The sequence below is a fragment of the Nonomuraea sp. NPDC050202 genome, assembly GCF_040656115.1.
Taxonomy (GTDB): Bacteria; Actinomycetota; Actinomycetes; order Streptosporangiales; family Streptosporangiaceae; genus Nonomuraea.
In genome coordinates this window covers 1-112,628 of the sequence record NZ_JBFALF010000007.1, presented here as the reverse complement: position 1 = coordinate 112,628, position 112,628 = coordinate 1, and the positions used below count along the sequence as shown (strand labels likewise).

The following is a 112,628-nucleotide window of genomic DNA, read 5'->3' as shown; positions in this document are numbered from 1 at the left end:
GCTGCGGCTGGCCGAGCTGTTCGCCAAGGCGGGCGCGCCCGGCAACCTCGTGCAGGCGATCACCGGCGACGCCGAGGTGGGCCAGGCGCTGGTCACCGACCCGGGCGTGGACATGGTCAGCGTCACCGGCTCCACCGAGACCGGCCGCGCCGTGATGAGCGGCGCGGCGGCCACGCTCAAGCGGGTCCACCTCGAACTCGGGGGGAAGGCGCCGGCGCTGGTGTTCGAGGACGCGGACCTGGCGGAGATGGCCCGCGGGGTGGCCATGGGGGCGACGTACAACACCGGGCAGGACTGCACGGCGGCCACCCGCGTCTACGTCGCCCGCGGAATCTACGGCGAGGCCGTGGAGGCGCTTCGGGCAACTCTTGCCGAAATCTCCGTCGGCGACCCCTGGGATCCGGCCACGGACATCGGCCCGCTGATCTCCGCCGCGCACCGGGACCGGGTGCACGGGTTCGTCTCCCGGGCCGGTGGGCGGGTCCTGCACGGCGGCTCCCCAATTGGGGGCCCCGGCTTTTTCTACCCGCCCACGCTTGTGACCGATGTCGCACAGACCAGCGAGATCGTGCAGGGAGAGCTGTTCGGACCGGTCCTGGTGGCGCTCCCATTCGACGGCGAGGACGAAGCGGTGCGGATGGCCAACGACACTAGATATGGTCTGGCCTCGTCGTTGTGGTCGCGCGACGTGGGCCGGGCCATGCGCGTCTCGCATCGGCTCGACGTGGGTGTGACCTGGGTCAACGACCATCTGCCCATCGCCAGCGAGGCGCCGCACGGCGGGGTGAAGGGCAGTGGGTTCGGCAAGGACATGAGCCAGGAAGCGGTGCAGGAGTACTCAGTGACGCGGCACCTGATGATCAAGCACGCGGCGCCGGCCGAGCGGGATTCTTTCCGGCCGGCCTGAAAACACGTACGGCGATATGCACCCAAAGTCCCTCTTTGGGTGCGTGTGATGGGATATGTTCGGTTGGCCGATCTGGTACGGGTTGTGTTCCAATTACCCAGCCGGACAGAATCCCATGCGCCCCACGCGTGTCTGATTTTCTTCGAGCACGTACCGGCGAGAGGTTGCGAGACTCAGTGAGGACGAAAGACCCCAGGCACACGAGGTCAGGGGAGTACACAGGCGGACGGTTCCGGCTGGCGAACTGGCGTGTGCGCTCCCGGCTGGTCGCCCTGATCCTCATCCCCACCGTCGTGGGTGTGCTGCTCGCCGGCATCCAGCTGGCCGACGCCATCGGCACCAGCGCCGAATACCGCCGGCTCACCCAGGTGGCGGAGCTGGTCCAGCGCATCGGCGCGCTCAACCACGAGCTCGCCAAGGAGCGCACGCTCACCGCCTGGTATGTCGCCGACCGCCGCCGGGGCGGGCGCTTCGTCCAGCTCAAGACCCAGCGGCAGGCCACCGACAAGACCAAGCAGGACGTGCTCGCCGCGGCCAACGCCATCGACGCCGCGCACTCCACCCGTGTGCGCGACGGCGTCGACAACACCCGCCGCTGGCTGGAGGGCCTCGACAGCCTGCGCGACTCCATGGTCGACAACGTGCCGGCGCGCGCCTCGATCAGCACGTACAGCACGATGATCGAGATCTTCTCGGGCATCCAGGCCGACCTGGGCGACGGCGTCAACGACGACGGCCTCCAGGGTGACGTGGCCGCGCTCGGCTCGCTCCAGCGCATGAAGGAGGAGGTCTCGCGGCAGCAGATCATCCTCATCGTGACGCTCCTGCAGCCCAACCGGAGGGTCGACAGCGCCGACTGGGCCGAGTTCCTCGGCTCCTGGGACAAGCAGCAGGCCGAGCTCGCCTCCTTCGAGGCCGAGGCCGGCACGAAGGACCTGGAGGCCTACCACAAGGGCGTCCGCGGCCTTCAGGTGGACCTCGCCGACGCCATGCGCCAGCGCGCGCTGGCCCAGGTGCGCCAGAGCAACAGGATCGAAGACCTCGACGTCACCGAGCCGACCCTGACCCGCGACCTGAACAACTGGTACGAGAGCACCACGGTGACGGTCAACGCGATGCGCAAGGTCGAGGGCAACCTGGCCGGCAAGATCGTGAACACCACCACCGACCTGAGCAACACCGAGCAGCGCGACGCCATCATCTCCGGCGCGCTGATCCTCGTCCTGCTGCTCCTGGTGCTGATCATCACCACCCGCGTGGCCGGTTCGCTGGTCCGGCCGCTGCGCCGGCTGCGGGCCGAGGCGCTCCAGGTCGCCACGACCCGGCTGCCCGACACCGTCCGCGTGCTGCGCGAGTCCGGCGAGGGCGCCCAGGTGCCCGAGGTGCCGTCGATCGGCATCAACACCCGTGACGAGATCGGTGAAGTGGCGCGGGCCTTCGACGAGGTCCACCGCGAGGCGATCCGGCTGGCCGGCGACGAGGCCAAGCTGCGGGCCAACGTCAACTCGATGTTCGTCAACCTCTCCCGCCGCAGCCAGACGCTGGTCGAGCGGCAGCTCCAGCTCATCGAGGGCCTGGAGCAGGGCGAAGAGGACGAGCAGCGGCTCGCGAACCTCTTCCGCCTCGACCACCTGGCCACCCGCATGCGCCGCAACAGCGAGAACCTCCTGGTGCTCGCCGGCCAGGAGGCCGCGCGCAAGTGGAGCGAGCCGGTGCCGCTGGTCGACATCGCCCGCGCGTCGCTGTCGGAGGTCGAGAACTACGAGCGGGTCCAGATCCAGATCCCGTCCGGCACCCTCATCGTCGGCCCCGCCGTCACCGACGCCGTCCACCTGCTCGCCGAGCTGATCGAGAACGCCATCTCCTTCTCCCCGCGCGAGAGCAAGGTCACCGTGACCAGCACGCCCGCCGAGGGCGGCGTCCTGGTGACGATCAACGACCTGGGCATCGGCATGAGCCAGGAGGAGCTGGCCGAGGCCAACTGGCGGCTGGCCAACCCGCCCGTCGTGGACGTGTCCGTCTCGCGGCGCATGGGCCTGTTCGTGGTCGGCCGCCTGGCCCTGCGCCACGGCATCCGCGTCCAGCTCAGCATGCGGGAGACCGGCGGCCTGAGCGCCCTGGTGTTCATGCCCGACATGCTCATCAGCAACGGGCAGGGCCTGCCGCAGCAGGGCGGGCAGTACGAGGCGTTCACCTCGTTCGACCCGAGCATGTTCCAGCAGCAGCCGCCGTCGCGCAACGGCTCGCACCCCTCCTTCGACGACGTTCCCGGCCAGGTCGTGGACACCCAGTGGCCCGGTTCGCTGCCGGCGCCGGGGACGGGCAACTGGCCCTCGTTCGGCGAGCAGCCCGCCGCCCCCGAGCCGCAGCCGTCGTCCTTCGGCGACCAGCCGTCGGTGTTCGGCGACCAGCCGTCGCCCGGCTTCGGTGACCAGCCGTCGCCCGCCTTCGGCGACCCCTTCGGCGAGCAGCAGCCCCAGGCCGACGAGCCCCGCTGGCCGTCGTTCGCCGAGGAGCCGCCCGCCGCGGCGCCGCAGCAGCCCGCCGCCTTCGGCGAGCAGCGCTGGCCGGCGTTCACGGAGGAGCCGCCCGCCCCGGCCGCTCCCGCCGCCGAGCCGTCGCCGTTCGCCGAGAACAGGTGGCCGTCGTTCGCCGAGCAGCCGCCTGTGCACCAGGACGACGAGCCGCGCTGGCCGTCCTTCGCGACCGAGCCTCCGCCGCCGCAGCCGCAGCAGGAGGAGCCGCGCTGGTCGTCGTTCTCCGACCCGCTGCCCCGCAGGTCCCTGTTCGAGGCCGAGGAGCGGCCGCGGCCGCAGCTCGGCGACTCCTACCGTTCCCCGTTCGCCGAGGAGCCCAAGCCCGCCGACCAGTTCGAGCAGAACGGTCACTCCGGCTACAACCCGTTCGGTCCCGGCGAGTACTCCTCGCAGGACATGACCGGGCCGCTCCCCGTCGTGCGCAGCTCGCCGCTGGAGGAGCAGAGCGAGGAGTTCCTGCCGATCTTCTCGTCGGTCGGGTCGGACTGGTTCCGCCGGCCGGACCCCGAGGTCCTGCAGCCGCACTCCGAGCCCGGGGTCGAGCACGAGATCACCGCTGTGCACCCGGCCGTGCCCGCCGAGCCGCCGCCGTCCGCCCCGCCCTCCGGCACCGCGGGCAAGTCGGCGCTCCCGCAGCGCAAGCCCGGGCAGTCGGGCGTCAGCGCCCCCTCCTGGTCGTCGCCCGCCGACTCCGGCTTCCAGGCCGCGCAGGCGGCCGCCCAGCCGCAGCAGGCCGGCACGACGCCGTCGGGCCTGCCCCGTCGCGTCCCCAAGGCGAACCTGGTGCCCGGCACGGCCAGCCTCGCGGAGCCGCAGCCCACGTCACCGGCGCCGCAGATCTCGCCCGAGCGGTTGCGCAGCCGGCTCTCCAGCTTCCAGCAGGGTGTCCGGCAAGGCCGGGCGTTCACCCGCGGAGAAGAGAATCAGCAGGAGGACAAATGAGAGAAATGAGCCAGGGAGCGCGCGGCATAAGCTGGTTGATCACGGACTTCGTGAACAACGTGCCGGGCGTCGCCCACACGGTCGTGGTGTCGTCCGACGGGTTGCCGCTGGCCTACTCTGAGGGCTTCCCCAAGGACCGGGCCGACCAGCTCGCCGCTGTCGCCTCCGGCGTGATCTCCTTGACCCAGGGCGCTGCGCGGGTCTTCGAGGGCGGTATGGTGACGCAGACCGTTATCGAAATGCAGCGTGGGCTCTTGATGATCATGTCGATCAGTGATGGATCCTGCTTGGCGGTCCTGGCTGCTCCCGACTGTGACATGGGTCTGGTCGCGTACCAGATGACCTTGCTGGTCGAGCGGGCGGGTCAGGTACTGACTCCGGCCGTACGCGCTGAGCTGCAAGCGGCCCGCCCCCGCTAGCGGGGCGGTGACAGGAGAAGAATGGTGTCAGGTCAGCAGGGTTGGGCTGGTGATAGCACTCCGCCGCATCCGGCGGCTCCCCGTCCGCAGAAGCCGAGCTCCCTGGTACGGCCCTATGCCGTGACCGGGGGGCGCACCGCGCCGCGGATGAAGTTCGCCATGGAGGCACTCGTGTCCTCCGTGACGTCGGAATACCAAGACATTTCCCTACTAAGTCCGGAGTATCAGGCGATCATTAACCTGACCCGGAACGTCCGGTCGGTTGCCGAGATCTCCGCCCTTTTACGCCAGCCTCTGGGTGTGGTCCGGGTGCTCATCGCCGACATGGCGTCGGAGGGCCTGATCCGCGTGCACCAGCCTGCGCTGGACGCGGGAAAGCCGGACCTCAACTTGCTCGAAAGGGTTCTCAGTGGACTTCGCAGGCTCTAGCCCCGGCCTAACCTCGACGAAGATCGTCGTGGCCGGGGGCTTCGGCGTGGGCAAGACGACGTTCGTGGGAGCGGTCTCGGAGATCCTGCCGCTCACCACGGAAGCGGTCATGACGGACGCCTCCGCGCACGTCGACGACGTCTCGCTCACGCCGAACAAAACGACCACGACCGTGGCGATGGACTTCGGCCGGGTCTCGCTCGACCGTGACCTGATCCTTTACCTGTTCGGCACGCCCGGACAGCACCGCTTCTGGTTCATGTGGGACGACCTGGTACGCGGCGCCATCGGCGCGGTCGTCCTCGTCGACACCCGCCGCCTGGCCGACAGCTTCCCGGCCATCGACTACTTCGAAGAGGCGAAACTCCCGTTCGTCATCGGCATCAACGGCTGGGACGGCAACTTCGCACACGCGGAGGAGGAGATCAGGGAAGCGCTGTCGATCGGCGACCACATCCCGATCGTCCGCCTGGACGCCAGGCAACGCGAGTCGGTCAAATCCACCCTGATCACCTTGGTGGAACACGCCCTGACCCGCCACATGCACACCCCGGTCTAAACAGGGACGGGTGCCGCCTGTTTGCTCCCCGTCGTTTCCGGGAGCAGGTGGGCCAGGCGGCGCCCACCCGTCGCCAGTGAGGGCGGCGGGCCATCGGAGGCCGGGACCCCCGCCCACCCAGCAGGCCCCGAAGGGCGCGCACTCGATCGGCTTGCAGCTCAGGGAGACGCCCCTTCGCCGCACTTGCCTTCAAGCCGGCTTGAAGGTGTTGACTGCGGGCTCATGAACACGCGATCAGCGAGCCTGCCATGGCCGCAGTGAAACAACGGATCACCAAGACCCTCGTCGGGCAGTTCGGCCGCCCCCGGGGTGTGGTGGGGCGCGTCGTCGGCCGGGTGATGGCGCACCGCTCCTCCAACCGCCGCCGCAACCTCTGGGTCGCCTCGCGGCTCGACGTGCGCCCCACCGACCGGATCCTCGAAGTCGGATTCGGGCCTGGAGTCGCGATCGCCGAGCTGAGCCGCCGGATCGGCGATGGGGGACACGTCTACGGCATCGACCACTCCGAGGTGATGCTCCGGCAGGCGAGCCGCCGCAACGCCGCCGCCATCAAGGCCGGCCGGGTCACGCTGGCCTGCGCTGCCGTCGATGACCTCCCACCCGACCTGAGCGGCCCCTTCGACGTGATCTTCGCCGTCAACTCCCTCGGCCACTGGCCCGCTCCGGCCGAGCGGCTGAGGCAGCTGGGCGGACGGCTCGTACCCGGCGGCCGTCTCGCCATCGTCTCCCAGCCACGCTGTCCCGGAGCCACGGCGAAGACCTCGGTCAAGGCCGCCCGCGAGATCCAGGGCCTCCTCGAAGGCGCGGGTCTCGTCCACGAGAGGACCGAGACCCTCGCCCTCGATCCTCCCGTCGTCTGCGTCCTGGCCAGGCGGCCCGCCGACGAGGTGGAATGACCTGGTCCGAGGCCGTCCGGGCGGGTGCGAGAGCTGACCTGCCGCGCCTGCGCGGCCCCGTCACGGCGTGGTCCGTTCAGCCGGCAGGGAGGACCCGCACGAGATAGTCGGCCAGTTCGCCTGGCCGCGACAACATCACCATGTGGCTGCCCGGCATCTCGTCCGGGGTGACGCCCAGCCGCTCCTTCACGTGGCGGCGCGCGAACTCGGGAGTGAAGAACCGGTCGTCCCGGCAGAGCAGGTATCTCGTCGGGACATCCGGCCAGGCGGCCAGCGGCCATGGCTCGTTGTAGGCGCGGTCCATGTTCATCTTCTCGGCCAGCGCGCCATCGTGGGCCAGCACCCGCTCGCCCAGCTCGCGCGGGACGTCGTGCAGGTAGAGCTCGTACTCGTCCTCGATGCCGGGCGCGGGATGGCCGGTGCGTTCCCACCAGTCAGCGGGCGGCTCGCCCGGGCTCGGGATCATGGCGGTGACCATGACGAGCGCGGCGGCCTTGGCACGCTCGGCGACGAGAGGACCGACGAAGCCGCCCCACGAGTGGGCCACCACCACGAGAGGCCGGCGCGCGCCGGCCGCCCGGACGACGGCGTCGGCGTAGTCCCAGAGCCCTGCCTGGGGGTCGGACGTCGGCAGGTCCACCGCCACCGTGTCGTGCCCGCGGTCGCGCAGGCCCGCTTCGACCAGGTGCCAGTCGAAGGCGCTGCCGCCGCCACCGTGGATGAGAGCGAAGGTTGTCATGACGGTTATGACCGGCGGCGGCGCGAGAACTCATCGGTGCCGCCCGAGCCGCCCGTCCGCGTGTTCGGGCGAGGGGTGTTCACGCAGATGCCCGCACCTTCTCGCAGGCGGCTTCGGCGACGCCGAACAGCTCCACGACCATCGGCTCCACCGAGGTCTGCACCTCGCCGGCCGGCTCGCCGGAGTGCGCCGGGTCTCCTGTGTCACGTCGGCCAGCCTCGGGCTGTCGCCGGCCGCGCCGCTGGGCCAGAGGTTGCTGATCGGCAGGGTGGTGCGGCCGCTGTATCGGCACATGTACGCCGACATGGCGCTGATGGAGCGCATCCTCGCCGCCGCCGGCGACCTCGACTGGACCGTCGTCAGGCCGCCGCGGCTCACCGACGGGCCGCTGACCGGCGCGTACGTGACAGCCGTCGATCGGCACCTGCCGCGAGCCCGCTCGTTGTCGCGCGCCGACCTCGCGCACTACCTGCTCCACCATCTCGACGATCAGGAGAGCCTGCGGGCCACGATCGAGATCTCCCGCCACTGATCATCCACGCCCGCCACTGATCCATGCCCGCCACTGAGGGTGAGCGAGGCACCTGCCCGAGGCGGGGCGTCACAGGCGCGACAGCAGCTCCGCCTTCTTGGCCTGGAACTCCTCCTCCGACAACACCCCGGCGTCCCGCAGCTCGACCAGCTTGGTCATCAGTTCGGCCACCTGGATCCCGCGTGCCACAGGCAGGCACCGCCCGGGAGACGGGATGGCGGCCAGGACGGCGGCGGCGAAGGGCAGCGACGGGGGCGCCCCAGCCGAGGCTGAAGGTGACGGAGGCCGCGTCCTTGCCGTCGAAGGAGGCGGCGCCGGCCGCATAGGGAACGACCTTTCCCGTGCCGTTCGTCACCGGGCCCGCGAGGGAAGGGGCCGCCGGCGACGGGCCCCTTGCCCTCGGACGCTAGACGGTGGCGTGGCCGCGGACGAGCCGTCCCACCTCGGCGCGCAGGTGCACGAAGTCGGGGTGCTCGCGCGTCGAGATCTGGTCGCGCGGCGCGGGCAGGTCCACCTTCAGGTCGCCCACCACGTGCGCGGGCGCCTTGGACAGCACGACCACGCGGTCGCCGACGTAGACGCTCTCGTCGATGTCGTGGGTGATGAGCACGATCGTCATCTGGTGGTGGCCGCGGACCTTGAGCACCAGGTCCTCCAGGTCCTCCCTGGTCTGCGCGTCCACCGAGCCGAACGGCTCGTCCATGAGCATCAGCGTCGGCCGGTACGCCAGCGCCCGCGCGATCGCGACGCGCTGCTGCATGCCGCCGGAGAGCTGGAACGGGTACTTGCGGCCCGCGTTGGCCAGGCCCACCGACTCCAGCGCCTCGGCGGCGGCCTCGCGGCGCTGCTTCTTGTCCATGTTCCTGCGGCGCAGCGGCAGCGCCACGTTGTCGGCCACCGACATCCACGGGAACAGCGAGCGGCTGTAGTCCTGGAAGACCACGGCGAGGTTGTCCGGCGTCTGGCGGACGAGGTTGCCCTCCACCCTGACCTGCCCGCCCGTCGGCTGGATCAGGCCGGCGATGGAGCGGAGCAGCGTCGACTTCCCGCAGCCCGAGGGCCCCACGATGCAGAGCAGCTCGCCGGCGGCGACGCTCAGGTTGAGTCCTTCGATGGCGTGGTGTGCGTTGGGAGTACCGCCGCCGTACACATGGGAAAGGTTGTCTATCTCGAGCATGGAATTCCTAGGGGGCGAGACCGCGGTCAGCACGGCAACTCTTTCGGAGTCGGAATTGACTCTAGCGGAGCGGTAAATGCTGGACATGTCAGTCAGGTAAACCTAATCTGGCGCGATCTTACTCTCGCACAATCCTGACTGCCATGGGAGTCACAGGCTCACACACTCCACGACTCCCTTTCGTTCAGTGCCTGCACGTCGGCGTCGGACAGGCCGCGCTGCGCGGCCTCCATGGCGGCCAGTTCCTCCGCCGTGAGCACCTCGCCGATGTGGCCGAATCCGCCGGGTGCGCGCTCGGTGACCAGAGAGATCGTCTTCTCGATGGGCAGGGACCGGTGCGCGAGCACCAGCGCCGACGTGGGCGGGCGCCGCTCCGCCTCGTACGCCGCCAGCGCCGCGGCCGGGTCGTCGTGCGTGGCCAGGCAGCGGGCCAGGAACCGGGCGTCGAGCACGGCCTGGGAGCCGCCGTTCGAGCCGATGGGGTACATGGGGTGGGCGGCGTCGCCGAGCAGGGTCACCCGGCCCTCGCCCCAGTGGGGGAGGGGGTCGCGGTCCACCATCGGGTATTCGAGTATCCGCTTCGTGGCGGCGAGTAATGCCGGGATGTCGACGAGCGGGTACTTCCATGACGCGAAATGTCCGGACACGTCGGCGTGGCTGCCCTCGCGGGACCAATCGGCGTCCGGGACGATCCCCGGCTCGGCCACCTTTACCTCCGCCACCCAATTGAGCAGCCGCGGATTGCGCGCCGAGATGTGATAAGTCACGAATTTCGCGGCGGAGTTCGAGCCGCCGGCCAGCACCGTGGCGCCGTCGAGCACCGGGCCGCTCTCCGCCACCCCGCGCCACATCCTGATCCCGCCCCACCGCAGCGGGTCGCCGGACGGCCACAGCCGCGCCCGTACGGAGGACTGCACCCCGTCCGCCCCGACCAGCACGTCCACCCGCTCCCGCGTCACCCGCCCGCCCTGCCGGAGCGTGACGAGCACGCCGTCGCCGTCCTGCTCGAAGCCCCGGAAGGCGACCCCGGTGCGCACCGGCCCGATCCGCTCCTCGACCGCGGCCAGCAGCGCCATCTGCAGCTCACCCCGGTGCACGCTGTACTGGGGCCAGCGGTAGCCGGCCGACCGGCCGCGGGGCAAGGCCATGATGATGTTGCCGTGCCGGTCGGCGAACGTCATGAAGCTCGTCTCCACGCCCAGGTCGGCCAGCACGGGGCCGAGCCCGAGCTCGGTCAGCTCGCGTACGGCGTGCGGCTGCATGTTGATGCCCACCCCGAGCGGGCGTAACGCGCGCGCCGCTTCCACGACCACGCAGTCGAGCCCGGCCGCGTGCAGGCTCAGCGCGGTGCTGAGCCCCCCGATGCCCCCGCCAACGATCATCGTCCTCATGGCGCCCCCAGACGCGACGGCGTCCCCGTGGCAAGGACTCTAATCGACGAGTTGCTGGGCGGCGTGGTGCCAGCCGAGCACGCGGCGCTCGACGATCAGGAACAGCTCGTTGAGCAGGTAACCCAGCACGCCGAGTAGCACGATCCCGGCCCACATGGCGGGCAGGTCGAAGGTCGAGTACGCGTCGGTGATCTGGAAGCCGATGCCGTTCGTGGTGCCGGGCAGCAGCTCGGAGAAGACCATGACGATCAGGGAGAGCGACAGGGCCAGCCGCAGCCCGGCGAACATCTTGGGCAGCGCGGAGGGCAGCACCACGCGGAAGAGCCGCTCGCCGCGCGACAGCCGGAACGCCTGGCAGGTGTCCAGGTGCAGCGGCTCCACCGAGCGGGCCCCGTCGGCGGTGTTGAGCAGCACCGGCCACACGATGCTGAACATGATGAACGCGAGCTGCATCCGCAGCCCGAACCCGAACAGCACCAGGAAGACGGTCACCAGCGCGGGCGGCGGGATGGCGCGCAGGAACTGCAGCACCCCGTCGAGATAGTCGTACGCCCGCGCCGACAGCCCCACCGCCAGCCCGAGCACGACCCCGGCCAGCGCGCCCCCGGCGAACCCGAGCGCCATCCGGCCCAGGCTCGGCAGGATGTTGCCGATGGCCAGGTCGGTGAGGAACGCCCGCTCGACAGGGCCGGAGAACCACATCGCGTGCATCCGGCTCACGATCGTGCTCGGCGGAGGGAAGAACGGGCCGGCCGCCAGCCGGGTGGCGGCCTCCCAGAGCAGGACCAGGACCACCAGCACCAGCGTCCGGAACAAGGCGGTCCGCATCCCCCGCCTCCTCATGAGCGCTCTCCCAACCGCGCGTGGTGCCAGCGGAACGCCCGTCGCTCGGCGGCCACCAGCAGCGCGTTCACCATGACGCCGAACAGCCCCACCCAGAACACCCCGGCCAGGATGTCGGTCATGCGCGCGGGCACGGCGATGCCGGCGAAGAAGATGAACACGCCGATGCCCTCGCCGCGCCCGGCCACGATCTCCGTGCTGACGGTGAGGATGAGCGCCACGCCCGCGGCCAGCCGGACGCCGGTGGTGATGAAGGGCGCCGACGACGGCAGCGAGACCCGCAGCAGCACCGACAGGGGGCCGAAGCCGTAGGCGCGCAGCGACTCCTTGGCCAGGGGGTCCACGCCGCGCAGGCCGTACATCGTGTTGTAGAGGATGGGCCACAGCGAGGCGTAGACCACCAGCGCGATCCGGTGCTGCAGCCCCGTGCCGATCACCAGGGCGACCAGCGGGATCAGCGCCACGGAGGGGATCGGCCTGAGGAACTCCACCACCGAGCGCATGGCCGCGTCGATGATCGGCACGCTGCCCAGCAGCAGGCCGAGCGGCACGGCCACCAGGGCCGCCACGCACAGCCCGATCGCCCAGGCGAGCAGGCTGGTCAGGGCGTGCGCGCGGAAGGCCGGATCGAGCAGCAGCGCGCCGGCCCGCCCGACGATCTCGGAGGCGGGCGGCAGGAACTCCGGGTCGGCCAGCCCGGTCCGGCTGGCCAGCTCGATCAGGGCGGCGAAGGCGAGAGCCCCGGCCGCCCGGCGGTACCAGCGGGATGCGGAGGACGCCGGGCGGGCACGGGACAGGGTCTGAGCGCTCACCCGGACGTGGTGGGCGACATGAGCGACTTGACGTCGATCTCCTTCGTCAGCCACTTCGCTTCCCACATCCAGTCGGCCACCCGCTGCAGCCGGACCGGGTTGTCGTTGCTGGAGAAGTAGGGGAAGGTCACGGTGGCCGCGGTGGCGGCGTCGATCTGCGTGAAGTTCGGCAGCACCTTGGCCACCACCTCGCGGTTGTTCTCCATGAGCTTGGCCGCGTTGTGGATGGCCCGCTGGAAGGCCGCCGCCGTCTTCGGGTTCTTGTCGTACCACTCCTGCGTGCTGACGTAGCCGGAGATGGGGAACTCGGCGGCGGGGCCGGAGGCCGGGTCGAGGATCTTGCGGGCTCCCATGGTGGAGGTGGCGGCGGTGACCATGGGCTCGCCCAGGTAGGCGGCGTCGATCTGGCCGCCCTTCCACGAGGGCATGATGTTCTGGAACGTCACCTGGACGTACTTGATGGTGGCCGGATCGACGTTGTTGGCCTTCAGCACCTGGGTGAGCGCCAGCTCCTGGAAGTTGTGCAGGACGTTCACGTTGATCGTCTTGCCTTCCAGGTCCTTCGGCGTCTTGATGGGCGAGGCGGGCAGGGCCATGATGCTCAGCGAGTCGGGGGCCGCGCGAGAGCCCTCGGCCAGGATGCGCAGTTTCAGCGCCTGCTTGTCGTGGGCGGCGAACATCGACACGTAGTTGCCGAACATGGCGTCGATCTCGCCCTTCACCATCATGGGGATGGCCTCGGGCGCGGCCTGGACCACCTCTGGGGTGACGTCCAGACCCTCCTGCTCGAACAGCCCCTGGTCGATGGCGACGTAGATGGCGGCACTGTCGATGGCGGGCAGGGTTGCGATCTTGAGCTTCGTCTTCTCCAGACCTGCGCCGGCACCGGCGCCGCCGGCTGCGGCGGAGGGTGGCGCGCTGGCGGTCGGTTCGGTGCCCGTGCTGCATGCCGCGGCGCCGAGTGTCAAAGCGAACCCGATGATGGCGGCTCTGGCGGAACGGCCAAGCCTCATGTCAGGGACTCCCTTCGGGTGGAGCCGGGGGGGGACCGGGTGGCTTCTGCTCCCGGGGGCTGTGTGCCTGACGCACAACAGGGATTGACCGTAGCACCAAATGGGTGGTCATTATCGCGAAGATAACACTTGTGGTTGCAATGTCCGATTGCCGCTATATCGTGAAAATTTGACGACCTGCAAGAAAGCTGGTGTTTGTCCGGTTTGGGAAAGGGGGTGGCTCGCGGGGCATCGGTTACTGGTGTGGCGTCCACTCGATCCTTTCTGCGAGTCAGGATGGGGCTCGCGGAGCGATCAGTTGTTGCCATATATCCCCTGGTAGAAGGCCACTTACCGATTCTGTCGGATTTTCTGGACATCTAGGTATAAACACCTCATCGGGGCACTAGTGGTGGTTGGCCCTGGTCGGCCCGTGTGCTCAAATGGCGCTTATCTCGATGGACAAAATTGCCCGACGTGAAACTCCGCATGTCACCGAGAATTCCCTCAAGGGCGAGAGGTTGCGAAGGCAAGTGAGAACGCAGAGCGCTGAAGCTTCCGCTGACCGCGAGCCGCACGGCCATCAGAAGCGACGGCCGCCCAATCCGCCTTCGAAGCGATTCGGATTGGGCAACTGGCACGTGCGATCGCGCCTCATCGCGCTGATCGTCGTTCCGACGGCCGTCGCCGTGGGCCTGGGCGGGCTGAACGTCGTCACCTCACTCAGTGACGCCAACACGTACCAGACCCTCAGGGAGGTCGCCGAGCTCAGCGAACAGCTCGGGGCCGTCACGCACGAGCTGTCCTTCGAACGTGACGAGACCGCGCTCTTCATCGCCCAGGGGCGGCCGCAGGACCGCGAGGGTCAGCTCGGCACCACCCACAGCCAGGTGAACAACCTCATCGAGGACGCCAAGCAGCGCGCGCTCGCGCTCACCGAGACCCACGCCGAGGCCGTACGGCCGGTGCTGCGCCGGCTGGAGGAGGTCCCGACGCTGCGCGAGACGGCCGTCAACGGCAAGATCCAGCCGCTGCCGATGATCCAGAAGTACTCGCAGATCATCGCGCGGCTGCTGCAGTTCCACGACCAGGTCGGCCAGGTGGCGGTGGACGACCAGGTGGCCGACAGTGCCAGCGCCATGGCCGCCATCTCGCGGGCCAAGGAGCAGGCCTCCAAGCAGCGCGGCATCCTGGCCAGCGCGCTGGACAAGAGGGGATTCGACAGCGGCGAGCTCGACGCGCTCACCGACGCCAAGTCGCGCGAGGAGAGCGAGGAGACGCTGTTCGGCGTCCTGGCCGACCTCGACCAGCTCGAGCTCTACCGCAACACCGTCGTGGGCCGGGACGTCGACCAGACCGACCTGTTCCGGCTGCGGGCCATGGCGCAGTCGGCCGAGGGCAAGGAGCTGAGCATCGGCGTGCGGCCGGACCGGGACGTGGCCACCTGGTTCGAGGTCAGCACCGGCAAGATCGACGCGCTGCGGACCGTGGAGAAGGAGCTGTCCTCCTCCGTCATCCTGCGCGCCCGTGCCCTGGAGGAGGCCGCCAACCGCTCGGCGCTGATCTCCGGCGTCCTCATCCTGATCCTGCTCGTCGTGGTGATCGCGATCATCTCGCTCATCGCCCGCTCGCTCATCAGGCCGCTGCGCCGGCTGCGCCGCGAGGCCCTCGACATCGCCGGGCAGCGCCTGCCGGAGACCGTGCGGCAGCTGCGCGAGAGCGGTGACGGCACGGTCGGCCCCGTGGTGCCGATAGGCGTGGACACTCACGACGAGATCGGCGAGGTGGCACGGGCGTTCGACGAGGTGCACCGCGAGGCGGTCCGCCTGGCCGGTGAGGAGTCCCGGCTGCGTTCCAACGTCAATGCGATGTTCGTGAACCTGTCGCGGCGCAGTCAGACGCTGGTGGAGCGGCAGATCACCCTGATCGACGGCCTGGAGCAGGGTGAGCAGGACGAGCAGCGGCTGGGGAACCTGTTCAAGCTGGACCACCTGGCCACCCGCATGCGCCGTAACAGCGAGAACCTGCTGGTCCTGGCCGGCCAGGACCCGCCCCGCCGGTGGAGCCAGCCGGTCAAGCTGGTCGACGTGGCCCGCGCCTCGCTGTCGGAGGTCGAGAACTACGAGCGGGTCGTGCTCCAGGTGCCCGACGGGGTGTCGGTGGCCGGCCAGGCCGTCAACGACGTCATCCACCTGCTCGCCGAGCTGGTCGAGAACGCCCTGTCGTTCTCGCCGCGCGAGACCAGGGTGACGGTGTCAGGCAGCCGGATCGACGGCGGCGGAGTGATGTTGTCGATCACCGACTCCGGCATCGGCATGACGCAGGAGGAGCTGGTCCAGGCCAACGAGCGGCTGATGGAGGCGCCCAGCGTGGACGTGTCCGTGTCGCGGCGGATGGGCCTGTTCGTGGTAGCCAGGCTGGCGCACCGGCACGGCATCCGCGTCCAGCTGCGCCCGCACAGCTCCGGCGGGCTGACCGCGATGGTGCTGATCCCGGAGAACATGCTGGGCTCCCAGGCTCCGGCCTTCGCCGGGATGCCGTCCTTCTCGGGCAACCAGCCCCCGTCCTTCTCCGGCAACCAGCCTCCGTCGTTCCCCGGCGAACAGCCGCCGGCCCTGTCGGGCAACCAGCCGCCGTCGTTCGGCGACCAGCCCCCCTTCTCCGGTGACCAGCCGCCGGCCTTCGCGGGCGCGGCGGCGGGCGGGCCGGGCGGCGAGCCGTACTCGGGGCCGCATCCCGCCCCACCGGCCACCGACTGGCCGCAGCCGACGTACCAGATGGGTCCGGGACATCCGTCGTTCCCGTCCAACCCGGAGGCCGGCGGCAACTGGGGCAGCTCGGGACCGCCGTGGCAGCCGGACCCGGGCGCCTGGCCGGCCGAGCCGCGCAGCGGCTTCCAGAGCGGCGACGTCTGGAGCCCGCCCCGGGGCCCGGCCTGGAACGGCGACCGCAGCTTGCCCAAACGGCCCGTCCCCGCACCGCCCCCCGGCGGCTGGAGCCAGGACACCAACCCGCCGCAGCGACCGGGGTTCGACTTCCAGGACTCCGGGTCCGAGCCAGGCGGCAGCCCCATGCCGGCGGCACCGCCCGCGTCCGCCGGTGACGACTACCTGCCGATCTTCGCCGCCGTGGAGTCCGCCTGGTTCGGCCGCGACACGAACGGCGCGAGCTGGGGCTCCTCGAAGTCGGACGCGGGCTGGAGCGCTGCGGAGGCAGTGGTGGAACCGGTACGCGACGGCGCGACGGCGGCGGGCCTGCCCAAACGGGTGCCCAAGGCCAACCTGGTGCCCGGCTCGGCGGACACCTCCGCCTCCCCGCAAGGCATGACGCCGCTGCCGTCGGTCTCCCCCGACCGGATCCGCAGCCGGCTGTCCAGCTTCCAGCAGGGCTTCCGGGCGGCCCGCGACGACATCAGCGAGGGCAGGGCGCTCCCGCCTTCCGGCCAGAAGCAGAACGACAGAGAGGAGGACGCGTGAGCGAGCGCATCGAGCGGCCCCTTGCACACAGCCGACCGTCGGTCATGCGACCGGCGAAGGAGGGAGCATGAACGACCTCAGCCACGCGGCACGCGGCGTCGACTGGCTGATCACGGACTTCGTCAGCACGGTCCCGGGCGTGGCGCACGCGGTGGTCGTCTCGTCCGACGGATTGCCGCTGGCGGCTTCGGCGGGCTTTCCGGCTGATCGGGCCGACCAGCTGGCCGCCATCGCGTCGGGTCTGGTCTCGCTGACGCAGGGCGCGGCCAGGGTCTTCGAGGGTGGTGTGGTCAATCAGACGATCGTGGAGATGCAGCGCGGTCTGATGCTGATCATGTCGATCAGTGATGGTTCGTGTTTGGCGGTGCTGGCGGCGCCGGACTGTGACATGGGTCTGGTGGCGTATCAGATGACGCTGATGGTCGATCGCGCCGGTCAGGTGCTGACTCCGGCTGTGCGCGCCGAGCTGCGCGCCAGCCAGACCAGGTGATGTACGTGACAGACCCGAGATGGAACAGCGGCGGTTGGGCCCCTCCGCCTCAGCCCCAGTCCCAGTCGCAGCTGAATCCCGACCCCGCTTCGCCCGTCCGCCCGTACGCGGTGACAGGTGGACGGACGGCGCCGCGGGTCAAGCTGGCGATGGAGGCCCTGGTGTCCTCGGCGACCGCCGAGCAGCGGGAGTTCTCCCACATCACGCCGGAGTACCAGGCGATCAGCCAACTGTGCCGGCAGGTCCGGTCCGTGGCAGAGGTGTCGGCCCTGCTGCGGATCCCGCTCGGCGTGGTGCGCGTGCTGATCGCTGACATGGCCGCCGAAGGTCTGGTCCGCGTGCATCAGCCACAGCTGGACGCCGGCAGGCCGGACGTCAATCTGCTCGAAAGGGTGCTCAGTGGACTTCGCAGGCTCTAGCCCCGGCCTCACCTCGACGAAGATCGTGGTGGCTGGAGGTTTCGGGGTGGGCAAGACGACGTTCGTGGGAGCGGTGTCGGAGATCATGCCGTTGACGACGGAGGCCGTCATGACCGACGCCTCCGCCGGGATCGACGACCTCGGCATGACGCCGCTGAAGTCGACCACGACCGTCGCCATGGACTTCGGCCGGGTCTCCCTGGACCGTGACCTGATCCTGTACCTGTTCGGCACGCCCGGGCAGCACCGGTTCTGGTTCATGTGGGACGACCTGGTGCGCGGCGCGATCGGCGCGGTCGTGCTGGTCGACACCCGTCGTCTGGCCGACAGCTTCCCGGCCATCGACTACTTCGAGGAGGCGCAGCTGCCGTTCGTGGTGGGCATCAACGGCTGGGACGGGCAGTATCCCCACAGCGACTCCGAGGTGCGCGACGCCCTGACGCTGGCGCCGCACATCCCCATGGTCCGGTTGGACGCTCGCAAGAAGGACTCGGTGAAGAACGCGCTGATCCAGCTCGTCGAGCACGCGCTGACAGTACGGATGGCGGTCCCCGGCTGGGGCGGCTGACCCGAAGCGGGGCCCCGGGTGCGTTGACGCGGGGCCGATCACATGATCACAATGGCTCCCGCCGAGCATCGCAGGAGCCCGCACCGCATGAACGTGAGGAACCCGATCACCGGGCAATCCGACAGACCGCTCGCTCCGATCCCGCCCGATCGGCTGGCCGCCGTCGCGGCCGGGCTGCGCGAGCGGGCCCCCGCCTGGCAGAACGCCGATCGAGGTGCGGTCCTGGCCCGCTTCGGGGCCGCGCTGGCCGACGACGACGCCCTGCTCTCCGCCCTGGTGGCCGACACCGGCAGGGTGGGGGAGTCGCTGCTGGAGCGCCGGCTCGTGGCCGGGCTCGTCGAGCGGTGGGTACGCCAGGCGCCCGCCCTGCTCGCCCCGCCCGCCGAACGCCCCGCCTCCCTGCCCGGGGTGTTCGTGGCGGGCGACGCGGTGCCGTACGAGCTGGCCGGGATGATCACCCCGTGGAACCTCCCGCTCCTGCTCGGCCTCATCGACGCCGTGCCCGCGCTGGCCGCGGGCTGCACGGTGCTGGTCAAGCCGAGCGAGGTGACGCCCCGCTTCATCGAGCCGCTGATGCGGCTCGTCCCCGAAGAGCTGCCGTTGCGGGTGGTCGAGGGCGACGGGGCCACGGGCGCCGCGCTCGTGGGCCTGGTGGACGCCGTCGTCTTCACCGGCAGCGTCGCGACGGGACGGCGGGTGGCGCTGGCGGCGGCCAGCGCGTTCGTGCCGGCGTTCCTGGAACTGGGCGGCAAGGATCCGGCGATCGTGCTGGCCGGGGCCGACCTCGGCCGCGCCGCGTCCGCCGTCCTGTGGGGCGGCACCGCGAACGCCGGGCAGTCCTGCCAGTCCATCGAGCGCGTCTACGTGGCCCGCGAGGTGCACGACGAGTTCCTCGACCGGCTGGTGGCCGAGGCCGCCCAGGTCGGCCTGACCTGCGAGGGCGGCCCGATCGGCCCCATCATCAAGCCGGGCCAGGAGGACGTGATCGCCGCCCACCTCGCCGACGCCGTGGCCAAGGGCGCGAGCGTGCACACCGGCGGCCGCATCGAGCGCCACGGCGGCGGCCACTGGTGCCGCCCGACCGTGCTGTCCGGGGTCGATCACGGCATGCTGGTCATGACGGAGGAGACGTTCGGGCCGGTGCTGCCGGTCATGGCGGTGTCCGGGCCCGACGAGGCGGTCGCGCTGGCCAACGACTCGGTGTACGGGCTGTCGGCCGCCGTCTTCGCGGCCGGCGAGGAGCAGGCCCGCGCCGTCGCGGCCCGCCTTCAGGCCGGCGCGGTGAGCATCAACGACGCCGCGCTGACCGCGCTCGTGCACGAGGGCGAGAAGAACTCCTTCCGCCTGTCGGGCCTGGGCGGCTCCCGCATGGGCCCCGCCTCCATCGGCCGGTTCCTGCGCCGCCGGTCCTTCCTGGTCAACCGATCCGACGCCGCCGACCCCTGGTGGCACAGCACGAAGGAGTAACCGGATGGGACTGCGCGCGCAGATGCCGCTGCTGGCCCGGCACGAGGGCGAATGGGAGGGCGAATACCGCCACGTCGGCCCCGACGGCGACCTGCTCGACCGCCACCGGGTACGGATGACCTGCGAGATCCGCGACGACGCCGTCTACCACCAGACCAACCGCTACACCTGGGACGACGGCCGCACGGAGGTGCACGAGTTCCCCGGCGCCTACCTCGGCGGCGGCCGGTGCGGGTTCGACACCGAGCGGCTCAAGGGCGAGTTCTGGGAGCTGGACACCAGCACGATCTACCTGACCTGGCAGTTCAAGGGGCAGGACCTGCGCCTGTTCGAGCTGATCGTGCTGAGCGAGGACGGGCGCTCCCGCAGCCGGGTGTGGCAGTGGCTGCGCGACGGGGTGTGCGTGCGGCGGACGCTGATCGACGAGAGGCGGGTCGGATGACCGCGTACACCGCGCTGGCCCTGCAGGTGGAGACCCGTGTCGGAGCCGGGATCGGGACCGCGATCGACCGGATCGGCGTCCAGGTGGGCGGCTCGAAGGCGTGGCTGGGGCCGGAGCTGCGCCTGGTCGTGCTGCCCGAGTACGTGCTGACCGGCTTCCCCATGGGGGAGAGCACCGGGCAGTGGCGGGACCGGGCGGCGCTCGACCCCGGCGGCCCCGAGTACCGCGCGCTCGGCACCATCGCCGCAGATCACGACGTGTTCCTGTGCGTCAACGCATACGAGCGGGACGAACACTTCCCCGGCCTGTTCTTCCAGGCCACGGTGATCTTCTCCCCGGCGGGCGAGGTCGTGCTGCGCTACCGCAGGCTGCACTCGCTGTTCTCGCCCACCCCGTACGACGTGTGGGAGCGTTACCTGGAGATCTACGGCATCGACGGCGTGCTCCCGGTGGCCCGCACCGAGCTCGGGAACCTCGCCGTGGTCGCCTCCGAGGAGATCCTCATGCCGGAGCTGGCCCGGGCGCTGGCGTTGCGCGGCGCCGAGGTGCTGTGCAACCCGACCTCGGAGGCGTCGTCACCGGCGCTCACCCCCAAGGCCGTCGCCCGCCGCGCCCGCGCGGTGGAGAACCTGGCCTACGTGGTGTCGGCCAACAGCGGCGGCCTGACCGGCATCGCGATTCCCGGCGACTCCACCAACGGCGGCTCCGAGGTGATCGACCACCAGGGGCGGGTGCTCGCGCAGGCCGGGCCGGGGGAGACGCTGGTCGCCGCGGCCGAGCTGGACCTCGCCGCGCTGCGCAGGGCACGGCTGCGGCCCGGCATGGCCAACCTGCTCAGCCGGGTCAAGACCGGGCTGTGGGCCGAGGAGTACGCCAGGCACGACGTCGAGCGGCCCGCGGAAGGTGTGCCCGATCGGGCGGAGCTCCGGGCGAGGCAGCTTGCCGCCATCGCCCGGTTGTACGGCTGACCCCGCGATCAAGCGTCGCCGGTGCGCGCGCTCGTGTGCCAGCCCAGCACCGCCCGCTCCACGCCCAGGAACGCCGCGTTGAGCCCGATGCCGAGCAGCCCCAGCAGCACGATCCCCGCCCACATGGCCGGGATGTCGAACTGGCTCTGCGCCTCCAGCATGCGGTGTCCGATCCCCTCGCTGCTGCCCACCAGCTCGGAGATGACCATCATGATCAACGCCAGCGACACGCTCAGCCGCAGCCCCGCGAAGATCTTCGGGGCGGCGGCGGGCAGGATGATCCTGGTGAGCCGCTGCCAGGAGCTCAGCCGGTAGACCGCGCCCGTCTCGATGTACTGGCGGTCGACGTGGCGGGCGCCGTCCATGCTGTTGATCAGCACGGGCCAGACGACGCCGTACACGATCGAGGCGAGCTGCATCGGCGTGCCCACCTTGAACAGCACCAGGAACACCGGCAGCAGCGCGGCGGGCGGGACCGAGCGGCCGAAGTGCACCAGCGGCTCCACCAGCCCCGACAGCCACGCCGAGCGTCCGAGCACGACCCCGAACAGCACCCCCGCCGCGCACGCGATCGACCACCCGGTGAACAGCCTGGACAGGCTCGGCAGCAGGTCCGCCACCGCCTCGTCGGTGAGGAACACCCGCGACAGCGGCCCGGAGAACCACAGCTCGTGCAGCCGCGCCACGATCTGCGACGGCGGCGGGAAGTACGTGGCCTGCACGGCCCGCGTCACCAACTCCCAGGCCGCCACCGCCACGGGCAGCAGCCAGTACCACGCCACCCGCCGCACGACGCTCACGTGCCCTCCCCCGTCCGCGTGTGGTGCCACCGGAACAGCCGCCGCTCACCCGCCGTGAACAGCAGGTTGGCCGCCAGCCCGAGCACCCCGGCCCACACCGTGGCCGCCAGCACCCGGTCCAGCCGGTTGGCGCTGCCCGCCAGCGACTGGAACGCCCCGATCCCGCCGCCGCCGGGCGCCAGCAGCTCCACGCTCACGGCCACGATCAGGGTGACCGCCACCGCGATCCGCACCCCCGTCGCGATGAACGGCGCCGCGCTCGGCAGGCTCACCCGCAGCGCCACCGCCAGCGGGCCGAAGCCGAAGCTGCGCAGCGTCTCCTTGGCCAGCGGATCGACGTCGCTCAGGCCGTACATCGTGTTGATGAGCAGTGGCCACGAGCAGGTGTAGACGACCAGTGCGGTCTTGGCGTCGTGCCCCTCGGGGAACAGGAACACCGCCAGCGGGATCAGCGCCACCGACGGGATCGGCCGCAGGAACTCCACCAGCGGCCGCGCCGAGCGCTCCATGAACGGCACCGTCCCGAACAGCAGCCCGACGGGCACGGCGACCGCGATCGCGATCACCAGCCCGAGCAGGCACGGGCCGAGCGTGGCCAGCACGTCGGTCCTGAACTGCGCGTCCAGCGGCAGCGTGGCCGCCGTGGCGAGCACGTGCGACACGTACGGCAGGAAGTCCGGGATCAGCCCGGTCCGCCCGGCCACCTCGGCGGCGGCGAGAAACCCCACCACGCCGGCGAGGCCGAGCACACCGCGCCGGGGCTTGGCGCTGATCGCGCCGCGCCCGGTCCGAGGGGTCATCCGCCCACCGACGCGAAGAGCTGGCCCACGTCCACCTTGGCCTTCAGGTAGCCGTAGCCGTGCATGAGGTCGGCGAGCTTCTGCACGCTGGCCCTGTCGGGCTCCATGGTGAACGTCCCGAGCGTCATCGCCGCCGCGGTGTCCGCGGGGATCTGCGTGTACGTCGGCACGACCTCGTCGATCGCCCTGCGATCGGCGCCGGCGACCTCCTGGGCCTTGGCCAGCGCCCGGTGGAAGGCCGCGGCCGTCTTCGGGTACTTGGTCAGCCACTGCTCGGTGACACCCCAGCCGTCGATCGGCACGCCCTCGGTGACGCCGCTCGTGGTGTCGACGATCTGGGTGGCGCCGCCCTTCTTGGCCGCGCTCAGGAACGGCTCCACCAGCCACGCCGCGTCCACCTTGCCCGTGGACAGCGCGCCGAGCTGGTCGGCGAACGGCACGGGGACGAACTTGACCTCCTCCGGCCTGACCCCGGCCTCCTGGAGGTGGGCGTTGGTCACCGTCTGCCCCAGCGCCTTCAGCACGTTGACCCCGACCGTCTTGCCCTTCAGGTCGGCGACCGTCTTGACCGGCGAGCCCTTGGCCACGACCACGCCGGAGACGTTCGGGGCGCCGCCCATGGTGTGCTGGAACAGCTTCAGCTTGGCCGCGCCCGAGTCGTTGATGGTCATGAGCACCACGTAACTCGTCATGAACGCGTCCATGCTGCCGTTAACGATCTTCGGCATGACCGCCGTCGGAGCCTGGATGATCTCGGTCTTGACCGTCAGGCCCTCTTCCTTGAAGAAGCCCCGTTTCTCGGCGATGAACAGGGACGCCGAGGACGGCACCGGCACCACGCCCACCAGGAGCTGGGTCTTCTCCAGCCCTCCGGATGACGCGGCGCCGGTCGTGCCGGCCTGTCCCTCTCCTCCTCCGCCTCCGCACGCGCTGAGCGCCAGCGCCACTGCCATGCCCGCGACTACGATCCTGGTCAGTTGCATCGCCACTGCCTTTCTGAGTCCGGTGGTCCGGCGGAGGCTGGGAAGGGGTCAGCGGCGGCGCCTGGCCTCGATGAGGTTGGCGCCGGATCCGAGTTCGACGACGTCACCGAGAACCAGCCCCGCCTGGTCGAGCACGGCGGCGTACTCGTCGCGGCTGCGCTCGGTGCCGCCATTGAAGATCGCCAGCATCCGCATGTCAATGTCCTTGCCGAGGTGCGGCTCCTCGCTGTCGGGGAGCACCACCTCGAGGATGAGGACGCGCCCTTCGTGGTTCATTGCCTCGCGGACGTTGCGCAGAATCCTGACCGCATCGTCATCGTCCCAGTTGTGCAGGACGCTGGCCAGCAAATAGACGTCGCCGCCTGCCGGAACCCCGGCGAACATGTCGCCGGCGACCACCTGCGCCCGGTCGGCCAGGCCCTCGGCCGCCAGCGTCTGCCTGGCGTGCTCCGTCACGTACCCCAGATCGAGCAGGACACCGCGCATCTGCGGGTTGGCGTGCAGGATCGTGGCCAGGATGTGGCCCTTGCCGCCGGCCACGTCCACCACGGTCGCGGTGGCGGGGAAGTCGTACCGCTTGGCCAGGCCCTCGGTGAGGGGGATGGCCCTGGCGGTCATGTAGTCGTCGAACATCCGGCTGACGTCCGGATGGGCGGCGAGGTGGTCGTACAGGGGCCCGTAGCGCTTGATGAAGGCCGAGCCGCCGTCGCGGACGGTGGCGGGCAGCATGCCCATGGCGTACCAGAAGCTCTCCTCGCCGAGCATGCGGATCGACGAGCGGACCGAGTCGGGCACGTCGGAGCGCAGCGGCGTGCCCTTCTCGGTCAGGTCGTACAGGTCGGGCCCGGCCACCCTGACCACGCCCATGCTCGCCAGCTCGCGCAGGACCCTGCGCAGCGAGGGAGCGTGCGCCCCGCAGCGCCGGGCCAGCTCGGCGCTGCCCAGCGGCCCCTGCGCGAGGTGGTCGGCCAGGCCCAGCTCCGCCATGGTCAGCAGGGCCGCGAAGCGGGAGATGTCTCCTACGGCTCCCCATAAGAGGTCATCGGAATGCGGCATGTGTCCTTCCAGGGGATCACGGGTTGCGGTTGGCCTGCCGGTGCCAGACGAGCACGCGCCGTTCGGCCAGCACGAACAGGCTGTTCACGACGTAGCCGAGGATGCCGAGCAGCGCGATGGCCGCCCACACCCCCGCGCCGTCGAAGCTGCGCTGGGCCTGCAGGAGCTGGTACCCGATGCCGTCGGAGCCGCCGAGGAGCTCGCTGATCACCATCATGATCAGGGCCAGGGACAGGCTCAGCCGCAGCCCGGCGAAGATCTTCGGCGAGGCGGCGGGGAGCAGCACCACGCGCAGGTACTGCAGCTTGGACAGGTTGAAGACCGTCGCCGTCTCGGTGTAGGTGCGGTCCACGGCCCTGACGCCGTCGATGGAGTTGAGCAGCACCGGCCAGATCACGCCGAACACGATCGTCGAGAGCTGGGTGATCAGGACACCGCTCACGGTCTCGCTCGACAGGCCGGCCATGACCACGAGGAACACCGGGATCAGCAGCGGCGGCGGGAGCGCGCGGCCGAACTCGATCAGCGGGTTGACGAAGTCGGTCGCCGCGCGGGAGCGCCCGAGCAGCACGCCCGCCAGGATCCCGATCAGCGCCGCCAGGATCCAGCCGCCGAACATGCGCCCGAGACTCGGCAGGATGTTGGCGATCGCGTCGTCGGTGAGGAACACGCGGGCGACGGGGCCGGAGAACCACAGCTCGTACATGCGGACGACGATCGTCGTGGGCGGCGGGAAGTCGGGGTCCCCGATCGCCCGGGTGATCAGCTCCCACACCACGAGCACGGCGGGGATCACCAGGAATCTGGGGAGGTTCTTCATGATTGCGTGGCTCCCGTCCGCATCCGGTGCCAGTGGAAGAGGCGCCGTTCGCCGGCCATCAGGAGCACGTTGGCGAGCACCCCGATGACGCCGGCCCAGAACGTGGCCGCCATCATGAGGTCCGTCCTGTTGCCGCTGCCCGCGACCGTCACGAAGACGCCGATCCCGTTGAAGCCGCCGGCCAGCAGCTCGGCGCTGACGGCCAGGACGAGCGCGATGCCGGCGGCGATCCTGATGCCCGTCGCGACGAACGGGGCGGCGCTGGGCAGGCTCACCCTGGCCAGCACGGCCAGCGGGCCGAAGCCGAAGCTGCGCAGCGACTCCTTGGCGAGCGGGTCGACGTCGTGCATGCCGTACAGGGTGTTGATGAGGATCGGCCAGACCGAGGCGTACACGATGACCGAGATCTTCATCAGCCCGTCCACCGGGATCAGCAGGATCGCCAGCGGGATGATCGCCACGGAGGGGATCGGCCGCATGAACTCGAGCAGCGGCCGGATCGCCCGCTCCAGCGGGGTCAGCGCGCCGAGCAGCACGCCCACCGGGACGGCGATGACGGTCGCGATGAGCAGGCCGAGCACCCAGTTCGTGAGGGTCGTGCCGACGCCGGCCATGAACTCGGGGTCGGCCGGCAGGCGCGCGGCTTCCAGCAGGATGGTCGAGGGGGCGGGGAAGTCCAGCTGGCCGCTCACGCCGAAGCGGATGACCAGCTCCCCCACAACGAGGAACCCCGCGGCGCCGATGGCGCCGCGGAGCAGACGTGCACCGGTCATCCGTTCGACGAGGGAGCCGCGATGACCGACTTCACGTCGATCGGGCTCTTCAGGTAGCCGTACTCGAGCATGAGGTCGGCGACCTTCTGCAGGCGGTTGGCGTTCAGCTCACTGGGGAACGAGCCCAGCGTGATCACCGAGGCCGTCTTGGCGTCGATCTTCGTGTACTTCGGCAGCATGGCCTCGATCTCCTTGCGGTCGCTGGAGGCGAGCTGCTGCGCCTTGGCGATCGCCCGCTGGAAGGCGGCCAGCGTCTTCGGGTACTTCGCGGCCCACTCCTCGGTGGCCATCCAGCCGGCGATGGGCAGGTCGGCGGTCTGGCCGGTCATCGTGTCGGCCAGCTTGCGGAAGCCGTGCTGGCTCTGGTTGGCCGTGATGAACGGCTCGGTGATCCAGCCCGCGTCGGCCTGGCCGCTCAGGATCGCGTTGCCCATTTCGGGGAACGGCTTCTCGACGAACTTGACGTCGGTCTCCGCGAGGCCGGCCACCTTGAGCTGCGAGGTCGTCGAGAGCGTGGCGATGTTCCTGAGGTTGTTGACCAGAACGGTCTTCCCCTTGAGGTCCGCCACCGTTTTGATCGGCGAGTCCTTCGGGACCATGATGTTGAAGGTGTTCGGGGCGGCCTGGTACATGTCCGCGACCAGCTTGATCTTCTTGCCCTGGCTGACCGCCAGGAACGTCGAGACGTAGTTGGTCTGCGAGATGTCGAGCGAGCCGTTCTCGATCGCCGGAATGGCCGCGGCGCCACCGGTGATGATCTTCGGCGTGACGGTCAGGCCCTCCTCCTTGAAGAAGCCCTTGGCGTTGGCGATGTAGAGGGATACCGGGTCCGGAATGGGGAGCGCCCCGACCGTGATGGTGGTTTTCTCCAAGCCGTTGCTGTTGGCGGAGGTCTCCGGAGTGTCGGAGCCTCCGCAGCCGGCAAGGGTGAGAGCGACTGTGACGCCGAGAACAATGGCGTGACAGCGCAGTTTGCGTGTCATCGGGGGGTTCTCCTACCAGGGGGAAGTCTTCTGGAGATCGGCACGGCATGCCGGGCGTGAAGCGTACCGGAGGGGAGATCCGAACGGCAGCACTATGCCACATTTATGCCGTTTATCGGCAAAATATGTCTGTGCGCCGCTATAGATGTAAATAGCGCTGTAAGTGGTGCTTAGTGACTGTATGTCCGGATTGAAGCGTTGGTTGCGCTCCGTGTCCAGGGGTTTGCCACGTGAACAATGTGTGAGTTGGAACGGTTGAAAACCGTCGAGACGTTGGCCTAAGTATGAGGTTTGTGCTCAAATTGGGCCTCGAACTTGCCTGCGATCACTCGTCCGTGTGACGAAGCCGCTGAGACCCCCTAAAGCAGGCCATGGCGAGAGGTTGCCACCAGTGAGGACAACAACGACCGGCTCCGGTCGTGGTAGCGCTCCGGACGTTCCGGAAGAGTCTGCGGGCGGTGCGGCGCCGCCGCAGCCGCAGCAACCGCCCCGCTCGGGCAGCTCGTTCGCGCTGCGCAACTGGCGCGTGCGTACCCGCCTCATCGCTCTCATCGCCATCCCCACGATCGTGGCCGTGATCCTGGGCGCGCTGCGCGTCACCAGCTCCATCAGCAGCGCCCAGCAGTACCAGCTCATCAGCGACTCAGGAAGGCTGGTCGCCCAGATCGGCGAGCTCTCCCGCGATCTCGGTATGGAGCGTGACCTGGCCGCCCGCTTCGTCGCCGAGGGCAGGCGGGACGAGGAGAAGCTCAAGAGCCAGCAGGGCATCGTGGACGCCAACGTCACCCGCACGCTGGATCTCGCCAAGACCGTCGAACCGTCGCTGTCGGACCTGGGCCGCAGGACCCTCGACCGGATCGAGGTCCGGCTCAGCCAGCTCGCCTCGCTGCGCCAGACGGTCGTCGGCTCGGAGCTCCCGCCGCTGCCGACCGTGGAGAAGTACTCCGAGACCGTCGCCGACATGCTGCAGATCTACGACGAGCTCGGACAGGGCTCCACGGACGAGCAGCTCATCGCGACGGCCTCCGCGCTGCGCGCCATCGCCCGCGCGCAGGAACAGGCATCCAAGCAGCGCGCGCTGCTGACGATCGCGCTGGTCAGGGGCGAGTTCGAGGAGCCGGAGTTCAACGCCTTCCTCGACGCCCGCTCCCGCCGCGAGAGCGAGCGGACCGCGTTCAACACGGTCGCCACGGCCGCGCAGCGCCAGAACTTCGACAACACGGTCGCCAGCCGGAAGATCGGCCTCGCCGAGCTGTACATCAGCCGCGCCGTGCTGCTGAACAACAACGGCCAGTCCCTGCGCCGGCTCGACAACAAGACCGTGAACGACACCGACAGCTGGTTCGACGCCATCTCCGAGACCGTCGACCGGCACCACCAGGTGCAGAAGTCGCTGTCGGAGCAGGTGGCCACCCGAAGCGCCGACGTCGCCAGCGGCGACAGGCAGCTCGCCGCGATCAACATCGGCATCGTGATCGCGCTGCTGGTCCTGGTCCTCGCGATCACCGCCCTCATGGCCGGCTCGCTGGTACGCCCGCTGCGCCGCCTGCGCGGCGACGCCCTGAAGATCGCCGGGCACACGCTGCCCGACCTGGTCCGCCAGCTCCGCAACACCGACGTCGACCCCGACCAGCTACGGGTCCCGCCCATCGAGATCAACTCCAGGGACGAGATCGGTGAAGTCGCCCGGGCCTTCGACGAGGTGCACCGCGAGGCGGTCCGCCTGGCCGGTGAGGAGTCCCGGCTGCGTTCCAACGTCAACGCGATGTTCGTGAACCTGTCGCGGCGCAGTCAGACGCTGGTGGAGCGGCAGATCACCCTGATCGACGGCCTGGAGCAGGGTGAGCAGGACGAGCAGCGGCTGGGGAACCTGTTCAAGCTGGACCACCTGGCCACCCGTATGCGCCGTAACAGCGAGAACCTGCTGGTCCTGGCCGGCCAGGAGCCACCGCGCCGCTGGAGCCAGCCGGTCAAGCTGGTCGACGTCGCCCGCGCCTCGCTGTCGGAGGTCGAGAACTACGAGCGGGTCGTGCTGGAGGTGCCGGAAGGCGTCTCCATCGCCGGCCAGGCCGTCAACGACGTCATCCACCTGCTCGCCGAGCTGATCGAGAACGCCCTGTCGTTCTCGCCCCGCGAGACCCGCGTCCCCGTCTCCGGCAGCCGGATCGACGGCGGCGGCATCATGCTCTCCATCAGCGACTCCGGCATCGGCATGACCGCGGAGGAGCTGGCCCAGGCCAACGAGCGGCTGACCGACGCGCCCACCGTGGACGTCTCCGTCTCGCGCCGCATGGGCCTGTTCGTGGTCGCCAGGCTGGCGCACCGGCACGGCATCCGCGTCCAGCTCCGCCCGCACGGCTCCGGCGGCCTGACCGCCATGGTGCTCATCCCCGAGTCGCTGCTCGGTGCGCAGGCCGCCCCGGTCAGCACCCCCGCCGCCGCGGGCGGCGCCTCCAGGGAGGCCTTCCACACGCCGCAGCCGGCGGCCGCCAGCCCCTGGCCCGCCTCGTCGTTCCAGCTCGGCCCGGGACACCCGTCGTATCCGTCGTACCCGTCGGAGCCCGTCCCGCAGGGCGGCAGCGGCTCCTGGGCGTCGGGCCCGGCCTTCCCCGCCGAAGCCGGCGGCTGGATGTCGTCCGACTCCTCCAACGACGTCTGGGTCAGCTCGCGCGGCCCCATGACCGGCGACAGCGGGTTGCCGCAGCGGGAGAGCGGCCTGCCCCAGCGCGGCGTGCTGCCCGACGAGACCCGCCCGTGGACGCGCGGCCCCGAGCAGCCGCTGCCCGCCAAGGGCAGCTTCAACAGCTTCCCCGAGACCGAGTCGGCCGCGACCGGCCCCATGCCCGCCGTCAAGCCGGCCTCGGCGGGGGACGAATACCTGCCGATCTTCGCCTCGGTGGAGTCGGCCTGGTTCGACCACAACGCGGCCGAGGCCAACGCCACGTGGGGCTCGGCCAACGCCGACGCGGGCTGGAGCAGGGCGGAGGCCGTACGCGAGCCGGTGCGCGACGGCGCGACGGCGGCGGGCCTGCCCAAACGGGTGCCCAAGGCCAACCTGGTGCCCGGCTCGGCGGACACCGTATCGGCGCCCAAGGGCGTCGCACCCATGCCGGCGGTCTCGCCCGAGCGCGTACGCAGCCGGCTGTCGAGCTTCCAGCAAGGCTTCAGGGCCGCGCGCGACGACATCAGCGAGGGCAGGACGTACGGGTCCGGCCCCAGGAGTGACAGTAGGGATGAGGGCGCATGAGCGAGCGCAGCGAGCGGCCAGTCACACACAGCCGACTGTCGTTCATGCGATCGACGAAGGAGAGCGCATGAACGACCTGAGCCACGCGGCACGTGGGGTGGACTGGTTAATCACCGACTTCGTCAGTACCGTTCCAGGAGTCGCGCACGCGGTGGTCGTCTCGTCCGACGGATTGCCGCTGGCGGCTTCGGCGGGTTTCCCCGCCGATCGGGCCGACCAGCTGGCCGCCATCGCGTCGGGTCTGGTCTCGCTGACGCAGGGCGCGGCCAGGGTCTTCGAGGGCGGCGCGGTCAATCAGACGATCGTGGAGATGCAGCGCGGTCTGATGCTGATCATGTCGATCAGTGATGGTTCGTGTTTGGCGGTGCTGGCGGCGCCGGACTGTGACATGGGTCTGGTGGCGTATCAGATGACGCTGATGGTCGATCGCGCCGGTCAGGTGCTGACTCCGGCTGTGCGCGCCGAGCTGCGCGCCAGCCAGACCAGGTGATGTAGGTGACGAATTCGTGGAACAGCGGCGGTTGGGAGCCCCCGCCCCCGCCCGTCAGCTCTGACCCCGCCTCCCCTGTACGGCCGTACGCCGTGACAGGCGGGCGGACCGCGCCCAAGGTCAAGCTGGCGATGGAGGCCCTGGTGTCCTCGGCGACCGCCGAGCACCGGGAGTTCTCCCACATCACGCCCGAGTACAAGGCGATCAGCCAGCTCTGCCTGCAGGTCAGGTCGGTGGCCGAGGTTTCGGCGCTGCTGCGGATCCCGCTCGGCGTGGTGCGTGTTCTGATCGCGGACATGGCGGCGGAAGGCCTGGTTCGGGTGCATCAGCCGCAGCTCGAGGCAGGCAGACCGGACGTCAACCTGCTGGAAAGGGTGCTCAGTGGACTACGCAGGCTCTAGCCCCGGCCTCACGTCGACGAAGATCGTCGTCGCCGGTGGGTTCGGGGTGGGCAAGACGACGTTCGTGGGAGCGGTGTCGGAGATCATGCCGTTGACGACGGAGGCCGTCATGACGGACGCCTCCGCCGGGATCGACGACCTCGGCATGACGCCGCTGAAGTCGACCACGACCGTCGCCATGGACTTCGGCCGCGTGTCCCTGGACCGTGACCTGATCCTGTACCTGTTCGGCACGCCCGGGCAGCACCGGTTCTGGTTCATGTGGGACGACCTCGTACGGGGCGCGATCGGCGCGGTCGTCCTCGTGGACACCCGTCGTCTGGCCGACAGCTTCCCGGCCATCGACTACTTCGAGGAGGCGCAGCTGCCGTTCGTGGTGGGCATCAACGGCTGGGACGGCTCCTACCCGCACAGCGACACCGAGGTGCGCGACGCCCTCACCTTGTCGCCGCACATCCCCATGGTCCGGTTGGACGCCCGCAAGAAGGACTCGGTGAAGAACGTCCTGATCCAGCTCGTCGAGCACGCGCTGACGGTCAGGATGGCCGTGCCAGGCTGGAGCGGCTAGCGGAGCGGATAGGCTGGAGTCTTAGACGTACATTCGCTTCGAGGACTGGCCAACCACGTGTTCGAGACGCTATCCGACCGGCTGACATCGGTCTTCTCCTCCCTCCGATCCAAGGGGCGGCTGTCCGATGCCGACATCGACGCCACCACCCGCGAGATCCGCATCGCCCTGCTCGAGGCCGATGTCGCGCTGCCGGTGGTCAAGGCGTTCGTCGCCCAGGTCAAGGAGCGCGCCCGCGGTTCCGAGGTCTCCCAGGCGCTGAACCCGGCGCAGCAGGTCGTCAAGATCGTCAATGACGAGCTGATCGGGATCCTCGGCGGCGAGACCCGCAGGCTCCGCTTCGCCAAGACGCCGCCGACCGTCATCATGCTGGCGGGCCTCCAGGGCGCGGGCAAGACGACGCTGGCGGGCAAGCTGGCCAGGTGGCTGCGGGAGCAGGGGCACGCGCCCATGCTCGTCGCCGCCGACCTGCAGCGGCCCAACGCCGTCCAGCAGCTCCAGGTCGTGGGCGAGCGCGCCCAGGTCGCCGTCTTCGCGCCCGAGCCGGGCAGCGGCGTGGGCGACCCGGTCGAGGTCGCCCGCAGGTCGATCGACGAGGCCAGGCGCCTCAACCACGACATCGTCATCATCGACACCGCCGGCCGCCTGGGCATCGACCAGGAGATGATGCAGCAGGCCGCCGACATCCGCGACGCGGTCACGCCCGACGAGACCCTGTTCGTGGTCGACGCCATGATCGGCCAGGACGCCGTCACGACGGCGCAGGCGTTCATGGAGGGCGTCGGCTTCGACGGCGTGGTGCTGACCAAGCTCGACGGTGACGCCCGCGGTGGTGCGGCGCTCTCGGTGCGGCACATCACGGGCCGGCCGATCATGTTCGCGTCCACGGGTGAGAAGCTCGAGGACTTCGACGCCTTCCACCCCGACCGGATGGCCTCGCGCATCCTCGACATGGGTGACATCCTCACCCTGATCGAGCAGGCCCAGAAGACGTTCGACGAGGAGCAGGCCGCCAAGATGGCCGGCAAGCTCACCTCGGGCGAGAACTTCACGCTCGAGGACTTCCTCGAGCAGATGATGATGGTCCAGAAGATGGGCCCCATCAAGAACCTGCTCGGCATGATGCCCGGCATGGGGCAGATGCGCGACCAGATCAACTCCATCGACGACCGCGACCTCGACCGCATCGCGGCCATCATCCGCTCGATGACCCCGGCCGAGCGGCAGGACCCCAAGATCATCAATGGCTCGCGCCGCGCCCGCATCGCCGCCGGTTCCGGCGTGACGGTGAGCGCGGTGAGCAGCCTCGTCACCCGCTTCTTCGACGCCCAGAAGATGATGAAGCGGATGGCAGGCGGCATGGGCATTCCCGGCATGCCCGGCGGGAAGGGCAAGGCCGGCAAGGCGCAGAAGAAGGCCAAGAAGGGGCGGCGCGTCAGCGGCGACCCGCGCAAGGCCGCGCTGGGCAAGCCGTCGGCCGCCGAGCCGGCCGCCGACGCGCCCCAGCAGGGCGGTGTGCTGGGCAACCTCGGCGGGAAGCTGCCGCCGGGGATGGAGCTTCCGCCCGGCTTCGACCCGTCCAAGCTGCGCTTGCCCGGGCAGAAGTAGGACGTCGGCGGCGGGGTGGGGGTATCCACCCCTTGCCGGACCTTTGCGGTGCGCTGTCGTGACAGGTCGTAGGCAGTGCCGTCGATCTGGCACAATGACATGTTGGAACACCGTGGCCATGCGGGTGCCCTCTCACCTCCCGCCGGACACGCCTGTCCCTGGAGCGTCATCCCGTCGTGCCCCACTCGGCGAGGTGCCGTTCACCACGCTCGAATGCAGGAGAGACCACACCCGTGGCAGTCAAGATCAAGCTCAAGCGGCTCGGCATGATCCGCAACGCTCAGTACCGTATCGTCATCGCCGACAGCCGCACCAAGCGTGACGGCCGGGCGATCGAGGAGATCGGCCTGTACCACCCGAAGGAGAACCCTTCGCGCATCGAGGTCAACGCCGAGCGTGCGGCTTACTGGCTGGGTGTCGGCGCGCAGCCGACCGAGCCGGTGCTCAAGCTGCTCAAGCTCACCGGTGACTGGCAGAAGTTCAAGGGCGAGCCCGCTCCGGCGCCGCTGCTGGTGGCCGAGCCCGCGCCCGACCGCCACGCCGTCTACGAGGCCGCGGCCAAGGAGGCGCTGTCCGGTGGCGACACCGGCACGACCGCCACCACGCCGCGGAAGAGCAAGAAGAAGGACGAGGCCGAGGCCGCCGCCGAGACCCCGTCCGAGGGCGAGGCCTGACGTGCTCGAGGAGGCTCTCGAGCACCTCGTTAAGGGCATCGTCGAACATCCCGACGATGTCCGGGTCCGCGCACGCCGCATTCGCAGCGGGCGCGTCCTGGAGGTCCGGGTGCACCCCGAGGACCTGGGCAAGGTCATCGGACGCGGCGGGCGCACCGCCAAGGCGCTGCGCACGGTCGTGAACGCCCTGGCCGACGGGAAGTACGTGCGGGTCGATCTGCTCGATCTGCACGAAGCAGTCCGTTAGCGTCAGGTTTGTGCGCCCTCATCGGTCTCGTTCCGATGGGGGCGCTCCGCGTTGAGAGAGAAAGCAGGTTCACGTGCAGCTGGTCGTCGGCCGGATAGGCCGCCCGCACGGGGTACGCGGTGACGTGACCGTGGAGGTGCGCACCGACGATCCCGAGCTGCGCTTCGTCGCCGGCAAACCGATCGCGACCGATCCCGCCGACCGGGGGCCGCTCGTGGTCACCGGGCGCCGGTGGCACAAGGGTGTGCTGCTGCTGACGTTCGAGGGGGTCGCCGACCGCGACGCCGCCGAGGAACTGCGCGGCACCATGCTGGTCATCGACTCCTCCGAGGTGACGCCCTCCGACGACCCCGACGAGTTCCACGACCATCAGCTCATCGGGCTGAGCGTGCAGACCGTCGCGGGCGAGCCGGTCGGGGAGGTGGAGGACGTGCTCCACCACGGCCAGGACCTGCTCGTGGTGCGGCGGAAGGGCCAGGAGGACGCGCTCATCCCGTTCGTCAGGGAGCTGGTGCCCGAGGTCGACCTGGAGGCGGGCCGGCTGGTCGTCGACCCTCCGGAAGGGCTGCTGTGATGCGGCTCGACATCATCTCGATCTTCCCCGAGTACTTCGCGCCGCTCGACGTCTCGCTGATCGGCAAGGCCCGTGAGCGGGGCACGCTCGACGTACGGCTGCACCAGCTGCGCGACTGGGCCCACGACGTGCACAAGACCGTGGACGACACCCCCTACGGCGGGGGTCCTGGCATGGTCATGAAGCCCGAGGTGTGGGGCGAGGCCATCGACGCCGTCGCCGAGGGGGGCTCGCCGCGGATGATCGTGCCGACCCCGAGCGGGCGGCCGTTCGACCAGGAGCTGGCGCAGGAGCTGGCGCAGGAGCCGTGGCTGCTGTTCGCGTGCGGCCGCTACGAGGGCATCGACTCCAGGGTCATGGCGGAGTACTCCTCGCGGATGCGCGTGGACGAGGTCAGCATCGGCGACTACGTGCTGGCCGGCGGCGAGGTGGCGGTGCTGGTCATGGTGGAGGCCGTCGGCAGGCTGCTGCCCGGCGTGCTGGGCAACGCCCAGTCGGCCGTGGACGACTCGTTCGCGCCCGGGTCGATGCGGAACCTGGTCGAGGGGCCCGTCTACACCAAGCCGCCCGTGTGGCGCGGGCACGAGGTGCCTGCCGTGCTGCTGTCCGGACATCACGGAAATGTCGCCCGCTGGCGGCGTGACGAGGCGATCCGGCGCACCGTACGGAACCGGCCCGAGCTGGCGGCGGCGCTCGACCCGGAAACGCTCGACAAGCACGACAGGAAGCTGCTCGAAGAGCTCTCGTTTCGCCTCCAGCCGGAAGATGTGGCAAACTGAATCGCTGCCAACCGTCTATCGGTTGGTCCGTCATGCCCGGGAAACGGTCCCGGGCACATCAAACCAGCAAGCGTGTCCGCCGCGAGCTCAGGCCGGGTGGACCTCCGCGTGCTCGCGAGGACTTGAGGACAGCTCTCATGCACACGAAGATCCAGGAGCTCGAGAAGGCGACCCTGCGCGGCGACGTGCCGGCGTTCCGCCCCGGTGACACGCTCGAGGTTCACGTCCGAGTCGTCGAAGGAAACCGCTCCCGCATCCAGGTCTTCAAGGGCTTCGTGCTGCGCCGCCAGGGCAGCGGTGCCCGCGAGACCTTCACGGTCCGCAAGGTCAGCTACGGTGTCGGCGTCGAGCGTACCTTCCCGGTGCACAGCCCGGTCATCGAGAAGATCGTGCTCGTGACCCGCGGTGACGTGCGTCGCGCCAAGCTCTACTACATGCGCGACCTGCGCGGCAAGGCCGCCCGCATCCGCGAGAAGCGCGAGACGGCCACCGCCAAGTAACCAGGTGGTCTTTTTCGATGGCCCGCGCCTCGCGCGGGCCATTCGGCTTTACAGGGCCGTTTCCTTTATGTGGAGCGACTCGTGCACGGTGTAACGTCGGTCGAGGCTTGTCGGGCCGGAGCATCATCTAGGCTCGTCAGCGATGACTAGCGAAAGCCAGGAGCACGGCGCGGCGCGCCGCCCTGTCGAGGACGAGGTGGACGTGGTCGCCGAAGAGACTCAGAAGCCTGCCAAGGGCGAAAAACAGGAGAAGAAGGGGTCGTTCTGGAAAGAACTCCCCGTACTCATCGTCGTAGCCCTGGCGCTGGCCCTGATCATCAAGACGTTTGTGGTCCAGGCCTTCTACATTCCGTCGGAATCGATGGAGAACACCCTGCTGACGAACGACAGGGTCCTGGTCAACAAGCTCGTCTACCACACTCGTGACATCGAGCGCGGTGACGTGGTGGTCTTCTCGGGCGTCGACTCCTGGGACGGCGAGTTCCAGCTGGAGGAGCCGTCCAACCCGGTCGAGGGCTTCTTCCGGTGGGTCGGCACGGCGTTCGGCATCATCCCCGGCGAGAAGGACTACATCAAGCGGGTCATCGGCGTGGGCGGCGACCACGTCAAGTGTTGCGACTCCAAGGGGCGCATCACGGTCAACGGCACGCCCATCGACGAGGAGAGCTATCTCTACCCGGGTGACGTGCCCTCCGACGAGTTCTTCGACGTCACGGTGCCGCCGGGGCGGCTGTGGGTGATGGGCGACCACCGCTCGGTCTCGCTCGACTCCCGCTCGCACACCGGTGACCCGGGCGGCGGCTCCATCCCCGAAGGCCAGGTCATCGGGCGGGCCTTCGTGATCGTCTGGCCGTTCAACCGGTTCGACACGATCGACATCCCTGACACGTTCGCCCAGCCCGCTTTGCAGGCGCTGGGCGGATCGGTGCCGCTGGTCGCCGGGTTCGGCATGGCCGTACCCTTGGTGCTGGTCCGTCGCCGCCTGCGGAGGCGCTGATGGCCGACACCGAAAAGGCGGAGGGCGTGGGGAAACAGAAGAAGAAGGGCGGTTTCCGCGAGACCGTGCTGCTGCTCGTCATGGGCGTCGGCATCGCGCTGCTGCTTCAGGCGTTCGTGGTCGGGTCGTTCTACATCCCGTCGGTGTCGATGGAGAACACGCTGCTGGTCAACGACCGGGTCTTCGTCAACAAGCTGGCGGGCAAGCCCGAGCGCGGCGACATCGTGGTCTTCAAGGGCTGGAACGGCGAGGACACGATCAAGCGGGTCATCGGCATCGGCGGCGACAAGGTGGTGTGCTGCGACAAGCAGAAGCGCATCACGGTCAACGGTACGCCGCTGGACGAGAAGTCCTACCTCTACCCGGACGATTTCGCTTCTGGCGATGAGTTCGACGTCACCGTGCCCGCCGGGAAGCTCTGGCTGATGGGCGACCACCGCAGCGCCTCGGCCGACTCCCGGGCCCACATGGAGGAGCCCGGAGGCGGTTTCATCTCGGAAGACGCGGTGGTCGGCAAGGCCGTGCTGCGCTACTGGCCGCTGTCGCGGGGTTATCTCTTCTCCCGTCCCGACATTTTCGACAAGGTCAAGTAGAGCCGCCTTCCAGTCGCGGTATGCGGCGAATGGGGCGTACGCTGCCTGTGTCATGACAGTTGCGTTCCGCCCTCGACCGAGCGTCGTCCGGCGCGATTCCGGACTCTACGCCTATGAGCGGGCGCTGGCCCGCCGCGGCCTCACCCCCATTGCGGGCGTCGACGAGGCCGGTCGCGGCGCCTGCGCCGGCCCCCTCGTGGTCGCGGCCGTCATCCTGCGCAAGCAGATCGACGGCCTGGGCGACTCGAAACTGCTGACCCCGCAGGTGCGCGAGCGCCTCCACGACCAGATCATGCGTCTCTCGCACGTGGGCATAGTGATCATCCCGCCGGGGGAGATCGATGCCAAAGGTCTGCACAAGTGCAACGTCTCGGGAATGCGGCGAGCTGTCGCGCAGTTGCCCTGTGACCCGGAGTACATCCTGACGGATGGCTTCCCGGTCCCGGGGCTCCCGGCGCCGTCGCTGGCCGTGTGGAAGGGGGACCAGGTGGCCGCGTGCGTGGCGGCCGCGTCGATCGTGGCCAAGGTGACCAGGGACCGGTTGATGGTCGCGCTCGACGAGCGCTACCCGCAGTACGGCTTCGCCGAGCACAAGGGGTATGTCACACCAGGACACCGGCTGGCACTGGAAACACACGGCCCGTGTCCTGATCACCGTTACTCCTTCGTCACGGTGGCGAGGGAGATGGGTGAAAATGAAATGGGGGCCGGGGTTGCCTGAGCAGGCGAACCGGGGGACCGGTACGACAGGAGGACCGCGATGAGCGCAGAGGATCTCGAAAAGTACGAAACCGAGATGGAGCTGCAGCTTTACCGCGAATACCGTGATGTCGTCGGTTTGTTCACGTACGTGGTGGAGACTGAGCGGCGGTTCTATCTGACCAACTCGGTCGATCTCGACGTCCGGACCGCCGAGAACGGCGACGTCTTCTTCGATGTGAAGATGCAGGATGCATGGGTTTGGGACATGTATCGGCCGGCGCGGTTCGTGAAGAACGTCCGGGTGGTCACGTTCAAGGATGTGAACGTGGAGGAGCTGGCCAAGGCTGATCTGGAGATGCCCAAGGAAGGGTTCTCCGGGTAGGGGGATCGTGGTGGTGGGCTCGGGGGTGTGCCGGGAGTGAGCGGGGGTGGGTCCTCCCGCCCCGGGTCCGTCGGTTTGTCGCTGTCAGGGGCGGCTTGTGGCGTGCCCAGCGTCTGACTGTGCCCGGGGCGCCGGGTGCTGTGCCATCTCGCGGTCGTGACCACGCCTGCGCGCGCCTCACTCGCGTCGTCGACGCCCGCGCCGGCCTTGCCTGCGCTTGCCCGCGCTTCACCCGTGCCGGCTTGCCCGCGCTTATTCGCGTTTCACTCGTGCCGGCCGTGCTAGCGCTTGCTCGCGCTTCACTCGTGCTGGTCTTGCCTGCGCTTATTCGCGTTTCACTCGCGTCGGCCTTGCCCGCGCTTACCCTTGCTCTACTCGCGCGCTCGGCGCGCGTGCCGGTGCCCACGCGTGTGGGCGGCGGCCGTACCCTTCTCCCGCGATGTCCACCGGTCCCGGTGTCTGCATGGGCCGCGCCCAACCCCCGCCCGCTGCTGCGCTGCACCCCAGCACACCAGCCGCCTGAGCACGCTCCTGAGCACATCCCGCCCATGTAGCTCATGCGGCACAGCTGGACCTCGTAACCATGGTCGGTGGCTGCGGCAGCCCCAGCCGGGTTATCCACAACCCTCCGCCACCCCACACCCCCTAATCCACAGAACCCCGTTCGGTCCTGCACCCGCCATCCCACCTCCGCGAAGGTGATCCCGGAACCCGCACCGGATCGACCCGACGGAGGTGGCACATGGCCAAGGAAAGCAAGCTCGAGCTAGGCAAACGCGGCGAACAGGCAGCCGTGACCTACCTGGAAGCCGCGGGCATGAAGGTCGTCGAACGCAACTGGCGCTGCCGCCACGGCGAGATCGACATCATCGCGGAGGACGGCCCCACCCTCGTCGTGGTCGAGGTCAAAACCCGCTCGGGCAGATCCCACGGCACGGCACTGGAGTCGGTCAGCCCCGCCAAGCTGGCCAGGCTACGCATGCTCGCGGCCAAATGGCTGTCCGCGCAGCCCCGCACGTTCGAGGCCGTCCGCGTGGACGTGATCGCCCTGGAGCGCTTCGCGGGAGACTTCGCCCTCCGCCACGTACGGGGGGCGATCTAGATGGCCGTGGCCCGCACGCGCAGCGTGGCCCTGGTGGGGGTCGCGGGCCGCACGGTCGAGGTCGAGGCCGACGTGGGAAACGGCCTGGCCGGCATCCACCTCATCGGCCTCCCCGACACAGCGCTCAGCGAGGCCCGTGACCGCGTCAGATCGGCGATGGTCAACAGCAACTACCCCTGGCCCGACGCCCGCATCATCGTCAGCCTCTTCCCGGCCAGCCTGCCGAAGCGTGGCTCCCAGTTCGATCTGGCGATAGCCGTGGCCATCCTGGGCGCGGCGGGCGTGGTCCCGGCCGAGCGTATCGCGGAGCCGTTCTTCCTGGGAGAGCTCGGCCTCGACGGCCGCATCAGAGCCGTACGCGGCGTGCTGCCCTCCGTCCTGGGTGCGGCCAAGCACGGTGACGTCACGGTCGTGGTCCCCTCCGCGAACTCCGCAGAGGCCGTCCTCGTGCCCGACGTGAAGGTGATCCCGGTGGCGGACCTGCGCCAGCTCGTGGAGTGGCTTCGCAAGGGTGACGATCCGCCCAAGCCCGAGTTCGAGGAGTACGCCGAGCCGCCCAAGACCACCGGCGCCCCCGACGTCGACCTGGCGGACGTCGTCGGCCAGCCGGTCGCCCGCCGAGCCCTCGCAGTGTGCGCGGCCGGCGGCCACAACCTGTGGATGCTCGGCCCGCCGGGCACAGGCAAGACCATGCTGGCCGAACGCCTCCCCACCCTCCTGCCGGACCTGGAGCTCGACCACGCCCTGGAAGTCACCGCCATCCACTCGGTCGCAGGCGTCCTGCCGTCCAACGCGCCGATGATGAGCCGCCCTCCGTTCGTCAGCCCGCATCACACGGCGACCGCCGCCGCGATCATCGGTGGCGGCAGTACGATCGTCCGCCCCGGAGCCGTCTCACTGGCCCACCGGGGTGTCCTGTTCATGGACGAGGCCCCGGAGTTCCCGCGGCATGTCCTGGACGCGCTGAGGCAGCCCCTGGAGTCCGGCCGCGTGACGGTGTCGAGGTCGGCGGGCTCGGTCACGTTCCCGGCCAGGTTCATGCTCGTCCTGGCGGCCAACCCGTGCCCCTGCGCCCAAGCGGAGGACCAGACGGAGACCTGCAGATGCTCTCCCACGATCAGACGCCGCTACCTGGGCCGCCTGTCCGGCCCGCTCCTCGACCGCATCGACATGAAGGTCACCATCACCCGCTCGTCGCGCCGCGAGCTCCTGGCCGACCGCCAGTTCGTGGAATCGAGCGAGACGGTGGCCGAACGTGTCCTGGCGGCCCGCGAACGAGCCGCCAAGCGCCTGGCGGGCACGCAGTGGCGCTCCAACGCCGAGATCCCCTCCTCCGTCCTCCACGCCGACTACCGCCCTTCCGACGAGGCCATGCGCCCCATGACGGCCTGTCTGGACGCGGGCACCCTCACGGCCCGCGGCCTCGACCGCGTCGTACGAGTTGCCTGGACCCTCGCCGACCTGGCCGACAAGGACACCCCAGGACAAGACGAGACGAACGCGGCCCTCAGCTTCTGGCTCGGCGTGACATGACCCAGCCCAACCACCCCACCGCCCCGGAAAGCTTCCTCGGCCACCCGCCCTGGGAGGCTTCCTCGGCCACCCGCCCTGGGAGGCTTCCTCGGCCACCCGCCCCCGGAAGGCTTCCTCGGCCACCGGGCCCCGGCTGAGCCTCCTTGAACATCCCGCTGCCACGCGTCCCTCACCCTTCTCGGCACGAGCCGCCATCACCCCACACTCCGGGAGGACCTTCATGACCACCCCGCCTTCCGCAGCCGCAGGAGCCGGCAGATCTCCCATCACTGCGATGACCTGCTCCGACGGAGCCTCGCAAACCCACATGCCCCGCGCTTCGCCTCTTGCGACCACGACCGCGACCGCGCACCCGGCGGGTCCCGTGAGCAGAGCGGGACCCAAGGCCCGAGAGGCGCCCATGAGCGGCCAGGCTGATCAGCGTCCCCCGCAAACGGGGATGGCGGGCTCTGGGCGACCGGAGACGAGACCTCGAGCCGAAGCCCGGCGGGAAATGGAGGCGAGAGCCGCTCTCATGCGAGCCGCCGACGTCGGAGACGTCACGATGGGCAGCCTCGTGGCCGAGTACGGTGCCCCGCAGGCGGTGGAGGCCATCCGCGCCCGCACCCTCCCGCCGGAGTTCGTGGCCGGACAAGCCCAGCAAGAGCGCCCGCCCAACCTCACATCCCGCCTGAACGCCTGGTTCACCCGCCTGGCAGCCGCCAACCCCGCAGCCGACATCGAAGCCGGCCAGAGATCCGGCGCCAGACTGATCATCCCGGGCAGCCCGGAATGGCCGACCCAGCTCGACCAGCTGGGCCGCGGCCGCCCCCTCGGCCTCTGGGTGCACGGCAACGCGGACCTCCGCTTCTCCTGCCTCAAATCCGTGGCGGTGGTCGGAGCCCGAGCCGCCACCTCGTACGGCTTGCACATGGCGGCGGAGTTCGGCATCGGTCTCAGCGAGTCAGGATGGACCGTCGTGTCGGGCGGCGCGTTCGGCGTGGACGGGGCAGCCCACAAGGGCGCACTGGCCGCCGGCGCGCCGACGGTCGTCGTCCTGGCCTGCGGAGTCGACGTCTGCTATCCGAGCGCGCACGAGCCCCTGTTCGCCGAGATCAAGGAGAAAGGAGTGCTCATCAGCGAGTGCCCGCCCGGCGTACACCCGACCAGGGCCCGTTTCCTCATCCGCAACCGGTTGATAGCCGCCCTGTCACGAGGAACGGTGGTGGTGGAAGCCGCGGTCCGCAGCGGCGCCCTCAACACGGCCACCCACGCCCTGTCCCTCAACAGACACCTGGGAGCGGTCCCGGGCCCCATCACGTCCGCGATGTCAGCCGGATGCCACAGACTCCTCCGCGAACGCAAGGCCGTCTGCATAACCTCGCCAGAAGACATGATCGACCTCGTGGGCGTGCTGGGCGACGACCTGGCCCCGCAGGTCCGCGCCCCAGCCGTCCCGAGGGACAGGCTCAGCGAGCCGACCAAGAGAGTCCTGGACGCGGTTCCGTCCAGAGGCGGCGCGGGCCCGGCCTCGATCGCGGTGGCAGCAGGCATGAGCCTGGACGCGACGCTGAGCGCACTGGGCGGCCTGGCGGCCGCAGGCTACGTCGAACGCATCCCGAAGGGCTGGCGCCTGCGCAGACAGACGGCCTCCTACCGCAAGGCCCCCGACTCCACAGCCCTGGAACCCCCATCCGCCCCAGAACCGGACCCTGCCGAAATCCCACCACCTCCGGACGATTTCCCCGGCCCGGAGGACCTTCCCTCTACCCCACGGCAGTCCATCCCGGCTCAGGAGCGCTGCCACGCGAACGCGCAGCACGAAGCCGACACCTGGCGAGGGGTTCGTTAATTGGTGTCGGTTTCCGCTTCCATGTCGTTCTTGAGGGGTGGGGATGGTGCCTCGATCGGGAACAGGATCGGGCTGAGCAGGTATTGCGTGCGGTCGGGGGCTGATGGGTTGGCGAGCCGGGGCGCGATGGCGGCGCGTAGCTCGCTGATCAGGTCGTGCAGTTCGTCGTGGCTGAGCCAGATGGCGTGCTGCCGGTAGCCGACTAGGTCTGCCACCGGGTCGGCCTCGTCTCGGTCGAGATAGGCGTTGAACTCGGCGAGCAGGATGGCCATGGCCGTGGCGAAACCGCGCCGATGGTCGTCGGGCGACAGCGATTCGATCATGGCAGGGTCGATCACCGCCAGGTCCTGGCGTAGGCGGTAGCGGCGCTCCACCGCTCCCCGTACTCTCCGCTCCTCGGCCACCTCCAGGACGCCCTCGGTCGCCAGCAGATCGATGTGCCGGTAGAGCGTGGCCTTGGAGACGTCGGGGATCCGCGCGCACAACTGAGAGGTGGTCAGCATGCGGCCGCCGCGCATCGCGTGAACGACGCGCAGCCGTACCGGATGAGCCAGGAGCTCCAATGGGTCCATGGGCTTATGATCTCATATCTGCTACCTTTCTCATCAGTGAGAAAGGTGAGGAGGAGGCATGGGAGTAGCACGTGAGCCCGGTGCGGTCGCTGTCTCGGTCGTGGAGCTGGCGGAGGAGGGGCGCTTCGGGGAGATCGAGGAACTGTTCGCTCCGCCGCTGCGGGCGGCCGTGTCCGCGGACATGATGCAGACTGCTTGGCTCGGCGAGATCGGCAAGCGGGGCGGGGTGTCCGTCATCGGGCAGCCGGTGAGTGAGGCGGCTGGTCCGGGGCTGGTGCGGGTGAGCGTTCCGGTCGGATGCCAGCAGGGTGGAATCACCCTGGTCGCGGTGGTCGATGAGGCCGGCACCCTGCATGGGCTGCAGCTCGCGCCCGCGACGGCGGCCCCGTGGGAACCGCCGCCTTACGCCGACCCTGAACGCTTCTCCGAGCAGGACGTCACCGTTGCCGACGGCGCCCATGCGGTGCCGGGCACACTGAGCCTGCCGCGCGGCGAGGGACCATGGCCCGGTGTCGTGCTGCTCAGTGGAGGGGGACCGTTCGACCGCGACGAGACGAGCGGGCCCAACAAACCGCTCAAGGATCTCGCCTGGGGGCTGGCCAGTCGTGGTGTGGCCGTACTCCGGTTCGACAAGGTGACGTACGCGCATCGAGAAATGATGACCGCGCCCGGCTTCACGATGACCGGCGAGTACGTTCCGTCCGCGGTGGCTGCCGTACGCCTGCTCCGCGGACTGCCCGAAGTGGACCCTGCACGGGTCTTCGTCGTGGGCCACAGCATGGGCGGAAAGGTCGCTCCACGCGTGGCCGGCGCTGAGGAGTCCGTGGCAGGGCTGGTGATCATGGCGGGTGACACGCAGCCGATGCACCGCTCAGCTGTGCGTGTTGTGCGCTACCTCGCCTCGGTGAGTCCCGATGCCGTCCCGGAGGCCGCAGTGGAGGGGATCATCGAGCAGGCCGCGATGGTCGACAGCCCCGCACTCTCGCCCTCGACACCGGCTGCGGCGCTGCCCTTCGGCCTGCCGGCTTCGTACTGGCTGGATCTACGCGACTACGACCCGGTCGCGACCGCGGCGGCCCTGGACAAGCCGATGCTCATCCTCCAGGGAGGCAGGGACTATCAGGTCACCGTCGCGGACGATCTCTCTGGGTGGCAGACAGGCCTCGCGCACCGCCCCGATGTCACGATCCGGGTGTATGACGCCGACAACCACCTCTTCTTTCCTGGTGAGGGTGTCTCCACGCCTGAGGAGTACGAGGTCGCGCAACATGTCGATCCCGCTGTTGTCGAGGACATCGCGAAGTGGTTGGTCGCGGGGCGCGGTGTGACACCGTCGTCGTAGCAGGCCCTTGAGTGGCAACGTTGCGGGCACGGTGAGTGTCTGGGGATGACTGGGAAGTAAGGAGAGTTCGGGTGTGGATGGAGATGCGGAGGGGGTTCGGGCGTGGACCGGGAAGAGGTCGTGGCCGAGTTCGGACGGTATCTGCGGCTTGAGCGTGATCTTTCTCCGCATACGGTCCGGGCGTACCTGACTGACGTCGGCTCCCTGCTCGATCACACGGGTGGGGAAGTTGAGCGTCTGGACATCGGGGTGCTCAGGGAGTGGCTGGCGGAACAGCATGCGGCGGGGAAGGCGCGGGCCACTCTGGCGCGCCGGACCGCCTGTGCCCGCACCTTCACCGCTTACTGCCATCGCCGGGGCTGGCTGCAGGCGGATCCGGGACTGCTGCTCGGCAGTGCCAAGTCGCCTCGGACGTTGCCTTCCGTGCTCGATCAGCGGCAGGCCGAGGCCGTGCTGGCCGTACCCTCGACCGCGGAGCCCAAGGAGTTGCGGGATCAAGCGCTTCTCGAATTGTTGTACGCCACCGGTGTGCGCGTGAGTGAGCTGTGTGCGCTTGATGTCGACGATGTGGACCGCGAGCGGAACGTGATCAGGGTGCTGGGTAAGGGGCGCAAGGAGCGTACGGTGCCTTTCGGGCTGCCTGCGCTACGGGCCTTGGACCGGTGGTGCATTCATGGGCGGCCGCTGTGGATGCGGGCCGGGACGGGGCCGGCGCTGTTTCTGGGAGTACGGGGCGGACGTATCGACGCGGGGACCGTGCGGCGGGTGGTGCATGCGCGATTGGCGCAGGTGGAAGGGGCACCGGATATGGGGCCGCATGGGTTGCGGCATAGTGCGGCCACGCATTTGCTCGAAGGTGGCGCTGATCTTCGCAGCGTTCAGGAGTTGCTTGGGCATGCGTCTTTGAACACCACGCAGATCTATACGCATGTCTCGATCGAGCGGCTGCGGGCGGCTTATCGGCAGGCGCATCCGAGGGCGTGATCGGTGGCGGTTCGGCCGTCCGCCGGGGTGGGCCCGGTGGAGGGGCCGGGTGGTGGGCCCGGGTGGTGAGCCCGGTGGGGGTTGGGTGGGTGATCGTGCTTGCACTGGCCGGTCTTTCGTTCTGGCCGGTCTTTCGTTTTTGTGTTCCGTGGTGAGTGGTTGACGACGTCGGTGGCGTAGGAGGGCGGGCGGCGATCAACGCGGCCTTGGTGGGGCTGGTGGTCGGTGTTTCTGGTTTCTGCTTCTGCGTCGCCGTCGTTTGCGGTGCTGGCCCCTCACCCGACTGCGCGCGTGCGTTGTGGCACGGCGTTTGCGACGACTGCGATACAGGGCCGTGATCAGGAGGACGGTTGTCATCAGAGCGCCGAGACCGATGCCGGCGACGGCGAGTTGGGCTGAAGCGCTTCGTCGTAGCGCCTGGACCGTTCCTGCCCAGTGAGGGAGATGGGCAGGAGGGGCGGCGATGCAGGTGGGGAGTCCCGGGGGAGGCACGTTGCTTGAGCTGGAGCTCGCGATGTGGGCTGAGTTGAAGCTCGGGGTTGTACTGGGGCTTGAGCCGGGGTTGGGAATGAGGCTGGGGCTGGCGCTGGGGCTCGGGATGGGCTTGTGGCTGGAGTCGAGGCTAGGGCCGGAGCTGTGGTTGGAGTCGGGGCTGTGGTTGAAGTCGGGGCTTGGCCCGGAGTTGGGGTTTGGGCTGGGGTAGGGGCTTGGGCCGGAGTCGGGGCTTGGGCTGGGAACGGGGTAGGGGCTGGAGTGCGGGCTGTGAGAAACCCATGAGGTGGTGGGGGAGTCGTTGTCAGGGTCGATGTCGGCACTGGTGGCGGCGATGAGGGGGGTCTTGGTGGCTGCCGGGGCGAATGGGGTGGTGGCGGTCGTGGGGATGGGGGCGCGGGCTGCGGTTCTGGTGGGGGAGAGTGCGGGGGTGCGTAGTGGTGAGCGCCAGAAGGGGAGGAGACGGGTGGGGGCGTGGCCCAGGAGTTGCAGCGGGTTCAGGTAGTCGGTGTCGCGTCGGAGGCCCCAGTGGAGGCATGACTCCTCGCAATGGTGCTTCGAGGGCTCGAGAACGCCGAGTTCGGCTCCTGACGTGATGGGTTGTCCACGGCGTACCGAGGCTGTGACCGGGAGATAGGTCGTGCGTAGGCCGCCTTCGTGATCGATGGTGATCACGCCTTTGCCGGCTACCGGGCCGGCGAAGCGGATCGTGCCTGGGCCTGCTGCCAGGACTGGGGTGTCCGCTGGTGCAGCGAGGTCGATGCCGCGGTGGCCGGCGAGCCATGGCTCGGGAGGTGGGGTGAAGGGGCGAAGGATCCTGGGGGTTCCGTCGAGCGGCCAGCGCCATGTGGGGGGAGAGGCTCTTGCTGGGGGAGTGGGGGTGGTGGCCAGGATCAGAGTCGTCGAGATGAGCAGTGTCGAGACGGTCGAGGCCACTCTCCTCAGGGCTCGGGCTCTTGGGGATTGGTGCTGGGCTGGTGATGCGAGGTGGGCGAACGAGGGGTGGGCGTTCGAGGGGTGGGCGTTCATGGTGGGAGCTTGGCTGGGGCGGGCAGGGCCGCGAGAGGGTGAACGCCGTTCTGTGGATAGTGGGGGCCGGTGGGCTGTGGGTCTTGGGTGCCGGGCGCTGGGTTTAGGTCTTGGAGTGCCGGGCGGTGGGTTTTGGATGAGGCGTGGAGGGCTGTGCGGTTTTTGGATGAGGCGTGGAGGGCGGTGGGGTTTTGGGTGAGGCGTGGAGGGCGGTGGGGTTTTGGGTGAGGCGTGGAGGTTGCGGGTCTTTGGGATGAGCGGTGGTGGGCTGCGGGGGCCCTGAAGACAAGGGATGGTTCGTTGTGGATCTTGAGATGGGGATGGCGGGGTGCGGAAGCGGGAGGGGGACGGTGGGTGGAGAAGGGGTTGAGGGGTGGTGTGGCGGGGGCGTGATCGGGGGCGCGTTCGTGGCTGAGGTGGAGCGGTGAATCAGCGCGGGGAATGGCGCTTGGTTTCGGTCAGGTGGGCGGCGGAGTGGGCGAACGATGGGGCGGGGGCGTCCGGGGTGTGGGGCAGGAGGGGGCGGCGGTGATGCGGGCGGAGCGGGGATGTCCAGATCCAGATGGTGCTGAGGGCTATGCCTGCTGCGCAGATGAGGATTACGGGGCGTAGGCCCAGCAGTTCGGCCAGGAAGCCGCCGGCGAGGCCGCCCAGGGCCAGGACGCCCTGGACGGCGAAGGTGGTCGTGGCGTTCACTCGGCCGCGGAGCTCCGGGGCGGTTTCCCGGAGGGTGATCGCGCCCATGCAGGTGGCGAAGGCGACGACGATGCCACCGGTGATCGTGCTGGTAAGAGCGAGGAGCGAGAGCTTCCACCACAGAGGGCCGGTCAGGAGGCCTACCGCGAGGATCTCGATGGGGAAGAAGATCACTGAGACGAGCAGGACGCGGTTCTCGCCGTAGCGCTTCGCCAAGCGCGCCGTCAGCCAGGCGCCGAGTAGGCCGCCGACGCCGCTCAGGGCGATGAGGACGCCGATCAGGGCCTTGGGGATGCCGAGGGTGTTCAGCATGTAGAGCATGTAGACGGCTGTGTACGCCATGGCGAAGAAGTTGATCGTGACGCCGGCTCCGAGGAGCGCGCGCAGTACCGGATGGGTGACGCTGGTCTTCAGGCCTTCTACGACGTCGCGCCACATGCTCTTGGAGCCCGCGGGGGTGTTGTTCTCCGGGGTTCTGATGGTGCGCAGCAAGAGGGCCGAGGTCAGGAACGCGAACGCCTCGGCAAGTACGGCCAGGGGAGCCGTGAGAAGTTGCACCAGGAGGCCCGCCAGACCGGGGCCGCTGACTGATGCCACCGAGTAGGAGGCGTGGAAGCCGGCCATGGCCTCCGTTCGCTGGGACGGATCGACCACCGCTGCGAGGTGGGGGAAGTTCGCGGCCTTGAAGAGCACTCCGGCTGTGCCGATCACCAGGGCTACGGCGATCAGCCAGACGACGTTCAGCACGCCGAGCAGCCAGGCGATGGGGATCGTGGCCGCCGCCGCGCAGGAGACGAGTTCGCAGGCGATCATCAGCGGGCGGTGGCGGGTGAGCCGGTCGGCGATGGCACCCGACTGGAGGCCGAACAGGAGGACCGGGACCGAAGCGGCGGCGGTCAGGATGCCCATCTGGGATGGGGAGGCGGTCAGCAGCGTGACCGCGGTCAGCGGGATGGCCAGCTTGGAGACCTCTGAGCCGGTGACGGAGATGGTGCGAGCCGTCCAGAGCAGGCGGTAGTCGCGTTGTTTTCGGAGGGGTGGACGGGGAGGAGGGCTGGTCGAGGGCGGGATCGAGGTGGAGTCGGTGGTGTTCGTCGCCTGCGGGGTTGAGGTGGAGACGGGGTCGGCGGAGTTGTGAAAGGAATGCTTCATAACTGTGAAGGTAACGCTTCATAGTTATGAAGGCAATGCTTCACGTCTCAGGATGGGTACGTTTGGCGCATGACGCAGGACAGCGAGGGGCTCAGCGATCCCAAGGCGATGCGGGCGCTGGCTCATCCGGCGAGGTTGATGATCCTCAACAGGCTTCGGGTGGAGGGCAGTGCCACCGCGACCGAAGTGGCGGAGATCGCGGGGATCACGCCCAGCGCCGCCAGTTATCACTTGCGGATGCTGGCCAAGTACGGGTTCGTCGAGGACGCGCCGCCGCGAGGGGACGGCAGGGAGCGGCTGTGGCGGGGGGTGGACCGGCCACTGAGCGTCGGCGTGCGGCCCGATGATCAGCCGGAGGTCCGGGCGGCCAAGGTCCTGCTGATCACGGCGATCCGGCGGGATGCGAACGAGGAGGCGGATCGGGCTCTGGCGAGCTCCGACCTGGAGTCTGAAGAATGGCGTGATGTGACGCTCTTCAACCGGCACCGCCTCCGGGTGGACGCCGGAGAGCTGGCGGAGCTGAACCGTCAGATCGAGAAGTTGCTTGAGCCGTACTTCGCCCGGGATCGGAGTGAGGAGGTTGCGCCTGAGGGGGCCAGGCTGGTGGAAGCGCAGGTCAATCTGTTCCCGGTCGCGGCGAGGGTGGTTCCGGGGTTGCCTACCGAAGACCACGATGCTCGCCTGGCTTCCGAGTGAGTGATGGGCCCGAGTGCGTACGGGCTGGGTGCACGCGAGAGCCGGCGCATGCGGGAGCCGGTGCCCCCGGGAGCCGGCGCATGCGGTGCGGCTCATGCCGGCGTGGTGCCACCCAGGCTGGGTCATCCACGACTGGATCATCCACGACTGGATCATCCAAGAGCGGGTGGGCGGGGTCCTTGCGCGCTGGGTCCGCAGCAGGGCTGGGTCCGCAGGAGGGTGGGGTTGCATCGCTTCGGGATGGATGCGCTGGTGACGGGTGTTGTGGGTGGTGTTCGAGCGGGGTATGTCTGTTCGCGGGGATGGCCGCCGATTTGGTGTGGTCGTCCCGGCAGTACCGCGTGACGGAGAAGACTCGGGGGGCTTCTGTGGTGATCGGGGGTTTCGGGGCATGAGTGGGCGGTGGTGTCCGGGTAAGGGCGGATGTCCGTTTGACCGTAGACGGTCAGCCTGGGGTGGTGTGGGAGGTAGACTTTTCGATGGCCTGTGACCACAGGCCGACTTCGCATGCCCCATTGCGGACCGCGCCATCGGTCCGGGCCATGTGCCCGGCGGGAGCGGGTTCGGGGCATCAGGGCGGCAGACAAAGCGCTGTCGCGGCACAACCGAGAACCGCGCCCATCCGCAGGGCGCCCAGACCTGGAGGACCAGCACATGGCCCCCGTCGTCACCATGCGACAGCTGCTCGAGAGTGGCGTTCACTTCGGTCACCAGACTCGGCGCTGGAACCCGAAGATGAAGCGCTTCATCTTCACCGAGCGCAACGGCATCTACATCATCGACCTGCAGAAGTCTCTGTCGTACATCGACCGCGCCTATGACTTCGTGAAGGAGACCGTCGCGCACGGCGGCACGATCCTGTTCATCGGCACCAAGAAGCAGGCTCAGGAGGCCATCTCCGAGCAGGCCGCGCGGGTCGGTATGCCGTACGTCAACCAGCGCTGGCTGGGTGGCATGCTCACCAACTTCTCCACCGTGCACAAGAGGCTGCAGCGTCTGAAGGAGCTCGAGGAGCTCGACTTCGACAACGTCGCGGGCTCGGGGCTCACCAAGAAGGAGCTCCTCATGCGCCGCCGGGAGAAGGACAAGCTCGAGCGCACGCTCGGCGGTATCCGCGACATGGGCCGCGTGCCCAGCGCCGTGTGGGTCGTCGACACCAAGAAGGAGCACATCGCGATCAGCGAGGCCAAGAAGCTTGGCATCCCGGTCGTCGCGATCCTCGACACCAACTGCGACCCCGACGAGGTCGACTACCCGATCCCCGGCAACGACGACGCCATCCGCGCCGTCGGCCTGCTGACCCGGGTGGTCGCCGACGGTGTCGCCGCCGGTCTGATGGCGCGTTCCGGCGCCGCCCGCGGTGACGAGAAGCCGGCCGCCGCCGAGCCGCTGGCCGAGTGGGAGCGCGAGCTCATCGAGCAGGGCACCGGCGAGCGCGCGGCCGACGAGGCCGCTGCCGCTCCTGAGGCCGCGGCCGAGGAGGGCGCCGCTGCCGAGGCTGCTCCGGCCGAGGCTGCCGCTCCGGCCGAGGACGCCGCTCCGGCGGAGGCCGCTGCTCCGGCCGAGGCCGAGACCGCTGGTGAGGGCGAGACCGAGCAGCAGGCCTGACGTCCGACGCGTACGGGGGTACCACGGGTCTCCCTCTGTCCCGATTGAGGGCGGATCCGCGGTCCCCCGGAGCGACGGCGAAGGTCGCCGCCGCCAGGTCCGGCTGGACTGCCGGTCGGCGAGCGGGCAAGGCTCGGCGGGTGCGCGAGCACGGCTCGGCGAGTGCGCGAGTGAGCAAGGCTCGGGCGAGCGAGTGAGCAAGGCGACGTACAGCTGAATATGGCAAACCACCGGGTGGCTGCGGGTCTCGGGTGGGCGGTCAGGCAAGGTAGGCGTCCCGGCTCGGCAAACGGCTGAGCCAGGACGGCACGCCGCGCGGGCCGCTCCGGGACCTCGGACGGTAGTCCAGGCCAGGGCGAGGTGGCGGCGAGGTCAGGGTCTCCTGGCCCGGCGCCCCGAGACCGGCCTCTTCGTCTCCTGCAGGCTTGTAGGCAGGGGCGTGGCGTCGAAGCGCGGTCTCCTCGCAGTCAGGGTGAAAGCCTCTCGCCACGGCGAAGCGGGCGCTGGGCCGGGCCGGGACGATATCGCGGTGCGGCGCAGCGGGCGCTCACCGGGGTGAGGGTCCGGACGGGCCGAAGGTGGTGTGCCGAGGTGAGATCGCTGGGCGATGCCGAGCCGAGGTGGTACGCCGAGGCGAGGCTGGGCAGTATGCCGAGCGAAGCAGCAGCGAAGCCGGGCCGGCCCGAGCCCCGAGCAAGACAAGGCTCCTGTACGGCGGGGCGCCTGCCGTACAACCCAGGGTGGGTGGCCGGATCCCGGCTCCCGCCCGAACCCACGATGACGACGACGAAATCCCACAAGGAAAAAGAGCAATGGCTTCCGTGAACATGGCCGACGTCAAGCGGCTTCGCGAGATCACCGCTGCCGGCATGATGGACTGCAAGAAGGCGCTGGAGGAGTCCGAGGGCGACTTCGACCGCGCCGTCGAGCTGCTGCGCCTCAAGGGTGCCAAGGACGTGGGCAAGCGCGAGTCCCGCACCGCCTCCAACGGCCTGGTCGCGCTCAAGCAGGACGGCGACTCCTCCGCCGCGCTGGTGGAGATCAACTGCGAGACCGACTTCGTGGCCAAGGGCGAGCGCTTCCAGGAGCTGTCCGCCCAGGTCGTCGAGCACGTGCTGGCGACCAAGCCGGCCGACGTGGCGGCGCTGCTCGAGTCCTCCTTCGGCGGCAAGACCGTCAAGGAGCACCTCGACACCGCCAACGCCGCGCTCGGTGAGAAGATCGAGATCCGGCGCTTCGCGGTGCTGGAGGGCGGCTACATCGGCGCGTACATGCACAAGACCGACCCGGCGCTGCCGCCGGCCGTCGGCGTGCTGGTGCAGCTCGACAAGCCGAACGCCGAGGTCGCCAAGGACATCGCGCAGCACGCCGCCGCGATGGCGCCGCAGTACCTCAAGGCCGAGTCCGTCCCCGCCGAGGTCGTCGAGAAGGAGCGCAAGCTCTTCGAGGAGATGACCCGCGAGGAGGGCAAGCCCGAGGCCGCCATCGGCAAGATCGTCGAGGGCCGCGTGAACGGCTGGTACAAGGACTTCACGCTGCTGCAGCAGGCCTTCGTCAAGGACAACAAGAAGAGCGTGGGCAAGTACGCCGAGGAGAACGGCGTCGAGGTCCTCGGCTTTGTCCGCTTCAAGGTCGGTCAGGCTTAGGCTTAGGCAAGCTGCCAGCTCAACGATCCACCGAATGAAGGAGGCCGCCGCCGTGCAGGACCACCGGGAGTCAGCCCACGAATCCACACGGACGGCGGCTTCCTCATCTCAAGATCCACAGAACCCGCACAACCACCTGAGGTGGAAGCGGGTGATGCTGAAGCTTTCGGGAGAGGCGTTCGCCGGGAGCGAGCCGCTGGGCATCGACCCGGTGGTCGTCGATCACCTGGCCGACTCGATCACCGAGGCGGTCAAGGAGGGCGTGCAGGTCGCGGTCGTGGTCGGCGGCGGCAACATGTTCCGCGGCGCGACCCTGTCGCAGGGGGGCATCGACCGGGCCAGGGCCGACTACATGGGCATGCTCGGCACGGTCATCAACTGCCTGGCGCTGCAGGACTTCCTGGAGCGCCGGGGCGTGGAGACCCGCGTGCAGACCGCCATCACCATGCAGCAGGTGGCCGAGCCGTTCCTGCCGCGCCGCGCGATCAGGCACCTCGAGAAGGGCCGCGTGGTGATCTTCGGCGCGGGGCTCGGCTCGCCGTTCTTCTCCACCGATACCGCGGCGTCCCAGCGGGCTCTGGAGATCGGCGCCGAGGCGCTGCTCAAGGGCACCCAGGTGGACGGGATCTACGACTCCGATCCACGCAAGAACCCGTACGCGGTCCGGTTCGACCACCTCGACTACGGCGAGGTGCTGCTGCGCGACCTCGCGGTCATGGACGCCACCGCGATCAGCCTGTGCAAGGACAACGATCTGCCGATTGTGGTCTTCGACCTGATGGGCGAGGGCAACATCCTGCGAGCGGTACGCGGTGAGAAAATCGGCACGCTGGTGAGTCCCGCAGGCAAATGACGGAGCGAGCCCGACACCGCCAGCTAGAAGACAGGGAGCCGCTGTGATCGACGAAACCCTCCTCGAAGCCGAGGAAAAGATGGACAAGGCCGTATCGGTCGCGAAGGAGGACTTCGCGAGCATCCGTACGGGCCGGGTCACCCCCGCGATGTTCAACAAGATCCACGCCGAGTACTACGGCACGCCGACGCCGATCCAGCAGTTGGCGTCCTTCCACGTGCCCGAGGCGCGCATGATCCTCATCCAGCCCTATGACAAGAGCTCGATGGGCGCGATCGAGAAGGCCATCCGCGACTCCGACCTCGGCGTCAACCCCACCGACGACGGTCAGGTGATCCGCGTGACGTTCCCGGAGCTGTCCGAGGAGCGCCGCAAGGAGTACATCAAGGTCGCCAGGAGCAAGGGCGAGCACGCCAAGGTGTCGATCCGCAACATCCGCCGCTCCGCCAAGGAGACCCTCGACAAGATGATCAAGGACGGCGAGGCGGGCGAGGACGAGGTCAGGCGGGCCGAGAAGGAGCTCGACGACCTCACGCAGAAGCACGTCGCGAAGATCGACGAGCTGCTCAAGCACAAGGAAGCCGAGCTGCTCGAGGTCTGAGCGGCGCGCCGTACGGCGGGTCGCCTGGAGCGCTCCGCCGCAGGTAGCGAGTCACCTACGGCCCTCGCCCCGGCGGCGGGGGCCGTGGCTCTTGGAGAAGTCTGTGGAAGAACGTACGGCTGGCACCAGCTCGAGCGGCGGCAGCCGTACCGGAAGGAACCTGCCCGCCGCCATCGCGGTCGGCCTGGTCCTGGCCGGGCTGGTCCTCGGCACCGTCTACACCATCAAGGAGCTGTTCCTCCTGGTGGTCGCGGGCGCTGTCGGCGTCGGCGTGCTGGAGCTGGTCAAGGCCTTCGCCACCCGTGACATCAAGGTCCCTGCCGCGCCCGTGCTGGCGGGCCTGGTGGCGATGCAGGTGGGGGCGTACTGGGGCGGGCCGCGGTGGTTGCTGGCCACGTTCGCGGTGTTCGCGTTCGTGCTGCTGATCTGGCGGATGTTCAGCGACGGGACGGACGGCTACGTCCGGGACGCGTCGGCGTCGGTGTTCACGCTGTTCTATCCCGCGATGCTGAGCGCGTTCGTGGCCCTGATGCTGTATCCGGACGACGGCAACCACCGGGTGCTGATCTTCATCGCGGTGACCGTGGCGAGCGACATCGGGGGGTATGTCGCGGGCGTGCTGTTCGGCAGGCACCAGCTCACGGTGATCAGCCCGAAGAAGACCTGGGAGGGGCTGGCCGGCTCGGTCGTCGCGTGTACGGCGGTGGGAGCCTGGCTGGTGACGTGGCTGCTGGACGGGCAGCTCTGGCAGGGTGCGCTGATCGGGGCGCTGGCGGCGCTGCTGGCGACCGTGGGCGACCTCATCGAGTCGATGATCAAGCGTGACCTCGGCATCAAGGACATGGGGACGATCCTGCCGGGGCACGGCGGGCTGATGGACCGGCTGGACTCGCTGGTGACCACGCTGGTGCCGGTCTGGCTGCTGATGACGCTGTTCTTCTGACCTAGTGGGCCTGCAGGGCCTGCGTGGTGACGGGGGAGAGCCAGAGCCACCGGACGATCTCGCCCCCGAACGCGAATCCTGACATGTCGGGCATGTGGCCCGGGTTGGCCTGCATCAGGACACCCGAGTACTGCGGGCCCAGCGGGAACGTCGAAGGCTCGTGATACCACTTCGCCGTATGCCCGTGACCCAGCCACGTCACCGAGTGCCACGGATACTGCGACAACCACACCAGCAGCAGCGCCGCGTCCTTCGGGTCGTCGCGGGTGGCCACGGCCAGCTCGATCCTGGCGTACGCGCCGGGCTTGTCGATCCACTGCTCCACCGTCGGCATGCGCTGGCAGCTCATCCCCACCGTGGACAGCACGGTGAAGCCGCGCTCGCCGTGCGGCGGCCGCTCGGTGATGCCGACGGTCGGCAGCCGCTCGCCGCTGGCGTCCCAGTACCGGCCCGCCGGCCCCAGCACCCGGTCCAGATGGCCCATCACGAACTGCTGGAACGACGGCCACGACCCCTCGCTGTGCCGCCAGCGCCAGTAGGACCTGGCGTTCGAGATCCGCGGGCGCAGCCCTTCGAGCGCCTCCGACAGCGCCCAGGCGAACGGCGACTCGCCCACCGCGTCGCGCGCGTAGCCCGGCATGCCCCTGCTCATGTCGGCCCAGCCGGGGATGACCGCGAGCAGCTCGTCGTCCTCGTACAGCGCCACGCCGTCGCCCTCCTCGAACCACAGCGGGCTGAGCTGCCCGAGCGGCCGCCGGCCGTCGGGATGCAGCGTGTTGGCCCTGGGCATGAGCGGCGGCAGGCCGGAGTTGATCCGCGCCAGGTCGACGACGGCCGGGGCGGGGCGATGGTTGGCCAGCCAGACGGCTCCGTGGACCGTGCCGTCGGGCGAGCACAGGTAAGCTACCGAGGAGTCCTCGTCCCGCTCGACCACGAGCGTCCGGCTCCCGTACGGGTTGCCGGCGGCGAGCACGACCTCGGTGCGTCCCTCGCCGGATGCCGACCGAAAAATCGCCATACGAGATGACTGTAGATCGGGCGGCGACCAAGACGCGAGCCGTAGTGAGACCAGGAATGTCACCTCCGATCCGAACGTTGATTACCCTGGTCGCAAACCCCTCAAGCTAGCAAAGGCAGCACAGTGTCCCAGCCTCCAGGTCAGCTCACCTTCGTCGCGCCGCGGCGGGCCAAGCCCGCACGGCACCTGGCCGACCTGTCGATGGCCGACCGGCGGGCCGCCGTGACGGAGCTGGGCGAGAAGGCCTTCCGCGCCGACCAGCTCTCGCGCCACTACTTCGAGCGCCACACCACCGACGTGCAGGCCATGACCGACCTGCCCGCGGCGGCCAGGGAGAAGCTCTCCTCCCTGCTGCCCACTCTGCTCACGCCGGTCAGGGAGCAGACCACCGACCGCGGCACCACCCGCAAGACGCTGTGGAAGCTGTTCGACGGGGCGCTGGTGGAGTCGGTGCTCATGCGCTACCCCGACCGGGTCACCATGTGCGTGTCGTCACAGGCCGGATGCGGCATGAACTGCCCGTTCTGCGCCACCGGACAGGCCGGGCTCACCCGCAACATGTCCACCGCCGAGATCGTCGAGCAGGTCGTGGCCGGAGCCCGCGCGCTGGCGGCCGGCGAGGTGCCCGGTGGGCCCGGGCGGGTCAGCAACGTCGTGTTCATGGGCATGGGCGAGCCGCTGGCCAACTACAAGCAGGTGATCGGGGCGGTGCGCCGCCTGGTGGAGCCGGCGCCCCACGGGCTCGGCATCTCCGCGCGCGGCGTCACGGTCTCCACCGTGGGGCTGGTGCCCGCCATCGGCAAGCTCGCCGACGAGGGGCTGCCGGTCACGCTCGCGCTGTCGCTGCACGCGCCGGACGACGAGCTGCGCGACACGCTGGTGCCGATCAACACGCGCTGGAAGGTCAGCGAGGTGCTCGACGCCGCCTGGGCGTACGCGGCCAGGACCAAGCGGCGGGTGTCGATCGAGTACGCGCTGATCAAGGACGTCAACGACCAGGAGTGGCGGGCCGACCTGCTCGGCAAGCTGGTCAAGAACAAGCTCGTGCACGTGAACCTGATCCCGCTCAACCCGACGCCCGGCTCCAAGTGGACGGCCTCGCGGCCGGAGGACGAGCGGGCGTTCGTGCGGCGGCTGGAGTTCCACGGCGTGCCGGTGACCGTGCGCGACACGCGCGGGCGGGAGATCGACGGCGCCTGCGGGCAGCTCGCCGCCGCCGAGTAGCGGCGACGCGCACGGCCGGGCTCACGCGGCACGGCCGGGCTCACACTGGTACGGCAGGGTAGCCGGTCGCGGGCTCGGCCGTTACGTCCTGGTGGCCGGTCGCGGGCCCGGCCGGGGTCGGGCCCCGTCCGTCATGACCGCCGGCGGAGCCGGCCGTACGCTGCCAGGCCGATCAGGCACCACGCCAGCGAGATGGCGGCCAGCTCGGGGAACGCGCCGAGCAGCTCGCCGGAGTTGGCGGCCTTCATCCACGAGATGAGCGGCACCGTGAGCCAGTACAGCGATGTCGAGCTCAGCAGCAGCATCGCCAGGAAGCCGAGCAGCAGGCTCATGATCGAGATGGCCGGCGACGGCAGGACGGCGCGGCTGGTGAGGGCGCCGAGTACGGTGCCCGCCAGGGCGGAGAGCACGTACAGGACGAGCGCGGCGAGGAGCACGCCGGACGGCGGGGACCCGGAGACGCCGACCATCAGGGCCCAGAGCAGGCCGAGCGCCGCGAACACCGCGCACGCCGTGAACGCCGCCACCAGCCCCGCCATCACCTCCTTGCCCCGGCCGCCGACCTGGATCGCCGACATCTCGCGCTGCCGGTCGGGCTCGGTGTCGAGCAGGCTCCTGGCCGCCCAGGCCAGGACGGGGACGAGGAGCACGGCGCCGTCCACCAGCACGGTGGCCTCGGCTCCTCTCGGCGCCCGGCTGCCGTGGACGATGGCCAGCAGGGCGAGGGTGAGCAGCAGCGCCTGGTACACCCGATGCGAACGCACGTAGGCGGCCAGGCGGAAGACGGCCAGGGCGATCATCGGGCCTCCTCGGGCTCGCGGGCCTGAGCCGCGTCCTCGATCTCGCGGGCCTGGAAGCCTTCCTCGCGCATTCTCGCCAGGAACCGCGGCACCTCGCCGGCCGGCAGCGTGACGGCCACGGTGGCCCGGGCTGGGGCCGCGGGCAGGGGCGTCGCGGTGCCCTCCTTGAGGTGACCGTCCACCATCGACCAGTGGCGCAGCCCCGGCAACCCTCGCATGCCGCCCTGGTGGTCGCTGGCGACGACGATCCCGCCCCGCCCCGCCACCTCCGTCGCGATCGAGGGCAGCGCCTCCCGCGTGTCGGCGTCCAGGCCCGCGAACGGCTCGTCCAGGATCAGCAGCCCCGGCTCGGCCATCAGCGCCTGGGCCAGGCCGACCTTGTGCGCGCTGCCCTTCGACAGGTCGGCGAGCGGGGTGGCGAGCAGGTGCCCCATGTTCAGGCGCTCGATCCACGGCTCCCAGCGGGCGCCGCCGCGTACGCGGGACATGTGCCGCAGGTACGCCGTGACGGTGAACGGCTGTCCCGCCGGAAACCGGTCGGGGGCGAAACCGACCACCGGCGGCCGGTCGGCGATCGTGCCCGTGGTCGGCCTGGCGAGGCCGGCCAGGAGACGGAGCAGGGTGGACTTGCCTGCCCCGTTCACGCCGGTCAGCTCGATCACGTCGCCAGGGGCGAGGTGGGCGTCGGCGTCTTCGATGACGAGAGGATCACGTCTTCGGTAACGGAAAGAGACATTGGACAGACGCATGATCCTGTAACGGTATATGTCGGGTCGCAGGGTCGGCATAAAGGTCCGACAATGGAGGGACCCCCGGCACGAAGAACCCCCAGAGGAGTGAGGCTTGAACCGCTTTCCGCGCGTCATGGGTATGCGTTCAGGCTATGACCCCGTCGAAGTGGACGCCCTGATCGGGCGGATCGAATCGACTCTCGGCAGAGGCTCGCACCTGTTGGAGCCCGTCACCGCGGACGAGGTCCGCACGGCCACGTTCCGCGCGAGACGCGGCGGTTACCAGGAGACCGCGGTGGACTTCGCGCTGGAGGCGTTCGTGGTGGCGCTGGAGGCCCAGGCCAAGCGGCCCATCCGCCTGGCCATGGCCGAGCCCACCGGCGAGATGCTGCGCGAGCAGTGGTTCGAGACGCAGGCGGCGCGGGTCGAGCGGGTGGCGTTCCGGCCCGGCCGGATGGGCACCGGATACAACGAGGACGAGATCGACGCCTTCCTCGACCGCATCGTGGCCACGCTGCGCGGCACGACCGACTACCCGGTGACGGCCAAGGAGGTGCGGGAGGCGAAGTTCTCGACCGTGATGTTCAGGGCCGGCTACCTCATCGCGGACGTGGACTCGTTCCTCGCGGGCATCGCCGACGTGCTGGAGCAGCGGGCTCTCTAGGAGCCCGTGGCCGCCTCGACCGCCGCGAGCAGCCCGCTCAGGTCGGGCCGCACGTGCGGCACGATCGACGGGTCGGACGGCCGCGTGCCGTGGCGGTTGATCCACACGCGGGGCACGCCCAGCCGGTGGGCGGGCTCCATGTCGTGGAAGTAGCTCTGGGCCGCGTGCACCCACACCTCCGGTTCGTAGGAGCCCCTGAACAGCTCGAAGTGCGCGTCCGACGGCTTGTACGCGCCCGCGTCCTCGGCCGTCACCACGGCCTCGAACGGCACCGGCAGCCGCCGCCGCGTCTGCGCGATGAGGTCGCGGTCGCAGTTGGTCAGCAGCGCCAGCCGCCACCCCGCCTCGCGCAGCGCCGACAGCTCGGCTCCCACCTCGGGGAACACCGGCCAGTACGGCAGCGTCGCGGCCAGCACCGAGGCATCGTCGGCGCCGAGCTCCACCTTCTCCTCCGCGCACGCCCTGCGCAGCGCCTCGGCCAGCACGTGGCGGTAGCGCATGGCGGGAGACTCGGCCTGGACGGCATGCTCGTGCCGGTTGTACGCCTCCAGCAGCCGCGCCCCCTGCCCCGGCGCGACCAGTTCGGCGCTGGTGCGGATGCCGTGCCGCCAGTCGATCAGGGTTCCGAAACAGTCGAACGTGATCCATCGCATGGCTCTCATAATGACGGTCATGGACATTTCCGTGCGCGACATCGGTCCCGGCGACCTGCCCGTGGTCACCCGCGTCATCACCGAGAGCTGGGGCGGCACCACGCTGATGGTCCTGGGCAGCGGCAAGGAGGTGGACGTGCTGGGGCTGCCCGGCTTCATCGCCGAAGCGGAGGGGGAGGTGGCGGGCATCCTCACGTACGTGGAGGACGCGGACGGCGTGGAGGTCGCCTCGCTCAACGCCGTCCTGCCCGGCAAGGGGGTCGGCAGGGCGCTGCTCGACGCGGTGCGCGCGGTCGCGGCCGAGCGGGGCATCCGCCGGCTCTGGCTGGTCACCACGAACGACAACACGCATGCCCTGCGCTTCTACCAGCGCTACGGCTTCGATCTGGTCGCCCTGCACAGGAACGCCATGGATCGGGTGCGTGCCATCAAGCCCGACATCCCGGCCGAGTCCGACGGGATCCCGATCAGGCACGAGCTGGAGCTCGAACTGCTCCTGTAGGGCTCAGGCGGAGCGCGGGTGGCGGAGCAGCGCGACGATGACCGAGGTCACCGGGGCGGCCAGGAACGCGCCCGCGATCCCCGCGATCACGCTGCCCACCGTGATCGCGACCAGGATGACGGCGCCCGGCAGGTCGAGGGCCTTGCCGTAGATCTGCGGCGCCAGCACGTGCCCCTCGATCTGCTGCACCGCGAGGGTCACCGCCACCACGATCAGCGCCACCAGCCACCCCTTGGCCACGAGCGCCACCACGGCCGCCAGCAGCCCCGCGAAGAACGCCCCCACCACCGGCAGGAACGCCCCCACGAACGTCAGCACCGCCAGCGGCAGGGCCACCGGCACGCCCAGGATCCACAGCGCGATCCCGATGAAGAACGCGTCCACCAGCCCCACGAGCGCGACCCCGTGGATGTAGCGGCCGATCACCGAGAAGATCAGGCCACCGGTCTCGGTCACGCGCGGCCTGGCGGTGGCCGGCAGGAGCTCCACCAGCCAGCGGAAGAGCCGGTCGCCGCCGTGCACGAAGTACACCGACAGGATGATCGCCAGGACCGCCCCGACCACGATCTCGCCGACCGTCCTGACCCCGGCCAGCGCCCCGGTGGTGATCTGGCGGCTCTGGCCCGACAGGTAGTCCCTGGCCTGGGTGAGGAGCTGCCGGTCGTCGAGCCCGAACCTGGCCGTCAGGTTGTGCAGGTCGTCGAGCACCTTGCCGACGCTGGCCCGCAGCTCCGACACGCTGGCCACGGTGGGCGGGACCACCAGCGCGATCACCGCGCCGGCCACCAGCAGCCCGCCGACGAAGACGATCGTGGTGGCCGCCGCCCTGCCCAGCCCGCGTGACCTGAGCCAGCGGGCCGGGGGCAGCAGCAGCGCGGTCAGGAAGACGCCGATGATGATCGAGATGGCCACCGTACGCACGTGGTAGAGGCAGAAGCAGGCCACCGCGATGACCGCGAACCACCCCAGCAGCCGCCACGGCCTCATCCCGTCCCCCCCGATCATGCCTGGTCAGTGGCGTTCCCCAGGGTGATCGGGGGCAACCCTGATCAGGCGGGCGGGGTCAGGTGGGGGCGCTGGGAGCGCTTGCTCGCCTCGTACGTCTCCCGCGCCGCGTACGTGGCGCTCGTCGTCGCCACCTGCGCCACGGGCACGTCCCACCACGCCTCGGAGGACGGCGCGTCGTCGGCCAGCCGGTCGGTCCGCACGTAGATCACCGTGGTCTCGGCGGACGAGCGGGCCGTGTCGAGCGCCTTGCGCAGGTCGGCGACCGTCTCCGGGCGCAGCACGGTGGCGCCGAGGCTGGCGGCGTTGGCAGCCAGGTCCACCGGCAGCGGACCGCCGTCGCGGCGCTGGTAGGCGGTGCCGAGCCGCTCGGCGCCGACGCTCTCCGACAGCCGCCCGATCGAGGCGAACCCGGAGTTGTCGACCAGCACCACGACCAGCTTGACGCCCTCGGAGACGGCGGTGACCAGCTCCTGGGCCATCATCAGGTACGAGCCGTCGCCCACCAGCACGAACACCTCGCGCTCCGGCGCAGCCAGCTTCACCCCCAGGCCGCCGGCGATCTCGTAGCCCATGCAGGAGTAGCCGTACTCGACGTGGTAGCTGCCCGGGCCGCTGGGCCGCCAGAGCTTGTGCAGGTCGCCGGGCATCGATCCGGCCGCGCAGACCACCACGCCGTCGTCGCCCGCCGCCGCGTTGACCGCCCCGATGACGGCGGCCTGCGGCAGCGGCGAGCCCTCCAGCGCGTACGCCGCGTCGACGGCCGCGTCCCAGGCCCGGGTCAGCTCGGCGGCGCGCTCGCGGTAGGCGGCCGGCGTGCTCCAGCCCGCGCACGCCTCGGCCAGGTCGCTCAGCCCCTCGCGGGCGTCGGCGACCAGTTGCAGGCCGGAGAGCTTGGCGGCGTCGAAGCCGGTGATGTTGAGGTTCAGGAACGCGGCATCGGGGGCGAAGATCGTGCGGGAGGCGGTGGTGAAGTCGCTGTAGCGGGTGCCGACGCCGATGACCAGGTCGGCCTCGCGGGCCAGCGCGTTGGCGGCCGTGGTGCCGGTGGCGCCGATCGCGCCGAGCGCGAGCGGGTGACCGTACGGGAGCGCGCCCTTGCCCGCCTGCGTCTCGGCCACCGGGATGCCGCACGCCTCGGCGAACGCCTGGAGCTGCGCGGTGGCCTCGCTGTAGATCGCGCCGCCGCCGGCCACGATGAGCGGCCGGGCGGCCGACCTGACCAGCTCGGCGGCGCGGGCGAGGGCCGCGCGTTCGGGGCGCGGCCTGGGGATGTGCCAGACGCGGCGGGCGAACAGCTCGTCGGGCCAGTCGAACGCCTCCGCCTGCACGTCCTGCGGCAGCGCCAGCGTCACCGCGCCGGTCTCGGCCGGGTCGGTGAGCACCCGCATGGCGGCCAGCAGCGCGCTCGGGAGCTGCTCGGGCCGGTTGATCCGGTCCCAGTAGCGGGAGACCGGCTTGAAGCAGTCGTTGACCGAGATGTCGTACGAGCGCTGGTCCTCCAGCTCCTGGAGCACCGGGCTCGCGGCGCGGGTGGAGAAGATGTCGCCGGGCAGCAGCAGCACGGGCAGGCGGTTGATGGTCGCGCCGGCCGCGCCGGTGATCATGTTCGTGGCGCCGGGGCCGATCGAGGTGGTGCAGGCGAGCGTGGCCAGCCGGTTGCCGGCGCGGGCGTAGGCGGCGGCGGTGTGCACCATGGCCTGCTCGTTGCGGCTGAGGCGGTAGGGCAGGTCCTCGGTGGAGGTGGCCAGCGCCTGGCCGAGGCCGGCGACGTTGCCGTGGCCGAAGATGCCGACGCAACCGCCGAAGAACCGGCGCTCCACCCCGTCGCGCTCGCTCCACTGGCGGGCCAGGAAGTGCACGACCGCCTGTGCGACGGTCAAACGGATCACGGAGTCCTCCCGAACGGCAGTCTGGGGTCGATGAACTGGGCGTCCCAGGAGGAGCGGATCCAGGCGTGGCGGGGATCGTCGCAGAACGCCATCGAACGTTGCTCCGCTGGGCCTGCCAGGACGTTCAGGTAGTACAGGTCGTAGCCGGGGGCGGCCATGGAGGGGCCGTGGTAGCCGTACGGGACGAGCACCACGTCGCCCGAGGAGACCTCGGCCAGGGTGTCGATGTGGCCGCGCTCGGAGGAGTAGACGCGCTGGTAGCCGATGCCCTGGTCGGCCACCTCGAAGTAGTAGATCTCCTCCAGGACCGCCTCGCCCTCGCCCGGGGTGTCGTGTTTGTGCGGTGGGTAGGACGACCAGTTGCCCGACGGGGTGAGGACCTCGACGGCCATGAGCTTGTCGCAGTCCTGGTAGGAGTCGGGGGAGCAGAAGTTGTTCACCTGGCGGGTGGCCTGGCCCGCGCCTCTGATCTCCACGGCCACCTCGGCGGCGGCCACGTAGCGAGGGGGCATCGCGCGGGTGGCCCGGGCCGAGGGGAACGCGATGCGGCCCGCCCCCTCGACGGTCACATGCGTAGAAATCGGGATATAGGCGAAATCGGAGGGGCCGTCGAAGACCGAGGGCCGGCCCGTCAGCACGAACGTCTCGCCGGGGATCGTGACCGTGCAGGAGCCGGCGAGGGGAAGGACGAGCATCTCCTCCTCGCCCGTGTCGAAGGACAGCGGGGCGTCCGTCAGGTCCGCGATGCGCAGGCCCGAGTACGTCCAGCCGGCCAGTGACGGGGTGATCTCGACCGACCAGGGGCCGCTGGCGGTCTTGCCGTACGGAAGGTGAGTCATGCACGAGCCTCTCGTACCAGTGCGGCGGCGCCGTCCACCGCGGTTGCCACGTCGTCGTCCGGAGGGTAGAGCAGGGCGCGGCCCACGACGAGGCCGCGCACGCCGGGCAGGCTCAGGGCGCGGTGCCAGTCGGCGTAGGCGGCGTCGATGTCGGGCGGATCGCCCCCGAGGAGCAGGGCGGGCAGCGTGGTGGCGGCCATCACGCGCTCCATCTCCGCCACCGCCGGGATCTTCAGCCAGGTGTAGGCCGAGGTGACGCCGAGCGCCTGGGCGACGCTGATCGCGCGGATCACGGCGTCGGGCGACAGGTCGTTGCGCAGGGCGCCCGACTCCGAGCGCAGCGACCAGAACGGCTCCACCATGGCCAGCAGCCGCCTGCGCGCCAGCTCGGTGACCGCGCGGGCGCAGGATTCCAGCGTGGTCACGGTGGCGTGGTCGGACGGGTCGATGCGGCAGAGCATCTTGCCGCCGTCGAGCCGCATGGCGTCGATGGAGGCGGCGTCGAAGCCGGTGAAGCGGTCGTCCACCTCGAAGACCGAGCCCTGCAGGCCGCCGCGGTTCATGGAGCCGAAGGCGAGCTTGCCCTCCAGGGCGCCCAGCAGCAGGAGGTCCTCCAGCACGTCGGGGGAGGCCAGGATGCCGTCGACGCCGGGCCTGGACAGCGCCAGCCGCAGGCGGTCGAGCAGGTCGACGCGGCTGGCCATGGCCAGGGGGCGGTCGCGTACGCCGAGGGCGCCGCGGGCCGGGTGGTCGGCGGCGATGATCAGCAGCCGCTCGCCCTCGGCCGGCAGCCCGCGGCGCTGCCGGCGGGCCGCGGCCGCGGCGATCTCCTCGGGCTGGGTGGCGCGGATGCGGGTGAGCCGCTCGTAGTCCGCCGATCTGGACAGCGTGGTGTCGCTCAAGAGCGCGCCCCGTTCAGCAGGTCTTCCACCTCGGAGGTGGACGGCATCGCGTCGGCGCAGGCCAGGCGGGCGGCCACGAAGGCGCCTGCCGCGTTGGCGAAGCGGAGCGTGCGCTCCAGCGGCCAGCCGCGCAGCAAGCCGAGGCAGAGGGCGCCGCCGAACGCGTCTCCCGCGCCGATCCCGTTGACCACCTTCACCTCCATGGGCTCCACCAGAGCGCTCTCCCCAGAGGTACGCGCGAAAACCCCTTCCGGGCCCATTTTCACGATCGCCAGCCGTACGCCGGCGTCGAGCAGGGCCTGGGCGGCGGCCTCCGGATCGCGTACGCCGACGGCGACCTCCACCTCCTCCAGGTTGCCCACGGCCACGTTCGCCAGCGGCAGGCTGCGGCGCGCCGCCTCGTGGGCCGCCTCGCGCGACTCCCACAGCACGGCCCGGTAGTCGAGGTCGAACACCGTCAGCCCGGACGTGCGCGCCGCGAGCGCGGCGGCGTGGGCGGCGGCGCTCGGCTCCTGGCTCAGCCCGGTCAGCGAGAACCAGAACAGCCCCGCCCCGGCGATGGCCGCGAGGTCGAGCATGGACGGGGTGAGCTGCAGGTCGGGCGGGCGCTCGCCGCGGTAGAAGTAGATCGGGAAGTGGTCGGGGGGAAAGATCTCGCAGAACGTCACGGGCGTGGGGCGGCCCTCGATGGTGCGTACGAAGGCGTCGTCCACGCCGAAGCCGCGGATCGCCCGCCGCACGTAGTCGCCGAACGGGTCGGCCCCCACGCCGGTGATCACGGCGGAGCGCAGCCCGTGGCGGGCCGCGGCGACGGCGACGTTGGTGGGGCTGCCGCCGAGGAACTTGCCGAAGGTCTCGACGTCGGCCAGGCCGACACCGGTCTGCAGCGGGTAGACGTCGACGCCGGAGCGGCCGATCGTGATCAGGTCGTACAACAGCACCTCCAGGGACGGAGCTCACCTCGTGACTATGGCATATTGTCATGACATTCGGATGTCCGCTATGTTGCGAATAGCGGCCCCGTCCGAAACCTGGTCGTTCCCTACCCGGCATCCCGGGTAGTGAAGATCGCCCCGCGCGGGCAAAGGCGCAGCATGTGGGCACGTCCTCGAATATCGGCCAGGTCTTTACGTCATATGAATGTCATGACATATTGGCCCATGGCCTCCTCCCTTAAGGACACGTCGGAGGGTTTGCATGGCATTGCGGAAACGGTCGATGGGTGTCGTCGCGGTCATCACCGCCGCCGGTCTGGGGCTCGCCGCCTGCGGCCAGTCCTCCGGCGGGGGCGGTGAGACCATCGAGCTGACGATCGCCCAGAACGCCATCGCCGGCGGCAAGAACGCGGCCGCGGCGCAGTACATCGCCGACTGGGTGATCCCCAAGTTCGAGGCGGCGCAGAAGGCGAAGGGGAAGGACGTCACGGTCAAGTTCGTTCCCAGCGGCGTCGACGACGAGCAGTACAAGACCAAGCTCTCCCTCGACCTCAAGTCAGGCAAGGGCGCGGACGTGATCGACATCGACGGCATCTGGGCCGGCGAGTTCGCCGAGGCCGGCTACATCAAGCCGCTGTCGGAGCTGGTCGGGGCCGAGGCCGACAGCTGGGACGGCTGGGCCCAGATCCCCGAGGCCGTGCAGGCCATGACCGAGTTCAACGGCAAGAAGTACGCCCTGCCCGTCGGCACCGACGGCCGCGTGCTCTACTTCAACAAGAACCTGTTCGCCAAGGCCGGGTTGCCGGCCGACTGGCAGCCCAAGAGCTGGCAGGAGATCCTCGACACCGGCGCCAAGCTCAAGTCCTCCGGCGTGCCCGTGCCCATCCAGATCAACGCCGGCACCGCGATGGGCGAGGCCACCTCCATGCAGGGCGTGTTGCCGCTGCTCGCGGGCGCGGGCGGCGAGGTGCAGAAGGACGGCAAGTGGACCGGCGCCTCCCAGCCGCTGAAGGACGCGCTCGGCCTCTACCAGAAGATCTACGGCGGCGGCCTCGGCGATCCCAAGCTCCAGCAGGAGGCCAAGGGCCGCGACAAGTCGTTCCAGCAGTTCGCCGAGGGCAAGATCGGCATTCTGATGGAGGGCGACTACTTCTGGCGCGGCGTGGTCAACCCCAAGACGGGCGTGGCCAAGATGGCCGACCGCGATCAGGCCGTCGGCTACGCCATGATCCCCGCCATCGAGCCCGGCAAGGGCATCCGCGGCCAGGACTTCGTCAGCATGTCCGGCGGCGCCCTGCGCACGGTGAACCCCAACAGCAAGCACCCCAAGGAGGCGTTCGAGCTGCTGGCCTTCACGCTCTCCCCGGAGGCGCTGAAGGAGGAGACCAAGGACGGCAACGTCCGCATCACCCCGCGCACGGACGTCAACAAGGAGATCCTGGCGGGCGAGCCGCTGCTGACGTTCATCTCGGAGAAGGTGCTGCCGGTGACGGCCTACCGCCCGCCGGTCGCGCTCTACCCGCAGGTGTCGGTGGCGTTGCAGGAGGCCACCGCCGCGGTCGCCGGCGGCACGGCTCCGGACCAGGCCGCGGCCGACTACCAGAAGAAGCTTGAGGGAATCGTCGGTGGCGCAGGCAATATCGCCTCCTGAGGCAGGCGCCGGCACGAGGGAGCCCTCCCGCTACAGCTCGGACGCGGCGGGCCTGGGAAAGGCGCGGGCCGGGGTCTTCATGGCCCCCGCCCTGCTGCTGATCGCCGCCTTCCTCGTCTTCCCCGCGCTCTGGGTGCTCTACCTCGGCCTGACGAACTACCGCCTGACGGGCATCGCCGCCGCCGAGCCGCAGTTCGTCGGCCTCGACAACCTCCTCGACGCGGTCGCGAACCCGACGTTCTGGAGCTCCACCTGGCTGACCGCGCAGTTCGTGCTGGGCTCGGCCGTCATCGGGCAGGTGGGGCTGGGCTTCACCATCGCGTGGCTGCTGCGCGACCGGCGCGGCCCGCTCAAGCGGGTGGTCGAGGGCCTGGTCATCCTGGCCTGGATCCTGCCCAGCGCCATCGTGTCGTTCCTGTGGGTGGCGCTGCTCGACCGCGACGGTGGCACGCTCAACGCGCTGCTCGGCATCCCCGGCACCGCCTGGCTGCTGGACCATCCGATGTTGTCGATCATCGTGTTCAACACCTGGCGCGGCACCGCGTTCTCGATGATGTTGTACGGCGCCGCGCTCGCCAACGTGCCGCCCTCGCATCTGGAGAGCGCCCGCCTGGCCGGCGCCTCCGGCTGGCAGCAGCTCAGGGACGTCGTGTTCCCGCACATCAGAGGGCACATCCTGACGAACCTGCTGCTGATCAGCCTGTGGACGTTCAACGACTTCACCCCGTTCCTGCTCACCGCCGGCGGCCCCGACGGCAAGTCGGAGGTGCTGGCCGTGCACGTGTACAAGGTGGCCCTGCAGGGCGGAGAGCTGGGCTACGGCGCCGCCGTCTCGACGATCATCCTGCTGATCAACCTGGTCGTGGCGGTGTTCTACCTGCGGCTGTTGCGGAGCAAGAAATGACGCGATTCGTCCTGGGCCGGATCGGGTTCTACACGCTGATCGCCGTGCTGCTGGCGTTCTTCACGATCCCGCTGCTGTGGCTGGTGACCGCGCCCTTCACCTCCGACCCCACGTACGAGGTGTCGGTGCCCGACTTCACCTGGGACAACTTCCGGGCGGTCGTGGAGCATCCGTACGCGCTGCCGTCGTTGTGGAACTCTGTCGTGCTGTCGGTGGGCACCGCCGTGCTGGTCGTCCTGCTCTCCGCGCTGGCCGCCTACGCGCTCAGCAGGGTGCGGCTGCCCGGCCGCGACGCCCTGCTGTACGCGCTGCTGCTGCTGTCGTCGATCATCACCGGCACGGCGGCCATGGTGCCGCTGTTCCAGCTCGCGGTGGAGCTGAACCTCATCGACTCGCAGCTCGGGCTGATCCTCATCCTGAGCGGTGGCCTGCTGCCCGCGGCGATCTTCATGCTGAAGGACTTCATGGACGCCACGCCCAAGTCGTACGAGGAGTCGGCGCGCGTCTTCGGCGCCACGCCGCTGCAGATCGTGCGGCACGTGGTGGTCCCCCTGGTGCGGCCGGGGCTGGCGACCATCGCGGTGTGGGCCGTGGCCAACGTGTGGGGGAACTTCCTGATGCCGTACCTGCTGCTGAGCGACGTGGAGAAGCAACCGGCGGCGGTGATCACGTACACGCTGTACACCGAGGGCGGGCAGGCCAACCTCAGCATGTTGTCCACGTTCGGGCTGCTCTACTCCATCCCGGTGGTGCTCATGTACCTGTTCGTCAGCAAGAAGTACGGCTTCCGCTTCCACGGAGGGATCAAGCGTTAATGGCCGCCATCGAACTACGCGGGCTGACCAAGGTCTACCCCGGCGGGGTGAAAGCGCTCGACGCGCTCGACCTGGCCATCCCGGACGGCGAGTTCTTCGCCCTGCTCGGGCCCTCCGGCTGCGGCAAGACCACGCTGCTGCGCACGATCGCCGGCCTGGAGACCGCCAGCGGCGGTGCCGTGGTCATCGGCGGGCGCGACGTGACGGGCGTGCAGCCGGGCGGCCGGGACGTGGCCATGGTGTTCCAGGACTACGCGCTGTTCCCGCACATGGACGTCACGGACAACATCGCCTACCCGCTGCGCATCAAGAAGGTCGCCAAGGGCGCGCGCCGCGACAAGGCCGCCGAGGTGGGAGCCCGGCTCGGGCTCGACCACCTCATGGACCGGCGGCCCGGGCAGCTCTCCGGCGGGCAGCAGCAGCGGGTCGCGCTGGCCAGGGTGATGGCCACGCAGGCGCAGGCGTACCTGTTCGACGAGCCGCTGTCCAACCTGGACGCCCGGCTGCGGCTGGAGGCCCGCACGTTCCTCAAGAAGCTCCAGCGCGAGCTCGGGGTCACCACCGTCTTCGTCACCCACGACCAGGCCGAGGCGCTGGCGATGGCCGACCGGATGGCGGTCATGGAGGCCGGGCACATCCGGCAGATCGGCACGCCGGCCGAGGTCTTCCAGCGTCCGGCCAACACCTTCGTGGCCGGGTTCATCGGCTCCACGCCCATGAACCTGCTGGACGGCACCGTGCGAGGTGACACGCTGGAGGTGGCAGGGTGCAAGATCGCGGTCCCCTCCTCCGCCGGGGGAGCGCTGTCCGACGGGGAGGAGATCGTGTACGGCGTACGGCCCGAATACCTGACCTACTCGGCCGAGCCCGCGGAGGGCGCGTTCGGCGGGCAGGTGGCCATCGTGGAGAACCTGGGGGCCTCCCACCTGGTGACCCTCGACGTCAACGACGTGAGCGTGCAGGCCGTGGTGCCCGAGGGCAGCGAGCCCGCGGTGGGCGACGACGGCTACGCGGTGCCCCGGCGTGACCGGGCGCTGGTCTACCGGAACGGAGAGCTGGTGTGAGAGGGCACTGGTCGCTGGACGACCGGCTGGAGCGGATCCTGCGGGAGGCGCCGTTCGAGGTGCCTCCGGGGACGGCCGCGGTGCACGTGAAGCTCTCCTACGACAGGTCGCAGGGGGTGATCGACCTCGGCTGCGGCGCTCCCGGCGGCTTCCGCGGCTGGTCGGGCGGCGCGCGCGACGAGTACACGATCACCCGCGACTGGGCCACCCCCGGCTACCTGCCGGGCGAGCCCGAGCCCGGCACCTGGAACGTGTGGCTGCGGCTGCACCGCATCCCGCCGCAGGGCCTCGACTACACGCTGGACATCTCCTGCGAACCGGTCGCGCCGCCCGAGCCGGTGGCCGAGGAGCCGCCGCACGGCGCACGGCCGCCGCGCCGCGACATCCCGGACGTGGACGGCCTGCGCTGGTACGCCGGCGACTTCCACGCCCACACCGTCCACAGCGACGGCGGCCTGACCATCGCGGAGCTGGCCGAGCTCGCCCACGGGCGCGGGCTCGACTTCCTGGCCGTCACCGATCACAACACGGTCAGCCACCACCCCTGGCTGGGCAGGATCGACCGGGGCGTCACGCTCATCCCCGGCCAGGAGGTCACCACCGACCGGGGGCACGCGAACGTGTTCGGCGAGGTCGGCTGGGTGGACTTCCGCGAGCCCGCCGACTCCTGGTCCGAGCACGCCGAGCGCGCGGGCGGGCTGATCTCGATCAACCATCCGCTCGGCGGCGACTGCGCCTGGCTGCTGCCGATCAGCCGCCGGCCGCGCGTGGCCGAGGTGTGGAGCTCCGGCTGGTGGGACCGCCGCTGGGGCGCGCCGCTGGCCTGGGCCGACGCCTGGCGCGACGACGTGATCGCCATCGGCGGCAGCGACTTCCACCGGCCCGGCTCCGACGGGCTGCCCGGCGCGCCCACGACCTGGGTGCTGGCCGAGGATCCCGCCGCCGTGCTCGACGGCGTGCGCGCCGGGCGCACCGCCGTTTCCACCGGCCCTGACGGGCCGCTGCTGCTCAGGCTGGGCGACGAGCTGCTCGTGCTGGACGCCGACGGCCTGGTCCTGGTACGCCCCGGCGGCGCCCGGCAGGTGGTCCGCGGCGAGCGGGTGCTGCTGCCGGCCATCGACGGGCCCCACAGGCTGGAGACCTACGACAACGAGGTGATCGCCCTATGCGCGTGAGGAAAGTCGCCAACGCCCCCGTGAGCTTCGGCGTGTTCGAGCTGAGCGACGGGCCGCCGCCGCTGACCGCCGACGAGATGGTCCGCGCGCTGGCCGAGGCGGGCTACGAGGGCATCGACTCCGGGCCGATCGGCTACCTGGGCACCGGCTCCGAGCTGGCCGACCGGCTCGGCGGGGCCGGGCTGCTGCTCTGCGGCGGCTGGGTGGACCTGCCGTTCCACGACGCGCAGGCCTACGACAAGGCGCTGCCCACGCTGACGGCGGCGCTGGACGTGTTCGCCGCCGCGCCTCCGGGGGACCTGCCGCCGCGGCCCACGATCGCCTGCCCGGGCACGCCGGAACGGTTCGCGCGGCCCGGCGGGACCGCTCCAGGGCTGCCGGCCGGCGAGTGGCCCGCGTTCGCCGCCCGGGTCCAGGACACGACCGAGCGGTGCCGCGCGCGCGGCTTCGAGCCGGTCTTCCACCACCACCTCGGCACCCACGTCGAGACGCCCGAGGACGTCGAGCGCCTGCTGGAGCTGACCGACGTGCAGCTCTGCCTGGACACCGGCCACCTGCTGCTGGCCGGCGGGGACCCGGTCGCGGCGCTGCGCGCCTGGGCCGACCGCGTCGGGCACGTGCACATCAAGGACGGCGACACCGCGATCCTCGCCCGGGCCCTGGCCGACGGCGTGGACCTGCGCGAGCTCATGGGCCGGGGCGGGTTCGCCCCCCTCGGCGAGGGCGAGCTGGACCTGCCGGCCGTGGTGCGCACGCTGGACGAGATCGGCTACGAGGGCTGGATCGTGATCGAGCAGGACACCCTGCCGGGGCGGCGCACCGTCGCCCAGAACATCGCCGACCAGGCGGCCAACCGCCGGAAGCTGAAGGACTTGGGGCTTTGAGAATCGCGCTCGTGGGGTGCGGGGCCGTCACCCAGGCGGTCTACGTGCCGCTGCTGTCCCGGCGGCGGGACCTGTTCGAGGTGAGCGCCGTCTGCGACCTGTCGCGCACGCTCGCCGACGCCGTGGGCGACCGGCTGGGGGCCGCGCGGCGGTACACGGCCGTGGCGGACATGCTGGCCGACGGCGGGTTCGAGGCCGTCGTCGTGCTGGCGTCCGGCTCGCACGGCGAGACCGTGCGGCAGGCGCTGGCCGCCGGGTACGCCGTGCTCTGCGAGAAGCCGCTCGCGCTGACCAGGGCCGAGGTGGCGGCGCTGCCCGAGGGGCGGCTGATGGTCGCCTACATGAAGCAGTACGACCCGGCCGTGCGCCGGGCCGAGGAGGTGCTGGCCGAGCTGGGCGGGCCCGAGGCGATCAGGGCGGTCGAGGTGACCGTGCTGCATCCGAGCGGGGAGTCGCAGCTCGCGTTCGCGAACCTGACGCCGGCGGGCGACGTGGATGCCGGGCTGCTGGCCTCGTTGCGCGCGGCGGAGCAGGATCTGGTGTCGCGGGCGCTGGGGGAGGAGGCCCCGGAGCAGGTACGGAGCCTGTACGCGGTGGCGCTCGGCTCGATCTGCCACGATTTGTCGCTCATGAGGCGCTTTACCGGCTCTCCTGCGGAAATTTCGTACGTTGAGATGTGGGGGCCCGCGCCCGGCTCGATCGAGATCTCCGGCCCCCTGCCGGTGCGGGGCCGCTTCTCCATCCGGTGGCACTACCTGGAGGACTACCCCGCCTACCGCGAGACCGTGGCCATCCACCACGACCGGGGCTCGCTGGAGCTCGTCTTCCCCTCGCCCTACCTGATGAACGCCCCGACCACGCTCACCGTGGTGTCCGGGGGCGAGAGCCGTACGCACTGGCGTGACGTGACCGAGGCGTTCGAGGTACAACTGGCCGCCTTCCATGCTTACGTGAACGATGGCAAGCCACCGCTCACCGACGCGGGCGGCGGGCTGGAGGACATCGTCACGGCGCAGCGCATCGCGGCACGCTACGCCGTACTGAATGATCTGCCCTTGGGAGGCGAGTCAGCGTGAGCACGGAGATCGTCGTCGTACCGCACACGCACTGGGACCGGGAGTGGTACGAGCCCTTCCAGCGCTTCAGGCTGCGCCTGGTGGCACTGCTCGACGAGGTGCTCGACACGATGGAGCGCGAGCCGGCCTACCACTTCACCCTCGACGGCCAGCTCGCCTGCGTGGACGACTACCTCGAGGTACGCCCGGAGAACCGCGACCGCGTGGCGGCGCTGGTGGAGTCGGGGCGGCTGGCGGTGGGGCCGTGGCAGATCCTGCTCGACGAGTTCCTCTGCTCCGGCGAGAACATCATCCGCAACCTGGAGCTGGGCATGGCCAGGGCGGACAAGCTGGGCGGCGCCATGCCGGTCGGCTACCTGCCCGACATGTTCGGCCACACGGCGCAGATGCCGCAGATCCTGCGCAAGGCCGGGCTGCTGCACGCCTGCGTCTACCGCGGCGTGCCGGCCGCCGTCACCACCGACGCCTTCGCCTGGGTGGCGCCCGACGGCACGGCGCTGCGCACGCAGTACCTGCCCGCGGGCGGCTACGGGAACGGGGCCTACCTGTTCCACGACGGAGAGGGGCTCAAGGAGCGGGCGGCGGGGTTCGTGCGCACCATGCGGGAGTGGCACGGGCCCGAGGGGCCGCTGCTGGCGATGTACGGCACCGACCACTCGGCGCCGGTGCGCGGGCTGCCGGAGATGGTGGCCGAGATCGGCGCCCGCATGGACACCTTGTCCGGATACATCGGCGCCCATTCGGGTGAGGTGGACGGCCTGCCGCAGGTGCACGGCGAGCTGCGCTCCCACGCCCGCGCCAACATCCTGCCCGGCGTCATCTCCATCCGCCCGCACGTCAAGCAGGCCATGAGCCGCGCCGAGCGGATGGTCGAGCGGTACGCCGAGCCGCTGGCCGCGCTCTGGGGCGAGGAGTGGCCCGGCCGCTTCCTCGACATGGCGTGGTGGCGGCTGGTGGACGCCAGCGGCCACGACTCGGTGACCGGCTGCGGCGTGGACGACACCGCCCAGCAGGTCGCCGCCCGCATCGCCGAGGCCGAGCAGCTCGGGCAGGCCGTACGCGACATGGTCACCGCCCGCCTGGCCCGGGCGGTGCCGTCCGACGGCGTGCTGATCGTCAACCCCACCCCCGGCGCCCGGCGCGGCGTCGTGGTCGTGGACGTGGCCGGCACCGACCCGCTGGTGGGCCCGTCGGGCGCGCCGGTGCCGGTGCAGCCGCTGGAGTACGCGGCCACGCTGCTGCTCGACGAGGAGATGGACCCGGCCACGGCGCTGACCTTCGTCCACGGCACCGAGCTGTACGGGCAGCACATCACGGGCTGGACGGTCGAGGACGGGACGCTGACGTTCACCGTGGCCCGGGAGACGTCCGTGGTGTTCGACGCGGGCGACCTGCGCGGAGCCCTCGACGGCGTGTCCCGCGTACGCATCCTCGCCGAGCCCCGCCGCACGGTGGCCGCCCTGGTGGAGGCCCCGCCCCTCGGCCACACGAGCCTGCGTCCCGCGCCGCGCGACCACGTGTACGGCGACCCGCAACCCCTTCCCGGCACGCACCACCCGTCCTGCTGGCTCAGCTCCGACTCGGCCCCCCTGCCGGTGCGGGGCGACGAGGAGGTGCTGGACAACGGGCTGCTGCGGGTCACGATCGCCCCCGACGGCACCCTGACCCTGGTGGGCCGGGACGGCACCACGGTCACCGGCGCGGGCCGCATCGTCGACGGCGGCGACGTGGGCGACACCTACAACTACGCGCCGCCGCAGGCCGACGTGACGGTGTCGCGGCCGGTGGACGTGGAGTCGGAGCTGATCTGCACGGGGCCGCTGGTGGCGATGGTGGACGTGCGGCGCACCTACCTGTGGCCCGCCTCGGGCGAGGGCGTCGAGGGCGCTCCCGAGCTGCCCGCCGCGGCGCGCGGCGCCAGGATGGAGGAGATCGCCGTCACCACCCGGGTCGAGCTGCGGGCGGGCGAGCCGTTCGTGCGGTTGCGGGTCGAGTTCGACAACCGCTGCGCCGACCACCGGGTACGCCTGCACGTCCCGCTGCCGGCGCCGGCCACGCAGTCGTACGCCGAGGGGCAGTTCGCGGTCGTCACCCGCGGGCTCACCGCGGAGGGCGGCTGCGGCGAGACCCCGCTTCCCACCTTCCCCGCCTCGTCGTGGGTGGCCGCCGGAGGCGTGGCGGCGCTGCTGGAGCACGTGACGGAGTACGAGCTGGCGGACGGGGAGCTGGCGCTCACGCTGCTGCGCTCGGTCGGTTACCTCTCCCGCAACCGCAACGCCCTGCGCCCGGAACCGGCCGGCCCGCAACTGCCCACTCCGGCGGCGCAGTCGCGCGGGGTGCGGTCGGTGAGCGTGGCGCTGATGCCGTACCAGGGGTCGTGGGGCGAGGTGGTGCCGCAGGCGGAGGCCTTCAGGCACGACCTGCTGGTGGTGCCGGGGCTCGGCGAGCGGTTCCTGCCGCTGCCCGAGCCCGCGGCCGGGCTGTCGGTGAGCGGGGACGGCGTGGTGATGACCTCGCTGCGCGAGCGCGACGGGTGGCGGGAGCTGCGGGTCGTGGCGCTCACCCCCGAGGCCGCGGAGGCGGTGGTCAGCGGGCGCTTCACCCAGGCGCGCCGGGCCGACCTGCGGGGACGCCCGGGAGAGCCGCTCGACGTGACGGACGGGACGCTCCGGTTGCCGCTGGGGGCGTGGGAGATCGCCACGGTGCAGCTGTTGTAGGGGATCACCGGTCGAGGCGGCGCTGGGCCTCCTCCCTGGCCGCCCTGGCGCTGTCCTCGTCCGAGCGGGGCAGGCCGAGCGCCAGGGCCCGGTCCAGATCCGCCGGCGAGCCCGCCTGCCAGAGCCGGGAGGCCAGGGTCGTGCGGGCGCTCACGTCGCCCGGCATCCTGGTCACCACCTGCCTGCCCAGCTCGACCGCCTCCTCCGCGTCGCCCATCGACAGGGAGATCGGGCGTACCGGGGCGGTGACCATCGTGCCGTCTCAGTTGTGCAGCCCGAGCTGGCGGGCCGCGCGGATGGCCAGCCAGACCTCGGCGAAGGCCGCGCTGGAGTCGAGGTCCCTGCCGCTGAGCTCGCTGAATCGGCGCAGCCGGTAGGCCAGGGTATTGGGATGGATGTGCAGGGCCGCGGCGGCGTCGCGCATATGGCGGTTGTGTTCCAGCCAGGTCCGTACGGAAGCCAGCAAAGAGGAATGGTGCGCCCCGTCGTAGGCGAGCACCTTGCCCAGCACGTAATCCACCAATGCGGCCAGGGTGTCCGGGTCCTCGGGCAGCCACCGGCCTGTCGTGTCGTCGCCGTACAGGACGAGCCCGCGGCCCGACTCGGCGGCGTGCGTGGCCGCCCAGGCCGCCTCGCGCTGGGCCACCCGCAGCGGCTCCCCTGGCGGGAACGGGCGGCTCATCCCGGCGGCGACCCCCGGCACGGCGGCCACGGCGGGGCCGATCCCGGGCGGGCCCAGCAGGTAGTGGTCGTCGCCGCGGCGCAGCATCAGGTGCGGCAGGTCGTCCACGGCGCGGCGCAGGGCGTCGTCGGGGACGCCGCGCACCACCAGCAGCACCATCTCCGACTCAGTGTCCGGCTCCATGGACAGGCCGAGGCGGGCCAGGCGGCGGCGGGCGGCCGGCGGGTCGAGGAGGTCCTGCAGCAGCTCGGCCAGCGTCTCCGCGCCCTCCCTGCGCAGCGTCTCGCGCTCGTGCCTGGCCATCGCGACCTGGAGCGCGGCCACCGTGGCGATGTGCTGGACCACGGCCAGTCCCGCGGGGCGGGCGCCCTCCCGCTCGAAGGCCACCAGATAGCCGGCGGGGCCGCCCGGGGCCGAGACGGGCAGCACGAAGCCGCCGGGGATCGTGGGCGGGGCGTCGGGCGCGGCGGGCAGGACGGCCGGCGGGGGGACGGGGACGCCGGGCAGGAGCGGGCGGCCCGAGCGGGTGGACAGGTAGACGTCGTAGCCGGACAGGCGTTCCAGGCGCTTGAAGAGCGTGGCCGTGTCCAGGTCCTCCGTGGCCAGCCAGCGCAGCGCGCCGAAGACCTGGAGCTGGGCGCCGAGGCGGTGGCTGGCGTCCTCCTGGAGCGCCGCCGCGACCTCCTGCGCGATCGCGATGAACGGGACCGCCAGCGGCACCTCCAGCACCGGCATGCCGCGCTCCTCGGCGGCCTCGAAGAACGCCGGGTGCAGCGGCGGCACGTGGAGCTGGGCCGACAGGGCGAGCGCGGAGACGCCGGCGTCGTCGAGGCGCTCCAGGTAGGCCCGCTGCCTGGCGGCCGTGCGGGGCACGCCGATGCCGGTCGTCATGATGACCTCGGCCCCGAGCAACCACGGCGTCGGGTCGTCCAGCTCGCTGACGTGCGCCCACGAGACCGAGCGGGACAGCCCGGCCTCGCCCGCCAGCACGCGGAGCTGGAGTGCGGGGGAGCGGAGGAGGTCCTCCACGGTGAGTTTGTGGTCGGCCACAACACACACCGTAGTACTTCGTGATGACCACAATTGCCGCAGGTCAGAGGCGTGACGAACACTGAGGCGCATGAACCTCGGTCCCGTCGACTCCAGCAAGGTCCCGCGCTTCGCGGGCCCCGCCACCTTCGCCCGCCTGCCCCGCCTGGACCAGGTGGAGCGGGCGGACGTGGCGGTGGTGGGCGTGCCCTTCGACACCGGTGTCTCCTACCGGCCCGGTGCCCGGTTCGGCCCCGCCGCCGTACGGGAGGCGTCCCGGCTGCTGCGGCCCTACCACCCCGGCCTCGACGTGTCCCCGTTCGAGCGGGTGCAGGTCGCCGACGCCGGGGACATCGCGGTCAACCCGTTCGACATCGGCGCCGCCATCGAGACCATCGAGGGCGCGGCCGACGATCTCGACGCCAGGCTCGTCACCATCGGCGGCGACCACACGATCGCGCTGCCGCTGCTGCGCTCGGCGGCCAGGAAGCACGGCCCCGTGGCGCTGGTGCACTTCGACGCGCACCTCGACACGTGGGACACCTACTTCGGGGCCGAGTACACGCACGGCACCCCGTTCCGCCGGGCCGTCGAGGAGGGCGTCCTCGACACCGAGGCGCTCAGCCACGTCGGGATCAGGGGCTCCCTCTACGGCAAGAAGGACCTGGAGGAGGACCGGCGGCTCGGGTTCGGCATCGTGACCGCGGCCGACGTGCTGCGGCGCGGGCTGGACGAGGTGATCGACCTGCTGCGGCAGCGGGTCGGCGACCGCCCGCTGTACCTGTCCGTCGACATCGACGTGCTCGACCCCGCGCACGCCCCCGGCACGGGCACCCCCGAGGCCGGCGGGCTCACCAGCCGCGAGCTGCTGGAGATCCTGCGCGGCCTGGCCGGGCTGAACCTGATCGGGGCCGACGTGGTCGAGGTGGCCCCGGCCTACGACCACGCGGAGATCACCTCGATCGCCGCCTCCCACGTGGCCTACGACCTCGTCAGCCTGCTGGCGCTCCAGGAGAAGACATGAGCAGCGGCTCCCTCACCGAGATCGAGACCTACGGCGTCGAGCGCATCCCCGACGCCGACCGCAACGCCCGCCCCGTCGACCTGTTCAGGGTCGCCTTCGGCGGCGCCAACACGTTCGCGACGTGCGTGCTCGGCGCCTTTCCCATCCTGTTCGGCCTGTCGTTCTGGCACGGCCTGGCCGCCACCGTGCTCGGGCTGGTGGCGGGGGCGCTGATCCTGGCGCCGCTGTCGCTGTTCGGGCCGCTCAACGGCACCAACAACGCCGTCTCCTCCTCCGCGCACCTGGGCGTGCACGGCCGGATCGTGGGCTCGTTCCTGTCGCTGCTGACCGCGATCGCGTTCTTCTCGATCTCGGTGTGGTCGTCGGGTGACGCGCTCGTGGGCGGCGCCCACCGGCTGGTGGGGCTGCCGGACACCGACCTGTCGTACGGGGTCGCGTACGGGATCTTCGCCATCCTCGTGCTGGTGGTCTGCGTGTACGGCTTCCGGTTCATGCTGTTCGTGAACAAGATCGCGGTCGCGGCGGCGTCGCTGCTGTTCGTGCTGGGCGTGTTCGCCTTCGCCGGCGACTTCGACCCGTCGTACGCCGGCGCCGTGCAGCCGGGCGACGCCCTGTTCTGGCCCTCGTTCATCGGCGCGGCCCTGATCGTGCTGTCGAACCCGGTCTCCTTCGGCGCCTTCCTCGGCGACTGGTCCCGCTACATCCCGGCGAGCACCCCGCGCGGGCGGGTGATGGCGGCGGCGTTCCTGTCGCAGCTCGCCACCATCCTGCCGTTCTTCTTCGGCCTGGCCACCGCCTCGATCATCGCCACCAAGGCCGCCGAGTACGTGGACCCCGCCGCCCCCAACTACGTCGGCGGCCTGCTGGCGGTCTCGCCCGGCTGGTACTTCGTGCCCGTCTGCCTCATCGCCCTGATCGGCGGCATGTCCACCGGCACGACCTCGCTGTACGGCACCGGCCTCGACTTCTCCAGCGTCTTCCCGCGCTTCTCCCGGGTCCAGGCCACCGTGTTCATCGGCACGCTGTCGATCGTGTTCATCTTCATCGGGCGTTTCGCGGCGAACCTCACGCAGAGCATCTCCACGTTCGCCACACTGATCATCACGTGCACGGCACCCTGGATGGTGATCATGATGCTCGGCTACGTGACGCGGCGTGGCTGGTACGACCCGGAGGCGCTGCAGGTGTTCAACCGGCGCCAGCGCGGCGGCCGCTACTGGTTCGCGCACGGCTGGAACTGGCGCGGGCTCGGCGCCTGGCTCGTCTCCGCCGGGCTGGCGCTGATGTTCGTCAACCTGCCGGGGCAGTTCGTCGGGCCGCTGGGGAGCCTGGCCGGCGGGATCGACATCTCGCTCCCGGTCGGGCTGGCCGTGGCCGGGCTGCTCTACCTGGTGCTGCTGGCGCTCTTCCCCGAGCCGCGCGAGGTCTACGGGCACGAGGGGCCGCGCCTGGTCCGCTCGGCCGACACGCCCGTCCTGCCGATCGTGGAGCCGGTGACGTGATGGAGCTGATCGACCTGTCGGCGCCGATCGAGACCGGGATGCCCGTCTACCCCGGCGACCCCGAGGTCTCGGTCGGCCCCGCCCTCACCGTGGCCCGCGACGGCGTGAACGTGCTGGGCCTGCACCTGGGCTCCCACTCGGGCACCCACGTGGACGCGCCCTTCCACCTCGACGACGCGCTGCCCACGCTGGACGAGCTGCCCCTGGAGCGCTTCCACGGGCCCGCCGTCGTGGTGGACGCCCGGGGGCGGGCGCCGCGCTCGCCGATCGGGGCCGAGCTGTTCGGGCACGTGAGCGCGGGGATGATCGTGCTGGTGGCCACCGGGTGGCCGTTCGGCAGCCGGGACCACCCCTTCCTCAGCGCGGAGGCCGCCGCGCTGCTGGTCGAACGGGGCGTGCGCACGGTGGGCATCGACGCGCTGAGCGTGGACCCGACGCCTGCCGACGACTTTCCCGCGCACGAGGCGCTGCTGCGCGCGCACGCGGTCATCGCGGAGAACCTGGTGGGGCTCGATCGATTGCCGGCAGACCGGCCGGTCGAGGTGTCGATGTTCCCGCTGCGGATCGCCGGAGGTGACGGCTCGCCCGTGCGGGCGGTCGCCCGGATCGGCTAGCGGGTGCCCCAGGAGTAGGTCTGCTTGCGCAGCTTGAGGTAGACGAACGACTCGGTGGCCCGGACGGCGGGGATGGCGCGGATCTTGCTGAGGATCTCCAGCAGGTGCCCGTCACCCTCGCAGACCACCTCGACGATGACGTCGAAGGAGCCGGCCGTGAGCACGACGTAGTCGATCTCCTCGATGCCGGCCAGCTCGTCGGCCACCTTCTCCAGGTCGCCCTCGCAGGTGACGCCGATCATGGCCTGCCGGGGGAAACCGAGCGTGAGCGGGTCGGTGACCGCGACGATCTGCATGACGCCGGCGTCCTGGAGCCGCTGCACGCGCTGGCGTACCGCGGCCTCGGAGAGGCCGACCGCCTTCCCGATCGCCGCGTACGGCTTGCGCCCGTCGGCCTGGAGCTGCTCGATGATCTGCTTGGACAGGTCGTCGAGGACCACCGGGCCGCTGGAGCCTGCGCTGTTTCGGCGTACGCGGGGCGGCGTCGTCATCGATCGGATTCCTCCTAGCGGTCCGGCGTTACGGGGACGTTCCCGCCGGGTTGCCGTCCTGGTGCGACATGTTGTCAGTTCTTCGCGGTCTGTCAAGCGAATTCGTAGCAATTTGATATCTTCACCACGAAATCCCTTGTCGTGATGCATCTGCTCTGTCAGAGTCGCGGCATCTCAGCCACCTCACGAGGAGGTCATCACCTTGACCACCCGTCTGCAGAACTACATCAACGGTGAGTTCGTGGACGCCAAGAGCGGCCGATTCTCCGACATCATCGATCCGTGCACGGGTGAGGCCTATGTCCAGGCTCCCGTCTCGGGTCAGGAGGACATCGACGCCGCCTTCGCCGCCGCGGCCGCCGCGTTCGAGTCGTGGGGCAGGACCACCCCGGGCGAGCGGGCGAACCTGCTGCTCAAGGTCGCCGACGCGATCGACGCCCGGGCCGATGAGATCAACGAGGCCGAGTGCCGCAACACCGGCAAGCCCCGCGCCCGCATGGCCGAGGACGAGACGCCGGTCGCCGCCGACCACTTCCGCTTCTTCGCGGGCGCGGCGCGCACGCTGGAGGGCCCCACGGCCGGCGAGTTCCTGGCCGAGCACACCAGCGTCATCAGGCACGAGCCGATCGGCGTGGTCGGCCAGGTGACGCCGTGGAACTACCCGATGATGATGGCGGTCTGGAAGATCGCCCCCGCGCTGGCGGCCGGCAACACGATCGTGCTCAAGCCGTCCGACACCACCCCGGTCTCCACGCTGAAGCTGGCCGAGATCCTCGGCGAGGTGCTGCCGCCCGGCGTCTTCAACGTCGTCACGGGCGACCGCGAGAGCGGCGCCATGGTGGTCAGCCACCCGACCGCCGCCATGGTGGCCATCACCGGCTCGGTCGGCGCCGGCATGTCGGTGGCCAAGAGCGCCGCCGACGACCTCAAGCGCGTGCACCTGGAGCTCGGCGGCAAGGCGCCGGTCGTGGTCTTCGAGGACGTCAAGGACCTGCGCAAGGCCGCCGGCGACATCGCCACCGCCGGCCTCTACAACGCCGGCCAGGACTGCACGGCCGCCTGCCGGGTGCTGGTGCACGAGAGCGTGCACGACGAGTTCGTGGCCGCGCTCACCGAGGCCGCCGCCGGCACCGTCACCGGCGACCTGGGCAACGAGGACGCCCTCTACGGCCCGCTCAACAACGAGAACCAGCTCGCCAGGGTCCAGGGCTTCATCGACCGGGTCCCCGCGCACGCCAAGGTCCTCACGGGCGGTCACCGCGTCGGCGACAAGGGCTACTTCTTCGCCCCGACCGTCGTGGACGGGCTGCGCCAGGACGACGAGATGGTGCAGAACGAGGTCTTCGGCCCCGTGATCACCGTCCAGACCTTCACCGACGAGGCCGACGCCCTGGCCAAGGCCAACGACGTGAAGTACGGCCTGAGCGGCTCGGTCTGGACCTCCGACCACGGCCGCGCGATGCGCATGTCGAACCGGCTCGACTTCGGCGTGGTCTGGGTCAACACGCACATCCCGTTCGTCTCGGAGATGCCGCACGGCGGCTTCAAGCACTCCGGGTACGGCAAGGACCTGTCGGTGTTCGGTCTGCACGACTACACCCGGGTCAAGCACGTCATGCACTACATCGGCGAATAGCGGCAAGGAACGAACCTGGAAATGACCGGGCTGAGTGCGATTGAGCTTGCGGACGTCGTCAAGGAGTATCACTCGCATGGCGAGGTCGTCCAGGCAGTCAAAGGCGTGACGCTGGGCATCGAGGAGGGGGAGTTCTTCTCCCTCCTCGGCCCGTCCGGCTGCGGCAAGACCACGACCATGAGGATGATCGCGGGCTTCGAGGCGCCGACGAAGGGCCTGGTGAAGCTCTACGGCCAGGACGTCACGAACGTCCCCCCCAACAAGCGCGACGTCAACATGGTCTTCCAGTCCTACGCGCTCTTCCCGCACATGAGCGTCTGGGACAACGTGGCGTTCGGGCTCAAGCAGCGCAGGACGCCGAAGGCGGAGATCGACCGGCGGGTCGGCGAGATGCTGGAGATCGTCGACCTCGCCGACCGGGGCAAGCGCATGCCGCGCCAGCTCTCCGGCGGCCAGCAGCAGCGCGTGGCCCTGGCCAGGGCCCTGGTCAACCGGCCGCGCGCGCTGCTGCTCGACGAGCCGCTCGGCGCGCTCGACCTCAAGCTGCGCCAGGCCATGCAGGTCGAGCTCAAGCGCATCCAGCGCGAGGTCGGCATCACGTTCGTGTACGTCACGCACGACCAGAGCGAGGCGCTGACCATGAGCGACCGCATCGCCGTCATGAAGGACGGCGTGGTCGAGCAGCTCGCCGGCCCGCGCGAGATCTACGAGCGGCCCGCCACGGCCTTCGTGGCCGGCTTCATCGGCACCTCCAACCTGCTCGCCGGCGCCGCGACCGGCGGCGAGCTGAAGGTCGGCGGCGGCAAGGTGCTGGTGCCCGGCCACGACGGCGACGTGACGGTGACCGTGCGGCCCGAGAAGATCACCATCGGCACGGAGGAGCCCGCGCAGGAGCTGAGCGCCGTGCAGGGCATCGTGGCCGAAGTGGTGTATCTCGGCACGTATAACAGCTATGCGGTGACTCTCGCTGACGGGGCCGAGATCACCGTGTTTCAGCAGAACGCGCATGACGCGACGGCCACGGCGGAGCGGGGCGACTCCGTCTGGCTGTCGTGGCAGGCGCAGCACTCGTACGTGATTGGAAGTTGATAGCACCCCATGAACCCCTTCATGCGTGGAATGACGCAGCCCCGCACCCGTCGTGACGTCTTCCGCCTGGCGGGTTTCTCCGCCGCCGGGCTCGCCCTGGCCGCCTGCGGCGTGCAGGGGCAGAAGGCGGCGCCCCCGAAGGCCGACGCCGTGGCCGACTACTGGGCCAAGCAGAAGAAGAACGGCAAGGTCGTCTTCGCCAACTGGCCCGAGTACATGCCGGAGGACAAGGGCCCGCTGGAGAAGTTCAAGCAGGACACCGGCATCGCGTACGAGTACAAGGAGGTCATCCAGGAGAACGCCGAGTTCTTCGGCAAGGCCGACCCCGTGCTGCGCGCCGGGCAGTCGCTGGGCTACGACATCGTCGTCATGACGAACGGCATCCAGCTCCAGCACATGATCGAGCTGGGCTACGCGGTGCCGCTCGACCACGCCAAGCTGCCGAACTTCCAGGCCAACGCCGGTCAGAAGTACAAGGAGCGCTCGTACGACCCGGGTAACAAGTACACGGTGCCGTACACCTCCGGGGTGACCGGCATCGCGTACAACACCAAGTACGTCAAGGACGAGATCACCAGCATCGAGTCGCTGTTCGACCCCAAGTACAAGGGGCGGGTCGGCATGATGGCCGACGCCCAGGAGATCGCCAACTTCGGCATGATCGCGCTGGGCATCGACCCGGAGAAGTCCACCGAGGCGGACTGGAACAAGGCCGGCGAGAAGCTGAAGGCACAGCGCGATGCCGGAATTGTGCGGAAATATTATGATCAGTCGTATATCGACGCCGTGTCGAAGGGCGACGTCTGGCTGACCATGGCCTGGTCCGGCGACGTGTTCCAGCGGCAGCTCGCCGGCGAGCCGGTGAAGTTCGTCGTGCCGGCCGAGGGCGGCACGATCTGGACCGACAACATGCTCATCCCCAAGGGCGCGGCCAACCCGGTGGACGCCCTCATGCTGATGGACTACCTCTACCAGCCGGCCGTGGCCGCCGAGCTGGACGAGTACATCCAGTACGTCACCCCGGTCCCCGCCGTGCAGGACCTGCTGCGCGAGAAGGCCAGGACGGCCAAGGGCGAGGACAAGAAGGCGCTGGAGGACATGGTCGACAGCGCGCTCATGTTCCCCTCCGAGGCCGACTACGCCAAGCTGCGCAACTACACCCAGCTCACCACCCAGCAGGAGCAGGTGTTCAACCCGATCTTCCAGTCCATCACCCAGGCGTAACCGATGCGGCGGCTCACCCCCTACCTGCTCGCGCTGCCGAGCTGGATGTGGCTGGCGATCTTCCTGGTCGTGCCCATGGTCGCGATGGCGTCGGTGTCGCTGCAGACCGGCAACGCCATCGACGGCTTCGCCATGACGTTCAGCTTCTCCAACTACGCGGACGCGATCGGCCGCTACAGCACGCAGCTCGTCCGGTCGCTGCTCTACGGCGGGCTCGCCACCGTGGCCATGCTGGTGATCGGGTACCCGGTGGCGTACTTCATCGCCTTCAAGGCCGGCGCCCGCAAGTCGACGTACCTGTTCCTGCTCCTGCTGCCGTTCTTCGTCTCGTTCGTGCTGCGCACGATCTCGTGGAACTTCCTGCTGTCGGACAACGGCATCCTGTTCGGCACGCTGAAGGGCTGGGGGCTGCTGCCCGCGGACTTCCACGTGCTGGCCACGACGTTCGCGGTGGTGGGCGGGCTGACCTACAACTTCCTGCCATTCATGATCCTGCCGATCTACGTGGCGCTGGAGCGGGTGGACCCGCGGGTGGTGGAGGCGGCCCAGGACCTGTACGCGACGCGGGCGGCGGCCTTCCGGCGGGTGGTGCTGCCGCTGTCGCTGCCGGGGGTGTTCGCCGGGGTGCTGATGACGTTCGTGCCCGCCACGGCCGACCCGATCAACGCGGCCATCCTCGGCGGCACCTCGAACACGATGATCGGCAACATCATCCAGACCGAGTACCTGACCAACCTCGACTACCCGACCGCCTCGGCGCTGTCGTTCACGCTGATGGCGGTGCTGCTGGTGGGCATCTTCATCTACGCGCGGGCGCTCGGGACCGAGAACGTGCTCGAGGCGGCGGCCCGATGAGGGGCGCGCGGGCCGGCGACCGGCTGCTGCACCTCTACACCTGGCTGATCATCGTCTGGCTGTCGTCGCCGATCGCCGTGATGATCCTGTTCGGGTTCAACGACAAGCAGAGCAAGTCCAACACCACCTGGCAGGGCTTCACCCTGCGCTGGTACGCCGAGCTGTTCGACATCTCCGACCTCACCGTCGCGCTGTACAACTCGCTGGTGATCGCCCTGGTCAGCACGGTCATCACGGTCGTGATCGGCACCATGCTCGGCCTCGCGCTCGGCCGGCACCGCTTCCGCGGCCAGGGAGCGACGAACTTCCTGGTCTTCGCCGCCATCTCGACACCCGAGCTGGTCATGGGGGCGTCGCTGCTGTCGCTGTTCGTCTCCGGCAACGTGCCGCGCGACGCCAACACGATCATCATCTCGCACGTGCTGTTCTCGCTGTCGTTCGTGGTGGTCACCGTGCGGGCGCGGGTCGTCACCCTGGACCCCTCCCTGGAGGAGGCCGCCAGGGACCTGGGCGCCACGGCCTGGGGCACCTTCCGGCAGGTGACGCTGCCGGCGATCCTGCCGGGCGTGCTGGCGGGCGGCATGCTGGCCTTCGCGCTGTCCATCGACGACTACGTGGTGACCAGTTTCGTCAACGGCTCGACCGTCACCTTCCCGCTGTGGATCGTCGGCGCGGTGAAGACCGGCATCCCGCCGCAGGTCAACGTCATGGGTACGCTGATCTTCTGCATCGGGGTGCTGATCGCCGTCGGCAACGCGGTCGCGGCGCGCCGCCGTAGCTGAGAACATTCTTCCGGATTCCCCTCCGCAGGTCGCGGAGGGGTTTTCACCTTGGCCAAGAACAGGGAGGCGAGATCGGATTCCGGCGGGGGGAACCCGCGCGTGACACCTCATTGGTCCCGCAATTTTCAAGACTCAGACTTTCGTAAGGGAAGTGGGATTTGTGGATCCGCTGAAGGCGCTGGCTGATGCGGAGCGCAAGCCGTACTGGCTGGACAGCCCGGCCAGACCCGAGCCGCAACCGCGGCTCTTCGGACACACCACCGCCGACCTGGTCGTCGTCGGCGGCGGCTTCTCGGGGCTCTGGACGGCTCTGATGGCCAAGGAGCGCGACCCCTCGCTGGACGTCGTCCTGATCGAGGGCCGCAGGATCGGCTGGGCGGCCACCGGCCGCAACGGCGGGTTCTGCATGGCGACCCTCACCCACGGCCTGGCCAACGGGCTGGAGCGGTGGCCTGAGGAGATCGACCGGCTCGAACGCATGGGGGTCGAGAACCTCGACGAGATCGAGCGCACGCTGGAGCGCTACGGCGTCGACTGCTCCTTCGAACGGACCGGCGAGCTGCACGTGGCCACCGAGGAGTGGCAGCTCGACGGCCTCAACGAGCACCTCGACCTGATCTCCGACCTCGGCCTCGACTACCTGCCGCTGGACCAGGAGCAGGTGCGGGCCGAGGTGAACTCGCCGACCTACCTGGGCGGGCTCTGGGAGCGCAGCGGCTGCGCCATGCTCGACCCGGCGCGGCTGGTGTGGGGGCTGCGGGACGCGTGCCTGCGGCTCGGTGTACGCGTCCACGAGCGCACCCCGGTCCGCTCGATGGCCGACGACGGCACGACGATCACCCTGCGCACGCCGCACGGCACGGTGGGCGCGCGCCAGGTGGCGCTGGGCACCGGGGTGTTCCCGCCGCTGCTGCGGCGGCTGAAGCACTTCGTGGTTCCGGTGTACGACTACGTGCTGATGACCGAGCCCCTGACCGCGGCCCAGCTCGACTCCGTGGGCTGGCGCAACAGGCAGGGCGTGGGCGACTCGGGCAACCAGTTCCACTACTACCGGCTGACCGACGACAACCGGATCCTGTGGGGCGGCTACGACGCCGTCTACTACAACGGGGGCCTGGTCAAGCCGGAGTACGACCAGCGCGACGAGACGTTCGTCAAGCTCGCGCGGCACTTCTACGACACCTTCCCGCAGCTCGACGGGGTGCGGTTCACCCACAGGTGGGGCGGCGTGATCGACACGTGCAGCCGGTTCAGCGCCTTCTACGGGCAGGCGCACGGCGGCCGGCTGGTCTACGCCGCCGGCTACACCGGCATGGGCGTCGGCGCCACTCGGTTCGGCGCGAACGTCATGCTGGACCTGCTGTCGGGCAAGCCCACCGACCGCACCGAGCTGCGCATGGTGAAGGAGAAGCCGATGCCGTTCCCGCCCGAGCCGGTGCGGTCGGGGGTGATCCAGTTCACCCGCTGGTCGATCGCCCAGGCCGACCAGCACCAGGGCAGGCGCAACCTGTGGCTGCGCGCGCTCGACCGGATGGGGCTCGGGTTCGACTCGTAGCCTGGTGTCCATGAGAGTGGAATTCGTTGTGGACGGTCTCACGCTGGCCGGCGACCTGCGGGTGCCGGACGGCGTGGGGCCGTGGCCGGGGCTGGTGTTCACCGGGCCGTTCACCGGAGTGCGTGACCAGGTCACGGGCCTGTACGCGGCCCGGCTGGCCGAGCGGGGGTATGCCACGCTGGCCTTCGACCATCGCAACTGGGGCGAGTCCGAGGGGCTGCCGCGCCGCCACGAGGACCCGCAGGGCAAGCTGCACGACCTGCGGGCCGCGGTGTCGTTCCTGCGGTCGCGGCCCGAGGTGGACCGTGAGCGGATCGGGGCGGTCGGGATCTGTCTCGGCGGGGGATACGCGCTCAAGTTCGCCGCCTTCGACCCCCGGGTGAAGGTGTTCGCGGGGATCGCCGGGGCGTACAACAACCCCTACGCGATGCGCGGCGCGGACCTCGCGCCCTACCTGGACGTGCTGGAGCGGCAGGACCTGGGCGGGCCCGTCGAGTACCTGCCCGCGGTCGCCGGGCAGGGCGAGGCCGCGATGCCCGGTGACGAGCCGTACGCGTACTACGGCGGCGAGCGCGGCGCGTCCCCGCACTGGTCGAACGAGGTGACCAGGGCCAGCGTGCTGGAGCTGCTCACCATGGACAACATGACGGGCAGCGACTTCCTGTCGCCGAAGCCGGCGCTGCTCGTGCACGGGGTCGTGGACCGGTTCTGCACGCCCGAGGGGGCGGAGGAGGTGTTCAGGCGGCTCGACCAGCCGAAGAAGATCGTCTGGGTGGACGCCAAGCAGCACATCGACCTCTACGACCGGGAGCCGTACGTCACTCAGGCCGTGGACGCGACCGCCGATTTCCTGGGCGAGCACCTCTGAGCCCGGCAAGGTAGTGCTGAAGGTCTCGCCAGGAAACCGCCTGGCGGGATGGGCGGGCCCGCCTGGCCGGGCATCATCCGTACGACCCCCGACGAGATCACGGGGGTTCGCGCGTGCGTGGGAAGTGGATGGCCTGGCTCGGGCTGGCGGTCGCGGCCGGTTGCGGGGCCGGGAAGGCGCCGGTCGTGCCCGCCGCGGTGGAGGCGCCGGTCAAGGTCGCACGCTGTGTCCTGAAATTTCGTGACATCCGGGCGGGCAAGGCCGCCCGGGCGCGGCTCGAACGCGACCTCGCCCAGTACGTGCGCGGCCGGCCGGGCCGCATCGTCTACGGCGCGCTGGACCTGGTGACCGGGATCCGGCTGGGGCAGGGGGAGCACGAGCACGACATGATCACCGCCAGCGGTGCCAAGGTGGACATCCTCGCCGCGCTGCTGGCCGGCCGCGACTCCCGCCTCGACGAGGGCGAGCGGGACCTGGCCACCCGCATGATCAGGGAGAGCGACAACAGCGCCGCCGACGTGTTGTGGTCGCGGGTCGGCGGCGGCGGGGCCATGAGCGACTTCTACCGCCGGATCGGGCTGAAGGAGACCACGCCGGGGCCGAGCAAGTACTGGGGCGGCACCAACACCAGCCCCGCCGACCGCATCCGCCTGATGAAGGTGCTCGTCCAGGGCGGCAAGGGGCTGACCGCAGGCGACCGGGGGATGGTGCTCGGGCTGATGGAGCGGGTGCAGAAGGACCAGGCGTGGGGCGTCAGCGCCGCCGCCAGGCCAGGGGATCGGGTGGCGCTGAAGAACGGGTGGACGCCGCGGCCGTTCATCCACCACACGTGGGCGGTGACCAGCTACGGCCGCGTCGTGGGGCCGGGGCGGGACCTGCTGCTGTCGGTGCAGACCGACCGGCAGCCGGGCGAGGGGACGGGCATCCAGACCATCGAGGGCATCGCCCGGATGATCGGCCACCGCCTCGACGACCTGTCCCCGACGAGGACCCGCCCCTGCCCGACGAACCCCATCGCGTGAGCTAGTGCGCGCCGGACAGCACCTCCTCCGAGATGACCTTCGGCACGCCGCGCAGGCCCACCAGGGCGAGCACCGCGACCACGGCCAGCAGGCTCGCCGTGACGAGCGAGGTGAGGTGCACGCCCTCGACGAAGGCCGCCTGCGCCGCCCGTACGAGCTGGTCGGCCTGCCCGGCGGGCAGGGTGGCGGCCAGGTTCAGCGCTCCGGCGATCGACTCCCTGGCGGCCTCGGCCGGGACCCCGGCGGGCACTTCGAGGCCGGCCCGGTAGGCGCTGGTCAGCACCGTGCCCAGGATCGCGATGCCGAGCGCGCCGCCCAGCTCGAACGCGGTCTCCGACACCGCGGCGGCGGCCCCCGCACGCTGCCGCGGCGCCGTGGCCAGCACGTTGTCGTTGTTGACGGTGAAGGCGAACCCGACGCCCATGCCGCCGATCACCATGACCGGCAGCAGCGTCAGGTAGTTCAGCTCGGTGCCGAGCGTGGCGTAGTAGAGGAACGAGCCCGCGTTCATGGCCAGGCCCAGCGCGACCACGCCGTTCCTGCCCAGGGGCCGGATGAGCTTGGCGGCCAGCACGCCGCCCACCGCGCCGCTCAGCCCGCCGGGGAGCTGGGCGAGCCCCGCCTGCAGCGGCGACCAGCCGAGCACGAGCTGCAGGTACCAGGCGAACATCAGCATCATGGCCGACATGGCGAAGATCGCCAGCAGGTTCGTCAGGATCGAGGCGGTGAACGCGCGGCGCGCGAAGAGCCGCACGTCGATGAGCGGCTCGGCGAGCCTGGCCTGCCGCCACACGAACAGCGCGAGCAGCGCGACCCCCGCCACGCCCGCCGCCACCACGTCCGCGTGCTCGACGCCCTTGTGCGCCGCCTCCTTGATCGCGTAGATGGCGGTCACGATGCCGGCGAACGACAGCACCACGCTGACCAGGTCGAGCCGGCCCGCGTGCGGGTTGCGCGACTCCGGCAGCACGAGGATGCCGCCGGCCAGCACCAGCGCCATGATCGGCACGTTGATCAGGAAGACCGAGCCCCACCAGAAGTGGTCGAGCAGCAGGCCCCCGACCACGGGGCCGACGGCGAAGCCCGCCGCGCTCATCCCGCTCCAGACGCCGATGGCCGCGGTACGCTCGCCCGGCTCGGTGAACACGTTCCGGATGATCGACAACGTCGAGGGCATGATCGTGGCGCCGGCCACGCCCAGCAGCGCCCTGGCCGCGATCAGCAGCTCGGGGGTGGGCGCGTACGCGGTGACCACGGAGGCGGCGCCGAACGCGACGGCGCCGATCAGGAGCAGGCGCTTGCGGCCGATGCGGTCGCCGAGGTTGCCCATGGTGACGAGCAGGCCGGCCAGCGCGAAGCCGTACATGTCGCCGATCCACAGCAGTTGCGTGGAGGTCGCGCCGAGGTCGGCCACCAGCCGGGGCAGGGCCAGGTGCAGGACGGTGAGATCGAGGGAGAGCAGCAGCGTGGCCAGGCAGGCGATGGCCAGGCACGCCCATTTGTTCTTCATGCCGCACACTCTGGCCGGGGCGGCTGACGGCGGGCCTACCGTTCGCTGACCGAGCCGCCGAGCTGCGCCAGCGCGGTGTCGATGCGGCAGCGGGTGTCCTCGGTGCTGTACCAGTCGCCGGGGCACACCTCGCGGGCCTGGACCAGCAGGGCACGGGCCGCGCCGGGATCGCCCTGCTCCATCTCGACCAGGCCCAGCCCGAGCAGGGCCCAGGCCAGGATCTCCATGGAGCCGTTGCGGCGCGACAGCTCGCCCGCCTCCGCGTAGTCCGCCCGCGCGCCCGGCAGGTCGTTCAGGGCGATCCGCGCGTCACCGCGGCGGCACAGCCCCTCGGCGGTCTCCGTGGCCGCGCCCAGCTCGCGCGCCAGCGCGAGCGCCTCGTCGGCGAGCGCGTGCGCGCTGCGGTAGTCACCCTGCCGCTGGCGCAGCGTCCCGAGCCCGGACAGCACCAGCACCATGCCCCACCGCTCCCCGATGGCCCTGAACCTGGCCAGGCTAATCTCGAAATACTCCAGCGCCTCGTCGGCCCGGCCGAGAATCTGCAGGACGAACGCATGGCCGCAGCTGGCCAACGCCCGCTTCCAGGGCGGCAGGTCACTGACCTGGTTGACGTAGAACTGCTGCATGGCGTCGAAGTCCTCCGGGGGCCCGGTGAACATCGACAGCAGCATCATCATGAACTCCACCCGCACCGGCAGGTAGTCGATCGGCAGCAGCCGCCGCACCTCGTCCAGCTGCGCGCGCAGCGACTCGTCCATGCCTCCGGCCCAGGCCACGATGAGCACGCACATGCCGTACTCCTCCTCCAGGCCGGGCAGGCGCGTCTCGCCCAGCGCGGCCAGCAGCGCGGCTGCCAGGTTCGCGCTCGCGGTGCGGTGGCCGCGCATCCACCAGTAGCAGGCGCTGTGGGCCAGCAGCCGCATGCCCAGCTCGAACTGCCGGGTCTCGGTCGTCCAGCGCACGGCCGCGTCGAGGTCGCCGCTCTCCTCGTCGAGCCTGGCCAGCCACTCCATCTGCGCGCTGGTACGCAGCAGCGGGTCGGCCGTCAGCAGCAGGTCGAGGTAGTAGCGGGCGTGCGCGTCGCGGATCGAGTCCCCTTCGCCCGACTCCTCCAGCCGTTCCGCGCAGAACGCCCGGATCGTCTCCAGCATCCTGAACCGCCCGTCCGCGAACTCCACCAGCGACTTCTCCGCCAGCGAGAACAGCGCCTCCTCCGGCAGCCCGCACACCCGCTCGGCCACCTCCGGGCGCGCCCCCGCCACGAACGTGCTCAGCCGCCTGGCCATCACCTGCTCGCTCTCGTCCAGCAGGTCCCAGCTCCACGCCACGACCGCGTGCAGCGTCTGATGCCGGGGCAGCGCCGTACGGCTGCCGCGGGTCAGCAGCCTGAACCGGTCGTCGAGCCGGGCCGCGACGTCGGCGATCGACAGCGTACGCAGCCGCGCCGCCGCGAGCTCGATCGCCAGCGGCAGCCCGTCGAGGGCCCGGCAGATGCGTACGACGTGCTCGGCGTTGCCCGCGTCCACCGCGAAGCCGGGCCGAACGGCGGCGGCGCGGTCGGCGAACAGCCGCACCGAGGGATAGCCGAGTGGCTCGTCCGTCTCGGCGGGCGGCAGCCGCAGCGGCGCCACGGGCAGGATCGACTCGCCCGTGATGCCCAGCGCCTCCCGGCCGGTCACCAGCACGCGCAGGTCGGGGCAGGCGGCCAGCAGGTGGTCGGCCAGCTCGGCGGTGGCCGTCACGAGGTGCTCGCAGTTGTCCAGGACCAGCAGCAGCTCACGGTCGGCCAGCGCGGCGACGAGCCTGGCCTCGGGGTCCAGGGTGGGCCGCTCGTGGATGTTCAGCAGGGCGTCGCGGACGCCGAGGGCGGCCAGCACGGCCTGCGGCACGCCGTCGCCGTCGGAGACGGGGGCCAGCGGCACGAAGCACACGTCGCCTGGCTCCTGCGCGGCCGTCTCGATCGCCAGCCGCGTCTTGCCCGCGCCGCCGGGGCCGATCAGCGTGACCAGCCTGCTGTCCCGGAGCCTGGCCCCGACCTGCGCCAGCTCCTCGGCGCGGCCCACGAAGCTGGTGAGCTGCGCCCGCAGCCCCCGCCGCGCCGGCTGCCCTGCCGGACCCTGCGCCCCTGCCTCGGCCCCCGCCCCGGCCCCCGCCCCGGCCCCCGCCCCGGCCCCCGCCCCGGCCCCCGCTCCGGCCCCCTGTGCGGTCCCAGGCGCGGCCCCAGGCGCGGCCGGGTGCGCGGACTCGGGGGCGGCGGGATGCGTGCCGCCGAGTGTTGCCGGGTGCGTGCCGCCGCCGGGTGCGGACGGATGGGCGGGGCCGAGCGCGGTCGGGTGTGCGGGGCCGAGCGCGGGGCCGAGAGCGGGGTCGGCCCTGAGGACGGCCAGGTGGGCGGCGGCCAGCTCGGCGCCGGGCTCGATGCCCAGCTCCTCGTCAAGCAGCTTCCTGGTCTCCTCATAGACGGTCAGCGCCTCCGCCTGCCGGCCGCTGCCGTACAGGGCGCGCATGAGCTGGGCGCGCAGCCGCTCGCGCAGCGGGTACGCGGCCGTGAGCTGGCTCAGCTCGGCCACCAGCTCCCGGTGCCTGCCGAGGTCGAGGTCCGCCTGCGCGCGGTCCTCCGTGGCGGCCAGCCGCAGCTCCTCCAGGGCCGCCGCGGCTGCGTCGGCGTGCGGGGCGTCCACGAGCGGCGCGCCCCGCCACAGCTCCAGCGCCTCGCGCAGCAGCGCCGCCGCCCGCTCGGGGTCGCCGCCGGCCAGCGCCTGCCGGCCCTCGGCCGCCACCAGCTCGAACCTGCGCGCGTCCACGTCCCGCGGGTCGGCGACCAGCCGGTACCCGGCCGGGTGGAACTCCACCCGGTCCCGCCCCAGCGCCCGGCGCAGCCGGGACACCTGCGACTGCAGCGCGTTGGCCACGCCCTCGGGGGGACGGGGGCCGTACATGCCGTCCACGAGCTGCTCCGCGCCGACGATGCGGCCCGCGTGCAGCGCGAGCAGCGTCAGCAGGGCACGCACGCGGGGGCCGCCGAGCGTGACCGGATCGCCGTCCTCGCCCAGCACGTTGGTGGGCCCGAGGATCTGGAAGCGCATGTCTCGATTATCGCGGCAACCAGGCGACGATCTCGGCATATGTCGGCATCCCTGGGGCCTGCTCACCGCGGGCGGCGAGCGCCGTGCCCAGCGCCGCCGCCAGCGCGGCCCGGTAGAGCAGCGACCCGGTGCTCACCCTGGCCACCCCGGCCTCGGCCAGCCGGGCCAGGCTGGGCCCGCCCTGCTGGTAGAGCACGTTGAGCGGCAGCGGCGTGCTCGCCGCCACCTTCGCGATCTCGTCCAGGTCGCTCAGCCCCGGCACGAAGACGCCGTCGGCGTGCGCGTAGGCGTCCACCCGTTCGGCGGTGCCCTCGCCGGTCCCCAGCCAGTACGTGTCCGTGCGCGCGTTGACGAACACGCCGTGCCCCTTGGCCGCCTCGATGATCCGCTGCTGCAGCCCGATGGGGCGCAGCGTGCCGTCAGGACGGCCGTCCTCCAGGTTGACGCCCGCCACGCCCAGCGCCGCCAGGCCCGCCACCAGCTCGCCCACCTCGGCCGGGTCGTCGCTGAACCCGCCCTCGATGTCCACCGTCACCAGGACGCCCAGGCCGCTGATCGCCTCCGCCAGCTCGATCGTCTCGGCCCTGGTGGCGCCGGCCGCGTCGGGCCTGCCGTGCACGGCGGCCACGCCGAGGCTGGTCGTGCCGATCGCAGAGAAGCCGTGCGCGGCCAGGTAGGCCGCCGAGCCGTAGTCCCAGGCGTTGGGCAGCAGCAGCGGATCGCCGGGGCGGTGCAGGTCGTGGAAGTTCACTTCAGCAGTCCTTCCAGTACGCCCGCGGCCAGCGCGAGCGCGTGCTCGGGGGCGGGGCAGGGGCGCACGCCGTGGCCGAAGGTCAGGTGCGGGACGTGGCCGCGCGCGGGGTCGTGCGCGCCGGGGTCGCGGTTGACGGCCACCAGGTCGATCGTCACCTCGTCGCCGGTGCGCGTGTCCAGCCTGCGGGTGGCCTTGAGCGGCGGGTCGTGCCTGAGCGTCTCGCCCAGCAGCTCGTCGATGTCCTGGTCGGGGCCGGCGTGCGCGAGTGCGGTCTCGATGAGCCCCTCCGTGGCGGCGTGCGCCTGCAGCAGCAGCGTGATCACCGGGATGCCGGCCAGCTTCAGCAGCTCGGCCACGGCGGCGTCGGCCTGCGGGCTCTCCTCGCCCGACAGGTAGCCGGCCGCGGCGGCGGGCACCGCACCGGTGTCCTCGACTCCTAGCGCCGCTCCCAGCACGGCCGTCGGCACGCCACGCCAGTCGCCGCCCCGCTGCCTGGTCAGCGCCTCGGCGGCCGATCGCAGCCCGGCGGGGTCCAGCCCGCTCAGCAGTTCGACCAGCTCGTGGCGCCGCCGCGCGTGCGTCTCGCCGGTGCTGAACCGGGACACGCGGGCACGCAGCCAGGCCAGCGTCCCTTCCGTGCCGTCCTGGCGTACGGGTGGCGGCACGTACCGGGTGTCGGAGAGCACCGCCGTGGCTTCGGCATGTCGGGTGATGAGCATGAGGTCACGCTAGGGCGCAGTCCTTTCGGCGGCGGTCGAAATGTCGCGGACAGGACGGGGGTGCCGTGCGGTGGAAGCGCGTCAGGTGGTGGAGCGTGTCCGCTGGAGAGGCGTGTCTCGGGGGAAGCGCGTCAGGCGGCCAGCCGTTCCTGGGGCTCGCGCTCGGGGACCTCGGCCGGCTCGGCGGGTACGGGCTCGCTCTTCGCGACGGCCCGGCCGGAGAAGGTGGCCAGCGCCATGGCGATGAGCAGCGCCATCTCGGCCAGCACGACGCCGCGCTCCAGCGTCCCGTAGTAGCCGCCGCCGTTGATCAGCGACGAGGTGATGGAGGCCGGATGGGCCGCCAGGTAGATCGCGAGCGTGGCCGCGGCGGCCACGCTGAGCGCGCGCACCGCGTTCCACCCGGACGCCGCCGCCCGGCCCTTGGCCAGGACCCAGCCGGCGACCGGCAGCGAGGTGAACACGACCGCCGCCGACCAGCGGTGGATCTCGCCGGAGAGCGTACCGATCTGCGAGGTGCCCGGGTCGGTCGGGAAGATCGCGCTCATCATCAGCCCCGCCGCCCCGGCCACCAGCAGCACCCGGGTGGGCGCGGTGCGCGCGGGGTCGAGGGTGGCCAGCCCGTACGCCAGGCACAGGCAGGCCGCCGCCAGCGCCAGCATCCCGATCAGCACGGGCACCAGGCCGCCGGAGACCAGCGCGTAGTCGCTGAGCAGCACCTGGGTGGGCAGCGCCACATCCGCGTACGCGAGCGCGCCGGCCGACACCAGCGTGCCGATCATCGTGCCCCAGACGCTCTGCCTGGGCGTCATCGCATCACCTCGTCGTAGATCCGCTCGAACCGGGCGAGCGACGCCTGGTCGTCATGGGTGAGTGCCAGCTCCCTGCTGGCCTTGCCGAGCCGGGCGCGCAGGCCGTCGTCGGCGAGAACGGTCGCCAGGTGCCGGGCCAGCGCGACCACGTCGCCCGGCTGGTACAGGTAGCCGTTGCCGTCCACCAGGTGCGGCAGCGCCATCGCGTCGGCGGCCACCACGGGCAGCCCCGAGGCCATGGCCTCCAGCGTGGCGATGCTCTGCAACTCGGCGACGCCGGGCATGGCGAACACGTCGGCGGCGGCGAAGGCCTGCGGCATGTTCTCGTCGGCCACGAAGCCGAGGAAGAACACCCGCTCGCTCACGCCGATGCGCCTGGCCAGCCGCGTCAGCTCCTCCCGCTGGTTGCCCTTGCCGACGAAGGCGACCTGCGCGTCGGTCTCGTTGAGCACCAGCGGCAGCGCGCGGATCACCTCGTCGAGGCGCTTCTCCTCGTCGAGGCGGCCGACGAACAGGATCGTGGGCCGGTCGGGCAGGTCGAACATCTTGCGCGCCCACGCCTTGGGCTCGGTGTGCGGGTAGAACCTGGTCAGGTCGATGCCGCAGGAGACCGGCTCGACGCCGCGCCCGAAGCCCTGGTCGGCCAGCAGCTTGGCGGCCAGCGGGGTGGGCGTGGTGATGTGGTCGGCCCGGTTGAAGATGCGGCTGAAGTCACGCCAGGCCAGCTTGCCCGCCTTCTCCCGCAGCCGCGCGGGGATGTGGGCGAACTGGAAGAGGTTGTCGGGCATGAAGTGGTTGGTGGCCACGATCGGCACGCCGGCCCGGCGGGCGGCGGCGATGGCGGACCTGCCGACCACGAAGTGACCCTGGGTGTGCAGCACGTCGGGCTTGATGATGGAGACGAGCCGGTCGAGCCGGGTCGGCACGGTGAAGCGCATGGTCGGGTGGACCAGCAGCGGCGCCGAGCGCAGCCGGTGCACGATCACGCCGTCGGACACGTCGGCGCTGGCCGGGCCCAGGTCCGACTGGCAGACCACGTGCACCTCGTTGCCCCGCGCGGCCAGGCCCGTGGCCAGGCGATGGGTGAAGTAGGCGGCGCCGTTCACGTCGGGTGGGTAGGTGTCGGACGAGATGAGGATGCGGCGCGGGCGCTCGGGGGCGGGGGAGAGCGCGGCGCGGTCGGGGACGCTGTGCAGGGGCATGGCCATGTCGATGAACTCCGATGTCAGGGATGGCTTGGGGAGAGCCGTGAACTGGGGAATCTCATGCGGGGTCGTGGTGGGCCTCCAGCGGGCTGGTCCGCGCCAGGGCGACGGTGCCCGCGGCGGTCAGCAGGGCCGCCAGGACCGGCAGGATCCCGGTCGGCAGCGGCTCGCCCAGCAGCAGCGCGCCGAACGCCACCGCGGTCAGCGGGTCGGCGATCTGCAGCGAGGCGAAGGAGACGCCGAAGTGCCCGACGGCGTAGGCCCGCTGGAGCATCACCAGCGCCAGCAGCGCGGGGACCGGCAGCGCCAGCAGGTACCACCAGTTCCAGGCGCCGTCCACCAGCACCCGCATGAGGGTGGCGGTGGCGCCGTACAGCACTCCTGAGCTGGTCGCCAGCAGCGCCGCCCGGCCGGCGGGCGAGACCGCCTTCGAGCCGGCCCACAGCAGCACCGCCGCCACCCCCGCCACGCCCAGCAGCGTGAGCACGCCGTTCGGGCTGAGCTGGGTGGGGCCGTGCGACTCGGGGACCAGCAGCACCAGCCCGATCAGCCCGGCCGCCACCACGCCGGCGGACACCAGCTCGGCGCGCGACGGCCTGCGGCCGTGCAGCGTGGCTGCCAGGGGCAGCGCGAACAGCAGGCTGGCCACGCCCATCGGCTGCACGATCGTCAGCGGCCCGAGCCCGAGCGCGACGATGTGCAGGCCACCACCCGCCAGGATGGACACGCCGCCGAGCAGCCAGCGCGGCCTCCTGAGCAGCGCGAGCAGCCCCGGCTTGGCGGAGCCGACCGCCTCGAACTGCTGCAGCGCGGCCCCGAGCGCGAAGAACAGCGAACCGACCAGGGCGATCACCGCGGCCAGCACAGTCATGCGCACTCCTTTCAGACGGATGGTTGCCAGGCAGGGTCAAACGGACGTGTCCGCAGGAAGACGTTCCGGGGAAGCCTTGATGGCGCGCTTCTTCCTGACCCATCGCACGATCTCCACCACGGCGGTGATGGACAGCGCGATGCCCAGGCCGAGCAGCAGACCCTTGATCGGGTCGTTCTCGAACGCCATCCCGCCGAAGTAGCCGATCAGCCCGGAGTACACCGCCCACGAGCTCGTCGCGATCGCGTCGAAGAAGGTGAACGAGCGCAGCGGATGCCGCACCGCGCCCATGGTCAGCGTGGTCGCGGTACGCCCCCCGGGGATGTACCTGGCCACGACCAGGACGAGGCCGCCCCGTTCTGCCAGGGCGCCGCGCGCCCAGACGAACGCCTTCTTGTCGCGCAGCCTGCCTGACGACTTGTTGCCGATCAGGTAGGAGATGTGGTCCCCGGCGAACGCGCCGAGCGCGGCCACCAGGATGACCAGGGCCAGGTTCGGCTCGCCGGAGGCCGCGGCGAACACCCCCGCCGTGATCACGGACGTCTCGGCGGGCACGACGGGGAAGAACCCGTCGAGCAGCGCCAGGCCGAACAGCGCGACATACAACCACGGCGACGACATCACCTGCTCGACGAGGTCGAGGATGGCGTGCGACATGAGTGTGTACTCCGATCGTTAGGGCACTCACACAGCCTGACGGCGTGTGGCGTCCGGGAACATCGGGGATGCCCCCGGTCGAACGCGGTCCTTTCCCTTACGCGGGTCAGGGCCGATACCCCTTGAAACTAGGAACTCCGCAGTTCACGGCACATCGGACGATCGGCACGCACTACCCCCTACTTTCGTCGGGGGGAGGGCCTGCGACCTCCGGATGACACCTTCGATCAAACCGGTTCTCGCCGGTGGAATCAGGAGTGGAGATAGGCGCATTCGTGGTGGGGCTAGCCCCACCACGGTGGTGGACGGCACCCCACCCCCGACTTTCGTCAGGGGCGCCACCTGACTTCGGACGGCATCCGCTTCCCGGCACTGCCGATACCGTCGGTGCGGTGAGACGTCTTCGCCGGGGGAACCGCCGCCAGGTGGTCTATGACGTGCTGCTCTTCGTCGCGCTCGGCGTTTTCGTCGCCGCCATGGGGCCCGACCCGTTCCAGGACCCCGCCGGGTTCGGGATGGTGACCGTGCCCCGCTGGGTGCTCGCCGCGGTGGCCGTGCTCGTCGGCCGGCCCTACCCGCTGGCCGCCCTGGTGCTGCTGCTGCCGCTGGGGCCGTGGCGGTTCAGCGAGGGGTTCGCGACCGTGGACCTGAGCTGGCTGCTGCCCCGGCGCAACGTGAAGATCCTGCCGCTGCTGCCGACGTCGCCGTTCATCGCCTGGTACGCGTACCTGACCGGGCGGCGCATGGCCAGGGGAGGGCCGGCGCTGGTCGCGTTCTGCCTGATCGCGCTGGTGGGCGTGGTGGTGGTGCTGAGCAGGGGCGGCGATCTGGCGCTGTGGGTGTCGATGGCCACCGCGGTCGCCGGCACCTACGTGGTGCCGCACCTGTTCGGGGTGCTGCGCCGCAAGCTGCTGCAGCAGCGGCGGCAGGCCAGGATGTCGGCCGAGGCGCAGGCCAGGCTGCGGGAGCGGGCCAGGATCGCGCGCGAGATGCACGACTCGCTCGGCCACGACCTGGCCCTGATCGCGGTCAGGGCGGCGGGGCTGGAGCTGGCTCCCGGGCTCGCCCCCGCCCAGGTCAAGGCGGCGGGGGAGCTGCGGCTCGCGGCGGCCGACGCCACCGAGCGGCTGCGCCAGATCATCGGGCTGCTGCGCGAGGACTCCGACGCGGCGCCGCTGGCCCCCGTGGGCGAGGAGGTCCCGGAGCTGGTGCGCCGGGCCGCCGACTCGGGCATGTCGATCTCCCTCGACCTCGCCCCCGGGCCGGTGCCCGGCCTGGCCGCCGCCGTGGTGCAGGAGGGGCTCACCAACGCCGCCAAGCACGCGCCGGGGGCCGCCGTGGCGGTCTCGGTCGCGCCGCACCTGGTCCGCGTACGCAACGGGCCGCCGCGCTCCAGGCCCACCGCCAGGACCGGCGGGCTGGGGCTGGCGGGCCTGCGCGAGCGCGTACGCCTGGCCGGCGGCACGCTCACCGCCGGACCGGCGGGCGACGGCTTCGAGCTGACCGTGACACTCCCCCACGAGGGGGAGGAGGATCCCCGCTAGGCGGGAGGGCCCAGGCAGCCGGACGCGCGACGCTCGGAGCATGACGCAACCCGCACCGAGCGCCGACCACCGGCCCCGCCAGGTCGTGAGCACCACGGACCTCGCGCCGGGCATCGGCCGCCGCACTGCCGCGATCGTGGCGGTGGCGGCCATGCTGCCCTACCTCACGCTCAAGATCCTCTGGCTGACCGGCAGCTCCCTCGGCGTGAGCGACCCGAGCCTGATGAGCGACCCGGCGATGGTCGGGCTCAACGCGATGACCTTCGGCATGGACGCCGTGGGCCTGCTGCTGGCGCTGGCCTTCACCGCGCGCTGGGGCATGCGGCTGCCCGCGCTGCTGGTGCTGCTCCCGCTCTGGGTGGGCACCGGACTGCTGTCGGTGATCGTCGTCACCGCGCCGATCGTCGTCGCGGCGGCCGGGACGGCCGCGTTCAGCGGCGGCCCCATCGCGCCGTGGGTCTACATGATGGTCTACAGCGGTTTCCTGGCGCAGGGCGTCGGCCTCATGGCGGCCTTCGCCCTGTACGCCCGCGACCGCTGGCCGGCCGCCTTCACCACGGCCACCGGCCTGCCCTTCCCCAGTCCCACGAGGCCGCTGCAGGCGATCCTGGCCTGGGCCGCGCTGCCGGTGGCCGTGGTGCTGGGCGGCGTGCGGCTCGTGCAGGCCTTCGAAGGCCCGGCAGCGGCGGCGGCGCAGAGCGGGGTCAAGGGCCTGCTCGCGGTCGCGGGGGCCGTCGCGCTGGTGATGATCGTCCGCAGGCGGGGCGCCGGCCCGTTCTGGCGCCCGCTGGTGGCGGCCTGGCTGGGCTCGGGCTCGCTGTTCGCCTGGGGCCTCTACGTGCTGATCATCCGGTCCGTGGGCGGGCCGATGGCCGCGGGGGCGGGCGACCCGGCCGACCTGGTGGAGCTGTTCGGCATGCTGACCGGGCTGGTCATGGGGTTGTGCGGGGCGTTCCTGCTGATGGAGCGGTCAGGTGTGCGCGACGTGCAGCCGGTGCAGGAGCCGCTTGAAGGCGATGATCGAGAACGTGATCGCCGTACCGCTGATCACGGCCACCGCTGACGTGCGCAGGATCATGAACGCGCCGAGCGAGCCGCCGATCGACTCGTAGACGGCCAGGAAGATGCTCAGCGTGGAGTTCATCAGCAGCACGAACGCCCACAGCAGCGTGATCCTGGCGAAGAACCGGCGCACCCGCTCGTGCTTGAGCACCGCGGACGGCAGATGGATGTAGTCGAGCGTGAGCTTCTGCACGAGCGGCCTGTTCAGCCGTACGGAGGCGAGGAAGGCGATGCTGATGCAGATCGTGCCCATCTCGGGCTGGATGAAGAACCACATCCAGGTGCCCGTCCAGAACGCCACGATCGCCCGGATGGTGATCGCGAACGCGGCCAGGTACATGGTGGCGGGCACCTTGACCCGTTTGACGAGCCGCCAGGCCACACCCAGGTAGACCCAGGCGACGGTGAGGGCCAGCGCCCACTTGAAGCCGAGGACCACCATGGCGAGGTAGAAGACGGCGAGGGGGGCGACCACGCCTTCGAGCAGCCGGGGAGCCGCCTGCAGGGCGAGCGCGGTGAGGCGTGGGAGGGCGACCGGTGGATGGTTCAAGGCTGCTCCGCAGATAGGCCGACGATCGACGTCTACCCGGGCTTCGGGGGACCAGGCGTTTCGGATGGATCGCTCGACGTCACCGATGCGTCCATCACCGCCGTCCCGGGAAGCACGCCGGTGGCCTACCGTACCCGAGGAGGAGGGATGGGACTGCCTCTTTTGACGCGTTCCATCTGTCTCCACGAAAACAGCGCAACCTTGAATACGGCTTTCATCCGAGTGACGCTGTGGCGAGCTTCGCGCCGAACCCCAGGAAGACGGCGCCGACGCCGGAGGTGAGCCCGGCGCTGAGCCGGCGGTGGCGGCGGAACTGCGCGGCCAGGAAAGTGCCGCCGAAGATCAGGCCGGTCAGGTAGAGGAAGCTGAAGAGCTGGATGACCGCGCCCAGGATGACGAACGACAGCGCGGGGTTGGCGTAGGCCGGGTCCACGAACTGCACGAAGAACGACAGGAAGAACAGGATGGCCTTCGGGTTCAGCAGGCTGATCGTCAGGGCCTTGCGGAACGGTCGCGTGCGGGCGTCCACCTTCTCGGCCGGGGTCTCCGTCGTCCGGGCCGATCGCCATGACTTCAGGGCGCCGCGGAGCATCTGGAAGCCGATCCACGCGAGGTAGCCCGCGCCGGCGTACTTGACGATCGTGAACAGCAGCGGGTTGGCCCGCAGGAGCGAGGCGGCGCCGGCGGCGGTGAGGAACATCAGCACCGTGTCGCCGACGAAGACGCCCGCGGCGGCCCGGTATCCCTGCCGGACACCGTGCTGGGCGGCGTAGGAGAGCACGTACAGGGAGTTCGGGCCGGGCAGGAGGATGATCAGGAAGGCGCCGACGACGTAGGCCCAGAAATCCGTGATACCGAAGAACATGCCGCTTGCTCCTGGGAAGAATGGTGACATATCACGGTATCCGGTGATCAGGCGTACCAGATGCCTCCGTAGGCCTGATGGTGGCCGAGCGCCCGGTACGCCGCGTCCACCAGCGCCTGGCCGCGCGGGTTCACGCCGAGCCCGGCGCCCTGCCTGCTCATCGTGTAGCCGAACGCCAGCCGCGCCGCCGGATCGCAGAACCCGATCGAGCCGCCCATCCCGACGTGCCCGAACGCGCTCTCCGGCAGCAGCACGCCCTCGCTGTCGGGCTCGGGCAGATGCCGGTTGTCCACCGCCTTGACGAAGCCCAGCGCGAAGTGGGTCGGCGCGAGCAGCACCGCGTCGGCGCCGGCCGAGGCGGTGAGCGACATGAGCGCCAGGTGCTCCCTGCTCACCAGGTCGCCGCCGCCCAGCGACAGCGGGCGGTACATGCCCGCCAGTCCCCGCGCGTTCGTGATCCCCCCGACGGCCCCGATCTCGGCGGCGTGCGCCGCCCTGCTGTCGGACTCGCCGGCGCCCATGTAGCCGCCCTCGTGGGCCAGCACCGCCGCCTGCACCGAGGTGCGGTCGCCGAACGCCTTGAGGTAGAACGAGGCCGGCGCCTGAGGCGGATCGGCGGGCACGGTCGGCGCGACCCGCCCCTCCTGCTCCTCGGGCAGCCCCAGCCAGAAGTCCAGCCCGAGCGGCTCGGCCACCTCCTCGCGGAAGAACGTGCCGAGCGAGCGCCCGCTCACCCGCCGCACCACCTCGCCCACCAGGTAGCCGAAGGTGAGCGCGTGGTAGCCGTGCCGGGTGCCCGGCTCCCAGTACGGCTCCTGCTCCGCCAGCCGCCCGGCCATCAGCTTCCAGTCGTAGAAGGCACCGGGCGGCAGCGGCTCGCGCAGCGCGGGCAGCCCGGCCTGGTGGGAGAGCAGGTGCCGGACGAGCGTGCCGCCCTTGCCGCGCACGCCGTACTCGGGCCAGTAGCGGGTCACCGGCGCGTCCAGGTCGAGCTCGCCGCGCGAGGCGAGCACGTGGGCGCACAGCGCCGTCGCGCCCTTCGTGCACGACCACACGTGCCCGATCGTGTCGCTCGCCCAGGGACGGCCGGGCGCCGCCTGCCCGCCCCACAGGTCGACGGCCACCTCGCCGCCGACGATCACGCACACCGACGCGCCCAGCTCGCCGCGGCGGGCCAGATTGGCCTCGAACTCCTCGCGCACCTGGGAGAACATGGGGTCACAAGTGCCATGCACGGTCATTTCCCGAATGCATCACGAATGTCGGCGCGTGTAAACCGATGACTTTCCACCCCGGCCCTGGTCAGAAGTGCAGACAAGGAAGGAGCACGAGATGGATCTCGGAATCGGACTTCCCGTGACAGGCCCGCAGGCGAACCCGGAGGAGATCGTCCGCGTGGCCCAGGCGGCCGAGCGGGCGGGGCTCGGCGCGGTGTGGACCTACGAACGCCTGCTGCGGCCCGCCCAGCCCTGGATGCTGGGGCTGGAACAGGTCATCCCGCTGCCCGAGGAGAGCGCCTCCGTGTACGACCCGCTGGAGACCCTGTCCTACCTCGCGGCGAGGACCAGCACGATCCGCCTGGGCACCACGGTCATGGACGTGCTGTTCCACCCCCCTGTCGTGCTGGCCAGGCGCCTGGCCACGCTCGACCGGCTCAGCGGCGGCCGCGTCTGGGCCGGGCTGGGGCAGGGCTGGATGAAGCAGGAGTTCGAGGCGGCGGGCGTGCCCGTCAAGCGGCGCGGGGCGGGCTTCGCGGAGCACGTGGAGGCCATGCGCGCGTGCTGGGGCCCCGACCCGGTGAGCTTCTCCGGCCGTTTCTACACGATCCCCGAGTCGGGCATCGGGCCCAAGCCGACGGGGCTGACCCTGCTCGGGGGCGCGGCGGCGCCCGCGGCGGTCGAGCGGGTGGCCGGCCTCGGGCTGGGGCTGACCACGGTGGTGTTCGACTGGGATCAGCTCGCCCAGGGCGTCGAGGCGTACCGCAAGGCCGGCGGCGCGGGCCCGCTGGTGATCCAGGTGAACGGCACGGTCAGCGAGCGCCCGCTGGACGAGCGCGCACCGCTCACCGGCTCGCCGGAGCAGGTGGCCGAGGACCTGTCGCGGGCCAGGGCGCTGGGCGCCGACCACGTGCTGTGGCAGCCGATCGGCTTCGACATGGACGGGCTGGTCGAGCGCATCGCGGAGATCAATACCCATTGACGGTATAGGGAATCGGTCTATATCTGGAGAGATGACCCTCTGGACTCCGGATCCCACGTTCTACCCGTTCCCCAGAGACGCCGCCGGCGCCCCCGCCGAGAAGCTGGCCTACGTCGCCGCCTTCGACCGGGCGGCGGCCCGGCCCGACGCCCTCGCCGTCATCGACACCGACCCGTCCTCGCCCGCCTACGGCACCGTCGCCGGCTGGACCGACCTGCCCAACACGGGCGACGAGCTGCACCACTTCGGCTGGAACGCGTGCAGCAGCGCCCTGTGCCCGAACGCGCCGCACCCGCACGTGGAGCGGCGCTACCTGGTCGTGCCGGGCCTGCGCTCCTCGCGCATCCACATCTACGACACCAAGGACCGGATCAGCCCCGAGCTGGTCAAGGTGATCGAACCGGAGACGCTGGCCCGCCGCGCCGGCTACTCGCGCCCGCACACGGTCCACTGCGGCCCCGAGGGCCTGTACGTCTCCGCGCTCGGTGGCGCCGACGGCAGGGACGGGCCCGGCGGCATCGCGGTGCTCGACCACACCTCGTTCGAGGTGATCGGCCAGTGGGAGCTGGACCGGGGGCCGCAGTACCTGGCCTACGACTTCTGGTGGCACATCAACCAGGACGTGCTGGTCCCCTCGGAGTGGGGGACGCCGTCGATGATCGAGGACGGGCTGGTCGGGGAGCTGCTGCTCGGCCGCAAGTACGGCCACAAGCTGCACTTCTGGGACCTGCGCAAGCGTGCCCACGTGCAGGAGGTGGACCTCGGCGACGAGCACCAGATGCCCCTGGAGCTGCGCCCCGCCCACGACCCGACCCGCCTGTACGGCTTCGCCGGCGTGGTCGTCAGCGTCGAGGACCTGTCGGCGTCCGTCTGGACCTGGTTCCACGAGGACGGCCGCTGGCAGGCCCGCAAGGTCATCTCCATCCCCGCCGAACCGGCGGACGCCGACCGCCTGCCGCCGATCCTGCAGCCGTTCGGCGCGGTGCCGCCGCTGGTCAGCGACATCGCCCTGTCGGTGGACGACCAGCGGCTTTACGTCTCGTGCTGGGGGACGGGGGAGATCAAGCAGTTCGACGTCGCCGACCCGTTCAAGCCGGTCGAGCTGGCCTCGCTACGGGTGGGCGGCATCGCCCACCGGAACCCGCACCCCGCCGACCCCCGGCTCCCGCTGCGCGGCGGGCCGCAGATGGTCGAGGTCAGCCGCGACGGCCGCCGCGTCTACCTCACCAACTCCCTGTACGGCGCCTGGGACGACCAGTTCTACCCGGACGGGGTGGGCGCCTGGATGGCCAAGATCGACACGGACGCGTTCACCTTCGACACCCGCTTCTTCCCCCACGGGGACGACTTCCGCGGCCTGCGCCCCCACCAGGTGCGCCTGCAGGGCGGCGACGCCTCCTCCGACTCCTACTGCTACCCGTGACGCTCACCGCCGTGCTCCTGCTGGGCGCCTTCCACGGCCTCAACCCGGCGATGGGCTGGCTCTTCGCCGTGGCCCGCGGCCTGCAGGAGCGCAGCCTGGACCGGCTGCTGCAGTCGATCCCGGTGATCGCCCTGGGTCACCTCGCCTCGGTGGCCCTGGTGGCCCTCGTCGTCGCCGCCACCGGCTCGCTGGTCACGGGCAGCGTCCTGTCGATCGGGGGCGGGGTGGTGCTGGTGGGCTTCGGACTGTGGCGGCTGCTGTCCCGCAGGCACTTCCGGTGGGTGGGGATGCGGCTGTCGCTGTGGCAGCTGGCCGGCTGGTCGTTCCTGATGTCGTCCGCCCACGGGGCCGGGCTGATGCTGCTGCCGGTCTTCACCGGCCTGCACGCGCAGGGCCACGCGGGTCACGCCGCCTCCGGCGGGCTGGGCGTGGCGGCCCTGCACACGCTGGCGATGTTCGGGGTGGCCGGGACCGTCGCCGTGGTCGTCTACCGGGTCGCCGGGCTGACCGTGCTGCGGCGGGCCTGGTTCAACGTGGACCGCATGTGGGCCATGGCCCTGGTGGCGGCCGGGGTCATCACGCTGGCCCAGGTCTGACACCGCCCTGCCACGGACCTGTCAGCGGCATCACACGGTGCGGCACCACCGTGGACAGCGTGATGACGGTGGTGCTGCGCCGCACCCCGGGGATGGCCAGCATCCGGTCGATGACCTGCTGGAGGTGCTCGTGGTCGCGGCCCGCGATCCGGCACAGCACGTCGCCGGGACCGGTCACGATGTAGGCCTCCAGTAGCTCGGGGATGGCCTCCAGGGTCGCCGAGATGTGCTCGCGGGCCGCCTGCTCGACCTCCAGCGTGGTGAACGCCTGCACCGGGTGCCCGAGCGCGGCGGGGGACAGGGCCGGACCGAAACCCGTGATCACGCCGTCGGCGACCATGCGGTCGAGCCGGGCCTGGACGGTCCCCCGCGCCACCCCCAGCAGCCGGGCGATCTCCAGCAGGCCGCTGCGCGGGCGTTCGGCGACCAGACGGAGGACGGCGCGGTCGAGATCGTCGAGACCGTGGCGGCGTGCTGGCATATTCGCCTCCCATGGGGGGTTTTCGCTGTCAGATCGGCAGCATGTGAGGGGCACTGTTGTCAGATCCGGCACCCGGGCCGAGACTTGCGATCTTATGGAGCACCGGCACCCGTTCGTTCCCTACAGGCCCGAGCGCTACGCGCCCGAGGAGATGGTCAGGCGCGGCGAGGAGTTCCACCGGCTGGTGGACCGGCGGCGCAGCGTGCGGCACTTCAGCCCGGAGCCGGTGCCGTACCGGTGTGTCGAGCTGGCCGTGCGGGCCGCCAACACCGCGCCGTCGGGGGCGCACCAGCAGCCGTGGAAGTTCGTGGTGATCGGCGACCCGGAGACCAAGCGGCGCGTGCGCGAGGCGGCCGAGACCGAGGAGCGGCAGAACTACGAGGGCGGCCGGCTGCCGCCCGAGTGGCGGGCGGCGCTGGAGCCGCTGGAGACCGGCTCGGACAAGGGCTACCTGGAGGTGGCGCCCTGGCTGGTGGTCTGCTTCGCCGAGAAGTACGGCCTGACCTGCGAGGGCGAGAAGGTCCGCCACTACTACGTCAACGAGAGCGTGGGCATCGCCTGCGGCCTGTTCATCACGGCGCTGCACGTCATGGGCCTGTCCACGCTCACGCACACGCCGAACCCGATGGCCTTCCTCGGCGAGATCTGCCGCCGCCCGGCCAACGAGCGGCCCTACATCCTGTTCCCCGTCGGGTACGCGGCCGAGGGGAGCGAAGTGCCCGATCTGGCCAGGAAACCGTTGGAGGAAGCCCTTATCCCCATGTCCGTAAATTTGGGTCTTTCCTAGGTCTTCCAACCTCATCACTCTCAGTTCAGGCGCGAGTCAGTACCCCATCCGGCGCGCCTGAGGAGGACGAGGTGAAACGCCGTTTAGTCATCCTGATGGCCGCCCTCAGCCTGATCTGCCTGACCGGCATGACGGGCGCGGGCGCCACCGCCGAACCGCCGCCCAACAAGCAGTACCGCGTGTCCGGCCCGGCCGACGCCCGGCAGCGCAGTGCCGTGGCGGCCACAGGAGCCGCCATCGAGGAGGTGGCCACGGACTCCGTCGTGGTCACGGCCACGGAAGCCGAGGTCTCCGCGATCAGGCGGCTCGGCTACCGGGTCGCGGAGGTGCCCCGCCCGACACCCCCGTCCGCCGACGCCTTTGACTTCCCGCCGGCGGACTCGCAGTACCACAACTACGCCGAGATGAACGCGGAGATCAACGCCCTGGTGGCGGCCCATCCGACGATCATGAGCCAGTCGAACTACGGCACGTCGTACGAGGGCAGGAACCTGCGCCTGATCAAGATCAGCGACAACGTGGGCACGGACGAGAACGAGACCGAGGTCCTGTTCACCGCCCACCAGCACGCCCGCGAGCACCTCACGGTCGAGATGGCGCTGTACATCATGCACCTGCTCACCGACAACTACGGCAGCGACGCGAGGATCACCAACCTGGTGAACACCAGGGAGATCTGGATCATGCCGGACATGAACCCGGACGGCGGCGAGTACGACATCGCCACCGGCAGCTACCGCTCCTGGCGCAAGAACCGCCAGCCCAACTCCGGCTCGTCGGCCGTCGGCACCGACATGAACCGCAACTGGGCCTACAACTGGGGCTGCTGCGGCGGCTCGTCCGGCTCGACGTCGAGCGAGACGTACCGGGGCGCGAGCGCCGAGTCGGCGCCCGAGGTCAGGGCGGCGGCCAACTGGGTGCGCAGCCGCGTGGTCGGCGGCGTCCAGCAGATCAAGTCGCACATCGACTGGCACACCTACAGCGAGCTGATCCTGTGGCCCTACGGCTACACCTTCAACGACACCGCCCCCGGCCTGACCCAGGACGACAGGGACGCGCACGCCACCCTCGGCCAGAACATGGCCTCCACCAACGGGTACACGCCCGAGCAGGCCAGCGACCTCTACATCACCGACGGCACCATCGACGACTGGATGTGGGGCGTCTACAAGATCTTCAGCTTCACCTTCGAGATGTACCCGACCGGCTCCAGCCCGGGCTTCTACCCGCCGGACGAGCAGATCGTCCCCCAGACGACCCGCAACAGGGAGGCGGTGCTGCGCTTCCTGGAGTACTCCGACTGCGTCTACCGCATCATCGGCAAGGAGGCCCAGTACTGCGGCACCGGCAACCCGCCGGTGACCGTCTGGTCGGACACGTTCGAGACGGCCACGGGCTGGACCGCCAACCCGTCCGCCACCGACACCGCCACCCTCGGCCAGTGGGAGCGCGGTGACCCCGAGGCCACCACGTCCAGCGGCGCCAAGCAGCTCGGCACCACGGTCAGCGGCACGAACGACCTGGTAACCGGGCGGCTGGCAGGCTCCTCGGCAGGCGCGTACGACGTCGACGGCGGGATCACCTCGATCCAGTCGCCGCCGATCACCCTGCCGTCCACCGG

General features: G+C 70.6%; 109 protein-coding genes and 1 pseudogene (1 of these 110 running past the window's edge). 69 read left to right on the top strand and 41 right to left on the bottom strand.

What is annotated here, in order from left to right; genetic code table 11:
• The 6 genes from AB0I79_RS21550 to AB0I79_RS21525 form a co-directional block, all read left to right on the top strand.
• On the top strand, window positions 1–907 hold the 3' portion of the coding sequence (locus tag AB0I79_RS21550) for an aminobutyraldehyde dehydrogenase (protein ID WP_357875516.1). 491 nt of this gene lie to the left of the window's left edge; the window shows 907 of its 1,398 coding nt (coding positions 492–1,398); its start codon lies beyond the left edge, outside the window; its stop codon occupies window positions 905–907.
• Window positions 908–1,083: 176 nt separating this feature from the next.
• On the top strand, window positions 1,084–4,386 hold the full coding sequence (locus AB0I79_RS21545) for a nitrate- and nitrite sensing domain-containing protein (RefSeq protein WP_357875515.1): 3,303 nt from the start codon (window positions 1,084–1,086) through the stop codon (window positions 4,384–4,386).
• Window positions 4,387–4,391: 5 nt separating this feature from the next.
• Window positions 4,392–4,805: a roadblock/LC7 domain-containing protein gene (locus AB0I79_RS21540; protein ID WP_206067544.1), complete on the top strand. Its 414-nt coding sequence runs from the start codon at window positions 4,392–4,394 to the stop codon at window positions 4,803–4,805.
• Between the two features lie 21 nt (window positions 4,806–4,826).
• On the top strand, window positions 4,827–5,234 hold the full coding sequence (locus AB0I79_RS21535; protein ID WP_225272260.1) for a DUF742 domain-containing protein: 408 nt from the start codon (window positions 4,827–4,829) through the stop codon (window positions 5,232–5,234).
• Window positions 5,215–5,793, top strand: a complete 579-nt coding sequence (locus AB0I79_RS21530) for an ATP/GTP-binding protein (protein WP_357875513.1) — start codon at window positions 5,215–5,217, stop codon at window positions 5,791–5,793. The genes AB0I79_RS21535 and AB0I79_RS21530 overlap by 20 nt, the downstream gene beginning before the upstream one ends.
• Window positions 5,794–6,050: 257 nt before the next feature.
• Window positions 6,051–6,689 (top strand): class I SAM-dependent methyltransferase, encoded by a 639-nt coding sequence (locus AB0I79_RS21525; RefSeq protein ID WP_357875511.1) that lies wholly within the window; start codon window positions 6,051–6,053, stop codon window positions 6,687–6,689.
• A gap of 76 nt (window positions 6,690–6,765) precedes the next feature.
• Here AB0I79_RS21525 and AB0I79_RS21520 read toward each other — a convergent pair whose 3' ends face one another.
• Window positions 6,766–7,428, bottom strand: a complete 663-nt coding sequence (locus AB0I79_RS21520; RefSeq protein WP_357875509.1) for an alpha/beta hydrolase — start codon at window positions 7,426–7,428, stop codon at window positions 6,766–6,768.
• Here AB0I79_RS21520 and AB0I79_RS21515 point away from each other — a divergent pair.
• On the top strand, window positions 7,409–7,960 hold the full coding sequence (locus AB0I79_RS21515; protein ID WP_357875507.1) for an NAD(P)-binding oxidoreductase: 552 nt from the start codon (window positions 7,409–7,411) through the stop codon (window positions 7,958–7,960). The two genes, AB0I79_RS21520 and AB0I79_RS21515, sit on opposite strands and share 20 nt — an antisense overlap.
• A 69-nt stretch (window positions 7,961–8,029) precedes the next feature.
• Here the strand turns inward: AB0I79_RS21515 and AB0I79_RS21510 are convergent, their stop codons facing one another.
• The 6 genes from AB0I79_RS21510 to AB0I79_RS21485 form a co-directional block, all read right to left on the bottom strand.
• Complete coding sequence (locus AB0I79_RS21510) at window positions 8,030–8,149, bottom strand: SHOCT domain-containing protein (protein ID WP_357875505.1); 120 nt, start codon at window positions 8,147–8,149, stop codon at window positions 8,030–8,032.
• Between the two features lie 217 nt (window positions 8,150–8,366).
• Complete coding sequence (locus tag AB0I79_RS21505) at window positions 8,367–9,137, bottom strand: ABC transporter ATP-binding protein (protein WP_357875503.1); 771 nt, start codon at window positions 9,135–9,137, stop codon at window positions 8,367–8,369.
• Window positions 9,138–9,295: 158 nt separating this feature from the next.
• Window positions 9,296–10,519 carry a flavin-dependent oxidoreductase gene (locus AB0I79_RS21500; protein ID WP_357875501.1) on the bottom strand — a complete coding sequence of 408 codons (1,224 nt, stop codon included), beginning with the start codon at window positions 10,517–10,519 and terminating at the stop codon, window positions 9,296–9,298.
• A 48-nt stretch (window positions 10,520–10,567) separates the two neighbouring features.
• The gene (locus AB0I79_RS21495) at window positions 10,568–11,356 is read right to left on the bottom strand and encodes an ABC transporter permease (protein ID WP_357875499.1); all 789 of its coding nucleotides are present in this window, start codon (window positions 11,354–11,356) and stop codon (window positions 10,568–10,570) included.
• A gap of 11 nt (window positions 11,357–11,367) precedes the next feature.
• On the bottom strand, window positions 11,368–12,183 hold the full coding sequence (locus tag AB0I79_RS21490; protein WP_357875498.1) for an ABC transporter permease: 816 nt from the start codon (window positions 12,181–12,183) through the stop codon (window positions 11,368–11,370).
• A complete protein-coding gene (locus AB0I79_RS21485; RefSeq protein WP_357875496.1) occupies window positions 12,180–13,196 on the bottom strand; it encodes an ABC transporter substrate-binding protein in 1,017 nt (338 codons plus the stop codon). The genes AB0I79_RS21490 and AB0I79_RS21485 overlap by 4 nt, the downstream gene beginning before the upstream one ends.
• A gap of 620 nt (window positions 13,197–13,816) precedes the next feature.
• Here AB0I79_RS21485 and AB0I79_RS21480 point away from each other — a divergent pair.
• From AB0I79_RS21480 to AB0I79_RS21450, 7 genes are all read left to right on the top strand, one after another.
• Window positions 13,817–16,651: a nitrate- and nitrite sensing domain-containing protein gene (locus AB0I79_RS21480; RefSeq protein WP_357875494.1), complete on the top strand. Its 2,835-nt coding sequence runs from the start codon at window positions 13,817–13,819 to the stop codon at window positions 16,649–16,651.
• A gap of 67 nt (window positions 16,652–16,718) precedes the next feature.
• The gene (locus AB0I79_RS21475; RefSeq protein ID WP_357875492.1) at window positions 16,719–17,141 is read left to right on the top strand and encodes a roadblock/LC7 domain-containing protein; all 423 of its coding nucleotides are present in this window, start codon (window positions 16,719–16,721) and stop codon (window positions 17,139–17,141) included.
• Between the two features lie 71 nt (window positions 17,142–17,212).
• On the top strand, window positions 17,213–17,560 hold the full coding sequence (locus AB0I79_RS21470) for a DUF742 domain-containing protein (RefSeq protein WP_111179488.1): 348 nt from the start codon (window positions 17,213–17,215) through the stop codon (window positions 17,558–17,560).
• Window positions 17,541–18,128 carry an ATP/GTP-binding protein gene (locus AB0I79_RS21465; protein WP_148435115.1) on the top strand — a complete coding sequence of 196 codons (588 nt, stop codon included), beginning with the start codon at window positions 17,541–17,543 and terminating at the stop codon, window positions 18,126–18,128. Before AB0I79_RS21470 ends, AB0I79_RS21465 begins: the two co-directional genes overlap by 20 nt.
• Window positions 18,129–18,215: 87 nt before the next feature.
• Window positions 18,216–19,595, top strand: a complete 1,380-nt coding sequence (locus tag AB0I79_RS21460; protein WP_357875490.1) for an aldehyde dehydrogenase family protein — start codon at window positions 18,216–18,218, stop codon at window positions 19,593–19,595.
• A gap of 4 nt (window positions 19,596–19,599) precedes the next feature.
• Window positions 19,600–20,037, top strand: coding sequence for a DUF3598 family protein (locus AB0I79_RS21455; protein ID WP_357875488.1), 438 nt, complete (start codon window positions 19,600–19,602; stop codon window positions 20,035–20,037).
• On the top strand, window positions 20,034–21,005 hold the full coding sequence (locus AB0I79_RS21450; RefSeq protein WP_357875486.1) for a nitrilase-related carbon-nitrogen hydrolase: 972 nt from the start codon (window positions 20,034–20,036) through the stop codon (window positions 21,003–21,005). The genes AB0I79_RS21455 and AB0I79_RS21450 overlap by 4 nt, the downstream gene beginning before the upstream one ends.
• 8 nt (window positions 21,006–21,013) lie before the next feature.
• Here AB0I79_RS21450 and AB0I79_RS21445 read toward each other — a convergent pair whose 3' ends face one another.
• The 7 genes from AB0I79_RS21445 to AB0I79_RS21415 form a co-directional block, all read right to left on the bottom strand.
• Window positions 21,014–21,805 (bottom strand): ABC transporter permease, encoded by a 792-nt coding sequence (locus tag AB0I79_RS21445; RefSeq protein ID WP_357875484.1) that lies wholly within the window; start codon window positions 21,803–21,805, stop codon window positions 21,014–21,016.
• Window positions 21,802–22,605, bottom strand: a complete 804-nt coding sequence (locus AB0I79_RS21440) for an ABC transporter permease (protein WP_357875482.1) — start codon at window positions 22,603–22,605, stop codon at window positions 21,802–21,804. The genes AB0I79_RS21445 and AB0I79_RS21440 overlap by 4 nt, the downstream gene beginning before the upstream one ends.
• A complete protein-coding gene (locus AB0I79_RS21435; RefSeq protein ID WP_357875480.1) occupies window positions 22,602–23,558 on the bottom strand; it encodes an ABC transporter substrate-binding protein in 957 nt (318 codons plus the stop codon). The genes AB0I79_RS21440 and AB0I79_RS21435 overlap by 4 nt, the downstream gene beginning before the upstream one ends.
• Before the next feature lie 78 nt (window positions 23,559–23,636).
• Window positions 23,637–24,644, bottom strand: a complete 1,008-nt coding sequence (locus AB0I79_RS21430; RefSeq protein WP_357875478.1) for a methyltransferase — start codon at window positions 24,642–24,644, stop codon at window positions 23,637–23,639.
• A gap of 16 nt (window positions 24,645–24,660) precedes the next feature.
• Complete coding sequence (locus AB0I79_RS21425) at window positions 24,661–25,464, bottom strand: ABC transporter permease (protein ID WP_357875476.1); 804 nt, start codon at window positions 25,462–25,464, stop codon at window positions 24,661–24,663.
• Window positions 25,461–26,237: an ABC transporter permease gene (locus AB0I79_RS21420; protein WP_357875474.1), complete on the bottom strand. Its 777-nt coding sequence runs from the start codon at window positions 26,235–26,237 to the stop codon at window positions 25,461–25,463. The genes AB0I79_RS21425 and AB0I79_RS21420 overlap by 4 nt, the downstream gene beginning before the upstream one ends.
• Window positions 26,234–27,220, bottom strand: a complete 987-nt coding sequence (locus tag AB0I79_RS21415) for an ABC transporter substrate-binding protein (RefSeq protein ID WP_357875472.1) — start codon at window positions 27,218–27,220, stop codon at window positions 26,234–26,236. Before AB0I79_RS21415 ends, AB0I79_RS21420 begins: the two co-directional genes overlap by 4 nt.
• A 391-nt stretch (window positions 27,221–27,611) precedes the next feature.
• Here AB0I79_RS21415 and AB0I79_RS21410 point away from each other — a divergent pair, with 391 nt between their 5' ends.
• The 17 genes from AB0I79_RS21410 to dprA all read left to right on the top strand — a co-directional run bounded on the left by AB0I79_RS21410 (window position 27,612) and on the right by dprA (window position 43,448).
• Window positions 27,612–30,467, top strand: a complete 2,856-nt coding sequence (locus tag AB0I79_RS21410) for a nitrate- and nitrite sensing domain-containing protein (protein WP_357875470.1) — start codon at window positions 27,612–27,614, stop codon at window positions 30,465–30,467.
• A gap of 67 nt (window positions 30,468–30,534) precedes the next feature.
• Window positions 30,535–30,957, top strand: coding sequence for a roadblock/LC7 domain-containing protein (locus AB0I79_RS21405; protein WP_080042345.1), 423 nt, complete (start codon window positions 30,535–30,537; stop codon window positions 30,955–30,957).
• A 5-nt stretch (window positions 30,958–30,962) separates the two neighbouring features.
• Complete coding sequence (locus AB0I79_RS21400; RefSeq protein WP_080042344.1) at window positions 30,963–31,358, top strand: DUF742 domain-containing protein; 396 nt, start codon at window positions 30,963–30,965, stop codon at window positions 31,356–31,358.
• Window positions 31,339–31,926, top strand: a complete 588-nt coding sequence (locus tag AB0I79_RS21395; protein WP_080042343.1) for an ATP/GTP-binding protein — start codon at window positions 31,339–31,341, stop codon at window positions 31,924–31,926. Before AB0I79_RS21400 ends, AB0I79_RS21395 begins: the two co-directional genes overlap by 20 nt.
• Before the next feature lie 57 nt (window positions 31,927–31,983).
• Window positions 31,984–33,534, top strand: a complete 1,551-nt coding sequence (ffh, locus tag AB0I79_RS21390) for a signal recognition particle protein (RefSeq protein ID WP_357875468.1) — start codon at window positions 31,984–31,986, stop codon at window positions 33,532–33,534.
• Window positions 33,535–33,767: 233 nt separating this feature from the next.
• A complete protein-coding gene (rpsP, locus tag AB0I79_RS21385) occupies window positions 33,768–34,208 on the top strand; it encodes a 30S ribosomal protein S16 (RefSeq protein WP_357875466.1) in 441 nt (146 codons plus the stop codon).
• Window position 34,209: 1 nt separating this feature from the next.
• A complete protein-coding gene (locus tag AB0I79_RS21380; RefSeq protein WP_043634919.1) occupies window positions 34,210–34,455 on the top strand; it encodes an RNA-binding protein in 246 nt (81 codons plus the stop codon).
• A 73-nt stretch (window positions 34,456–34,528) separates the two neighbouring features.
• Window positions 34,529–35,029 (top strand): ribosome maturation factor RimM, encoded by a 501-nt coding sequence (rimM, locus tag AB0I79_RS21375; RefSeq protein ID WP_357875464.1) that lies wholly within the window; start codon window positions 34,529–34,531, stop codon window positions 35,027–35,029.
• The gene (gene trmD / locus AB0I79_RS21370; RefSeq protein WP_357875462.1) at window positions 35,029–35,808 is read left to right on the top strand and encodes a tRNA (guanosine(37)-N1)-methyltransferase TrmD; all 780 of its coding nucleotides are present in this window, start codon (window positions 35,029–35,031) and stop codon (window positions 35,806–35,808) included. Before rimM ends, trmD begins: the two co-directional genes overlap by 1 nt.
• Before the next feature lie 137 nt (window positions 35,809–35,945).
• On the top strand, window positions 35,946–36,308 hold the full coding sequence (gene rplS, locus AB0I79_RS21365; protein ID WP_357875460.1) for a 50S ribosomal protein L19: 363 nt from the start codon (window positions 35,946–35,948) through the stop codon (window positions 36,306–36,308).
• 142 nt (window positions 36,309–36,450) lie between these two features.
• Entirely contained in the window at window positions 36,451–37,305 is an 855-nt protein-coding gene (gene lepB / locus AB0I79_RS21360) for a signal peptidase I (protein ID WP_357875458.1), read from the top strand.
• Entirely contained in the window at window positions 37,305–37,898 is a 594-nt protein-coding gene (gene lepB / locus AB0I79_RS21355; protein WP_253749809.1) for a signal peptidase I, read from the top strand. Before lepB (AB0I79_RS21360) ends, lepB (AB0I79_RS21355) begins: the two co-directional genes overlap by 1 nt.
• A 52-nt stretch (window positions 37,899–37,950) precedes the next feature.
• Window positions 37,951–38,619 carry a ribonuclease HII gene (locus tag AB0I79_RS21350; protein ID WP_357875455.1) on the top strand — a complete coding sequence of 223 codons (669 nt, stop codon included), beginning with the start codon at window positions 37,951–37,953 and terminating at the stop codon, window positions 38,617–38,619.
• A 39-nt stretch (window positions 38,620–38,658) separates the two neighbouring features.
• Complete coding sequence (locus AB0I79_RS21345) at window positions 38,659–38,982, top strand: DUF2469 domain-containing protein (protein ID WP_026215037.1); 324 nt, start codon at window positions 38,659–38,661, stop codon at window positions 38,980–38,982.
• Window positions 38,983–39,724: 742 nt separating this feature from the next.
• Window positions 39,725–40,084 (top strand): YraN family protein, encoded by a 360-nt coding sequence (locus AB0I79_RS21340; RefSeq protein ID WP_357875453.1) that lies wholly within the window; start codon window positions 39,725–39,727, stop codon window positions 40,082–40,084.
• Window positions 40,085–41,617: a YifB family Mg chelatase-like AAA ATPase gene (locus tag AB0I79_RS21335; RefSeq protein ID WP_357875451.1), complete on the top strand. Its 1,533-nt coding sequence runs from the start codon at window positions 40,085–40,087 to the stop codon at window positions 41,615–41,617.
• 514 nt (window positions 41,618–42,131) lie between these two features.
• Window positions 42,132–43,448 carry a DNA-processing protein DprA gene (dprA, locus tag AB0I79_RS21330; RefSeq protein WP_357875449.1) on the top strand — a complete coding sequence of 439 codons (1,317 nt, stop codon included), beginning with the start codon at window positions 42,132–42,134 and terminating at the stop codon, window positions 43,446–43,448.
• Here dprA and AB0I79_RS21325 read toward each other — a convergent pair.
• Entirely contained in the window at window positions 43,445–44,020 is a 576-nt protein-coding gene (locus AB0I79_RS21325) for a helix-turn-helix domain-containing protein (protein ID WP_357875447.1), read from the bottom strand. The two genes, dprA and AB0I79_RS21325, sit on opposite strands and share 4 nt — an antisense overlap.
• A 58-nt stretch (window positions 44,021–44,078) precedes the next feature.
• Between AB0I79_RS21325 and AB0I79_RS21320 the strand changes: the two genes are divergently transcribed.
• The 3 genes from AB0I79_RS21320 to AB0I79_RS21310 all read left to right on the top strand — a co-directional run bounded on the left by AB0I79_RS21320 (window position 44,079) and on the right by AB0I79_RS21310 (window position 47,049).
• Entirely contained in the window at window positions 44,079–45,362 is a 1,284-nt protein-coding gene (locus tag AB0I79_RS21320) for an alpha/beta fold hydrolase (protein WP_357875445.1), read from the top strand.
• A 102-nt stretch (window positions 45,363–45,464) separates the two neighbouring features.
• Entirely contained in the window at window positions 45,465–46,346 is an 882-nt protein-coding gene (locus tag AB0I79_RS21315; protein WP_357875443.1) for a tyrosine recombinase XerC, read from the top strand.
• 493 nt (window positions 46,347–46,839) lie between these two features.
• Window positions 46,840–47,049 (top strand): hypothetical protein, encoded by a 210-nt coding sequence (locus AB0I79_RS21310; protein ID WP_357875975.1) that lies wholly within the window; start codon window positions 46,840–46,842, stop codon window positions 47,047–47,049.
• Between the two features lie 293 nt (window positions 47,050–47,342).
• Here AB0I79_RS21310 and AB0I79_RS21305 read toward each other — a convergent pair.
• Window positions 47,343–47,867 (bottom strand): annotated as a pseudogene (locus tag AB0I79_RS21305) (M23 family metallopeptidase); the annotation flags it as partial.
• A gap of 429 nt (window positions 47,868–48,296) precedes the next feature.
• On the bottom strand, window positions 48,297–49,715 hold the full coding sequence (locus AB0I79_RS21300) for an MFS transporter (protein ID WP_357875441.1): 1,419 nt from the start codon (window positions 49,713–49,715) through the stop codon (window positions 48,297–48,299).
• A gap of 69 nt (window positions 49,716–49,784) precedes the next feature.
• Between AB0I79_RS21300 and AB0I79_RS21295 the strand changes: the two genes are divergently transcribed.
• The 6 genes from AB0I79_RS21295 to AB0I79_RS21270 all read left to right on the top strand — a co-directional run bounded on the left by AB0I79_RS21295 (window position 49,785) and on the right by AB0I79_RS21270 (window position 56,062).
• The gene (locus AB0I79_RS21295; RefSeq protein WP_357875439.1) at window positions 49,785–50,411 is read left to right on the top strand and encodes a helix-turn-helix domain-containing protein; all 627 of its coding nucleotides are present in this window, start codon (window positions 49,785–49,787) and stop codon (window positions 50,409–50,411) included.
• 654 nt (window positions 50,412–51,065) lie between these two features.
• Window positions 51,066–52,019 carry a 30S ribosomal protein S2 gene (gene rpsB, locus AB0I79_RS21290; protein WP_357875437.1) on the top strand — a complete coding sequence of 318 codons (954 nt, stop codon included), beginning with the start codon at window positions 51,066–51,068 and terminating at the stop codon, window positions 52,017–52,019.
• An 812-nt stretch (window positions 52,020–52,831) separates the two neighbouring features.
• Window positions 52,832–53,665, top strand: coding sequence for a translation elongation factor Ts (tsf, locus tag AB0I79_RS21285; RefSeq protein WP_357875435.1), 834 nt, complete (start codon window positions 52,832–52,834; stop codon window positions 53,663–53,665).
• Between the two features lie 154 nt (window positions 53,666–53,819).
• On the top strand, window positions 53,820–54,518 hold the full coding sequence (gene pyrH, locus AB0I79_RS21280; RefSeq protein ID WP_357875433.1) for a UMP kinase: 699 nt from the start codon (window positions 53,820–53,822) through the stop codon (window positions 54,516–54,518).
• A gap of 43 nt (window positions 54,519–54,561) precedes the next feature.
• A complete protein-coding gene (gene frr / locus AB0I79_RS21275) occupies window positions 54,562–55,119 on the top strand; it encodes a ribosome recycling factor (RefSeq protein ID WP_357875431.1) in 558 nt (185 codons plus the stop codon).
• Window positions 55,120–55,222: 103 nt separating this feature from the next.
• The gene (locus AB0I79_RS21270; RefSeq protein WP_357875429.1) at window positions 55,223–56,062 is read left to right on the top strand and encodes a phosphatidate cytidylyltransferase; all 840 of its coding nucleotides are present in this window, start codon (window positions 55,223–55,225) and stop codon (window positions 56,060–56,062) included.
• A gap of 1 nt (window position 56,063) precedes the next feature.
• On the opposite strand, the gene AB0I79_RS21265 is transcribed toward AB0I79_RS21270, so the two are convergent.
• Window positions 56,064–57,080 carry a suppressor of fused domain protein gene (locus AB0I79_RS21265; RefSeq protein WP_357875427.1) on the bottom strand — a complete coding sequence of 339 codons (1,017 nt, stop codon included), beginning with the start codon at window positions 57,078–57,080 and terminating at the stop codon, window positions 56,064–56,066.
• A 123-nt stretch (window positions 57,081–57,203) separates the two neighbouring features.
• Here AB0I79_RS21265 and rlmN point away from each other — a divergent pair, with 123 nt between their 5' ends.
• Window positions 57,204–58,304 (top strand): 23S rRNA (adenine(2503)-C(2))-methyltransferase RlmN, encoded by a 1,101-nt coding sequence (gene rlmN / locus AB0I79_RS21260; RefSeq protein ID WP_357875425.1) that lies wholly within the window; start codon window positions 57,204–57,206, stop codon window positions 58,302–58,304.
• A gap of 131 nt (window positions 58,305–58,435) precedes the next feature.
• On the opposite strand, the gene AB0I79_RS21255 is transcribed toward rlmN, so the two are convergent.
• Together AB0I79_RS21255 and AB0I79_RS21250 are read right to left on the bottom strand one after the other, a co-directional pair.
• Complete coding sequence (locus AB0I79_RS21255) at window positions 58,436–59,104, bottom strand: hypothetical protein (RefSeq protein WP_357875423.1); 669 nt, start codon at window positions 59,102–59,104, stop codon at window positions 58,436–58,438.
• Window positions 59,101–59,853 (bottom strand): ATP-binding cassette domain-containing protein, encoded by a 753-nt coding sequence (locus AB0I79_RS21250; protein ID WP_357875421.1) that lies wholly within the window; start codon window positions 59,851–59,853, stop codon window positions 59,101–59,103. The genes AB0I79_RS21255 and AB0I79_RS21250 overlap by 4 nt, the downstream gene beginning before the upstream one ends.
• Before the next feature lie 121 nt (window positions 59,854–59,974).
• On the opposite strand from AB0I79_RS21250, the gene AB0I79_RS21245 reads away from it, so the two are divergent.
• On the top strand, window positions 59,975–60,499 hold the full coding sequence (locus tag AB0I79_RS21245) for a DivIVA domain-containing protein (protein ID WP_357875419.1): 525 nt from the start codon (window positions 59,975–59,977) through the stop codon (window positions 60,497–60,499).
• Here AB0I79_RS21245 and AB0I79_RS21240 read toward each other — a convergent pair.
• On the bottom strand, window positions 60,496–61,152 hold the full coding sequence (locus AB0I79_RS21240) for an HAD family hydrolase (RefSeq protein WP_357875417.1): 657 nt from the start codon (window positions 61,150–61,152) through the stop codon (window positions 60,496–60,498). The two genes, AB0I79_RS21245 and AB0I79_RS21240, sit on opposite strands and share 4 nt — an antisense overlap.
• Before the next feature lie 19 nt (window positions 61,153–61,171).
• Between AB0I79_RS21240 and AB0I79_RS21235 the strand changes: the two genes are divergently transcribed.
• Window positions 61,172–61,654, top strand: coding sequence for a GNAT family N-acetyltransferase (locus AB0I79_RS21235; RefSeq protein WP_357875415.1), 483 nt, complete (start codon window positions 61,172–61,174; stop codon window positions 61,652–61,654).
• A gap of 3 nt (window positions 61,655–61,657) precedes the next feature.
• Here AB0I79_RS21235 and AB0I79_RS21230 read toward each other — a convergent pair whose 3' ends face one another.
• From AB0I79_RS21230 to iolC, 5 genes are all read right to left on the bottom strand, one after another.
• Window positions 61,658–62,641 (bottom strand): AI-2E family transporter, encoded by a 984-nt coding sequence (locus AB0I79_RS21230; RefSeq protein ID WP_357875413.1) that lies wholly within the window; start codon window positions 62,639–62,641, stop codon window positions 61,658–61,660.
• Between the two features lie 62 nt (window positions 62,642–62,703).
• Window positions 62,704–64,548, bottom strand: a complete 1,845-nt coding sequence (gene iolD, locus AB0I79_RS21225; protein ID WP_357875969.1) for a 3D-(3,5/4)-trihydroxycyclohexane-1,2-dione acylhydrolase (decyclizing) — start codon at window positions 64,546–64,548, stop codon at window positions 62,704–62,706.
• Window positions 64,548–65,390 (bottom strand): 5-deoxy-glucuronate isomerase, encoded by an 843-nt coding sequence (gene iolB, locus AB0I79_RS21220; RefSeq protein ID WP_357875411.1) that lies wholly within the window; start codon window positions 65,388–65,390, stop codon window positions 64,548–64,550. The genes iolD and iolB overlap by 1 nt, the downstream gene beginning before the upstream one ends.
• Window positions 65,387–66,277: a deoxyribose-phosphate aldolase gene (locus tag AB0I79_RS21215; protein WP_357875967.1), complete on the bottom strand. Its 891-nt coding sequence runs from the start codon at window positions 66,275–66,277 to the stop codon at window positions 65,387–65,389. The genes iolB and AB0I79_RS21215 overlap by 4 nt, the downstream gene beginning before the upstream one ends.
• 11 nt (window positions 66,278–66,288) lie before the next feature.
• Window positions 66,289–67,227 (bottom strand): 5-dehydro-2-deoxygluconokinase, encoded by a 939-nt coding sequence (gene iolC / locus AB0I79_RS21210; protein ID WP_357875409.1) that lies wholly within the window; start codon window positions 67,225–67,227, stop codon window positions 66,289–66,291.
• Between the two features lie 262 nt (window positions 67,228–67,489).
• On the opposite strand from iolC, the gene AB0I79_RS21205 reads away from it, so the two are divergent.
• From AB0I79_RS21205 to AB0I79_RS21170, 8 genes are read left to right on the top strand one after another with little or no spacing between them, the layout of a single operon-like run.
• Window positions 67,490–68,878 carry an extracellular solute-binding protein gene (locus AB0I79_RS21205; RefSeq protein WP_357875407.1) on the top strand — a complete coding sequence of 463 codons (1,389 nt, stop codon included), beginning with the start codon at window positions 67,490–67,492 and terminating at the stop codon, window positions 68,876–68,878.
• Complete coding sequence (locus tag AB0I79_RS21200; protein ID WP_357875405.1) at window positions 68,853–69,782, top strand: sugar ABC transporter permease; 930 nt, start codon at window positions 68,853–68,855, stop codon at window positions 69,780–69,782. The genes AB0I79_RS21205 and AB0I79_RS21200 overlap by 26 nt, the downstream gene beginning before the upstream one ends.
• Entirely contained in the window at window positions 69,779–70,597 is an 819-nt protein-coding gene (locus tag AB0I79_RS21195; protein ID WP_185109440.1) for a carbohydrate ABC transporter permease, read from the top strand. Before AB0I79_RS21200 ends, AB0I79_RS21195 begins: the two co-directional genes overlap by 4 nt.
• Entirely contained in the window at window positions 70,597–71,661 is a 1,065-nt protein-coding gene (locus AB0I79_RS21190) for an ABC transporter ATP-binding protein (protein WP_357875403.1), read from the top strand. The genes AB0I79_RS21195 and AB0I79_RS21190 overlap by 1 nt, the downstream gene beginning before the upstream one ends.
• Window positions 71,658–72,836, top strand: a complete 1,179-nt coding sequence (locus tag AB0I79_RS21185) for a CehA/McbA family metallohydrolase (protein WP_357875401.1) — start codon at window positions 71,658–71,660, stop codon at window positions 72,834–72,836. The genes AB0I79_RS21190 and AB0I79_RS21185 overlap by 4 nt, the downstream gene beginning before the upstream one ends.
• Window positions 72,827–73,720, top strand: a complete 894-nt coding sequence (locus AB0I79_RS21180) for a TIM barrel protein (RefSeq protein ID WP_357875399.1) — start codon at window positions 72,827–72,829, stop codon at window positions 73,718–73,720. Before AB0I79_RS21185 ends, AB0I79_RS21180 begins: the two co-directional genes overlap by 10 nt.
• Entirely contained in the window at window positions 73,717–74,796 is a 1,080-nt protein-coding gene (locus tag AB0I79_RS21175; RefSeq protein ID WP_357875397.1) for a Gfo/Idh/MocA family oxidoreductase, read from the top strand. The genes AB0I79_RS21180 and AB0I79_RS21175 overlap by 4 nt, the downstream gene beginning before the upstream one ends.
• The gene (locus tag AB0I79_RS21170; protein ID WP_357875395.1) at window positions 74,793–77,513 is read left to right on the top strand and encodes a glycoside hydrolase family 38 C-terminal domain-containing protein; all 2,721 of its coding nucleotides are present in this window, start codon (window positions 74,793–74,795) and stop codon (window positions 77,511–77,513) included. Before AB0I79_RS21175 ends, AB0I79_RS21170 begins: the two co-directional genes overlap by 4 nt.
• A 4-nt stretch (window positions 77,514–77,517) precedes the next feature.
• Here the strand turns inward: AB0I79_RS21170 and AB0I79_RS21165 are convergent, their stop codons facing one another.
• Window positions 77,518–77,766, bottom strand: a complete 249-nt coding sequence (locus tag AB0I79_RS21165) for a hypothetical protein (RefSeq protein WP_357875393.1) — start codon at window positions 77,764–77,766, stop codon at window positions 77,518–77,520.
• A 9-nt stretch (window positions 77,767–77,775) separates the two neighbouring features.
• Window positions 77,776–79,245 carry a PucR family transcriptional regulator ligand-binding domain-containing protein gene (locus AB0I79_RS21160; protein WP_357875391.1) on the bottom strand — a complete coding sequence of 490 codons (1,470 nt, stop codon included), beginning with the start codon at window positions 79,243–79,245 and terminating at the stop codon, window positions 77,776–77,778.
• Between the two features lie 70 nt (window positions 79,246–79,315).
• Between AB0I79_RS21160 and speB the strand changes: the two genes are divergently transcribed.
• Genes speB through AB0I79_RS21145 form a run of 3 tightly spaced genes read left to right on the top strand, consistent with a single transcriptional unit; the run spans window position 79,316 to window position 82,364 of the window.
• Window positions 79,316–80,248 carry an agmatinase gene (gene speB, locus AB0I79_RS21155; RefSeq protein ID WP_357875389.1) on the top strand — a complete coding sequence of 311 codons (933 nt, stop codon included), beginning with the start codon at window positions 79,316–79,318 and terminating at the stop codon, window positions 80,246–80,248.
• Window positions 80,245–81,750 (top strand): cytosine permease, encoded by a 1,506-nt coding sequence (locus AB0I79_RS21150; protein WP_357875387.1) that lies wholly within the window; start codon window positions 80,245–80,247, stop codon window positions 81,748–81,750. The genes speB and AB0I79_RS21150 overlap by 4 nt, the downstream gene beginning before the upstream one ends.
• Window positions 81,750–82,364 (top strand): cyclase family protein, encoded by a 615-nt coding sequence (locus AB0I79_RS21145; protein WP_357875965.1) that lies wholly within the window; start codon window positions 81,750–81,752, stop codon window positions 82,362–82,364. The genes AB0I79_RS21150 and AB0I79_RS21145 overlap by 1 nt, the downstream gene beginning before the upstream one ends.
• On the opposite strand, the gene AB0I79_RS21140 is transcribed toward AB0I79_RS21145, so the two are convergent.
• Window positions 82,361–82,855 carry an Lrp/AsnC family transcriptional regulator gene (locus tag AB0I79_RS21140; protein ID WP_357875385.1) on the bottom strand — a complete coding sequence of 165 codons (495 nt, stop codon included), beginning with the start codon at window positions 82,853–82,855 and terminating at the stop codon, window positions 82,361–82,363. The genes AB0I79_RS21145 and AB0I79_RS21140 overlap by 4 nt on opposite strands.
• Before the next feature lie 202 nt (window positions 82,856–83,057).
• Between AB0I79_RS21140 and AB0I79_RS21135 the strand changes: the two genes are divergently transcribed.
• From AB0I79_RS21135 to AB0I79_RS21100, 8 genes are all read left to right on the top strand, one after another.
• Window positions 83,058–84,491 carry a gamma-aminobutyraldehyde dehydrogenase gene (locus AB0I79_RS21135; protein ID WP_357875383.1) on the top strand — a complete coding sequence of 478 codons (1,434 nt, stop codon included), beginning with the start codon at window positions 83,058–83,060 and terminating at the stop codon, window positions 84,489–84,491.
• 21 nt (window positions 84,492–84,512) lie between these two features.
• Entirely contained in the window at window positions 84,513–85,580 is a 1,068-nt protein-coding gene (locus AB0I79_RS21130; RefSeq protein WP_357875381.1) for an ABC transporter ATP-binding protein, read from the top strand.
• A 21-nt stretch (window positions 85,581–85,601) separates the two neighbouring features.
• Window positions 85,602–86,804, top strand: a complete 1,203-nt coding sequence (locus AB0I79_RS21125; protein ID WP_357875379.1) for a spermidine/putrescine ABC transporter substrate-binding protein — start codon at window positions 85,602–85,604, stop codon at window positions 86,802–86,804.
• A 3-nt stretch (window positions 86,805–86,807) separates the two neighbouring features.
• Window positions 86,808–87,659 (top strand): ABC transporter permease, encoded by an 852-nt coding sequence (locus AB0I79_RS21120; protein WP_357875377.1) that lies wholly within the window; start codon window positions 86,808–86,810, stop codon window positions 87,657–87,659.
• Complete coding sequence (locus AB0I79_RS21115) at window positions 87,656–88,441, top strand: ABC transporter permease (protein ID WP_357875375.1); 786 nt, start codon at window positions 87,656–87,658, stop codon at window positions 88,439–88,441. Before AB0I79_RS21120 ends, AB0I79_RS21115 begins: the two co-directional genes overlap by 4 nt.
• Window positions 88,442–88,601: 160 nt before the next feature.
• Window positions 88,602–89,996, top strand: coding sequence for an FAD-dependent oxidoreductase (locus AB0I79_RS21110; RefSeq protein ID WP_357875373.1), 1,395 nt, complete (start codon window positions 88,602–88,604; stop codon window positions 89,994–89,996).
• Window positions 89,997–90,006: 10 nt separating this feature from the next.
• Window positions 90,007–90,864 carry an alpha/beta hydrolase gene (locus AB0I79_RS21105; RefSeq protein WP_357875371.1) on the top strand — a complete coding sequence of 286 codons (858 nt, stop codon included), beginning with the start codon at window positions 90,007–90,009 and terminating at the stop codon, window positions 90,862–90,864.
• A 113-nt stretch (window positions 90,865–90,977) separates the two neighbouring features.
• On the top strand, window positions 90,978–91,886 hold the full coding sequence (locus AB0I79_RS21100; RefSeq protein WP_357875369.1) for a serine hydrolase: 909 nt from the start codon (window positions 90,978–90,980) through the stop codon (window positions 91,884–91,886).
• 1 nt (window position 91,887) lies between these two features.
• Here AB0I79_RS21100 and AB0I79_RS21095 read toward each other — a convergent pair whose 3' ends face one another.
• From AB0I79_RS21095 to AB0I79_RS21060, 8 genes are all read right to left on the bottom strand, one after another.
• Window positions 91,888–93,396 (bottom strand): MFS transporter, encoded by a 1,509-nt coding sequence (locus AB0I79_RS21095; RefSeq protein WP_357875367.1) that lies wholly within the window; start codon window positions 93,394–93,396, stop codon window positions 91,888–91,890.
• 35 nt (window positions 93,397–93,431) lie between these two features.
• On the bottom strand, window positions 93,432–96,482 hold the full coding sequence (locus tag AB0I79_RS21090) for a BTAD domain-containing putative transcriptional regulator (protein ID WP_357875365.1): 3,051 nt from the start codon (window positions 96,480–96,482) through the stop codon (window positions 93,432–93,434).
• Between the two features lie 7 nt (window positions 96,483–96,489).
• Entirely contained in the window at window positions 96,490–97,233 is a 744-nt protein-coding gene (locus AB0I79_RS21085) for an isocitrate lyase/phosphoenolpyruvate mutase family protein (RefSeq protein ID WP_357875363.1), read from the bottom strand.
• Window positions 97,230–97,955: a hypothetical protein gene (locus tag AB0I79_RS21080; RefSeq protein WP_357875361.1), complete on the bottom strand. Its 726-nt coding sequence runs from the start codon at window positions 97,953–97,955 to the stop codon at window positions 97,230–97,232. Before AB0I79_RS21080 ends, AB0I79_RS21085 begins: the two co-directional genes overlap by 4 nt.
• A 131-nt stretch (window positions 97,956–98,086) precedes the next feature.
• Window positions 98,087–98,767 (bottom strand): DUF998 domain-containing protein, encoded by a 681-nt coding sequence (locus AB0I79_RS21075; RefSeq protein WP_357875359.1) that lies wholly within the window; start codon window positions 98,765–98,767, stop codon window positions 98,087–98,089.
• Complete coding sequence (locus tag AB0I79_RS21070) at window positions 98,764–99,969, bottom strand: glycosyltransferase (RefSeq protein ID WP_357875963.1); 1,206 nt, start codon at window positions 99,967–99,969, stop codon at window positions 98,764–98,766. Before AB0I79_RS21070 ends, AB0I79_RS21075 begins: the two co-directional genes overlap by 4 nt.
• A 61-nt stretch (window positions 99,970–100,030) precedes the next feature.
• Window positions 100,031–100,843, bottom strand: coding sequence for a DMT family transporter (locus AB0I79_RS21065; RefSeq protein WP_357875357.1), 813 nt, complete (start codon window positions 100,841–100,843; stop codon window positions 100,031–100,033).
• A gap of 36 nt (window positions 100,844–100,879) precedes the next feature.
• A complete protein-coding gene (locus tag AB0I79_RS21060) occupies window positions 100,880–101,500 on the bottom strand; it encodes a DedA family protein (RefSeq protein ID WP_357875355.1) in 621 nt (206 codons plus the stop codon).
• 392 nt (window positions 101,501–101,892) lie between these two features.
• Here AB0I79_RS21060 and AB0I79_RS21055 point away from each other — a divergent pair, with 392 nt between their 5' ends.
• Together AB0I79_RS21055 and AB0I79_RS21050 are read left to right on the top strand one after the other, a co-directional pair.
• Complete coding sequence (locus AB0I79_RS21055) at window positions 101,893–103,044, top strand: histidine kinase (RefSeq protein ID WP_357875353.1); 1,152 nt, start codon at window positions 101,893–101,895, stop codon at window positions 103,042–103,044.
• 40 nt (window positions 103,045–103,084) lie between these two features.
• Window positions 103,085–104,107: a hypothetical protein gene (locus AB0I79_RS21050; protein WP_357875351.1), complete on the top strand. Its 1,023-nt coding sequence runs from the start codon at window positions 103,085–103,087 to the stop codon at window positions 104,105–104,107.
• On the opposite strand, the gene AB0I79_RS21045 is transcribed toward AB0I79_RS21050, so the two are convergent.
• The 3 genes from AB0I79_RS21045 to AB0I79_RS21035 form a co-directional block, all read right to left on the bottom strand.
• The gene (locus AB0I79_RS21045; RefSeq protein ID WP_357875349.1) at window positions 104,015–104,656 is read right to left on the bottom strand and encodes a VC0807 family protein; all 642 of its coding nucleotides are present in this window, start codon (window positions 104,654–104,656) and stop codon (window positions 104,015–104,017) included. The two genes, AB0I79_RS21050 and AB0I79_RS21045, sit on opposite strands and share 93 nt — an antisense overlap.
• A gap of 214 nt (window positions 104,657–104,870) precedes the next feature.
• Entirely contained in the window at window positions 104,871–105,521 is a 651-nt protein-coding gene (gene leuE / locus AB0I79_RS21040) for a leucine efflux protein LeuE (RefSeq protein WP_357875347.1), read from the bottom strand.
• Window positions 105,522–105,568: 47 nt separating this feature from the next.
• Complete coding sequence (locus tag AB0I79_RS21035) at window positions 105,569–106,735, bottom strand: serine hydrolase domain-containing protein (RefSeq protein WP_357875345.1); 1,167 nt, start codon at window positions 106,733–106,735, stop codon at window positions 105,569–105,571.
• Between the two features lie 118 nt (window positions 106,736–106,853).
• Between AB0I79_RS21035 and AB0I79_RS21030 the strand changes: the two genes are divergently transcribed.
• The 3 genes from AB0I79_RS21030 to AB0I79_RS21020 are packed head-to-tail and all read left to right on the top strand — an operon-like array spanning window position 106,854 to window position 109,739.
• Window positions 106,854–107,720, top strand: a complete 867-nt coding sequence (locus AB0I79_RS21030; RefSeq protein ID WP_357875344.1) for a TIGR03619 family F420-dependent LLM class oxidoreductase — start codon at window positions 106,854–106,856, stop codon at window positions 107,718–107,720.
• A gap of 31 nt (window positions 107,721–107,751) precedes the next feature.
• Window positions 107,752–109,143 carry a selenium-binding protein SBP56-related protein gene (locus tag AB0I79_RS21025; RefSeq protein ID WP_357875342.1) on the top strand — a complete coding sequence of 464 codons (1,392 nt, stop codon included), beginning with the start codon at window positions 107,752–107,754 and terminating at the stop codon, window positions 109,141–109,143.
• Window positions 109,131–109,739, top strand: a complete 609-nt coding sequence (locus AB0I79_RS21020) for a hypothetical protein (protein ID WP_357875961.1) — start codon at window positions 109,131–109,133, stop codon at window positions 109,737–109,739. The genes AB0I79_RS21025 and AB0I79_RS21020 overlap by 13 nt, the downstream gene beginning before the upstream one ends.
• Here AB0I79_RS21020 and AB0I79_RS21015 read toward each other — a convergent pair.
• Window positions 109,720–110,220, bottom strand: a complete 501-nt coding sequence (locus tag AB0I79_RS21015) for an Lrp/AsnC family transcriptional regulator (protein WP_357875340.1) — start codon at window positions 110,218–110,220, stop codon at window positions 109,720–109,722. The genes AB0I79_RS21020 and AB0I79_RS21015 overlap by 20 nt on opposite strands.
• Window positions 110,221–110,314: 94 nt before the next feature.
• Here AB0I79_RS21015 and AB0I79_RS21010 point away from each other — a divergent pair, with 94 nt between their 5' ends.
• Window positions 110,315–111,007: a nitroreductase family protein gene (locus AB0I79_RS21010; protein ID WP_357875338.1), complete on the top strand. Its 693-nt coding sequence runs from the start codon at window positions 110,315–110,317 to the stop codon at window positions 111,005–111,007.
• Window positions 111,008–111,078: 71 nt separating this feature from the next.
• The coding region (locus AB0I79_RS21005) for a M14 family metallopeptidase (RefSeq protein ID WP_357875337.1) at window positions 111,079–112,628 on the top strand (1,550 nt) is incomplete at its 3' end.

Bases quoted from the DNA above. Each gene is read 5' to 3' on its own strand.
- AB0I79_RS21130 (WP_357875381.1), top strand. From the start codon at position 84,513: ATGACCGGGCTGAGTGCGATTGAGCTTGCGGACGTCGTCAAGGAGTAT.
- AB0I79_RS21145 (WP_357875965.1), top strand. From the start codon at position 81,750: ATGGAGCTGATCGACCTGTCGGCGCCGATCGAGACCGGGATGCCCGTC.
- dprA (WP_357875449.1), top strand. From the start codon at position 42,132: ATGCGAGCCGCCGACGTCGGAGACGTCACGATGGGCAGCCTCGTGGCC.
- AB0I79_RS21095 (WP_357875367.1), bottom strand. From the start codon at position 93,396: ATGAAGAACAAATGGGCGTGCCTGGCCATCGCCTGCCTGGCCACGCTG.
- AB0I79_RS21335 (WP_357875451.1), top strand. From the start codon at position 40,085: ATGGCCGTGGCCCGCACGCGCAGCGTGGCCCTGGTGGGGGTCGCGGGC.
- AB0I79_RS21415 (WP_357875472.1), bottom strand. From the start codon at position 27,220: ATGACACGCAAACTGCGCTGTCACGCCATTGTTCTCGGCGTCACAGTC.
- AB0I79_RS21325 (WP_357875447.1), bottom strand. From the start codon at position 44,020: ATGGACCCATTGGAGCTCCTGGCTCATCCGGTACGGCTGCGCGTCGTT.
- rpsB (WP_357875437.1), top strand. From the start codon at position 51,066: ATGGCCCCCGTCGTCACCATGCGACAGCTGCTCGAGAGTGGCGTTCAC.
- AB0I79_RS21250 (WP_357875421.1), bottom strand. From the start codon at position 59,853: ATGCGTCTGTCCAATGTCTCTTTCCGTTACCGAAGACGTGATCCTCTC.
- AB0I79_RS21075 (WP_357875359.1), bottom strand. From the start codon at position 98,767: ATGACGCCCAGGCAGAGCGTCTGGGGCACGATGATCGGCACGCTGGTG.
- leuE (WP_357875347.1), bottom strand. From the start codon at position 105,521: ATGTTCTTCGGTATCACGGATTTCTGGGCCTACGTCGTCGGCGCCTTC.
- AB0I79_RS21050 (WP_357875351.1), top strand. From the start codon at position 103,085: ATGACGCAACCCGCACCGAGCGCCGACCACCGGCCCCGCCAGGTCGTG.
- AB0I79_RS21105 (WP_357875371.1), top strand. From the start codon at position 90,007: ATGAGAGTGGAATTCGTTGTGGACGGTCTCACGCTGGCCGGCGACCTG.
- AB0I79_RS21240 (WP_357875417.1), bottom strand. From the start codon at position 61,152: ATGCGATGGATCACGTTCGACTGTTTCGGAACCCTGATCGACTGGCGG.
- AB0I79_RS21140 (WP_357875385.1), bottom strand. From the start codon at position 82,855: ATGACGACGCCGCCCCGCGTACGCCGAAACAGCGCAGGCTCCAGCGGC.
- AB0I79_RS21505 (WP_357875503.1), bottom strand. From the start codon at position 9,137: ATGCTCGAGATAGACAACCTTTCCCATGTGTACGGCGGCGGTACTCCC.
- AB0I79_RS21295 (WP_357875439.1), top strand. From the start codon at position 49,785: ATGACGCAGGACAGCGAGGGGCTCAGCGATCCCAAGGCGATGCGGGCG.
- AB0I79_RS21495 (WP_357875499.1), bottom strand. From the start codon at position 11,356: ATGCGGACCGCCTTGTTCCGGACGCTGGTGCTGGTGGTCCTGGTCCTG.
- AB0I79_RS21535 (WP_225272260.1), top strand. From the start codon at position 4,827: ATGGTGTCAGGTCAGCAGGGTTGGGCTGGTGATAGCACTCCGCCGCAT.
- AB0I79_RS21125 (WP_357875379.1), top strand. From the start codon at position 85,602: ATGCGTGGAATGACGCAGCCCCGCACCCGTCGTGACGTCTTCCGCCTG.
- AB0I79_RS21025 (WP_357875342.1), top strand. From the start codon at position 107,752: ATGACCCTCTGGACTCCGGATCCCACGTTCTACCCGTTCCCCAGAGAC.
- AB0I79_RS21520 (WP_357875509.1), bottom strand. From the start codon at position 7,428: ATGACAACCTTCGCTCTCATCCACGGTGGCGGCGGCAGCGCCTTCGAC.
- pyrH (WP_357875433.1), top strand. From the start codon at position 53,820: ATGCTGAAGCTTTCGGGAGAGGCGTTCGCCGGGAGCGAGCCGCTGGGC.
- AB0I79_RS21265 (WP_357875427.1), bottom strand. From the start codon at position 57,080: ATGGCGATTTTTCGGTCGGCATCCGGCGAGGGACGCACCGAGGTCGTG.
- AB0I79_RS21015 (WP_357875340.1), bottom strand. From the start codon at position 110,220: ATGCCAGCACGCCGCCACGGTCTCGACGATCTCGACCGCGCCGTCCTC.
- AB0I79_RS21060 (WP_357875355.1), bottom strand. From the start codon at position 101,500: ATGTCGCACGCCATCCTCGACCTCGTCGAGCAGGTGATGTCGTCGCCG.
- AB0I79_RS21255 (WP_357875423.1), bottom strand. From the start codon at position 59,104: ATGATCGCCCTGGCCGTCTTCCGCCTGGCCGCCTACGTGCGTTCGCAT.
- AB0I79_RS21230 (WP_357875413.1), bottom strand. From the start codon at position 62,641: ATGAGGCCGTGGCGGCTGCTGGGGTGGTTCGCGGTCATCGCGGTGGCC.
- AB0I79_RS21070 (WP_357875963.1), bottom strand. From the start codon at position 99,969: ATGCCCCTGCACAGCGTCCCCGACCGCGCCGCGCTCTCCCCCGCCCCC.
- AB0I79_RS21500 (WP_357875501.1), bottom strand. From the start codon at position 10,519: ATGATCGTTGGCGGGGGCATCGGGGGGCTCAGCACCGCGCTGAGCCTG.
- AB0I79_RS21460 (WP_357875490.1), top strand. From the start codon at position 18,216: ATGAACGTGAGGAACCCGATCACCGGGCAATCCGACAGACCGCTCGCT.
- AB0I79_RS21320 (WP_357875445.1), top strand. From the start codon at position 44,079: ATGGGAGTAGCACGTGAGCCCGGTGCGGTCGCTGTCTCGGTCGTGGAG.
- AB0I79_RS21030 (WP_357875344.1), top strand. From the start codon at position 106,854: ATGGATCTCGGAATCGGACTTCCCGTGACAGGCCCGCAGGCGAACCCG.
- speB (WP_357875389.1), top strand. From the start codon at position 79,316: ATGAACCTCGGTCCCGTCGACTCCAGCAAGGTCCCGCGCTTCGCGGGC.
- AB0I79_RS21515 (WP_357875507.1), top strand. From the start codon at position 7,409: ATGAGAGCGAAGGTTGTCATGACGGTTATGACCGGCGGCGGCGCGAGA.
- AB0I79_RS21455 (WP_357875488.1), top strand. From the start codon at position 19,600: ATGGGACTGCGCGCGCAGATGCCGCTGCTGGCCCGGCACGAGGGCGAA.
- AB0I79_RS21065 (WP_357875357.1), bottom strand. From the start codon at position 100,843: ATGACTGTGCTGGCCGCGGTGATCGCCCTGGTCGGTTCGCTGTTCTTC.
- tsf (WP_357875435.1), top strand. From the start codon at position 52,832: ATGGCTTCCGTGAACATGGCCGACGTCAAGCGGCTTCGCGAGATCACC.
- AB0I79_RS21245 (WP_357875419.1), top strand. From the start codon at position 59,975: ATGCGTTCAGGCTATGACCCCGTCGAAGTGGACGCCCTGATCGGGCGG.
- AB0I79_RS21150 (WP_357875387.1), top strand. From the start codon at position 80,245: ATGAGCAGCGGCTCCCTCACCGAGATCGAGACCTACGGCGTCGAGCGC.
- AB0I79_RS21090 (WP_357875365.1), bottom strand. From the start codon at position 96,482: ATGCGCTTCCAGATCCTCGGGCCCACCAACGTGCTGGGCGAGGACGGC.
- AB0I79_RS21300 (WP_357875441.1), bottom strand. From the start codon at position 49,715: ATGAAGCATTCCTTTCACAACTCCGCCGACCCCGTCTCCACCTCAACC.
- AB0I79_RS21190 (WP_357875403.1), top strand. From the start codon at position 70,597: ATGGCCGCCATCGAACTACGCGGGCTGACCAAGGTCTACCCCGGCGGG.
- AB0I79_RS21405 (WP_080042345.1), top strand. From the start codon at position 30,535: ATGAACGACCTGAGCCACGCGGCACGTGGGGTGGACTGGTTAATCACC.
- AB0I79_RS21035 (WP_357875345.1), bottom strand. From the start codon at position 106,735: ATGTTCTCCCAGGTGCGCGAGGAGTTCGAGGCCAATCTGGCCCGCCGC.
- AB0I79_RS21010 (WP_357875338.1), top strand. From the start codon at position 110,315: ATGGAGCACCGGCACCCGTTCGTTCCCTACAGGCCCGAGCGCTACGCG.
- AB0I79_RS21195 (WP_185109440.1), top strand. From the start codon at position 69,779: ATGACGCGATTCGTCCTGGGCCGGATCGGGTTCTACACGCTGATCGCC.
- lepB (WP_253749809.1), top strand. From the start codon at position 37,305: ATGGCCGACACCGAAAAGGCGGAGGGCGTGGGGAAACAGAAGAAGAAG.
- AB0I79_RS21340 (WP_357875453.1), top strand. From the start codon at position 39,725: ATGGCCAAGGAAAGCAAGCTCGAGCTAGGCAAACGCGGCGAACAGGCA.
- AB0I79_RS21120 (WP_357875377.1), top strand. From the start codon at position 86,808: ATGCGGCGGCTCACCCCCTACCTGCTCGCGCTGCCGAGCTGGATGTGG.
- AB0I79_RS21475 (WP_357875492.1), top strand. From the start codon at position 16,719: ATGAACGACCTCAGCCACGCGGCACGCGGCGTCGACTGGCTGATCACG.
- AB0I79_RS21180 (WP_357875399.1), top strand. From the start codon at position 72,827: ATGCGCGTGAGGAAAGTCGCCAACGCCCCCGTGAGCTTCGGCGTGTTC.
- AB0I79_RS21350 (WP_357875455.1), top strand. From the start codon at position 37,951: ATGACAGTTGCGTTCCGCCCTCGACCGAGCGTCGTCCGGCGCGATTCC.
- AB0I79_RS21420 (WP_357875474.1), bottom strand. From the start codon at position 26,237: ATGACCGGTGCACGTCTGCTCCGCGGCGCCATCGGCGCCGCGGGGTTC.
- AB0I79_RS21450 (WP_357875486.1), top strand. From the start codon at position 20,034: ATGACCGCGTACACCGCGCTGGCCCTGCAGGTGGAGACCCGTGTCGGA.
- AB0I79_RS21165 (WP_357875393.1), bottom strand. From the start codon at position 77,766: ATGGTCACCGCCCCGGTACGCCCGATCTCCCTGTCGATGGGCGACGCG.
- rplS (WP_357875460.1), top strand. From the start codon at position 35,946: ATGCACACGAAGATCCAGGAGCTCGAGAAGGCGACCCTGCGCGGCGAC.
- trmD (WP_357875462.1), top strand. From the start codon at position 35,029: ATGCGGCTCGACATCATCTCGATCTTCCCCGAGTACTTCGCGCCGCTC.
- AB0I79_RS21235 (WP_357875415.1), top strand. From the start codon at position 61,172: ATGGACATTTCCGTGCGCGACATCGGTCCCGGCGACCTGCCCGTGGTC.
- AB0I79_RS21080 (WP_357875361.1), bottom strand. From the start codon at position 97,955: ATGCTCATCACCCGACATGCCGAAGCCACGGCGGTGCTCTCCGACACC.
- AB0I79_RS21115 (WP_357875375.1), top strand. From the start codon at position 87,656: ATGAGGGGCGCGCGGGCCGGCGACCGGCTGCTGCACCTCTACACCTGG.
- AB0I79_RS21205 (WP_357875407.1), top strand. From the start codon at position 67,490: ATGGCATTGCGGAAACGGTCGATGGGTGTCGTCGCGGTCATCACCGCC.
- lepB (WP_357875458.1), top strand. From the start codon at position 36,451: ATGACTAGCGAAAGCCAGGAGCACGGCGCGGCGCGCCGCCCTGTCGAG.
- iolB (WP_357875411.1), bottom strand. From the start codon at position 65,390: ATGACTCACCTTCCGTACGGCAAGACCGCCAGCGGCCCCTGGTCGGTC.
- AB0I79_RS21430 (WP_357875478.1), bottom strand. From the start codon at position 24,644: ATGCCGCATTCCGATGACCTCTTATGGGGAGCCGTAGGAGACATCTCC.
- AB0I79_RS21440 (WP_357875482.1), bottom strand. From the start codon at position 22,605: ATGACCCCTCGGACCGGGCGCGGCGCGATCAGCGCCAAGCCCCGGCGC.
- AB0I79_RS21485 (WP_357875496.1), bottom strand. From the start codon at position 13,196: ATGAGGCTTGGCCGTTCCGCCAGAGCCGCCATCATCGGGTTCGCTTTG.
- AB0I79_RS21540 (WP_206067544.1), top strand. From the start codon at position 4,392: ATGAGCCAGGGAGCGCGCGGCATAAGCTGGTTGATCACGGACTTCGTG.
- AB0I79_RS21345 (WP_026215037.1), top strand. From the start codon at position 38,659: ATGAGCGCAGAGGATCTCGAAAAGTACGAAACCGAGATGGAGCTGCAG.
- AB0I79_RS21435 (WP_357875480.1), bottom strand. From the start codon at position 23,558: ATGGCAGTGGCGCTGGCGCTCAGCGCGTGCGGAGGCGGAGGAGGAGAG.
- AB0I79_RS21425 (WP_357875476.1), bottom strand. From the start codon at position 25,464: ATGAAGAACCTCCCCAGATTCCTGGTGATCCCCGCCGTGCTCGTGGTG.